103 protein-coding genes, 1 tRNA gene and 1 riboswitch (2 of these 105 running past the window's edge) are annotated in these 115,343 nt (G+C 45.8%); of the genes, 43 read left to right on the top strand and 61 right to left on the bottom strand.

Translation table 11 applies throughout. The features are described from left to right. Positions 1-746, top strand: partial view of a beta-galactosidase gene (locus A9237_RS14080; RefSeq protein ID WP_078608407.1) — the 3' portion only. 2,347 nt of this gene lie to the left of the window's left edge; 746 of the gene's 3,093 nt are visible here — the last part of the coding sequence; its start codon lies beyond the left edge, outside the window; it ends in the stop codon at positions 744-746. A 97-nt stretch (positions 747-843) separates the two neighbouring features. Here A9237_RS14080 and A9237_RS14075 read toward each other — a convergent pair whose 3' ends face one another. Both A9237_RS14075 and A9237_RS14070 read right to left on the bottom strand, forming a co-directional pair. Next, positions 844-1,443: a response regulator transcription factor gene (locus tag A9237_RS14075; protein ID WP_005438923.1), complete on the bottom strand. Its 600-nt coding sequence runs from the start codon at positions 1,441-1,443 to the stop codon at positions 844-846. Beyond that, positions 1,436-3,328 (bottom strand): sensor histidine kinase, encoded by a 1,893-nt coding sequence (locus A9237_RS14070; protein WP_078608406.1) that lies wholly within the window; start codon positions 3,326-3,328, stop codon positions 1,436-1,438. Before A9237_RS14070 ends, A9237_RS14075 begins: the two co-directional genes overlap by 8 nt. A gap of 171 nt (positions 3,329-3,499) precedes the next feature. Between A9237_RS14070 and dsrO the strand changes: the two genes are divergently transcribed. The 10 genes from dsrO (at position 3,500) to A9237_RS14020 (ending at position 15,824) form a co-directional block, all read left to right on the top strand. Beyond that, positions 3,500-4,267, top strand: coding sequence for a sulfate reduction electron transfer complex DsrMKJOP subunit DsrO (dsrO, locus tag A9237_RS14065; protein ID WP_009706991.1), 768 nt, complete (start codon positions 3,500-3,502; stop codon positions 4,265-4,267). Further along, a complete protein-coding gene (gene nrfD / locus A9237_RS14060; protein WP_078608405.1) occupies positions 4,264-5,361 on the top strand; it encodes an NrfD/PsrC family molybdoenzyme membrane anchor subunit in 1,098 nt (365 codons plus the stop codon). The genes dsrO and nrfD overlap by 4 nt, the downstream gene beginning before the upstream one ends. Positions 5,362-5,378: 17 nt before the next feature. After that, entirely contained in the window at positions 5,379-8,471 is a 3,093-nt protein-coding gene (locus A9237_RS14055) for a tetrathionate reductase subunit A (RefSeq protein WP_078608404.1), read from the top strand. Positions 8,472-8,646: 175 nt separating this feature from the next. Then, entirely contained in the window at positions 8,647-9,270 is a 624-nt protein-coding gene (locus tag A9237_RS14050; protein WP_078608403.1) for a c-type cytochrome, read from the top strand. Next, entirely contained in the window at positions 9,267-10,328 is a 1,062-nt protein-coding gene (locus A9237_RS14045) for a c-type cytochrome (protein ID WP_078608402.1), read from the top strand. The genes A9237_RS14050 and A9237_RS14045 overlap by 4 nt, the downstream gene beginning before the upstream one ends. Positions 10,329-10,478: 150 nt before the next feature. Further along, positions 10,479-11,483: a substrate-binding domain-containing protein gene (locus A9237_RS14040; protein ID WP_009706997.1), complete on the top strand. Its 1,005-nt coding sequence runs from the start codon at positions 10,479-10,481 to the stop codon at positions 11,481-11,483. A 133-nt stretch (positions 11,484-11,616) separates the two neighbouring features. Continuing rightward, positions 11,617-12,948: a paraquat-inducible protein A gene (locus A9237_RS14035; protein WP_078608401.1), complete on the top strand. Its 1,332-nt coding sequence runs from the start codon at positions 11,617-11,619 to the stop codon at positions 12,946-12,948. Next, positions 12,941-14,587 (top strand): intermembrane transport protein PqiB, encoded by a 1,647-nt coding sequence (gene pqiB, locus A9237_RS14030; RefSeq protein ID WP_020197188.1) that lies wholly within the window; start codon positions 12,941-12,943, stop codon positions 14,585-14,587. The genes A9237_RS14035 and pqiB overlap by 8 nt, the downstream gene beginning before the upstream one ends. Then, entirely contained in the window at positions 14,587-15,156 is a 570-nt protein-coding gene (locus A9237_RS14025) for a PqiC family protein (protein WP_078608400.1), read from the top strand. The genes pqiB and A9237_RS14025 overlap by 1 nt, the downstream gene beginning before the upstream one ends. Before the next feature lie 95 nt (positions 15,157-15,251). Then, complete coding sequence (locus tag A9237_RS14020; protein ID WP_078608399.1) at positions 15,252-15,824, top strand: TetR/AcrR family transcriptional regulator; 573 nt, start codon at positions 15,252-15,254, stop codon at positions 15,822-15,824. A 118-nt stretch (positions 15,825-15,942) separates the two neighbouring features. Here the strand turns inward: A9237_RS14020 and A9237_RS14015 are convergent, their stop codons facing one another. Both A9237_RS14015 and A9237_RS14010 read right to left on the bottom strand, forming a co-directional pair. Next, the gene (locus A9237_RS14015; RefSeq protein WP_078608398.1) at positions 15,943-17,445 is read right to left on the bottom strand and encodes an arylsulfatase; all 1,503 of its coding nucleotides are present in this window, start codon (positions 17,443-17,445) and stop codon (positions 15,943-15,945) included. 9 nt (positions 17,446-17,454) lie between these two features. After that, the gene (locus A9237_RS14010; protein ID WP_020197185.1) at positions 17,455-17,841 is read right to left on the bottom strand and encodes a DUF4345 domain-containing protein; all 387 of its coding nucleotides are present in this window, start codon (positions 17,839-17,841) and stop codon (positions 17,455-17,457) included. A 440-nt stretch (positions 17,842-18,281) separates the two neighbouring features. Here A9237_RS14010 and A9237_RS14005 point away from each other — a divergent pair, with 440 nt between their 5' ends. The 4 genes from A9237_RS14005 to A9237_RS13990 all read left to right on the top strand — a co-directional run bounded on the left by A9237_RS14005 (position 18,282) and on the right by A9237_RS13990 (position 20,583). Continuing rightward, entirely contained in the window at positions 18,282-19,061 is a 780-nt protein-coding gene (locus tag A9237_RS14005; RefSeq protein ID WP_078608397.1) for a hypothetical protein, read from the top strand. 82 nt (positions 19,062-19,143) lie between these two features. Beyond that, entirely contained in the window at positions 19,144-19,626 is a 483-nt protein-coding gene (locus A9237_RS14000; RefSeq protein WP_005438955.1) for an SRPBCC domain-containing protein, read from the top strand. A 157-nt stretch (positions 19,627-19,783) separates the two neighbouring features. After that, positions 19,784-20,023, top strand: coding sequence for a hypothetical protein (locus tag A9237_RS13995; RefSeq protein ID WP_020197184.1), 240 nt, complete (start codon positions 19,784-19,786; stop codon positions 20,021-20,023). A 107-nt stretch (positions 20,024-20,130) separates the two neighbouring features. Next, positions 20,131-20,583, top strand: a complete 453-nt coding sequence (locus A9237_RS13990; RefSeq protein WP_078608396.1) for a hypothetical protein — start codon at positions 20,131-20,133, stop codon at positions 20,581-20,583. 82 nt (positions 20,584-20,665) lie between these two features. Here A9237_RS13990 and A9237_RS13985 read toward each other — a convergent pair whose 3' ends face one another. Then, the gene (locus A9237_RS13985; RefSeq protein ID WP_020197182.1) at positions 20,666-21,028 is read right to left on the bottom strand and encodes an HMA2 domain-containing protein; all 363 of its coding nucleotides are present in this window, start codon (positions 21,026-21,028) and stop codon (positions 20,666-20,668) included. A 140-nt stretch (positions 21,029-21,168) separates the two neighbouring features. Between A9237_RS13985 and A9237_RS13980 the strand changes: the two genes are divergently transcribed. From A9237_RS13980 to A9237_RS13960, 5 genes are read left to right on the top strand one after another with little or no spacing between them, the layout of a single operon-like run. Continuing rightward, positions 21,169-21,501, top strand: a complete 333-nt coding sequence (locus A9237_RS13980; protein ID WP_078608395.1) for an HMA2 domain-containing protein — start codon at positions 21,169-21,171, stop codon at positions 21,499-21,501. Beyond that, on the top strand, positions 21,498-22,265 hold the full coding sequence (locus A9237_RS13975) for a YtxH domain-containing protein (protein ID WP_078608394.1): 768 nt from the start codon (positions 21,498-21,500) through the stop codon (positions 22,263-22,265). Before A9237_RS13980 ends, A9237_RS13975 begins: the two co-directional genes overlap by 4 nt. Continuing rightward, positions 22,258-22,563, top strand: a complete 306-nt coding sequence (locus A9237_RS13970; protein ID WP_078608393.1) for a magnetosome protein MamC family protein — start codon at positions 22,258-22,260, stop codon at positions 22,561-22,563. The genes A9237_RS13975 and A9237_RS13970 overlap by 8 nt, the downstream gene beginning before the upstream one ends. Beyond that, positions 22,553-22,867 (top strand): hypothetical protein, encoded by a 315-nt coding sequence (locus A9237_RS13965; RefSeq protein ID WP_020197178.1) that lies wholly within the window; start codon positions 22,553-22,555, stop codon positions 22,865-22,867. Before A9237_RS13970 ends, A9237_RS13965 begins: the two co-directional genes overlap by 11 nt. Further along, on the top strand, positions 22,864-24,924 hold the full coding sequence (locus A9237_RS13960) for a heavy metal translocating P-type ATPase (RefSeq protein ID WP_078608392.1): 2,061 nt from the start codon (positions 22,864-22,866) through the stop codon (positions 24,922-24,924). Before A9237_RS13965 ends, A9237_RS13960 begins: the two co-directional genes overlap by 4 nt. Before the next feature lie 84 nt (positions 24,925-25,008). On the opposite strand, the gene A9237_RS13955 is transcribed toward A9237_RS13960, so the two are convergent. From A9237_RS13955 to cmk, 7 genes are all read right to left on the bottom strand, one after another. Next, entirely contained in the window at positions 25,009-26,856 is a 1,848-nt protein-coding gene (locus A9237_RS13955) for an extracellular solute-binding protein (protein WP_078608391.1), read from the bottom strand. Positions 26,857-27,279: 423 nt separating this feature from the next. Next, positions 27,280-27,981 carry an orotidine-5'-phosphate decarboxylase gene (gene pyrF / locus A9237_RS13950; protein WP_078608390.1) on the bottom strand — a complete coding sequence of 234 codons (702 nt, stop codon included), beginning with the start codon at positions 27,979-27,981 and terminating at the stop codon, positions 27,280-27,282. A gap of 83 nt (positions 27,982-28,064) precedes the next feature. Continuing rightward, a complete protein-coding gene (lapB, locus tag A9237_RS13945) occupies positions 28,065-29,240 on the bottom strand; it encodes a lipopolysaccharide assembly protein LapB (protein ID WP_005438965.1) in 1,176 nt (391 codons plus the stop codon). An 18-nt stretch (positions 29,241-29,258) separates the two neighbouring features. Then, positions 29,259-29,552, bottom strand: a complete 294-nt coding sequence (locus A9237_RS13940; protein WP_005431104.1) for a lipopolysaccharide assembly protein LapA domain-containing protein — start codon at positions 29,550-29,552, stop codon at positions 29,259-29,261. Positions 29,553-29,692: 140 nt separating this feature from the next. Continuing rightward, entirely contained in the window at positions 29,693-29,977 is a 285-nt protein-coding gene (gene ihfB, locus A9237_RS13935; protein ID WP_005438967.1) for an integration host factor subunit beta, read from the bottom strand. A gap of 213 nt (positions 29,978-30,190) precedes the next feature. Further along, positions 30,191-31,861: a 30S ribosomal protein S1 gene (gene rpsA / locus A9237_RS13930; protein ID WP_005438969.1), complete on the bottom strand. Its 1,671-nt coding sequence runs from the start codon at positions 31,859-31,861 to the stop codon at positions 30,191-30,193. A 110-nt stretch (positions 31,862-31,971) separates the two neighbouring features. Continuing rightward, the gene (gene cmk / locus A9237_RS13925; RefSeq protein WP_005438973.1) at positions 31,972-32,652 is read right to left on the bottom strand and encodes a (d)CMP kinase; all 681 of its coding nucleotides are present in this window, start codon (positions 32,650-32,652) and stop codon (positions 31,972-31,974) included. A gap of 293 nt (positions 32,653-32,945) precedes the next feature. On the opposite strand from cmk, the gene A9237_RS13920 reads away from it, so the two are divergent. Beyond that, the gene (locus tag A9237_RS13920) at positions 32,946-33,989 is read left to right on the top strand and encodes a polysaccharide lyase family 7 protein (RefSeq protein ID WP_078608389.1); all 1,044 of its coding nucleotides are present in this window, start codon (positions 32,946-32,948) and stop codon (positions 33,987-33,989) included. Between the two features lie 82 nt (positions 33,990-34,071). Here A9237_RS13920 and sohB read toward each other — a convergent pair whose 3' ends face one another. Next, entirely contained in the window at positions 34,072-35,133 is a 1,062-nt protein-coding gene (gene sohB, locus A9237_RS13915; RefSeq protein WP_005439550.1) for a protease SohB, read from the bottom strand. Positions 35,134-35,407: 274 nt separating this feature from the next. Between sohB and A9237_RS13910 the strand changes: the two genes are divergently transcribed. From A9237_RS13910 to A9237_RS13895, 4 genes are all read left to right on the top strand, one after another. Then, on the top strand, positions 35,408-36,154 hold the full coding sequence (locus tag A9237_RS13910; protein WP_005439551.1) for a YciK family oxidoreductase: 747 nt from the start codon (positions 35,408-35,410) through the stop codon (positions 36,152-36,154). A 130-nt stretch (positions 36,155-36,284) separates the two neighbouring features. Further along, a complete protein-coding gene (imuA, locus tag A9237_RS13905; protein WP_009707012.1) occupies positions 36,285-36,977 on the top strand; it encodes a translesion DNA synthesis-associated protein ImuA in 693 nt (230 codons plus the stop codon). Between the two features lie 4 nt (positions 36,978-36,981). Next, positions 36,982-38,385: a Y-family DNA polymerase gene (locus A9237_RS13900; protein WP_078608388.1), complete on the top strand. Its 1,404-nt coding sequence runs from the start codon at positions 36,982-36,984 to the stop codon at positions 38,383-38,385. 27 nt (positions 38,386-38,412) lie between these two features. Next, positions 38,413-41,487, top strand: a complete 3,075-nt coding sequence (locus A9237_RS13895) for an error-prone DNA polymerase (protein WP_078608387.1) — start codon at positions 38,413-38,415, stop codon at positions 41,485-41,487. 315 nt (positions 41,488-41,802) lie between these two features. Here A9237_RS13895 and A9237_RS13890 read toward each other — a convergent pair whose 3' ends face one another. Together A9237_RS13890 and mlc are read right to left on the bottom strand one after the other, a co-directional pair. Further along, positions 41,803-42,759: a chemotaxis protein CheV gene (locus tag A9237_RS13890; RefSeq protein ID WP_045411754.1), complete on the bottom strand. Its 957-nt coding sequence runs from the start codon at positions 42,757-42,759 to the stop codon at positions 41,803-41,805. A 231-nt stretch (positions 42,760-42,990) separates the two neighbouring features. After that, entirely contained in the window at positions 42,991-44,208 is a 1,218-nt protein-coding gene (gene mlc, locus A9237_RS13885; protein WP_009707015.1) for a sugar metabolism global transcriptional regulator Mlc, read from the bottom strand. A gap of 319 nt (positions 44,209-44,527) precedes the next feature. Between mlc and pyk the strand changes: the two genes are divergently transcribed. Beyond that, positions 44,528-45,970 carry a pyruvate kinase gene (gene pyk / locus A9237_RS13880; RefSeq protein WP_020196406.1) on the top strand — a complete coding sequence of 481 codons (1,443 nt, stop codon included), beginning with the start codon at positions 44,528-44,530 and terminating at the stop codon, positions 45,968-45,970. Between the two features lie 67 nt (positions 45,971-46,037). Here pyk and A9237_RS13875 read toward each other — a convergent pair whose 3' ends face one another. Next, positions 46,038-47,183 (bottom strand): patatin-like phospholipase family protein, encoded by a 1,146-nt coding sequence (locus A9237_RS13875; RefSeq protein WP_078608386.1) that lies wholly within the window; start codon positions 47,181-47,183, stop codon positions 46,038-46,040. Positions 47,184-47,201: 18 nt separating this feature from the next. Then, positions 47,202-47,294, bottom strand: coding sequence for a cytochrome bd-I oxidase subunit CydH (gene cydH / locus A9237_RS27150; protein ID WP_005444835.1), 93 nt, complete (start codon positions 47,292-47,294; stop codon positions 47,202-47,204). Between the two features lie 127 nt (positions 47,295-47,421). On the opposite strand from cydH, the gene A9237_RS13870 reads away from it, so the two are divergent. From A9237_RS13870 to A9237_RS27145, 3 genes are all read left to right on the top strand, one after another. Then, a complete protein-coding gene (locus A9237_RS13870) occupies positions 47,422-48,012 on the top strand; it encodes an outer membrane protein (protein ID WP_078608385.1) in 591 nt (196 codons plus the stop codon). 481 nt (positions 48,013-48,493) lie between these two features. Continuing rightward, the gene (locus tag A9237_RS13865; RefSeq protein WP_045411760.1) at positions 48,494-49,954 is read left to right on the top strand and encodes a sodium-dependent transporter; all 1,461 of its coding nucleotides are present in this window, start codon (positions 48,494-48,496) and stop codon (positions 49,952-49,954) included. After that, positions 49,954-50,052, top strand: a complete 99-nt coding sequence (locus A9237_RS27145; RefSeq protein WP_005536518.1) for a MetS family NSS transporter small subunit — start codon at positions 49,954-49,956, stop codon at positions 50,050-50,052. Before A9237_RS13865 ends, A9237_RS27145 begins: the two co-directional genes overlap by 1 nt. Positions 50,053-50,120: 68 nt before the next feature. Here the strand turns inward: A9237_RS27145 and A9237_RS13860 are convergent, their stop codons facing one another. The 15 genes from A9237_RS13860 to yceD all read right to left on the bottom strand — a co-directional run bounded on the left by A9237_RS13860 (position 50,121) and on the right by yceD (position 63,353). Beyond that, positions 50,121-50,522, bottom strand: a complete 402-nt coding sequence (locus A9237_RS13860; RefSeq protein ID WP_009707021.1) for a hypothetical protein — start codon at positions 50,520-50,522, stop codon at positions 50,121-50,123. 310 nt (positions 50,523-50,832) lie between these two features. Continuing rightward, complete coding sequence (gene ptsG / locus A9237_RS13855) at positions 50,833-52,263, bottom strand: PTS glucose transporter subunit IIBC (protein WP_005439576.1); 1,431 nt, start codon at positions 52,261-52,263, stop codon at positions 50,833-50,835. Positions 52,264-52,708: 445 nt separating this feature from the next. Then, positions 52,709-53,476 (bottom strand): TatD family hydrolase, encoded by a 768-nt coding sequence (locus A9237_RS13850; protein WP_078608384.1) that lies wholly within the window; start codon positions 53,474-53,476, stop codon positions 52,709-52,711. After that, the gene (locus A9237_RS13845; protein WP_005439578.1) at positions 53,467-54,429 is read right to left on the bottom strand and encodes a DNA polymerase III subunit delta'; all 963 of its coding nucleotides are present in this window, start codon (positions 54,427-54,429) and stop codon (positions 53,467-53,469) included. Before A9237_RS13845 ends, A9237_RS13850 begins: the two co-directional genes overlap by 10 nt. A 24-nt stretch (positions 54,430-54,453) precedes the next feature. Then, the gene (gene tmk / locus A9237_RS13840; RefSeq protein ID WP_045411765.1) at positions 54,454-55,086 is read right to left on the bottom strand and encodes a dTMP kinase; all 633 of its coding nucleotides are present in this window, start codon (positions 55,084-55,086) and stop codon (positions 54,454-54,456) included. Beyond that, the gene (mltG, locus tag A9237_RS13835) at positions 55,083-56,099 is read right to left on the bottom strand and encodes an endolytic transglycosylase MltG (protein ID WP_038896032.1); all 1,017 of its coding nucleotides are present in this window, start codon (positions 56,097-56,099) and stop codon (positions 55,083-55,085) included. Before mltG ends, tmk begins: the two co-directional genes overlap by 4 nt. Beyond that, the gene (gene pabC, locus A9237_RS13830) at positions 56,096-56,911 is read right to left on the bottom strand and encodes an aminodeoxychorismate lyase (RefSeq protein WP_078608383.1); all 816 of its coding nucleotides are present in this window, start codon (positions 56,909-56,911) and stop codon (positions 56,096-56,098) included. Before pabC ends, mltG begins: the two co-directional genes overlap by 4 nt. Positions 56,912-57,018: 107 nt before the next feature. Further along, positions 57,019-58,266, bottom strand: coding sequence for a beta-ketoacyl-ACP synthase II (gene fabF / locus A9237_RS13825; RefSeq protein WP_009707027.1), 1,248 nt, complete (start codon positions 58,264-58,266; stop codon positions 57,019-57,021). Positions 58,267-58,359: 93 nt separating this feature from the next. After that, positions 58,360-58,593 carry an acyl carrier protein gene (gene acpP / locus A9237_RS13820; RefSeq protein WP_004406112.1) on the bottom strand — a complete coding sequence of 78 codons (234 nt, stop codon included), beginning with the start codon at positions 58,591-58,593 and terminating at the stop codon, positions 58,360-58,362. 245 nt (positions 58,594-58,838) lie between these two features. Next, on the bottom strand, positions 58,839-59,573 hold the full coding sequence (gene fabG / locus A9237_RS13815) for a 3-oxoacyl-ACP reductase FabG (RefSeq protein ID WP_005444803.1): 735 nt from the start codon (positions 59,571-59,573) through the stop codon (positions 58,839-58,841). 34 nt (positions 59,574-59,607) lie between these two features. Continuing rightward, the gene (fabD, locus tag A9237_RS13810; protein ID WP_009707028.1) at positions 59,608-60,531 is read right to left on the bottom strand and encodes an ACP S-malonyltransferase; all 924 of its coding nucleotides are present in this window, start codon (positions 60,529-60,531) and stop codon (positions 59,608-59,610) included. Positions 60,532-60,606: 75 nt separating this feature from the next. After that, on the bottom strand, positions 60,607-61,557 hold the full coding sequence (locus A9237_RS13805; RefSeq protein ID WP_009707029.1) for a beta-ketoacyl-ACP synthase III: 951 nt from the start codon (positions 61,555-61,557) through the stop codon (positions 60,607-60,609). A 5-nt stretch (positions 61,558-61,562) separates the two neighbouring features. Further along, positions 61,563-62,588, bottom strand: coding sequence for a phosphate acyltransferase PlsX (gene plsX / locus A9237_RS13800; protein WP_009707030.1), 1,026 nt, complete (start codon positions 62,586-62,588; stop codon positions 61,563-61,565). A gap of 10 nt (positions 62,589-62,598) precedes the next feature. Then, entirely contained in the window at positions 62,599-62,769 is a 171-nt protein-coding gene (gene rpmF, locus A9237_RS13795) for a 50S ribosomal protein L32 (protein ID WP_005396978.1), read from the bottom strand. Positions 62,770-62,828: 59 nt separating this feature from the next. Next, on the bottom strand, positions 62,829-63,353 hold the full coding sequence (gene yceD, locus A9237_RS13790) for a 23S rRNA accumulation protein YceD (protein ID WP_005439592.1): 525 nt from the start codon (positions 63,351-63,353) through the stop codon (positions 62,829-62,831). Between the two features lie 149 nt (positions 63,354-63,502). On the opposite strand from yceD, the gene A9237_RS13785 reads away from it, so the two are divergent. Then, entirely contained in the window at positions 63,503-64,084 is a 582-nt protein-coding gene (locus A9237_RS13785; protein ID WP_078608382.1) for a Maf family protein, read from the top strand. A gap of 375 nt (positions 64,085-64,459) precedes the next feature. Here A9237_RS13785 and rluC read toward each other — a convergent pair whose 3' ends face one another. Then, positions 64,460-65,404 carry a 23S rRNA pseudouridine(955/2504/2580) synthase RluC gene (rluC, locus tag A9237_RS13780; RefSeq protein ID WP_078608381.1) on the bottom strand — a complete coding sequence of 315 codons (945 nt, stop codon included), beginning with the start codon at positions 65,402-65,404 and terminating at the stop codon, positions 64,460-64,462. 637 nt (positions 65,405-66,041) lie between these two features. On the opposite strand from rluC, the gene rne reads away from it, so the two are divergent. Next, complete coding sequence (rne, locus tag A9237_RS13770; RefSeq protein ID WP_078608380.1) at positions 66,042-69,131, top strand: ribonuclease E; 3,090 nt, start codon at positions 66,042-66,044, stop codon at positions 69,129-69,131. Between the two features lie 325 nt (positions 69,132-69,456). Continuing rightward, positions 69,457-71,016, top strand: coding sequence for a SulP family inorganic anion transporter (locus tag A9237_RS13760; protein WP_005439600.1), 1,560 nt, complete (start codon positions 69,457-69,459; stop codon positions 71,014-71,016). A gap of 80 nt (positions 71,017-71,096) precedes the next feature. Here the strand turns inward: A9237_RS13760 and A9237_RS13755 are convergent, their stop codons facing one another. Beyond that, a complete protein-coding gene (locus tag A9237_RS13755) occupies positions 71,097-71,546 on the bottom strand; it encodes a low molecular weight protein-tyrosine-phosphatase (protein ID WP_039987834.1) in 450 nt (149 codons plus the stop codon). 117 nt (positions 71,547-71,663) lie between these two features. On the opposite strand from A9237_RS13755, the gene cobO reads away from it, so the two are divergent. Further along, the gene (cobO, locus tag A9237_RS13750; protein WP_038896040.1) at positions 71,664-72,269 is read left to right on the top strand and encodes a cob(I)yrinic acid a,c-diamide adenosyltransferase; all 606 of its coding nucleotides are present in this window, start codon (positions 71,664-71,666) and stop codon (positions 72,267-72,269) included. A gap of 75 nt (positions 72,270-72,344) precedes the next feature. On the opposite strand, the gene A9237_RS13745 is transcribed toward cobO, so the two are convergent. The 3 genes from A9237_RS13745 to apbC form a co-directional block, all read right to left on the bottom strand. Continuing rightward, positions 72,345-74,435, bottom strand: coding sequence for an AsmA family protein (locus tag A9237_RS13745; protein WP_078608379.1), 2,091 nt, complete (start codon positions 74,433-74,435; stop codon positions 72,345-72,347). 189 nt (positions 74,436-74,624) lie between these two features. Further along, entirely contained in the window at positions 74,625-75,266 is a 642-nt protein-coding gene (udk, locus tag A9237_RS13740; protein WP_005439612.1) for a uridine kinase, read from the bottom strand. A gap of 181 nt (positions 75,267-75,447) precedes the next feature. Then, positions 75,448-76,524 (bottom strand): iron-sulfur cluster carrier protein ApbC, encoded by a 1,077-nt coding sequence (gene apbC, locus A9237_RS13735; protein WP_078608378.1) that lies wholly within the window; start codon positions 76,522-76,524, stop codon positions 75,448-75,450. A 157-nt stretch (positions 76,525-76,681) separates the two neighbouring features. On the opposite strand from apbC, the gene metG reads away from it, so the two are divergent. After that, entirely contained in the window at positions 76,682-78,742 is a 2,061-nt protein-coding gene (metG, locus tag A9237_RS13730) for a methionine--tRNA ligase (RefSeq protein WP_005439615.1), read from the top strand. 213 nt (positions 78,743-78,955) lie between these two features. Continuing rightward, the gene (locus tag A9237_RS13725) at positions 78,956-79,762 is read left to right on the top strand and encodes a hypothetical protein (protein ID WP_009707260.1); all 807 of its coding nucleotides are present in this window, start codon (positions 78,956-78,958) and stop codon (positions 79,760-79,762) included. Between the two features lie 86 nt (positions 79,763-79,848). Here A9237_RS13725 and fadR read toward each other — a convergent pair whose 3' ends face one another. Beyond that, positions 79,849-80,688 (bottom strand): fatty acid metabolism transcriptional regulator FadR, encoded by an 840-nt coding sequence (gene fadR, locus A9237_RS13720; protein ID WP_005439619.1) that lies wholly within the window; start codon positions 80,686-80,688, stop codon positions 79,849-79,851. A gap of 639 nt (positions 80,689-81,327) precedes the next feature. On the opposite strand from fadR, the gene nhaB reads away from it, so the two are divergent. Further along, positions 81,328-82,914, top strand: coding sequence for a Na(+)/H(+) antiporter NhaB (nhaB, locus tag A9237_RS13715; RefSeq protein WP_039842211.1), 1,587 nt, complete (start codon positions 81,328-81,330; stop codon positions 82,912-82,914). 86 nt (positions 82,915-83,000) lie between these two features. After that, complete coding sequence (gene dsbB, locus A9237_RS13710) at positions 83,001-83,537, top strand: disulfide bond formation protein DsbB (protein ID WP_032802976.1); 537 nt, start codon at positions 83,001-83,003, stop codon at positions 83,535-83,537. An 83-nt stretch (positions 83,538-83,620) separates the two neighbouring features. Here dsbB and A9237_RS13705 read toward each other — a convergent pair whose 3' ends face one another. Continuing rightward, positions 83,621-84,229: an SEC-C metal-binding domain-containing protein gene (locus A9237_RS13705; protein WP_078608377.1), complete on the bottom strand. Its 609-nt coding sequence runs from the start codon at positions 84,227-84,229 to the stop codon at positions 83,621-83,623. Between the two features lie 156 nt (positions 84,230-84,385). Between A9237_RS13705 and dusC the strand changes: the two genes are divergently transcribed. After that, positions 84,386-85,345 (top strand): tRNA dihydrouridine(16) synthase DusC, encoded by a 960-nt coding sequence (gene dusC / locus A9237_RS13700; protein WP_078608376.1) that lies wholly within the window; start codon positions 84,386-84,388, stop codon positions 85,343-85,345. A 67-nt stretch (positions 85,346-85,412) separates the two neighbouring features. Here the strand turns inward: dusC and A9237_RS13695 are convergent, their stop codons facing one another. From A9237_RS13695 to yfbV, 6 genes are all read right to left on the bottom strand, one after another. Then, entirely contained in the window at positions 85,413-86,873 is a 1,461-nt protein-coding gene (locus tag A9237_RS13695; protein ID WP_078608375.1) for a GGDEF domain-containing protein, read from the bottom strand. 114 nt (positions 86,874-86,987) lie between these two features. Next, positions 86,988-88,814, bottom strand: coding sequence for a maltodextrin glucosidase (gene malZ, locus A9237_RS13690; RefSeq protein WP_078608374.1), 1,827 nt, complete (start codon positions 88,812-88,814; stop codon positions 86,988-86,990). 141 nt (positions 88,815-88,955) lie between these two features. Beyond that, entirely contained in the window at positions 88,956-89,750 is a 795-nt protein-coding gene (locus tag A9237_RS13685; protein WP_078608373.1) for an ABC transporter ATP-binding protein, read from the bottom strand. After that, positions 89,747-90,682 carry an ABC transporter permease gene (locus A9237_RS13680; RefSeq protein WP_009707270.1) on the bottom strand — a complete coding sequence of 312 codons (936 nt, stop codon included), beginning with the start codon at positions 90,680-90,682 and terminating at the stop codon, positions 89,747-89,749. Before A9237_RS13680 ends, A9237_RS13685 begins: the two co-directional genes overlap by 4 nt. 55 nt (positions 90,683-90,737) lie before the next feature. Next, the gene (locus tag A9237_RS13675; protein ID WP_078608372.1) at positions 90,738-91,703 is read right to left on the bottom strand and encodes an ABC transporter substrate-binding protein; all 966 of its coding nucleotides are present in this window, start codon (positions 91,701-91,703) and stop codon (positions 90,738-90,740) included. 315 nt (positions 91,704-92,018) lie between these two features. Then, positions 92,019-92,471, bottom strand: coding sequence for a terminus macrodomain insulation protein YfbV (yfbV, locus tag A9237_RS13665; RefSeq protein WP_005439638.1), 453 nt, complete (start codon positions 92,469-92,471; stop codon positions 92,019-92,021). 345 nt (positions 92,472-92,816) lie between these two features. Between yfbV and A9237_RS13660 the strand changes: the two genes are divergently transcribed. Both A9237_RS13660 and pta read left to right on the top strand, forming a co-directional pair. Beyond that, positions 92,817-94,013, top strand: a complete 1,197-nt coding sequence (locus A9237_RS13660) for an acetate kinase (RefSeq protein ID WP_005439639.1) — start codon at positions 92,817-92,819, stop codon at positions 94,011-94,013. A gap of 138 nt (positions 94,014-94,151) precedes the next feature. Next, positions 94,152-96,317 carry a phosphate acetyltransferase gene (pta, locus tag A9237_RS13655; protein ID WP_005439640.1) on the top strand — a complete coding sequence of 722 codons (2,166 nt, stop codon included), beginning with the start codon at positions 94,152-94,154 and terminating at the stop codon, positions 96,315-96,317. Between the two features lie 60 nt (positions 96,318-96,377). Here pta and A9237_RS13650 read toward each other — a convergent pair whose 3' ends face one another. The 13 genes from A9237_RS13650 to moaA form a co-directional block, all read right to left on the bottom strand. Then, positions 96,378-96,998, bottom strand: coding sequence for a hypothetical protein (locus A9237_RS13650; protein WP_020196378.1), 621 nt, complete (start codon positions 96,996-96,998; stop codon positions 96,378-96,380). Between the two features lie 160 nt (positions 96,999-97,158). Beyond that, positions 97,159-98,430 carry an MgtC/SapB family protein gene (locus tag A9237_RS13645; protein ID WP_078608371.1) on the bottom strand — a complete coding sequence of 424 codons (1,272 nt, stop codon included), beginning with the start codon at positions 98,428-98,430 and terminating at the stop codon, positions 97,159-97,161. 135 nt (positions 98,431-98,565) lie between these two features. Next, entirely contained in the window at positions 98,566-99,510 is a 945-nt protein-coding gene (locus A9237_RS13640) for a glutathione S-transferase family protein (RefSeq protein WP_078608370.1), read from the bottom strand. Between the two features lie 184 nt (positions 99,511-99,694). Further along, positions 99,695-100,687 (bottom strand): murein tripeptide/oligopeptide ABC transporter ATP binding protein OppF, encoded by a 993-nt coding sequence (gene oppF, locus A9237_RS13635; RefSeq protein WP_078608369.1) that lies wholly within the window; start codon positions 100,685-100,687, stop codon positions 99,695-99,697. Next, positions 100,684-101,655: an ABC transporter ATP-binding protein gene (gene oppD / locus A9237_RS13630; protein WP_009707275.1), complete on the bottom strand. Its 972-nt coding sequence runs from the start codon at positions 101,653-101,655 to the stop codon at positions 100,684-100,686. The genes oppF and oppD overlap by 4 nt, the downstream gene beginning before the upstream one ends. Before the next feature lie 30 nt (positions 101,656-101,685). Then, complete coding sequence (oppC, locus tag A9237_RS13625; protein WP_020196374.1) at positions 101,686-102,588, bottom strand: oligopeptide ABC transporter permease OppC; 903 nt, start codon at positions 102,586-102,588, stop codon at positions 101,686-101,688. 15 nt (positions 102,589-102,603) lie between these two features. After that, positions 102,604-103,524, bottom strand: coding sequence for an oligopeptide ABC transporter permease OppB (gene oppB / locus A9237_RS13620; RefSeq protein WP_005433208.1), 921 nt, complete (start codon positions 103,522-103,524; stop codon positions 102,604-102,606). 108 nt (positions 103,525-103,632) lie between these two features. Next, complete coding sequence (locus tag A9237_RS13615; RefSeq protein ID WP_009707278.1) at positions 103,633-105,264, bottom strand: ABC transporter substrate-binding protein; 1,632 nt, start codon at positions 105,262-105,264, stop codon at positions 103,633-103,635. Between the two features lie 561 nt (positions 105,265-105,825). Next, a complete protein-coding gene (moaE, locus tag A9237_RS13610) occupies positions 105,826-106,281 on the bottom strand; it encodes a molybdopterin synthase catalytic subunit MoaE (protein WP_009707279.1) in 456 nt (151 codons plus the stop codon). 1 nt (position 106,282) lies between these two features. Then, positions 106,283-106,540 (bottom strand): molybdopterin synthase sulfur carrier subunit, encoded by a 258-nt coding sequence (gene moaD, locus A9237_RS13605; RefSeq protein ID WP_078608368.1) that lies wholly within the window; start codon positions 106,538-106,540, stop codon positions 106,283-106,285. Beyond that, complete coding sequence (moaC, locus tag A9237_RS13600; RefSeq protein ID WP_005439664.1) at positions 106,540-107,016, bottom strand: cyclic pyranopterin monophosphate synthase MoaC; 477 nt, start codon at positions 107,014-107,016, stop codon at positions 106,540-106,542. The genes moaD and moaC overlap by 1 nt, the downstream gene beginning before the upstream one ends. A gap of 26 nt (positions 107,017-107,042) precedes the next feature. Beyond that, the gene (gene moaB / locus A9237_RS13595) at positions 107,043-107,555 is read right to left on the bottom strand and encodes a molybdenum cofactor biosynthesis protein B (RefSeq protein ID WP_005433210.1); all 513 of its coding nucleotides are present in this window, start codon (positions 107,553-107,555) and stop codon (positions 107,043-107,045) included. A gap of 101 nt (positions 107,556-107,656) precedes the next feature. Then, entirely contained in the window at positions 107,657-108,646 is a 990-nt protein-coding gene (moaA, locus tag A9237_RS13590) for a GTP 3',8-cyclase MoaA (RefSeq protein WP_005439665.1), read from the bottom strand. Beyond that, a riboswitch (molybdenum cofactor riboswitch) is annotated at positions 108,635-108,768 on the bottom strand. It overlaps the preceding gene by 12 nt. A 175-nt stretch (positions 108,769-108,943) precedes the next feature. Here moaA and A9237_RS13585 point away from each other — a divergent pair. Continuing rightward, positions 108,944-109,837, top strand: coding sequence for a YvcK family protein (locus tag A9237_RS13585; RefSeq protein WP_078608367.1), 894 nt, complete (start codon positions 108,944-108,946; stop codon positions 109,835-109,837). Positions 109,838-109,934: 97 nt separating this feature from the next. Here A9237_RS13585 and luxU read toward each other — a convergent pair whose 3' ends face one another. The 3 genes from luxU to uvrB form a co-directional block, all read right to left on the bottom strand. Next, entirely contained in the window at positions 109,935-110,279 is a 345-nt protein-coding gene (luxU, locus tag A9237_RS13580; protein WP_078608366.1) for a quorum-sensing phosphorelay protein LuxU, read from the bottom strand. Then, positions 110,276-111,679, bottom strand: coding sequence for a quorum-sensing sigma-54 dependent transcriptional regulator LuxO (gene luxO, locus A9237_RS13575; protein WP_005439670.1), 1,404 nt, complete (start codon positions 111,677-111,679; stop codon positions 110,276-110,278). Before luxO ends, luxU begins: the two co-directional genes overlap by 4 nt. A 325-nt stretch (positions 111,680-112,004) precedes the next feature. Then, a complete protein-coding gene (gene uvrB / locus A9237_RS13570) occupies positions 112,005-114,035 on the bottom strand; it encodes an excinuclease ABC subunit UvrB (protein ID WP_078608365.1) in 2,031 nt (676 codons plus the stop codon). Between the two features lie 557 nt (positions 114,036-114,592). On the opposite strand from uvrB, the gene A9237_RS13565 reads away from it, so the two are divergent. Together A9237_RS13565 and pflB are read left to right on the top strand one after the other, a co-directional pair. Beyond that, a tRNA-Asn gene (locus tag A9237_RS13565) sits at positions 114,593-114,668 on the top strand. A gap of 374 nt (positions 114,669-115,042) precedes the next feature. After that, positions 115,043-115,343: the beginning of a formate C-acetyltransferase gene (gene pflB / locus A9237_RS13560; protein WP_078608364.1), read on the top strand. Its footprint extends 1,997 nt past the window's final position; the window shows 301 of its 2,298 coding nt (coding positions 1-301); it begins with the start codon at positions 115,043-115,045; the stop codon falls past the right edge of the window.

Below are 115,343 nucleotides of genomic sequence, written 5' to 3'. Positions count from 1 at the left end.
CACCACAAGATAACTTCTTCCGTGCGCCACTGGATAACGACATCGGTGTAAGCGAAATCGACAACGTCGATCCAAACGCTTGGATGTGTCGTTGGGACATGGCGGGTATCGGCCAGTGGGAGCGCCAATGTGTCGCTTGCCACAGTGAAACCTTAGCGCACGCAGTGAAAGTGACTTCGACGTTCGCTTACCACTTTAATGGTGAAGTACAGGCGATCACGACTTGGACGCACACCCTGAGCAACAACGGTGAGATGGCATTGGCTGTCGACGTGAAGCTGGCTGATGATTTACCACCAATGCCACGCATCGGTTTGGAACTTGAACTGCCATTGAACGAGCAAAACGCTCCGATCACATGGCAAGGCTTAGGTCCGTTTGAAAACTACCCAGACCGTTTGGCAGCGGCGCGCTTCGGCCAGCACACACAAACACTTGAGCAAATGCACACACCATACATTTTCCCAACCGACAGCGGTCTGCGCTGTGGTACGCAATGGTTGAAGGTGAATGAGTTAGAAATCTCGGGTGACTTCCAGTTCAGTGTGAGTCAGTACGCTCAGCAGCACTTAGCAGCAGCGAAACACACCAATGATTTGGTCGCAGAAGAGAAGATTTACGTGCGCCTAGATCATAAACACATGGGCGTTGGCGGTGATGACTCTTGGAGCCCAAGTGTGCACAAGGAATTCCAGTTAACGGACAATCAATACGCTTACAAAGTGACGTTTAAACCCGCTCAGTAATCGATTGATACCCTAAACAAAAAAACACGTCAGTGTGGCTTAATCCCCAAGTTTCGGCTTGGGGATTTTTTATTTGTGCAAAAGTTTTATGCCTGTCTTATTGAGCCAGTTTTCCGTAGATGTAAGCCAGCTCTGCCACGGTTTTCGCCGAGAACTTTTTCAACAGACTTGCGCGATGTACTTCCACTGTTCGCATCGCAATACACAACTCATCGGCAATGCGAATATTGCGCTTACCCGCGATGATCAAACGCAGAATGTCTTTCTCTCTTGGCGTCAGCGATTCATACGCCGCTTTCGCTCCCGCGATATCCAGATTCGCTGCAGATTGAACTTGGCCTTTCAAAATCGCTTGTGCCAGCTCATCCCCTTTTACTGGCTTTTGGAAAAAATTCACCGCGCCAGCTTGCAGCGCATCCACCGCCATTGGCACATCGCCATGTCCGGTTAAGTAAATCACTGCCAATGGACTTTTGGCTTCATTGAGAATTTGATGCACTTGTTGGCCACGCAAATTGGGCATTCGGCTATCCAGAATTACACAACCTGCTTGATGGATATCCACGCCATCAAGAAATGCCTGTCCATCGGCAAACGTCGTCACAGAGAAGTCATGTTCTTCGAGCATAAACGCCAACGAATCTCGCACCGACTCATCATCGTCGACCACAAATACGGGCAGTTGCTTATCACTCATTCACTTCTCCTGTGTTTCTTTTTGTTTGTTCTTCGTCGTTGCGTTTTGTATTGGCGGTTTTCATGGTTTGGTACGGCAAGGTTAATACCACCAAACAACCGTGTGGCTGAGTAGATCGGATAACGAATTCACCACCATGCATCTCCATCACATCACGACAGATCGCCAAGCCCAGCCCTAATCCTTCCTGTTTTGTACTCACAAAGGCGGCGGTTGGGTTCTCATGCTCCAAGCCCGTACCGTTATCCAACACTCGAATCGACATACTTTGGGCTTGATAATCCGTGTGAAGCGCAATTTTGCCTTGATAATTATTAGGGTGATTTTCTGCGTACATCACACAAGCATCTATCGAGTTGTTCATCACGTTCACCAACACTTGCTGCAGACCTACGGCATCAGCTTCGACCAGTTGAGGTTGTCCTTCGGTGCTGCGAACCACTTCAATGCCTTGCTTCTGCAAGCGGAAATTCAGCAGCTCAACCGTATCAGAGATCAGTTGCTCCACATCGCATGCCGCCATGTCGACACTGCGCTTTTTAATTAAGGTTCGCAATCGACAAACGATCGCATCGGCACGTTCTACTTGGGTCTGGATCTTTTCTAATACTGGCACGATATCTTCATGAGGACGCTTCTTAGCTAATCGTAACAAACCACCTTCGCTGTAGTTTCGGATCGCCGCTAAAGGTTGGTTTATCTCGTGCGCAAGACTGCTGCCTAATTCGCCCACAATGGCCACTCGTTGTGAGTGCTCTAGCATTTCGCTCTTCTCTTTTAAACGCAGTAAGGTTTTCTCTAGCGCTTGTTTACTCTTGCTGAAACGATACTCCAGCCAGAAGTGGTAAATGTTCAACACAATCACAAACAGAAATAACGCCCACGCCCATTCTTGATGGAAACGCAGCCAGCGTAGCGCCTCTTTCCACCAAGGTTGCTGCAGTGGGTGCAAGTCCATCGCTTGGTAGAGTTTATCTATCGACAACAAGCTGACTGGTGATGTCCAACCGGATGCTTTAGCTGCAATCGCAGCGGGATTATCGGCAGGCATCGCAAGTAAAGCTCGACTGATCTTCTTGGCTAATTGGGACGATCCACGCTCCGTTTTCGCAAAGGACCAATTTGGATACAGGGGCGTCGACACTGCACACTCGGTTTGAGGAAGTTTAAGCGGACTTAAAACCCGCAGTTGCCCCTCTTCCAATAGTCCTTCGCCTTCCATTTGCTCAACCAAACAAGCTGGAACCACCGCGGCTTCCACATTGTGATCACGCAGTTGGTAGAGGTTGGCATCAATTGGGAAACCCAAAAAGCGCACGTCCGAGAAGAAGTCATTCGGATCTAACCCTTTCTCTATCACTTGATAACGCAATGTGAGGTAACCACCAAAGGCTTTCTCTGACACCGCTGCAATCGGCAAACCGGACACATCATTGAGTGTGGAATAAGGCGAATCAGAACGCACCACCAACGCCGACCCAATGCCGTAATTGGAGTTTTCTGGCGCTTGGCTGGTCAACGTCGCTATCCAAGACAGCGCGTACTGACGCCCCAAGCGCACTGCTTGTCCGGGGTTAGTGAGAATGAAGTCCATGCTTTGGTTTTCGACTGCTTTGGTCATGCCATCGAGATCTAGCGGATGGAGAACAAACCGGACTTCAGGGATCTGTTGATTGAGCCAGTAAATCGTCGGTTGCCAACGCTGCTCCGCATATAAATGGCCACGTATGGCTAGCACCCCCACATCGACTTGCGGTTTAAAGAAAGCGCTGGAATCTAATGTCTGCGTTGGTGCTGCATGAGCAAAAGAAATCGTGAGGCAGCCGAGCATAAGACTGATAAAAACAATCCATAAGCGAATGAAGTTTAGCGATTTTTTCAGCATGAATTGTTTCTTAATCCTCGGTATTGGGAGCATCAGAATAACAGCAACATAGCGGAATCCACATTTGTTTTAGATCAACTTTGCTCTCGGTATGTGGAAATCCACTATATCGGCAAACGGCTGCAATTCTGACAATGAAAACAAACTCTAATCAATCTTAGCAGGTGAGTTATGGATTCCACCAAACGCCGTTTTCTCAGTGCCGTTACCGCAGGCGCTGCGCTGATTCCGATCGCCGGAATTGGCACAGCCACAGCAGGCACAGTGATCAGAAACAACAATGAACCCGACCGAAAAGGCCAAGTCGGTAAACGCTACGCCATGGTTGTCGATTTGCGTAAATGCGTTGGCTGTCAGGCGTGTACCGTCGGTTGCAGCATCGAGAACCAAGCCCCTATTGGCCAGTTCCGAACCACAGTAAAACAATACGAAGTCACCCTCGATGATGGCTCAACCGCAACGGAAGAAGTGAAATCTTTCATGCTGCCGCGCTTGTGTAACCACTGTGATAACCCGCCGTGTGTGGCTGTTTGTCCGGTGCAAGCCACCTTCCAACGAGAAGACGGCATCGTGATGGTCGATAACAGTCGCTGCGTGGCGTGCGCTTACTGTGTTCAAGCCTGCCCTTACGATGCGCGCTTCATTAACGAAGAGACCCTAACTGCGGACAAATGTACTTTCTGCGCACATCGCCTTGAAGAAGGTTTGCTGCCGGCTTGTGTGGAAACGTGCGTCGGTGGTGCTCGCGTGATTGGTGACATCAACGATCCGAACAGCGAAGTTCGCCGCCTGATGACAGAGCACCAAGACGACATCAAGGTGCTTAAACCAAACGAAGACACCAAACCTCACGTGTTCTACATCGGCATGAATGAACGCTTCACTCAACACATTGAAGGTCAGCCTGCGATTTACGATCCACAAGGAGAAAAAGCATGAACATAACCGAAGTGCTCGTACAGCCTCAGGCCATCGCTTGGCTTCCGTGGGCAGTGCAATATTTCTTCTACATCGGCTCAGCTTATGCGGCGGCTATTTTGTTCTTAATCGCGCTGTTGTTTGAATCTCACACTAGCCATCGTCTGCGCGCCGCCTTGGTGCTGACTCTGGCGATTGGCGCAATCGTTGGCCCGCTCGCGTTAACAGGCGATCTCCACCAGCCGGGACGCGCGTGGCATTTCTACGCACACCTAACGCCATGGTCTTGGATGTCATTAGGTTCGTTGTTCTTACCTCTGTTCTCCGGCTTGGCAGTGGCAACGGCATGGCTATATCTGCGTAATGATTTGATCAACCTTGAAAACCAACCGGGTAAGGTATTTCCGCTACTTGCGAAGCTCTCGCTAGGTCGTTGGAAAACCAACCGTAAGCTGATGATGGCAGCGTCGATTGTGACGGTCTTATCTGGCCTCACCATCGCGCTATACACTGGCGCAGAGATTGCGATCGTGAAATCTCGTTCGTTGTGGCATCAACCTGCATCACCTGTGCTTTGGTTTGTGACTGCGTTTATTGGCGCGGTCGGCTTTACCCTACTTATTTGGCTTTTGATTCCATCGAAGTCGGACCGTCTGACCTTCGGAGATACTCGTTTACTGCGCCAGACTACCGCAATTAGTGGCGCATTATCGCTTTTGTTGATTCCTATCTGGGCTTCTAACAATGCCAGTTCATCCCTTTACGCTTCTCCATTATGGGTACAGCACATCGCATTACTAACGTCTTTGCTGCTGGGTAGCGTGCTGCTTGCTCTGTTTACACTGCGTGATACCAATCGTCACTTCATTCGAGTGTTATTCATGTCTGGGATGGCACTGACCACAGCATGGACGGTTCGTTGGATCACCATGATGGAAGTACAAACCATCGCTAAGTTTGATGTTGGCCCATATCCATATGGCTTGCCAATTGGCAGTAATGGTCTGCTCGGCATCATCGGCATGTTTGGACTGTGGATTGCGCTGGCATTACTTGGTTCCGAACTGATTCAACCAAAGCGTGAATCTACATCTTCAACCCTAACTCAACACTGATCTAAGAGGATTTCATTATGGATAACAAACGCCGTCAGTTTTTGAAATCTGGCCTTGCAGTGGGCGGGCTTGGAGCCTTTGCTGCGGGCTACGCAACCACCACAAAACACATGGTAGAAGGTGCTATTCACGGCACTGCGGGTGAGAAAACCCGTGATATTCACCACGGCAACTCACTGGAGCCCGAATACAAGGTGAACGACAAGGGCAACTTAATCCCGAATCCAAATCAGCGTGTTGCGCCATCAATGTGTTTTGGTTGTTGGAGCTTATGTGGCTTGCGCGTTCGTATCGACAATCGTAACGACGAGATCCTGCGCATTTCGGGCAACCCATACCATCCTTTATCACATCAGCAGCACATTCCATTTGAGACGCCTGTAAAAGACGCTTACTTGAGCTTGGCGGGTGAAAACGGTTTAGAGGGCCGTTCCACAGCGTGTGCTCGCGGTAACGGCATGATGGAAATTCGTAATAGCCCCTATCGTATAACCCAACCACTGAAGCGTGTGGGCAAACGTGGTGAAGGCAAATGGGAACCAATCAGCTACGAGCAATTGGTGGACGAAGTCGTCAACGGTGGCGATCTGTTTGGCGAAGGTCATGTTGATGGTTTGAAAGACATTCGTGACCTCACGGCGCCCGTTGATCCGCAAAACCCAGAATACGGCCCGAAAGCCAACCAACTGTTGATGACCAACGCCGGTAACGAAGGCCGTGACGACATCTTCAAACGTTTTGCTTTTAATAGCTTTGGTACGCGTAACTTCGGTCATCATGGTTCTTATTGTGGCTACGCTTTTCGTGCTGGCAGCGGCGCGTTTATGAATGATTTGGATAAGAACGCCCACTTAAAGCCGGACTTCGATAATGCCGAATACGTTATTTTCATTGGCATGTCACCAGCACAAGCGGGGAACCCGTTCAAACGTCAGGCTCGTCAGCTAGCCAAAGCGCGCACCGAAGGCAAACTGGAATACACCATTATCACGCCGAGCTTGCCAGCAGGTTCATCCAGCCTTGCTGCGGGTGATAACAACCATTGGATGCCTATCAAACCAGGCACCGATTCTGCCTTGGTTCTTGGCATGATTCAGTGGATTATCGCCAACGAACGCTACAACAAAACCTTCCTTGCGCAGCCAGGAGCAACGGCGATGCAAAGAGCGGGCACGGCACATTGGTGTAATGCCACTCACCTTGTGATCAGCGATGAATCTCACCCACGTCACGGGCACTTCTTGCGTGCATCTGAAATGGGTATGCCATTTGAAGGGGAAGCACTATCAGAGACAGATCCATACGTGATTGTCGATGCGCAAAGCGGCGAATTGAGTGTACACAAGCAGGCGGGTGAAGCATCGTTGTTTGTCGACCAAGATGTAGAGCTGGCATCTGGTATCGTTCGCGTTAAGTCATCATTGCAACGTTTGAAAGAAGAGGCGTTTAAATACGATCTGGGCTTCTACAGCGAACAATGTGAGATCCCCGTGGATCAAATCATCGCGCTAGCAAAACGCTTTACCAGTCATGGCACTAAAGCGGTGGTTGATACTCACGGCGGCAACATGCACACCAACGGCTTCTACAACGCCTTCACCATCATGATGCTTAATGCTCTGATTGGTAACATCAACATGAAAGGCGGCGCAATGGCGAAAGCGGGTGGTTATCCGACATCTGCGGCAGGCCCTCGCTACGACTTCACTCAATTTGAAGGCAAAGTGGGACCAAAAGGCGTGTTCCTTTCGCGCAGCAAATTCCCTTACCAAAAAACCAGCGAATACAAACGTCGCGTGGAGGCGGGAGAATCCCCTTACCCGACTCGTGCACCTTGGTATCCGTTTGCAGCGCCTTTACTTACTGAGCATCTCTCGGCAGCGATCGATGGTTATCCATACCGAGTGAAAGCGTGGATCAACCATATGGCGAACCCAATCTATGGTGTGCCGGGTTTAAAAACGCTGCTTGAAGACAAGCTAAAAGATCCAAAGCAGCTTGGTTTGATTGTTTCTGTCGATGCCTTCATCAACGAGACCACTGCACTATCGGACTACATCGTGCCAGATACTGTCACTTACGAAAGCTGGGGCATGGCATCACCTTGGCATGATGTTCCAGTAAAAGCAGTGACGGCTCGCTGGCCAATCGTGGAAGCGCGCACAGAAAAAACCGCCGATGGTCGCAGTATTTGTCTGGAGAACTTCCTGATTGATATCGCCAAAAAGATGCAACTGGGTGGCTTTGGTGACAACGCCATCAAAGACACGCAAGGTCGTTTACACGGTATTCACTCTGCTGAAGACTTCTATCTTCGCTCAGCAGCCAATCTTGCCTACGTGAAAGGTGGCGTTCCGGAAGTGAGTGCAGAAGACATTGCTTGGTCTGGCCTTGAGCGCCTACTGCCAAGCATGCAAAAAGCGCTAACACCAGATGAGATGAAGCGCGTGGCGTACATTTTTGCTCGCGGTGGTCGTTTTGAAAACGCCACAGAAGCCTACAAAGGTAAGCAAATGAAGTACAAGTGGACACGTCCTGTTGCGATTTGGAACGAGCGTGTTGGCAGTGCAAGAAACACCATGACAGGCGAGTTCTACAGTGGCTGTCCGACTTGGCATCCACAAAAGCTCGCAGATGGCACACCACTTGAGACTCAGTACCCGAAAGCCGAGTGGCCATTCAACCTGACCAACTTTAAATCGAACATTCACAGCGCGGTATCCAATTTGTCACCACGCTTGAACTCGATTAAAGGCGTTAACCCTGTTTACATCCATCCAACGGATGCCGCTGCGGCTGGTATTCAAACTGGCGATCATTTCGTGATTGAAACACCGGGTGCGAGCACCACAGCACTTGCAATGGTCATGTCTGGTATTCGCCAAGGAACGCTCGGTTTTGAACATGGCTTTGGCCACACAGAGTTAGGTCAGCGTGCGCACTGGATTGGTGATAAACAACAACCAGTCAAGACCCGCGGCCATGATGGCGTCAATATCAACGACATAGGTTTAATTGACCCTACTCGTGAAGGTAAAGGTGTGATGCTGGATTGGGTGGTTGGTGCTGCGGCTCGTCAATCTCTGCCTGCGAAGATTCGCAAAGCGTAGCGATTCAGCCACCATTCATTTGTTAGGCTTCTTCCCTTTTAGGGTGGAAGCCTTTTTTATTTCTACAGCAAGCCGCAATGCCTCTCCACAGGATTTATGTGGATTTCCACAATAGCCACAACTAATAACAATACTCACAATAATGCGCTCAAATAATAATCAAATGTGAGTCAGCATGTTTCGTAACTTATCTTTGGCTGCGCTTTGCCTGAGTGCCGCCTCTTTCGCAGCTTATTCTGCCCCACTCCCCGAACACGGTGAGATCTGTACCGGATGCCATGGTGTCGACGGTAAAGGCCAAGCAGGTATCGCACCTATGCTTGCCGGACTGAATGCCGACTATATGGAAAGTCAGCTCGAGCTCTTCTCGAACGACAAGCGCCACAATGTCATCATGAAAGGCATGGCCGATGAGCTTAGCGACCCAGCACTTCGTGCAGAAGTTCTGCAATATTTTGCTCAATTGCCGACTTGGGAATTTACCGACCTTGAGCAGCGCGGTGATCAAGCGGATATCAGTAATCCTTATCGAAAATTGGTTTATCAAGGAGACTGGGATAGAAACATTCCCGCTTGTTCAACTTGCCACGGCGCAAGTGGTATGGGCGTAGATAAATTTCCCCGTCTTGCGAGCCAACAAGCCGATTACTTACAAAACCAACTTCATGCTTGGAAGAACGGCACTCGTAGCGGTGACCCGCTCAATATGATGGGCAGCATTGCGAAAAAGCTCACCGATAAAGAAATCGAAAACCTGTCTTACTACTTCGCTTCTTTGCGTTATGAGGAGTCGAAATGAAACTGATTTATTCCCTGCTGCTTGCAAGCATCTCAACCCTTGCACACGCGAGTGATGCAGCAAACCATGAACTGCCAGATCGCCAAACCGAATTGCCAGCGGTACAAAAGCACGCTGACACACAGTACCTTAAACCTCGTGATTTAAGCACCATCGAAAACGACGAATTTGGTCAGAAAGTAAAATACGGCTACTCACTGTTTGTGAACTCACAGCAAATGCGTGGGCGTTATGTGGGTAACGAACAAAACTGTGTGAATTGCCATATGGAAGCCGGACGTAAAGCCAACGCCGCGCCTCTATGGGCTGCTTATATGGCCTACCCTGCTTATCGCAAAAAGAACGACAAAGTAAACAGTTACGCCGACCGCATTCAAGGCTGTTTCACCTATTCGATGAACGGTAAGCCACCAGCAAAAGACTCAAAGGAATTAGAGGCGCTCAGCGCTTATGCCTACTGGTTAGCAATGGGAGGCTTGTTGGATCAATACGGTATGCAAGGTGAGCCAGTTCCTGCCATCAGCACTGAACAATTATTAACGGGCGGTAAAGCAGAAGACTTTCCGTTGCCGGAAAAAATCGCTAACGCCTTACCTGCGGAGAAACGTGGCAACCTAGCAGGCCGTGGCTACCCAAAAATAGATAATCCTGAGCTTGAGCCTTCACCAGAGCGTGGCGCGCAAGTTTACGTCGACAACTGCGCGGCCTGTCATGGAGAAAGTGGTCAAGGTATTCACGATAAAAACGGCCGCTCTTACATTCCACCTTTGTGGGGCGAATACGCTTACAACTGGGGAGCGGGCATGCACCGCATCAACACCGCGGCTTACTTCATCTACGAGAACATGCCTTTAGGCAAAAGCGTCCAATTGAGTAAGCAAGATGCATGGGATGTCGCGGCTTACATCAACAGCCACGAACGACCACAAGACCCTCGCCACAAAGGTGATTTACAAGCGAACGCAGCGAAGTACCACAACCACCAAGGATACTACGGCAAAGAAGTGAATGGTCATGTGTTAGGCAGCAAAGCCTTCCCACCAACGACGGTTGATTAAGGCGTAACTTCAATTCGACTAAAAGCGTGTTCACCTGAGCACGCTTTTTTGTTTTAAAACCTTGATACACCGCCACTATTCTCAATTGGGTGTTTGAGTTCATCCGCTGTGCATTGTTAAATGAAGCAAATTTCAGATCCTGAGTTCCCTATGGCTACCATCAAAGACGTCGCAAAAGAAGCTGGCGTATCCATTGCAACCGCATCTCGCGTCATCAATGACGCCCCACACACCAGTGAATCCGCGATTGTCGCCGTCAAAGAAGCAATGAAGAAACTAGGCTATCGGCCGAATGCCAATGCGCGCGCACTGGTCAGTAAATCGTCCAACGCGATCGGGGTATTGGTGAACGATGTTTCTGCGCCCTTTTTTGGCACCATGGTCAAAGCCATCGACACCATAGCCAGTGAACAAGAGAAACAGCTCCTGATTGGTAGCGGCTATCATGATGCCGTGAAAGAGCGCAACGCGATCAACTTGCTGATCAACAGCCGCTGTGAATCTTTGGTCGTGCACAGCAAAGGCATGACAGATGCCGAGTTAACCACGCTTGCAAATGAAATTCCAGGAATGGTGCTGATCAACCGTATCGTGCCAGACATCGCTTCACGCTGTATTGCTTTGGATAACCGCAAAGGCTCTTACATTGCCACTGAGCATTTGATTCGCAATGGACACGAACACATCGGCTATATCTGCTCAGGCCATGATATAGAAGACGCAAGAGATCGTCGCGACGGTTATCTTGATGCTCTGAGAGATAACGGCATCAAGATTCGCGAGGAATACATCGAATACGGCGAGCCAGATGAAACCGGCGGCGAGCAAGCTATGGTGAACTTGATGGCGAAGAACACGCCCATCACCGCTGTTGCCACCTACAATGACTACATGGCTGCAGGCTGTATGACCTTGCTACAGGAAAATGGCATCCGTATTCCTGAAGACATGTCAGTGATTGGATTCGATGATGGTCATATCGCGCGCTACATTTACCCTCGCCTCACGACCATTCGCTACCCAATTCAAGTCATGGCAAACGAGGCGGTGAAACTCTCACTTCAGTTGGTCAATAACGAAGAAACAGAACGTACGGAACACAAATTGTTCATGCCAATTCTGGTCAGACGCTCTTCCGTTGGCAGCATCAAATAAAGCTCAAACCAGCCTGTGTGGCTGGTTTTTTCTTTTAAACAGGTAAGAAGCTTGTAAAACATTCCCGCAAAAACAAGCGCATATCGATAAAAAGGGTTATTCTTAGTTATTAAAAGTACGAAATAATAACTGAATGAGCACTCAACCTAATTCACGTCAATTGATCTCCTGTGAGGAGTGTGGCTTGGTCGTTCGTGTCCCGGACATCGAACAAGGTCAAAAAGCCCAGTGTCCTCGCTGTGAGCATGCGTTAACCAAAGTCAATGCGAAACCGTATCAAAGCGTTATTGCTGTGTCGGTGGCTTGCCTGATCACCTTGGTTTTAAGTGTCTCCTTCCCATTCATGTCATTCAGTGTTCAAGGCCTTTCCCAAGAGATCACCTTGATGCATGCCGCTAAAATGCTGGCTGAGTTTCATAACGCCCTATTAGGTGCATTGCTGCTAGCAACGGTGTTGGTGCTTCCGGCCATTTATGTAGGCTTGATCCTCTTTCTTCACCTTGAAGCGCTAAAATCACTCAAGCACCCGTTAGGGAAGAAACAAACTCGCATGGCAAAATCGCTGTGTCGCATCTTATTCCGAGTCGAACCTTGGCTTATGGTCGATGTGTTCTTAATTGGCGTTTTGGTAAGTTTAATTAAGATCGCCTCACTGGCTGAGATTGGCATGGGCAGTTCATTCTGGGCATTCTGTGTTTACACCATCTTGGTTGTGAAGTGCATTTCGATGGTCGATAAGAGTTGGCTGTGGGGACACTTCATTCCTGCAATTGAGCTGCCGAATGTGAAAGAAGGTGATACGCATCACAATGAAAACCACATTGGTTGCCACACCTGCCATCAGCTCAACCCTATTGAAGACAAAAAGCATCAGAAATGTATCCGTTGTGGCAGCCCGGTTCATAAGTACAACCCGCAAGATAATATCCAGAAAGCGTGGGCGCTCTTGTTTGCCTCGATCATTTTCTACATTCCCGCCAACCTTTATCCAATGATGTACACCGTGAGCCTTGGTCACTCAGAGGGATCGACGATTATGGAAGGTGTGATTCTTCTGTGGAAGTTAGGCTCCTATCCGATTGCTGCGGTCATCTTCTTTGCGAGTGTGTTTATTCCGATGGCTAAAATGCTCGCACTTGCATGGCTGTATTACAACGCCCAAAAAGCCCAGTACTTACCGCCGGAAGAAAGTATTTCACGTTTAAAAATCTACCGAATCACTGAGTTCATCGGCCGTTGGTCAATGATTGATATTTTTGTGGTCGCAATTTTGGTTGCACTGGTGCAATTGCAAAACTTAATGGCGATCTATCCTGGCCCTGCAGCACTCTCCTTCGCTGCGGTGGTAATTTTCACCATGCTCTCTGCAATGATTTTTGACTCGCGTTTGTTGTGGCAAAAGCCGCAAAACGAAGCGCAGGAGCCAATGACTAATAACTTAACTGAGAAAGCCAAATATGAGTGATGAGAACAAGACAACCGCTCAAATAAAACCGCAAAAGCAGGTCTCTGCGATTTGGATCATCCCGATCCTTGCGTTAGCGATGGGAGCGTGGATGTTGTTCCAATACATCAACAGTACCGGTCCAGAGATCACGCTGAAGCTACCAACTGCAGAAGGCATTGAAGTCGGCAAAACCGAGATTAAAGCACTGAACGTGAAAGTTGGGGTGATCACCGACGTCAAGCTTAGCGAAGACTACGACCACATCATTGCAACAGCGCAAATGAACAAAGATGCCAAACGCATGCTGCGTGAAGACTCTATGTTCTGGGTTGTAAAACCGCGCATCGGCCGTGAAGGTGTCTCTGGTCTAGAAACCTTGTTGTCCGGTGCGTACATCCAGCTTCAACCGGGTAACTCTCAGGTTGAGAAAGAACGCTTTGATGTGCTTGATGTGCCACCAGTGGCCTCTCCAGATGCAGAAGGTTTGCGCATTGTTCTGACTCACAAAGAAGCGGGCAAACTTGGGGTTGGTGATCCCGTGATCTACAAAGGCTTTACGGTAGGTCGAGTTGAAACGACGAGCTTCGATGTCGACACTCGCCGCGCTTTATACCAATTGTTTATCTTCAAACCATACGACAGCCTAGTACGTACCAAAACCCATTTCTGGTTAAGCTCTGGTGTCGATTTACAGCTCAATGCAGAAGGCTTTGAAGTGAAATTTGGCTCACTAGAAAGTATGATTACTGGCGGGGTCACCTTTGACACTATTTCTGGTATTGGCGATGGCGATGAAATCAAAGAAGACATGACACACTTCCGTCTGTTCGATGATGTGAAACAAGTGCGCGAAGGCATGTACGATGACTACATTCAATTCGTAATGATGTTTGAAGAATCGGTACGTGGTCTAAAACGCAAAGCACCCGTGGAATATCGTGGCCTTCGTATCGGTACGGTAATGAAAGTGCCAATGCGTATGCCAACGCCGGAAGAAGATTTCTCTGCGAAGAAGATTCCGGTCCTAGTACGTATCGAATTGGGTCGCGTGTACAACAACCTACCCGCAGACAAATTGCCGCTGTTCAAAGAAAAGCTGACAGAAGAGTTTGCTAAAGGGCTTCGCGGTACACTGAAAACCGGTAACTTACTAACGGGCGCGCTGTACATCGACACCGACTTCTACCCAGATGAAGACCCGTACGTGCCGAGCAAATTCGAAGACTTTGACGTGTTCCCGACCAAACAAGGTGGCTTTGCTCAGGTTCAGCGCCAAGTGAATGACTTCCTAACCAAGCTAAATAGCTTACCAATGGAAGACACGTTGAACTCACTTAACAGAACACTGAAGAACTCAGAAAAGACGCTGGCTTCGGCAGAGCGTGTTGCAAGCAGTGTGGATCGTCTCCTCAACCAAGACGACACCAAAGCGATTCCTGCGGATATTCGCAAGAGCCTAGAGCAACTTCAAAGAACGTTGGATGGCTACGGTCCAAACTCCACCATGTACAGCGAAATGGAATCAACACTGAAAGAGCTTGAAAAAGTAATGACTGAGTTCAAACCAGTGTTGAAACAATTGAATGAAAAACCAAACTCATTGGTGTTTGGTGAAGATGAAGTAAGCGATCCAATTCCAGCGAGAGGGCAAAAATAATGAAACGCGGACTTTTATTGATTTCTGCCCTACTGGCAGGTTGTAGTAGCGCTCCTGAAGACACAGGCGCTTTGTATGTCTTACCGGAAGCAAGCTCAGCCAAAGTAAGCGATACCATGATTGCACAACGCCCACTACTTGTGGTTCGCCCAGTTGAATTGGCAAGCTACCTTGCCGACAGTGGCATTGTGTATCGCGCTTCAGAGACTCAGATCATCCAAGCGAAGCATAATCAGTGGGCGCACAGTATCTCTGAGCAAATCACGACACGTGTAATCGACGAACTGCGTAGCAAGCAAAGCCAATACTGGCCGGTAGAAGTAAATAACCTGCTCGACCAGAGTGATGAGAGCAAGCTTCAATTGTCGTTAAGTAAGTTCAACGGCAGTTATGAAGGCAACGCTGAAATCGAAGGTGAATGGCTCCTTGTTGATGCTAGCGGCAAAGTGAAGACCAGCGCACCGGTCAAAATCAGCATGCCTTTACAAGATGAAGGCTACGATGCGCTTGTCGATGCACTATCGGTAGGTTTGAACAATCTGACAGATCAAATCGCCGCTCAGCTATAACACTCCTCGCCCATTCAGTTCTCTGAGTGGGCGACTTTTTCTCCCCTTGTTTTCCCGATACACTGTAAACCTGCCCTTTTAGTGAGTGATAAAGAATGAAAGACATGCGACAAGCGTTGCTCGATGCCGGATTGCATTTGATCAATGAACACGGCTTTGCTGGTGTGGGCTTAATGAAGATCATTAACGAAGCAGAAGGTACTAAAGGGTCGTTTTATCACTACTTCAAATCAAAAGAACACTTTGGTGCGATTTTGCTGCACGACTACTTTGAAACGCACCTTGAGCGTCTCGAACGCTTTTTGAGTGACGAGTCCAAAGCGCCAAGCGAACGCGTGCAAGCTTACTTTGATGATTGGTGCGTCGTTAAGTTGACCGAAGACTTTCGTATTCAATGCTTGGTAGTCAAACTCGCTGGTGAAGTTTCTGGTCACGACACTGAAATGCAAAGTGAAATGGCTGTTGGCACTAAGAAAATGATTGAGAAAATGACGGCTTTCTTTGAGCGCAGCAATCAAGAAGGCACGCTTAGTTTGTCTGCACCGGAACAAACAGCAAAAACACTGTTTAGCTTGTGGTTGGGTTATACCTTGCTTGCGGCAATGCAAAAAGATCGCGCAATTTTAGATGATGCGATGCAAACCACCGTCAAGCTGCTAAACGAGTAAGCAGAACCTCTCACATACTCGGTAAAACACAGCGCAGCACATATATCGAGAGAAACCATCAAGATAAAGACAACAAAGCCAGCATTTCGCTGGCTTTATGTTTATTAGATAGGTAATGCTAGTTCCCGACCCCACCGACGGTTTCTGCAGGTGTTTCTGGCGTCACTGGAGGCCACTTCTTGAAGGTTTCCAAATGCTGTTGAACAGCGGCTTGGGCAGGACCAAAGGCCCACATTTTCTGCCCCATCCATTTTAAGTACATACCGGACTCTTCTTCCGCTCGCTCATAAGGATCTTGGCGTAGGTTGAATAACAGTGGCGCATTCAACTCTTCTTTCGGACCACTCCAACCATGGTTTTGTACCACAAAATGCGCTTTCCAGTCCCCCACACGAACGGCTTGCAGTTTATCGCGCTCGTAGTAAAAGATTTCATTGCGATTAGATTTGCCGTTGTTGGTTAGCATCTCCATTTGGTTGTAGCCATCAAGGTGTGCTTTGTGGCCTTTGTAACCTTTCAGCATTTGCTGTTTTAAATCAGCAGGACCACCAGCAGCTTCAACCAACGTCGGCAGTAGATCCATCCCATCAAACATACCGTTGCTGATTTTATTTGCTGGGATTTTTTCAGGCCAACTGATCAAGAAAGGCGCTCTAACCCCACCCTCCCATGTTGTTCCTTTCTCACCATGGAATGGCGTCATACCACCGTCTGGCCATGTCATGATCTCAGGCCCATTATCGGCGGTGAAGATCACTATGGTGTTGTCAGCAACGCCGAGCTCTTCAAGCTTCGCAAGCATTTCTCCAACGTGATCATCGAGGTCTTTCATTACGACCTCTTGCAATCCCCACCCGTTAGTACCAAGCATCGCCTCATATTTCGGAGAGAGATGCGTCCATACATGGCCTCGTGATGGGCAGTACCAAGTAAAGAAAGGTTTTTCGGCCTTCACCGCACGCTCAATAAAATCGATCGCATGCTTGTTGACCTCATCATCAAGAGTACGCATTCGCTCAATGGTGAGAGCGCCATCATCTTTAATCGACTGACCACCTTTTCCATCGGCTTTCGCATGAATGACATTACGTGGCGCAAACTTTTGGAAAGCTTCATCCTTCGGCCAATCAGGATCTTCGGTGTATTCCATTGCGTTTAGGTGGTAAAGCCAGCCCCAATACTCGTCAAAGCCGTGCATAGTTGGAAGAAACTCATCGCGGTCACCTAAATGGTTTTTACCAAACTGCCCCGTGACGTAGCCAAGCTCTTTAAGTAACTCAGGTAGAGTTGGCGTATTTTGGTTAAGCCCAACAGGACCACCTGGTAGGCCGACAGTGTGCATGCCTGTTCTTACCGGTAATTGCCCAGTTAAAAAAGCAGAACGCCCAGCAGTACAAGATGGCTGGGCGTAATAATCGGTAAGTAACATGCCTTTTTCAGCAATGCTATCGATGTTTGGCGTCTGGCTGCTCATCAACCCACGGTGATAAGCGCTGACGTTAGATACACCAATATCATCAGTAAATATCACGAAGATATTGGGTTGGTCCTGCGCTGCAGTTGCAGCGAAGGACATCAATGAAGCCAATCCTAGCGCTATACGACGAAGTATCCCTTTCATAGATTTTCCTTATGCTGTTTGCTCTTCTTTTCTGATCATCTTCAGCCCCACCAAGCCAAAGCCGAACTCCAAAAATAGATACACGACTAACAACCAATGCGGCATTCCGTCTACTAGCAAACTCAAGAGCCTTCCCATCGCTAAGCCCCACATAAAAATGACCAAGCTATACAGTGCAGGTAGACGATATTTGGTGCTCATCGCCCCCATTACCCAAAACATAGCGAGCGCTAAATACAATCCCATGACCGCTCGGAAAATGTGGCTAACGTTCACCGAGGATGCATCAATCCCAAATAAAAATGAGAGCGAGTCAACTGGTGAAAAACCATAAGAAAGTGCAATTGGGGTAAGACCTGCCGCAGCTAAGAGAAGAAAAATACTTTGAATTTTCATGACGTCTCCTGATTCGCTGTTTCACATACAGCGTAGTTAAATTAACAAATTAAACAAGTTGCATAATTAATGCATTTTTAAATGAAGCTTGATTAAGCCAGCGTGTCTTTAAGCAAACATCAATAAAGGCGCCAAAATACACAAACCGGATAGCAGGACGTTTTCGATTTTCATCTGGGATTCTCCGTCAAATGTCATTCCATCGACGTTGAATGTTGAACGCGTTACCACGCTCTTCGATGGTCAAAGAATACACAATACAAACCGGTCGGTCTAGAGTTATTTACAAAAAAGATCTTAGCTCGATCATAGAGAATCGGTATCACGCTGAATTGAAAAGAAAGTTATCCATAAACCTGAGATTTTGAATTACTGCAATCCATGCTCTACGCTAATTTTGTGCAATTCATTTAATAACGATTACAAACACGGACGTTGATATGGCTAAGATGACCTTCCCTTCTATCGCCCTTATTTCCTCGCTTGCAGTGGCGCCAAACGCAATAGCAGAAGATACGCAATCCCCATCAAGCAACTGGCAACACAGTGTCGAGATCTACATGCTCGCCTTAAATATCAATGGTGATACCACCATGGGTAACTTCTCTTCCAGTCTCGATGTCGATCCAAAGTTCATCATGGATCATCTCGATATTGGCGCTATGGCAAGACTTGAAGGGGTATATCAAAACAAATGGGGTTACTACATCGATTACAGTTTTATGGACCTCAGTGGTGACGTAAATAACCTGTCAGGTATTCTCCCTAATGTCAGTTATCGTGCTGATTTGGAGATCCGTCAGGGCGTTCTCGAAGCAAAAGCATTTCAGCGTGAAACCTACTCCTTCGGCATGATCGATTACATGTTTGGCTTACGTTGGTGGGATAACGACATCAAGGGCAAGGTTTACCGCAACGATAACCGCATTCTGGTGGATAGGCTCAACATCAAAGAAGACTGGGTTGATTTTCTAATGGGTGTTCGATGGATCAATGACCTAACCAAAGATTGGCGCTTTCATGCCAGCTTAGATGCCGGTTTAGGTAAAGACACCAACTTTACCTATGCGACCCAATTTGGTTTGCGTTACCACATTAATGATTGGTCAGACGTTAACCTCGCTTACAAATCCACTTGGGTTGATTACGTAAACGAAGGAACCTTTGAATACGATACCGCCTCGCACGGTTTCTTAATCGGTCTTGGTTTTTACTTTTAATCACTTTAGGGCGAAGTGTTTCGGCACTTCGTACCGGATTCTCCTAAGCTAATAAGAACGAGTGTCATAAGGTGTTGCTTAGATGAACAAATCGGAAGTTATCTGGCCGGATTATTATCATCCCAAACATTCCCACATTCATGTGCGTAGCCAAATCGAAATCCCCGAGCCTCCCGAGGTTGTTTGGCAGCACTTAGTTCGTGCTCATGAATGGCCTGCGTGGCGAGACGGAAAAACCATGGTGCAGATCCTAAGTGGTGACAGCACATTGTGCAAAAACACCATGTTTCGTTGGAAAGCCTCTTGGCTAGACTTCCATTGTACGGTTGTCGAATACACACAGCATCAGCGCTTGGCTTGGAAAGGGAAAAAAGGCGGCGTTGATATGTATCACGCGTGGGTGTTGGAACCAACCAAAACCGGTTGCAGTATTGTCACCGAAAGCACGCAACGTGGTGGCATGACTTGGCTTACCAAATACTTCGCACCAAAAAGGTTGAGAAAATACCATCTCAAATGGCTAGAAGAGTTATGTCGTCAGTCTCATGGTCACTGCGGCAAATAAGCACCAATGCCCACCGCCTACCGACGGATATGTACAATAAATGCTCCCTCCCTGATCTCAATCATATTTGAGACACATTGCATGAGATACCCTTAGCGAAAACTATAAAACCCAATCATATGACCCCATGGTCAATAGATAAGGCGCTTGAGCAGCAATGTCGATTAACATTTCAGATCTAACCACCGCATTAAGCAAGGTGGAGCACATCCACAAAGTTCAATTGGAAAACGTGCATCAGTTTTTTAAGTCTAACGAAACTTTCTCGGTAAAAGCCTTTAGCCAAATTGTGGCGACGGACTCTATTGATGAACGCTTTAAAGCTATCGACAAAGAATTTGCTTTGTTGGGCGATGCTAAAACTTACCTGCTAGAGGCTTCTTACTTGGTTGCTTAAGAACAAAGCCAACTAAAGTAAAAAATTGCGCTTTCAAACCTTAAATGAGATTTATTTTTAATCGCATTACTGCTAAATTATCAGCAGTTATCGTATGAGGTTTTGCAATGAACGCGAAGAAAGCGCTCAAAAAATTGAAGAAGAAAGCGGTTAAGAAAGTCGCCTCTTCTTCAAACAAACAACTTAGTGCATTGAAGAACAATGCATTAGGTAGTGTTGTCACATCTCAATCCCGCACTTCTTCATCACAAAGTGAACTCGTTAATGAGCTAAAAGGCATAGCAAACCAAGCTGCAATGAGCGCGGCTTATGAACTTGCCGCCCCACTCAATCCGCTGTTGTCTTGGTTTAACGATGCTGGAGGTGTGGTCGATTTCACGACTTCAGCTAAAACAGCGTCAACGCCACGACCTAAGCAATCTGCCAATGATGCAGCACCTGCATTTTCGGTAAAATCAGTGGGACATTTACCCTTAAAGTCACCACCTTGCAAACGATGCCCTGCTCTTTCTAACGGCATTTGTAAATGTGCTGCTAAAAAGTTTAGGTTGAGCGCATAAATTACCGCTCCACAACCCACAGATTAGATCAAAAAAGCCCGACATCACGTCGGGCTTTTTTCAATTCATTTTTCGTAGTCATTTATGCCAAGTTCATGATCACTCGGCTGACAGATGGACCAACAATTCGGGTTAAAGCGACCCCTGTTAATCCTTTCACGAGACTCTTCGTTCCACTCACCATTGCTTTCTCAACAAAAGACGGTTTTTCGCTACTCTGCGTCCAATGGTGACTTTCTAGAATTTCCATCAGGCTATCACAATCAAGCTCTTCACTATCAAAGCTGATGGCAACTGAACCTGCGTATCGCTTGTGCTTAATTTCGTGTACGGCATCAATCTCTTCCAACTGACAAATCAGTTCCGCAACCTCATTAGGGTGATCTTTAATGTAGTCAGAACGAACTCTAAGTCGCTGATTTGTCTTGTGAATGTAAGTATTCATGCTAGCACCAATCCAAATGATAACTATTACTGTTTGCAACAGTACCACTGAAATTGATTAAGCGCAAAACATTTGTAATTAGTTTGTCACATGATCGTTTTTCCCAATGAATCGCACTTTGCTTACCGTATAATTTTTTTATGAAACAGTACGTCGACCAGGCCTTAAAACTAAGAAAGTGGGTATCGATTGGCCACCATATCCCGGGAAGAGTAAGACTCAAATACAAGCTGGGCATCGTAGCGCACCTTGCCAAATTCCGTAGTGACGACATCGAGAAAGCTATTTCTTCTATTCCTGCGTTCAAAAACTACAAATTGAACAGTGCGACGGGAAGCATCGTCATCGAATACGACCCAATGACAGTCAACCCTAAGGCGATTGACGCGTTGTTTTCGGATTCAGAACAAGCTGCGGAGCAAGCATGCTATTCGATCGCTGAGCAATTGGACTTAAATGGAGAACGTTCATGAGTGACTCATTGAACAATGCAAATCCATACGAAGCCTACTTCAAGGCTATGATGGAAATGCAAAAGGAAATGGCGAATGCTTACATGGCAAGCATGCAAAACGGTGAAATGCCGCCAATGATGATACCTAATCAAATAGGTATGATGCCACATTTCCCACATCCAGCATTTTGTCATCCCCACCAAATGCCACCAGGCATGGGGGCACAATTCCACCCAGGAATGATGCCACCGCCTCCACACTGGCCACATCCGGGGATGATGCAACACCCACCTCAACCTCAACAACCACCACAGACTCCTGAAACACCAGAGAGCGATCCATTATTCGAGCAGGCTCAAGCAATGCTAGAAGGCGCTCTAGGTGAAGAAGCAGGCATGTTTAAAGAGATATTAGGAACTTTCGGTATGAACGATAAAGAGTTTTGGAAAGGCGCTATGGTAGGCGCTGCAGCAGCACTTCTACTTAGCAATGAAAATGTGCGCGGCAAACTAATGGGCTTAGTATCAGGTGCTGGCGATATGCTGAAATCTGGTGGTTCGAGCGTAAAAGAAGGCGCTGTGAATACTGCAAGCGCAGTCAAAGAGAACGTTTCAACAGGTAGCGAGATCTTCAAAGATACTTACGCTGCCGGTAAGCAAGGCTTTCAAGAGTCTGTAGAGCGCCACAAAGAAGAACCTGCAATCAAAGAAGTAGCAGAAAAAGCGCCTCGCGAAGAAAGCGAAGGTGAAGATGGCCAACCCGTTATTAAAGAACATGAGTAATTCAGCCAATAAACTCAGTTCTGCCAATCGCGCTATGCTCGTTGGTGCGATAGCCGGCGGTAGTGCAACGATTGCCAGCCAATGGAAAGAGCACAAAGCTGGCAATATCGACACCAATGAAATGGCGACTAACGCAGCGAAATCCGCGCTAAAAACCGCAGCTATCGCTGGTGCGACAACTTATGTGGCAGAAAAAATGGCGGGCCGCCCTGCACTCTCCATGCTGACGATTTTCAGCGTCGGTGCAGCAGGCCTTTACCTTATGGATCAAGCTTCGGACTCTAAAAATGAACAATAACAACCCATACTACGGCTACCCTTATTACGGATATCCGCAACAACAAAACCAAGCGGCTGAACAACAACCTGCAGAACAACCTTACAAAAAGCAAAACTCCAAAACCCATTTCGCTATGGGTGTGGCTGCAGGCGCTGCAGTTGCTTACCTCCTAACCAATAAAAAGTTCCAACAAGGCGTTGCTACGACTGGCGAAAAAGCGTGGTCTGCGGTTCGTGGCGAAGTTGAAGAACTAAAAGAGCGTTTGGAAGACACCCAAGCAGAGCTGGAATACTACCGTAACCTTTACAAAGGCGAAGAATGATCTCGATTCAGGTAAAGCATCACTTTCCCGGTCGAATCCGCTTTAAAGCATCAGCACTGAGACATCACAAAGATGTGGGTACTTGGATTGAAACCAGTTTAATGGCGATCCAAGGCATTAGTGCGGTACGAGTGAACGAGTCTGCCCATTCTGTTGTGGTGGAATACGACACGCAATTGCTGCAAGCAAAAACTGTCGAAGAGCGTTTAAACCAGCTTGATTTAAACGACGCAACGCAAGAAGAAACGGAACATAAGTTTACTCGCGGCGATATTGCAATGAATGTGATTGGCACTATCGCTGCTGCTTTGCTGCCAAACAAATGGGGCGCACTTTCAACGGCTACCTTAATCGCCCCAACGTTGTTTGAAGGTGTGAGCGACCTAAAAGACAAAAACATCTCGGTTGAAGTTTTGGATGCGATTGCCGTTGGTCTCTCAGCTTGGCGCGGTGATTATCGTACCGCAATGATGACGCAAAGCTTGATCAGCCTTGGGGAATACATGGAGCAAAAAACCAGTCGTAATAGTGACCAACTCTTGGCTGATTTAATGCGCCCTCAAGAGTCGATCGTTTGGCGCGTCGATGGGTCAGACCGCACTCAAGTCAATTCGACGGAACTGAATGTTGATGACATCATCGAACTGGCTCCTGGCGTATCGATTCCTGTTGACGGCACCATTGTAAAAGGCGCGGCGTTAATCAACCAATCGTCTCTTACTGGTGAGAACGTGCCTGTTCGTCGTGAAGAGAGCGCGGTTGTTTACTCTGGTACGAGTGTCCATGAAGGCACTATTCAAGTTCGTGTTGATAAAGTCGGAAGTGAAGCAACAACCGCAAAAATTGCTAAGTTGATTTACGACTCGTTGAGTGAAAAAAGTGAAATTCAACAAGTCACACAAGACATGGCGAATCGTCGTGTAAAAATCACTTTAGGGATTGGTGCAGCTGTCTTCGCACTCACTCAAGACATCAACCGTGTTGCATCGGTGTTTCTTGTCGATTATTCCTGTGCCTTGAAACTGAGTACCCCAGTAACGTTCAAGTCCATCATGTACCGTGCTGCGCAACAAGGCATTTTGTTTAAAGGCGGCAGTGCAATTGAGAAGCTAGTGAAAATCGACACTTGTGTTTTCGATAAAACAGGGACACTCACGCATGGTGATATGCAGGTAACGGATGTCATTCCCCTCTGCGACTCGAACTCTGCACGTGACTTGCTAGCGATTGCTGCCTCGGTAGAAGAGCACAGTAACCACCCGCTATCTCAGGCTGTGGTAAACGCTGCCAAGCACAACCAACTGCCGCACATTGAGCATGGTGAAGTGGAGTACGTGATTGCACACGGCCTCAAGAGCACAATGAACGAACACGAGTTGGTTATGGGTAGCCGTCACTTCCTAGAAGTGCATGAGGATGTCGACTTCACGCCATTTGAAGATGTAATTAAGAAATACGAGGCGCAAGGTCGCCACCTTATTTTTATCTCTCATCAAAATGTCTTAATTGGCATGATTGGCTTGCGTGATCACTTACGTGAGGATGCACTAGAAACCCTGAATGCCCTTCGCCAGTTTGGTGTCAAAGAGCTGATCATGATTACGGGTGATAGCCAATTCAAAGCCAGTATCCTTGGTAATGAGTTGAAGCTAGATCGTATCTTTGCCGAAGCGGTACCTTCTGAGAAATCGACCATTGTCGAAGCGCTTCAAGCAGAAGGTCGCACTGTTATGTTTGTCGGTGATGGTGTTAACGATGCTCCAGCACTCACCGCGGCAGATGTTGGTGTTGCGATGGGCCGAGGAACCGAACTCGCCCGTCAAGTCGCCGACGTAGTTCTACTTCGTGACCAATTGTATGGATTAGCAGAAGCGCGCGAACTTGCTAACATCGCCATGCATGTGATCAACTCCAATATTAAAATTGCTGAGTACGTGAATAGCGGGATCATGCTTGCAGCCGCACTAGGGTGGTTAAACCCAGCCATGAGTGCCCTGCTCCATAATGGTACGACATTGTCTATTCTCGGTCGCTCTGCGGCGCTAAGACATGGGTAATCCCTGTATTTATCGTCCACTTAGATAGAAAAAGCCCCGACGCAATCAAGCATCGGGGCTTTTTACTGTCTACCTACTAAATAACTAATTCGCTGAAAGCTTATAACGGTCGTCGATAACCGTCACTTCAGGGAAAGATTTACCCGCCTTCATTGCTTTCTCAGTTTCTTCTTTCACTGATTTATCAATCCAGAAGTTCGCAATGTCCATTGGGTGAAGAATTCGTTCAGTATTTTTTGTCATACCGTTTTTCGGGATCTTAACCCAACGCCAGTGCGCATCACGCGTGTAAGGTACCATGTAGCCAGGAACGATCACGTTCGCATCACCCACGTATTTTTGAATCTGACGCGACAAATCGTAACGTTTTTGCTGTTCAAACTCATTGTCATACGCTTCAATCAGTTTATCTAACTCTGGACTGCTGTAGTTGGTGTGCGCGTTCGTTTGTGGCTTGTTCGCGTTATCTGAGTGGAAGTATTCCCAGTACGCAGGGATCTCACCAGAACCCATGTTCAAGAACGCCAATTGGTGCTTCTTCTCAAGGATGTATTTGAACGCCGAAGAGCCATCAACCAGATTCAGAGTAAACTCCAAGCCTGCAAGTTTTGCTTGCTCTTTTAGGTAAGCGATACGCGGTGTGTGTGAGTTGTAACCGTAGGTAATTGCAAAGCTTAGACGTTCACCTTTGTCGTTTACGCGGATACCGTCAGAGCCCACCTTGTCAAAGCCTGCTTTTTCGAAGTGCTTAATCGCTTCTGCAGGATCAAACTTCGGCGGCTTGTTGTTTGGGTCGTCATATTCACCGTGACCAAAACCAAGGCCATGTGGTTTACGAGAGTAGTCACCACGCATAATGTTTTCGATCATACCGTCGTAATCAGTCGCCGCCATGATACCTTTACGCACTTCTAGACTATCCAACATCGGCATCGCGGTATTCATCCAGAGACCACCTGCACCTTGAGGAGCTTGGTTAAAGCCCCAGTATTTTTGTACATACCCTTTCTTGTAAACTTCACTGTCTGTTTTATCGTGCCAGAAGTTTGGTAGTACCATCTCAAAGTAATCTAAATTACCCTTCTCAAAGTGCTTCATTGCGATGTCTTCATCACGAATGACTGTGATGCGTACTTTGTCTACGTTGTAACGGTTTTTGTAATAACGGTTGTTGTAGCCCCACCAATCTTCACCAACGTGTTTGAATGTCACGCTCTTACCTTTCTTCACTTTATCAATGTAGTAAGGCGCAGCGGTAGGCTCAGATTTAAAGTTGAACTTACGTACGAAGTTGTCTGGCATACCATCGTTGTTCGCGTCTTTTTCACCCTCGAAGAAGTGCTCTGGACGAGGTTGGAAGCCGTTACTTGGCATATTGATCAGAACCATCAACGCATCTTGACTCTGTTCCACAGCAAGATTTACTTTGATAGTGTAATCATCAATTTTCTCGACACTTAAGATGCTCGTTTTAAAGAAGTCGTTGTACCACGGATCAATGATGTCTTCTGAGGTGTAGTACTTCATCATGAACACGTAGTCGTCCGCCGTGATCTTTTCACCATCCGACCATTTCGCTGTTTCATCTAATTGGAAGTAAACGGTTTTGTTGTCTTCACCAAATGCCCATGCTTTCGCAAGCTGTGGAATCCATTTGCCTGTGTCTGGATGGCGTTGTGCCAGCTTCGGTGTGCCATCCATTAGGTACTGACGAAGACCTGAGTTCGCATCAGGGCCAACACTGCGAAGCGTTTGAGGGAAACTACGGATAGAGGTACGGTAAGTACCACCACGGACCGCTTCTTCTGAAGCAAAAAGCGGTTCGTTGTTGTTCGAAGTCCATTCGATATCTGCAGGTAACTCAGCTGCGTTTAGCTGAAAACTTCCTGCAACCAACATTGCCAGTGCCGAAAATGGCAGGGTCTTTATCATTATTTTCTTCCTTGTTGTGTTTGCGCAGTGCGGCAGGAAAAGCGACAACAAGTGAACCTCAGAATGACTGCGCGCGATACACAGCAAAGAAAATAAAGGGAGCGAATACAAAGTGAAGTCCTGTCCACTTCCGTATTAATATCAGAGAGTTTCACTAGGTCATCCTGACCTTACAACGCAGTGAATGCATCCACTCCATAGTATTTGTTACACATTTGTAACGCAACCCATCCATAACACATGGTTGCACATTCCGACTATCACAGCGATTTATGTTATAGAAGTGTGATCATAACAGTACCATCCGCTAAGCCATTCCTGCCCTGCGATATAGTGTCTTTATGTTGAGCATGTTTGTGTTACAGGAAATAAAAAAGGCGAAGTGTTTACCACTTCACCTTTCGTTTTAGCCCCAAACTAGGCTTACATGTTCGCTAGGCTGTCGTTGATAGACTTAAGCACAGCCGCTGGATCTGTTGCTTGAGTAATTGGACGACCAATCACTAAGTAATCAGAGCCTGCTTGAATTGCATCTACTGGCGTCATGATACGGCGTTGGTCACCTTGTTCAGAACCTGCAGGGCGAATACCAGGTGTCACTAACTTGAACTCTTTACCCAATTCATTCTTAAGCAAAGAAGACTCTTGCGCTGAGCACACCACGCCATCAAGGCCAGAGTTTTTAGTCAGCGCAGCTAGACGAATCACTTGCTCTTGAGGCGCAACGTCCAAGCCAATACCGGCAAGGTCGCTTTGCTCCATACTGGTCAATACTGTCACACCAATCAGCAGCGGGCGGTCTTTACCGTAAGGTTCAAGAATTTCACGTGATGCCGCCATCATGCGTTCACCACCACTCGCGTGCACGTTCACCATCCATACACCCAGTTCAGCCGCAGCGCGAACTGCTTTTGAACACGTATTCGGGATATCGTGAAACTTCAGGTCTAGAAATACAGAGAAACCACGTTGATGAAGCTCACGTACGAAATCAGGACCAAATAGCGTAAACATTTCCTTGCCTACTTTTAGGCGACATGACGCAGGATCAACTCTATCTACAAACGCAAGCGCATCTGCTTGGTTATCATAATCCAGTGCGACAATAACTTTTTGGTCGATCATTTCATCTCCTAACTGTTTTTGGTTCTTATTAAATAAAGGTCAAAAAAATGCAGCGGACAGAAACTCTGCCAGCTGCATTAAAACTATTCACCGTCCAATCCTCGGATTGGCTTGATCGTCCCCCATCCTTTACATGATGGACAATGCCAGTAAAGAGAATGGGTGGAGAAACCACATTTCCTGCATCGGTAATGCGGTTTAACTTTTAACTGTTCACCAACCATCGCTTGTAGCGTCGACAAGCTGTCTTTCGCACGGCCATCTTCTGCTTCAGCAATATGGTAGTCGATAAGACGGTAGAAACCTTTCATGGTTGGGTTTTTCAATAATTGCTTGGTCAACAGCTCTTGTGCTGCCCCAACGCTCTCATGATGGGCGACAAGCTGCGCTAGCATCAATTCAGACGATACGCCCGCTTTCTTATCAATGCACGCACGTAAAAATTCCACCAGCTCGTCTTCTTGGCCTAAGTGGTGATAACACTCTGCAATGGTCGGTAGAACATCACTAATGAAATCTTTATCTTGCTCAAGCACACCCGTCAGATATTTGATGGTGTGTTTGTAGTCTTCTGACTCAAGATAGATACGCCCAAGCGCAATGCTTGCACGCACACATTTTGGATCTTCTGATAGTGCTTTTTTAAAGTGCTGAATCGCTTTACTGGTATTGCCATCGGCTTGGTCAAGCATGGCCAGCTCACACCAGAAATGCGCAATATTGGCGCGAATACGAGTGCGCTTCTTACCCATCTTAGCCAGTTGGTTGGCGTAATGAATGGCTTTTTCCCACTCACGCGTTTGCTGGTAGATGGTGACAAGTTGCTGAAGTGCACTTTCACGGTGATCGGGTTCTTCCACCAATTGCTCAAAGATTTTCTCAGCACGATCTAAAAAGCCGGACGCCATGTAGTCCTTCGCGAGCTGTTGAAGCGCTAAGTTTTTCTGATCTAGAGTGAGCCCAGAACGGGAGATGAGGTTTTGGTGGATACGAATTGCACGGTCGACTTCACCACGAGAACGGAAAAGATTACCCAACGCTAGGTGTGTATCTATCGTTTCGTTGTCAACTTGGAGCAATTCAATAAAGTGGTCAACCGCCTTATCTGACTGATCAGATAAGAGCAGGTTAAGACCCGTCACATACTGACGGGATATTTGATGAGATTGCTTCTGCTTGTCTTGCTGAGCGCTGCGATGGCCCATGTACCAGCCATAAGCGGCGGCTATCGGCAATAACAAGAAGAGTAGTTCAAGCATTAAAGTTAAGCCTTATCCTTATGCCTGTTTTTCTACTGCTGGTTTTGCAGGTTTCTCTGCTTCAGCGGGCTCATACTTTTTAAGTTTCTTTTTCAGACGACGAACTTGAAGTTGAGTCTTAAATTGGATGCTAGCAAAGATAACCCACGCTAGACCAAAGCCAACCACGAATACCACACCCAATAGCGTTGATAGGTGGAACTCGCCTTTCGCCAGAAGATAATTAAAGGTTACGATCTCTTGGTTTTGAGAACCTAAAGCCAGTGCAATTAAAAAGAGAGCTAAAACAGCAATGATTTTTATAATTTTCATGTTACATCACCCTTCGAGGAGTAAGTAGGTAAGATTATGCAGTAAAATGTTTCTTCAGACCATGTATATTACCAATAATCTAGTTATAAAAAAGCGGCATACACGAGAGTATGCCGCTTTTTCAAACTAATAAGAGAGCCTTAGCTATCGATATTTACGCGCTCACGAAGCTCTTTACCTGGTTTGAAGTGAGGAACGTATTTACCTTCCAACTCCACTTTATCACCCGTTTTAGGGTTACGACCTACGCGAGGTTCGCGGTAATGAAGAGAAAAACTACCAAAGCCACGGATCTCGATACGGTCACCGCTCTCTAGTGTAGAGGCCATGTGCTCTAAAATATCTTTTACAGCATCTTCTACCTCTTTCGCTGATAAATGTGTTTGCTCAGCGCAGAGTCTTTCAATCAGTTCAGACTTAGTCATAGTTGCCCTCTTTGAGTATCTTTATCACTCATTATAGTAAGTAATACTAATTCCAACAAACACTTGCTATCAATTCTAGACAAATTTTACACAAAATGCGCAATCAAAAAATGTCTTTTTTTAGCATAGTTTATCAACATTAGTATTACTACTCGGAAAGTAGCAAGCATAAAAAAGGAGCCTTGCGGCTCCTTTTTAGCTTAAGCGAGTAAATTATTCGCCTTTAGCAGCTTTGAAAGCGTCAGCCATTGCATTACCAAAAGCAGCTTCGTCTTGCTTGTTGATAGATGCCATTGCTTCTTGCTCTTCAGCTTCATCTTTAGCTTTGATAGATAGGTTGATTACGCGGTTCTTACGGTCTACACCTGTGAACTTAGCTTCAACAACATCACCAGCGCTTAGGATTAGAGAAGCATCTTCTACGCGATCGCGTGATACTTCAGAAGCACGGATGTAACCTTCAACGCCTTCTGCGATTTCAACTGTAGCGCCTTTAGCGTCAACAGCAGTTACAGTAGCGTTAACTAGAACACCTTTCTTGTTGTCAGCAACGTAAGCATTGAATGGGTCGTTTTCCATTTGCTTAACGCCTAGAGAAATGCGCTCACGCTCAGCGTCTACTGCTAGAACAACTGCAGAGATCTCGTCGCCTTTCTTGTACTCACGTACAGCTTCTTCGCCAGCAACATTCCAAGAAATGTCAGATAGGTGAACTAGACCGTCGATGCCGCCTTCTAGACCGATGAAGATACCGAAGTCAGTGATAGACTTGATCTTACCAGTAACTTTGTCGCCTTTAGCTTGTGCTTCAGCGAATGACTGCCATGGGTTAGCTTTACACTGTTTCAGACCTAGAGAAATACGACGACGCTCTTCGTCGATCTCAAGAACCATAACCTCAACTTCGTCGCCAACATTAACAACTTTAGATGGGTGGATGTTCTTGTTAGTCCAATCCATTTCTGAAACGTGTACTAGACCTTCAACGCCTTCTTCGATTTCAACGAAGCAGCCGTAGTCAGTTAGGTTAGTTACGCGACCAGTTAGTTTGTGACCTTCTGGGTAACGCTTAGCGATTGCTACCCATGGATCTTCGCCTAGTTGCTTAAGACCTAGTGATACGCGAGTACGCTCACGGTCGAACTTAAGAACTTTAACTTGGATCTCGTCACCAACGTTAACGATTTCAGATGGGTGCTTAACGCGCTTCCAAGCCATATCAGTGATATGTAGAAGACCGTCAACGCCACCTAGGTCAACGAACGCACCGTAGTCAGTAAGGTTCTTAACGATACCTTTAACTTCAGAACCTTCTTGTAGAGTTTCTAGAAGCTCGTCACGCTCAACGCTGTTCTCAGATTCGATAACTGCACGACGTGAAACAACTACGTTGTTACGTTTTTGGTCAAGTTTGATAACTTTGAACTCTAGCTCTTTGTTTTCTAGGTGAGCAGTGTCGCGGATTGGACGTACGTCTACTAGAGAGCCAGGAAGGAAAGCACGGATACCGTTTAGTTCAACAGTGAAACCGCCTTTAACTTTACCGTTGATGATACCAACAACAGTTTCAGCTTCTTCGTAAGCTTTCTCAAGAACGATCCAAGCTTCGTGACGCTTAGCTTTCTCACGAGAAAGTTGAGTTTCACCGAAACCATCTTCAACAGCGTCTAGAGCTACGTCTACTTCAGCGCCAACTTCAACTTCAAGTTCGCCAGCAGCGTTCTTGAACTGTTCAGCAGGGATAGCAGATTCAGACTTAAGACCAGCGTCAACAAGAACGAAACCGTTCTCGATAGCTACTACAGTACCTTTAACGATGCTGCCTTGTTGGAATTCTGTTTCGTTTAGAAACTCTTCAAAGAGTTGAGCAAAAGATTCAGTCATTTATTTAATCTTCAATAAATTAAACGTCCACGGGTATCCTACCGCATGGGGTTATTAAATTCGCCAGTCATCATCCTTGCGACCAACGCTCTTAGTCTAGCCGAGCGTAATTACTCAGCTAGCTTCGATTCGATATATTGTAGTGCCTTTTCTACTACTTCGTCGATAGTCATCGACGTAGAATCTAGCACAAGCGCATCCTCTGCAGGGCGTAGTGGCGCCACTGGACGGTTACGATCTCGGTCGTCACGCTCTTGGATCTCGCTCAAAAGGTCAGCAAATCTAACATCTAACCCTTTATCTTGCAACTGTTTAAGGCGTCGATTTGCACGCTCTTCTGCGCTCGCATCAAGGAAAATTTTCGCTTGTGCATTTTGGAATACAACCGTACCCATGTCACGACCATCAGCAACCAGACCCGGAGCGGTCTCAAATGCGCGCTGACGACGCAACAATGCTTCACGAACGCGTGGCAGTGCAGCCACTTTAGACGCTGCCATCCCCGTCTCTTCTTTACGAAGTTCACCAGAGACATCTTCGCCTTCTAGAATCACTTTTACTAGGTCACCTTCAGCAACAAACTGAACATCTAGGTGAGTAGCCAGTGGAACAAGCGCATCTTCTGACTCAGTGTCTACGCCGTGGTGAATCGCTGCGAGTGCAAGAACACGGTAAATGGCGCCAGAATCAAGAAGCTGAAAGCCTAACTTCTTCGCTAGCAACATACATAAAGTGCCTTTACCTGCACCACTAGGTCCATCTACGGTAACAACCGGAGTTTGAGAGGACATGTTTTTCTCCACGTTGATGTGCGAATTTCGGTACTTCCACCCAAATTCATTTCATTCTTAATTTTACGGTGCGGGAGTATATACCTAATAGTCTCAGGATACCATTTCTTTGCCCTCTCCCCGGTTCAGAATTTGCCGTTTTCTCTGTTCTGATTCTTTCTCTTTAAAGCGCAATACTAAATGGCAAATTTTCTCTAAGTTTCATTTTTCCGACCCGATCACACATTAGTAATACAATATTATTGTATATTAAATCATCTTATCGACGACCCTATAAAAATTGAGAACACAATATGAAGAAATTAGCGCTTACTTTTCTTGCTGCCAGCATTGCCTCTGCGTCTGCTATAGCTGCAACTTCGTCTAATGAATTAGCGAGCAAATATGAGCTAGATCCGACAAAGGCTCCAGCTCAAAACTTTGATATGACGAATTGGAAAATTACCTTGCCTGAACTGACTAAAGAAGGTGAACGCAAAGGTAAAGCATTAGAAATAGCCAAAGATGAGTTGGGCAATACAGAAACCCCTTATGTTCACCCTGAGTGGTTCTATACCAACAAAGAAACAGGCGCCGTGGTTTTTGTTGCACCAAATGAAGCACCGACCACTCCTAATAGTAAGAACACTCGTAGTGAACTTCGTGCCATGCTGGCAACACACTACGGTGAGCCAAAAAACAACTTTGTCGTCGCTTCTCACCCAAGTGCTGCTGAGTACGGTGCAATTGGTGGCGAGCTAAACGCGACCCTGTCTGTTGACCAAGTCAGTACAAGTGGTAACTACAAAAAGAATGGCGCATTCGCTGTCGTGATTGGCCAAATTCATGGCTCTGACAATGAGCCTTTAAAGATTTCTTACCGCAAACTGCCTGAGCATGAATACGGCTCTCTTTCATGGAACTACGAGTTAAACCCAACCAAAGAACTTCAAGACGCGAAAGATGAAAATGGTAAGAAGCTTCGCCAAGACATCCGCCACAACGTATTCGGACAATACAACTTACGTAAAGGTGACGCAGACCCACAAGACGGCATCAAACTGGGTGAAATCTTCTCATACAGCGTCAACGTGGAAGGTGACATCATGCACCTGACTTTCACTAAGAACCCTGGTGAGAAAAATGAAGTCACTAAGACATTTGATGTGAATCTAGCAGAAGGCAAATACCAAGGTCATGAAGTAGACCAAGGCTATGGTAACGATTGGATGTATTACAAAGCCGGTGCTTACAACCAATGTAATACGAAGAAAAGCAGTTCAGACTGTGAATGGCGCGGCATGGAAGCGGGTGATTATGCTCAAGCAAGCTTCTATCAGTTAGAACTGAAACAATAACGGTTAGAGCTGAACTAATAACCCGCCGCTGAAATAAAAAAACCAACTAAACAGTTGGTTTTTTTTTGTTATTTCTTAAGCATTACACAATTGGCTTTTGACCGCGTTCTGCAAGTTTAAGTACGACACTATCAGCCACTTTACTTGCAACACCGGCAAGCTTGTCTGCCAGTTTTTTCTTTTGCACGTAATGCACTGCTAGTACGGTTTTCTCTTTGCATGCTGCAACAACTAGATCGTCGGAAGTGCTGATTTCATCTACCAGTCCTAGCTCTTTCGCTTGCGTACCAAACCAGTGCTCACCTGTTGCGACTTTTTCAAGTTCTAGTGCTGGGCGACGTTCACTGATGAAGTCTTTGAACAATACGTGTGTTTCTTCAAGTTCTTGTTTGAACTTATCACGCGCTTTGTCAGTGTTCTCACCAAACATCGTTAGTGTGCGTTTGTACTCACCAGCTGTTAGCTGCTCATATTCGATATCGTGCTTTTTCAACAGTTTGTTGAAGTTAGGGATCTGCGCGATAACGCCGATAGAACCGACAATTGCAAACGGAGCTGAAACAATCTTGTCTGCCACACATGCCATCATGTAGCCACCACTTGCTGCCACTTTGTCGACAGAAATCGTCAGAGGCAGACCTGCAGCTTTGATTCGGTCAAGTTGAGAAGATGCCAAGCCATAGCCATGAACCATGCCACCACCAGACTCTAGACGAAGTAGCACTTCATCGCCTTCACGAGCTACTGCTAATACTGCAGTAATCTCTTCGCGTAGCGAGCCCACTTCTTTTGCATCAATACTGCCGTTAAAGTCCAACACGAACAGATGCGGTTCGCGCTTGCTATCAAGAGAACCTTCTTTGCTCGCTTGTTTGATTTCTTTCTCGCGAGATTTGTTCTTTTCTTTCTCTTCCTTCTTAGCCGCTTTATCACGAGCTTTGATGAAAGCGTCATCGTGTAGGTGATGCTCTAATTGTTCGATTGCATCTTTGTGACGTTCAGAAAGATTAGTGACTTCCAATTCGCCCTTCGCAGCACCCGATTTACCACCCGCCGATTTCGCAATAATCAGCAGCACAACCACTGCCGCAACAACGGTGACAATCTTGGCTAAAAACAGACCGTAATCTAATAAAAATTCCAATGAGAGTTCCTCTATCTCATACCAGTAATAGTCATCAATATGTTACGTAGAAAAATCAGAGAGAAGGCAAGAAAATCGGTAACCTCTTGTTCTGATTGATGGCGTTCAAATAACATACCGGACAACCGTTCTGGAATTGGTATAACACATGAATTGGTGTATTGTAACCAACTTGTCACGATTACCAAGATTTTCCATTGAGAAACAGGCGCATTTCTACACTAAGATGACGTCTGTTCGTCGGAATTAGATACAATAATAAGGATTAACTACCGTGAACTACTCCGTTTCAGCAGATGCCCTAAAAGGTAAAGTCATTCTTGTCACTGGTGCAGGCAATGGTATCGGTCGCCAAGCGGCACTTTCTTACGCTCAGCACGGTGCGACTGTGATTCTACTTGGTCGAAACGTTCAAAACCTTGAATCCATTTACGATGAAATCGAATCTGCAGGTTACCCTCAACCCGCGATCATTCCACTTGATCTGAAAGGCGCAACTAAGCAGCACTACATCGATATGGCAGAAACCATCGAAGGTCAGTTTGGTCGTTTGGATGGCCTACTACACAACGCTGGCGTTTTAAGCACGCTGTGCCCGTTTGAGCAAATCAATGAAGAAGACTTCGACGACATCATGCAGATTAACGTGAAAGCAGAAGTCCTAATGACTCAAGCGCTACTGCCTATTATGCGTAATTCAGACGCAGGTCGTATTATCTTTACGTCTTCAACTGTGGGCCATTCTGGCCGTGCTTTCTGGGGTTCGTACGCCATCTCCAAATTTGCCGTAGAAGGTATGATGCAAGTATTGGCAGATGAACTTAGTGATACACCAATGCGTGTTAACGCGATTAACCCAGGTGCAACTCGTACTCGAATGCGTGAAAAAGCTTATCCAGGTGAAGATGCAAACACACTAAAAACACCACTGGATATCATGCCGCTTTACCTTCACTTGATGGACCCAGCGGTCACAGATGTAAACGGTCAGTGCATCGACGCTCAACCAAAGCGTAAGTAACCTCTTCAGGTCACCTCACATAATCGATTGAAAAGGCAGCAAACGCTGCCTTTTTTCGTATTTCTGCCTATAAAAATCTTGCGACTTTCCATCACAGAAATATACTGTACATATATACAGGTATTTATTTATGCAAGACATCATCCAACACTTAAAAAGCCAACACCTTGTTTGGCAAGCAAATTTGACCAAAGCAGACGAGCATCAGTTCCTTAATAGCTCAGGTTTCCCTGAACTCGACGCCCTGCTTGGCGGCGGCTTTCCTCCTCATGGCGTGGTGGAAATGGAATCTGTTGGCAGCATTGGCGAACTGCGCTTGCTTGCGCCTTATTTAGAAGCGTCTCTTTCGAGAGGGGTGACGGCATTCATTCAACCACCAGCGTTGATGAATTCATTGTTCCTACATAGCATTGGCTTGGACATCAACCAAGTATGGGTAATCACGCCTGAACATCAACGCGATGCGCTGTGGGCAGCAGAGCAATGCCTCAAGAGCGGCGTGTGTACCAACGTTTTGTTATGGCAAGATGAGCTAGAGATCCACCAAGTAAAACGCCTGCAAGTTGCGAGTGAGCAAGGCTCCTGCCCTCTGTTTATGCTCAAACCTAACATGACAAATCGCTTGTCTTTGCCTGTTTCATTGAGCCTGAAGCTACAAGGTCATGAGCAAGGTGTGAGTGTAGAAGTTCTCAAACGAAAAGGCGGTTGGAGCAAAGGTAGCGTCGATATCAACTTCCAGCACCACTATCCGCAACTGGTGATGCCAAGCACAACTCGTATTCCATCCACGGTGGTCAATTTCCCATTGGCGAACCAAGGTTAGTGATATGGCTTTGTGGATATATTTGCACTTCCCTCGCCTACAGTTAGATGCACTCTTTGGTGATAACCAAGAGCAGCCTGTGGTGATTGTAGAAAGCCAACGTTGTCGGATCATTCAATACAACGAGATTGCCGAGCAACAAGGCATTAAGCCAAATATGGGCTTGGGTAGCGCGGCTTCTTTGTGCCGAGATTTGCAAGTGCATCCTTATCATCCGCAAACCGAACTGAGCAAGTTACAAGAAATTGCTCAATGGCTGTATTTGATTACGTCTGATGTCGTATTGATGCCAAACCAAGGCATTCTGCTACGCGCAACCCCGATGCTTAATCTGTATGAAGGGCTACAAAACTATTGGACTAAAGTCAGTGCTCATTTATCGGAGCTGAAACTGAGTTTTCAATTCGGGTGTGGCTTTTCGCCTTTTTCTGCCAAATTGATGGCATTAGCAGGAGCGAACTTCATCAGTGAAGATAAGTCTGTCATGCAACAAGCCTTATCACCGCTGCCACTAACATTGACGGATTTATCAAGCACTACCGTAGAGAAGCTACAACGTGTAGGTGTCACCACACTACAAGGGTTACTTGAACTACCACTGCAAGACATCGCGCGTCGATTCGACATTGATTTGGTGAACTATGTTGGCCGCCTGACAGGGCAATTTAAACATCCTGTCGACTTTTATCATCCAACCGAATCTTTCCAAGTCTATTTAGAACTGTTGTTTGAGATTGAAAGCGTCCAATGGGTGGAGAAGCCACTGGCTAAATTACTTCGTCAACTCGAAACCTTTCTCAAGCTGCGCGATAAAGTCGCGTTTGAGCTGTGTTTAACCCTGCATCAGCGGGACAAACAAGCACAGCACCTTCAACTCACATCAGCGCAAGGCGATTACTTGCGCCAACGCTGGCAACAATTGGCGAGTTTGAGTTTGGAATCCGTCACGTTAAACGGTCCTGTTATCGGCCTGACGTTAAAAGTAGAGCGCCAAGGTGAACCTTTAAGCTCTGCACGAGATTTCTTTGCTGGGCAAAAAGGGCAAATGAACGCGTTAGAGCTGCTCTCTTTACTGCAAGCTAAGTTGGGCAAAAGCGCGGTACTCAAACCCAATATAGCCTGCGATCCAAGGCCAGAGAAAGCCAGTCAATATCGCCCAGCCGATGAGCCGGATGTCCCGATTAACACCATCCCTGCTCTGCTGCGCCCAGCGATGCAATTACCCGCCCCTATCTCGCTACAAGAGCAAGTCTCTCTAGTGCATGGGCCTGAACGGATTGTCTCTGGATGGTGGGATGGTGACGAGATCATGCGTGATTACTACATTGCGCACACCAAGCAAGGTCGATGGCTATGGGTGTTTCGCGATCAGCACAAGCATTGGTTTCTTCATGGCTATTTTTGTTAAATCGACAGTTATTTTTGTTAGGTCGTTATGAGTTACGCAGAACTGTTTTGTCAGTCCAACTTCTCCTTTCTCACTGGCGCTTCTCATGCAGAAGAGTTGGTGCTGCAGGCGGCGTTTTATCGCTATCAAGCCATTGCGATCACCGATGAGTGCTCAGTTGCGGGCGTAGTGAAAGCCCATGCGACCATCGAGCAACACAAACTCGACATCAAGCAAATCGTCGGCAGCATGTTTTGGCTTAATGACGAATGCCAAGTCGTGCTGCTTTGCCCTTGCCGTAAAGCTTACGCTGAGCTATGCCGTATCATCACCAATGCCAGACGACGCAGCGAGAAAGGCACTTATCAACTGTCGGAGTGGGATTTGATGTCGATTCGTCACTGCCTTGTGTTGTGGCTCCCGACTCATCAAGAGAGTGACCATTATTGGGGGCGCTGGCTCCAGCAGCACCATGCTCATCGCTTATGGGTCGCGATTCAGCGTCATTTAGGTGGTGATGACGATGCTTACACCACACACTGTGAATTATTAGCAAACGAGTTCCAATTGCCGATTACTGCTTGTGGTGGCGTCTTGATGCATGCTGTTGAACGCTTACCATTGCAACATGTCCTGACAGCAGTAAAACACGGTTGTAGCGTTGATAAGCTCGGCTTTGGTCGTTTATCCAATGCCGAACGAGCATTGCGTCCATTGAACAAACTTTCTCGAATTTACAGATCCGAATGGTTGGCAGAAAGCACCCATATTGCGAGCTTGTGCGAATTCAACCTCTCAGATTTGAAATACGAATACCCGACAGAGCTCATCCCTGACGGTCACACTCCAACCTCTTATCTGCGTCTGTTGGTCGAGCGTGGTAAGAAACTGCGCTTCCCTGAAGGCGTACCCACAGACATTCATCAGACTATCGAGAATGAATTAACCCTCATTGAAGAGCTGGAATATCATTATTACTTTCTGACCATTCATGACATTGTAATGTTCGCTAAGCAGCAAGGTATTCTCTATCAAGGGCGAGGCTCTGCGGCAAACTCGGTAGTGTGTTACTGCTTAGAAATCACCGCCGTCGATCCTAGGCAAATCTCGGTCCTATTCGAACGCTTTATTAGCCGAGAACGAAAAGAGCCGCCAGACATTGACGTCGATTTTGAACACGAGCGCCGCGAAGAAGTGATTCAATATATCTATAAAAAGTATGGCCGCGAGCGTGCCGCTTTGGCAGCCACCGTGATCAGCTATCGCTTTAAAAGTGCCGTGTGTGAAGTGGGCAAAGCGTTGGGGATTGAAGAAACTCAGCTAGACTTCTTCATCAAAAACGTTAATCGCCGTGATCGTAGCCAAGGTTGGCAAGCACAAATCATCGAATTGGGGCTACAACCAGAGTCGTTAAAAGGCCAACAGTTTATCCAGTTGGTGAACGAGATCATCGGATTCCCGCGCCATTTATCTCAGCATGTAGGCGGCTTTGTGATTTCATCTGGCCCTTTGTATGAACTGGTGCCTGTCGAGAATGCTTCGATGGAAGATCGCACGATTATTCAATGGGATAAAGATGATTTAGAAAGCTTAAAGCTATTGAAAGTCGATGTACTTGCTCTCGGCATGTTAAACGCGATCCGTAAGTGCTTTCAATTAGTCGAGAAACACCACCAGCGATCCCTGTCGATTGCTGAGATCACGCGTCTGCAAGACGATCCGCACGTATACCGCATGATCCAAAAAGCCGATACCGTTGGCGTATTCCAAATCGAGTCTCGTGCACAGATGAGCATGCTGCCACGCTTAAAGCCTGCACGTTACTACGACTTAGTCGTGCAGATTGCTATTGTCCGCCCGGGGCCTATTCAAGGTGATATGGTCCATCCGTTTCTAAAAAGACGCAATGGTGAAGAGCCGATCAGCTATCCATCGGAAGAAGTGAAAAGCGTACTAGAGCGCACTATGGGCGTGCCGATTTTCCAAGAACAAGTGATCAAACTCGCGATGGTAGCCGCTGGGTTCAGTGGTGGTGAAGCCGATCAACTGCGCCGTGCGATGGCAGCATGGAAGAAGAACGGCGATCTTGCCAAGTTCAAACCTAAACTGATCGACGGGATGCGTGAGCGTGGTTATGACTTAGAATTTGCGGAGCGAATCTTCGATCAAATCTGCGGTTTTGGTGAATACGGTTTTCCAGAAAGCCACTCAGCCTCTTTCGCAGTATTGGCTTACTGCTCTGCATGGTTGAAGTTTTACTATCCTGCTGAGTTCTATACTGCCCTACTTAATAGTCAACCGATGGGGTTTTATAGCCCTTCGCAATTGATTCAAGATGCGCGCCGACACGGTGTCGAAGTGCTGCCTGTTTGCATCAATCACTCGTCGTATCAGCATCATTTGGTCAAACGCCCTAATGGCCGTCTTGGCGTACAACTGGGCTTTCGTTTAGTAAAGGGCTTTAATCAAGAAAGCGCTTCTCGACTGGTTGAGCGCCGACCAACAACTGGGTATCGCTCTATTCAAGAGGTAAAACAGATCTTAAGAAACCGTCGTGATATTGAACTGCTCGCTTCTGCCAATGCGTTTCAGATCCTTTTAGGTAATCGCTATAACGCTCGCTGGGCTGCGATGGATTCGTTATCAGATTTACCCTTGTTCAATCACATGGAAGAACCAATGGCGAACTACCAAGCTCAACCTTCTGAATACGAGAACTTGATTGAAGATTACGCCAGTACCGGGTTGTCACTGAGTCGCCACCCGATAACCTTGCTAGAAGAAGCCGGTAAGTTACCGCGCTTTACTCGGATGAAGCAGTTAGTTGAAAAGGAGCACAAATCTTTAGTGACGGTCGTTGGTGTCGTAACAGGTAGGCAATCTCCAGGCACCGCAGCAGGTGTGACTTTTTTCACTTTAGAAGACGATACGGGCAACATTAATGTGGTGGTCTGGCGAGCAACCGCCCGCGCTCAAAAACAAGCGTATCTCACTTCAAAAGTCTTGATGGTTAAAGGGATTTTAGAAAGAGAAGGAGAAGTGACACATATAATTGCAGGAAAGCTCATCGATTGCACACACAACCTTGCTGAGCTGAAAAGTAAATCACGCGATTTCCATTAAGCCATCATGTTTTGGAGACGGGAAAACACATTTCGCCGAAAAAAGTAAAGGGAGGTAAAACCTCCCTTTTCGATTCTGCTGAATTAATCCTCAGCCATCGTTTCCGTACGCTTACTCTTGTATTTCCTATACAGTAACAAGGATAAAGTCATAATGACTTTAGATGTTAGCCATATCATTAAACGGAAGTACCCTAGGTTAATAGGTGAAAAGTGACGTGATATACCTACATATTTCATTGTCAGAAATATGTAAAATAGTATAGCAATCGCAGTTCAATTAATCACCTACCCTTATGGATTAATTCTTCGCCGATTAATTAACGCCCGTATATAAAACTTGACGCATTCTATCTTGTGAAACTTCGACGAGAAGATCCGGTTGGAACTTAGAAATAAAGCGGTCGCAGCCCACTTTCTGCACCATGGCCTCGTTGAAACTACCACTTAAGGAGGTGTTCAGCGTAATGAACAGTTTGGACATTCGAGGATCAGAGCGCACTTCATGCGTCAGTCTGTAACCGTCCATTTCTGGCATTTCTGCATCCGTGATCATCATCAGCAGTTCTTTCTCGACGTCTTTACCTTCATCACACCAACGTTTAAGGACCGTCAATGCTTCTAGACCATCGCGGCATTCAATGATGTTCAAACCAAGCTGAGACAAGGTATCTTTCACTTGATTACGGGCCGTTGAAGAATCATCAACAATCAGAACATTACGACCAATCATGGCTTGAGCTAGCTCTTGATCTAAAATGCCATCAGAAATAGTGACGTCGTAATGGACGATTTCCGCCAACACTTTTTCTACATCAATGATTTCAACAATTTGTGATGACTCACCGTCCTTCACTTGCGTGATTGCTGTTAGGTAGTTAGAGCGGCCAGATGTCGATGGCGGCGGCTGAATCTCTGTCCAAGCGGTATTGATGATGTTGCGCACGGGCCCGACAAGGAAACCCTGAATAGAGCGGTTGTATTCGGTGATGATCAAGTTTTCTTCTTCTGCTTCGCCACGCAGTGGTGGGAAACCAATCGAGCAACGCAGATCAATCACAGGCACGGCTTCGCCGCGCAAAGACGCTACACCACGGATGTTGTAATGAGAGCCCGGGAGTTTAGTCAGTGGAGGCAACTTAATCACCTCTTTCACTTTAAAAACGTTAATCGCAAACAATTGGCGACTATTCAGCGTGAACAGCAAAAGCTCCAGTCGGTTTTCACCTACTAGATTCGTACGCTGATCAACCGTATTTAACACTCCGGACATACCACTACCTAACTTTGAACGACAACCTATCACTCTTTACAGAAAACCGTGTTGAAACAACAAAGTAAACCTTTTGTATGAGTGCTCTACATTACTTACGAAAATTACATTAATGCTATAGATATAGCAATGAAACAGCGCCCAGATTGGCGTTTTCGGCACTGAGAAGATCAAAAAAGGGCGAACTGTAACGTTCACCCTTTTCTTCAAGTTGAGTTGATGCAAGAAAGATTAACCTTCAATCACTTTCATCAACAGTTGTCCATCGTATAGCGCCTGTTTCACTAACGCAGCACCCGGCATCGTCGCTTGCTTATAAAAACGAGATTCCACCAGCTCAAGGTCTTGATGATAAACAGGTAAACTTTGCTCTTCGATACAACGACGAATCGCAGGATAAAGCACATCTTTGGCTTGGTTGATTACCCCACCAATCAAGATTTTCTCTGGGTTGAACAGGTTGATTACAATCGCAATCGCAGAGCCTAGATAGCGACCCAGTTTCTCAATCACATCAACCGCAAGAGGATCACCGTTCGCCGCCGCTTCACAAATACTCTCGATGCTCATTTCTTCGTGCTCAGCAAGAATAGAAGCTTCACCGTTAGCAATACGAGTAACCACCTCTTCGCGGATTGCCTGCGAACTCGCCACCGTTTCAAGACAACCAATGTTGCCACAATGACAGCGCTTGCCGTTTGGATCGATTTGGATATGGCCAAGTTCGCCGATGTTACCGTGACGACCTTGCAGCACGCGACCATCTAAGATGATACCCGCACCTAAACCGTGGTGAATGGAGATAAGTACCGAGTTATCGTTCTCTTGAGAATGTCCGAACAGCTTCTCTGCCAGCGCCCAAGCACGCGTATCGTTGGCAATAAAGACAGGTAAGCCCGTTGCTTTATAGATTTCAGGGCCTAACGCCAAGTTCTCAACATTGTAGTGCGGCATTTGCAATACGATGCCCTGCTCTGAGTTCACCAGACCAGGCAAAGTAATCGCGATACTGGTGACACGATCGAGTTGATCAGCGTAGGTTTGGAAGAATTCATCAATTTCGTAGAGTAAGCGTTCAAGTACATCGTCTTGGTCGCGTTCATGGATATCGATTTTGGTATCGATAAGAACATCACCGCCAAGCTCGTGCAGTGCGATGGTTAAATAACCTCGACCTAAACGCATCGACAAGAATTGCCAACCTTCATTATTGACCTGCAAACCCACTGCTGGACGGCCACGGCTCGTCGCTTCCTGAACAGTAGTTTCATGAATCAGATGGGCTTCAATCAACTCTCGAGTGATCTTAGTGATACTCGCAGGCGCAAGCTCACTTTGCTTGGACAAATCGATTCGAGATATTGGACCCTTCAGGTCAATTAGTTTGTATACACGACCAGCATTGACCTGTTTGATATGATCAATATGGCCCGGTTGAGCCATGTACATCTTGCACTCCGAAATTCTATAACGGGATAATTTTTTTACTTTGCGAAGTAATTGTGAAGTGAATTGATAAATCCCCGTGACAAGCATCACGTATAAACATGTTTGTTTGTGTATTCAATCAAATAACCAGAAATCTACTCCTGTTAAATTGTTTGAAAAATAACTTATTTTATTCATCAAATTAGGTAACAAAGCCTGCGCCTTAATGTTTTTTCAGCACTTTGACCTAAATGCGAACAATCTGCGCATACTGTGCATATACTTAGCGAGAATAGAATTCGAGTTATCTAGTCCAACACCTGCATTCTTCGGAGAATCTATGACTTCCATATTAAGAAGAACAAAAATTGTCACAACGCTTGGCCCATCAACCGATAAAGACAATGTCCTTGAGGAGATAATCAAAGCTGGAGCAAACGTCGTTCGTATGAACTTCTCACACGGTACCAGCGATGACCACGTTCAACGTGCAGAAAAAGTAAGAGCTATCGCGGCGAAGCTTGGTCGCCAAGTGGCGATACTTGGTGACTTACAAGGTCCAAAAATTCGCGTTTCCACGTTCAAAGACGGCAAAATTCATCTCAACGTCGGCGATAAATTTACGCTAGACAGCGACCTACCAAAAGGCGAAGGCGATCAAGACTCCGTTGGCTTAGATTACAAAGAGCTCCCACAAGACGTCTCTCCTAATGACATCTTGCTGCTTGACGATGGTCGCGTGCAATTGCAAGTGACTAGCGTTGAAGGCAACAAAGTCCACACCCGAGTAACGGTCGGTGGCCCTCTTTCCAACAACAAAGGCATCAACAAAAAAGGCGGCGGCCTATCTGCGGATGCACTTACTGAAAAAGACAAAGCAGATATCCTCACCGCTGCCAAAATTAAAGTCGATTACCTCGCTATCTCATTCCCTCGCAATGGCGAAGATATGCATTACGCTCGTCGCTTGGCGCGAGACGCAGGCCTTGAAGCGAAACTCGTGGCAAAAGTGGAGCGTGCTGAAACCGTCGCTACCACAGAATCCATTGATGACATCATCTTAGCGTCTGACGTTGTTATGGTTGCTCGTGGCGACTTGGGGGTCGAAATTGGTGACCCAGAGCTTATCGGTGTACAGAAGAAGCTGATTCGCCGTGCTCGCAGCTTAAACCGTATCGTGATTACTGCGACCCAAATGATGGAATCAATGATGGCTGCGCCAATGCCAACTCGTGCAGAAGTCATGGATGTGGCAAACGCAGTCCTAGACGGCACGGATGCTGTGATGCTTTCTGGTGAAACCGCAGCGGGTCTATACCCAGTGGAAACCGTGAAATCCATGGCTGAAGTGTGTATAGGTGCAGAGAAGATGTCGGAAGCAAGCCTGTCGACCTACCGCTTAGACCGCACCTTCGCAACCGCAGAAGAGACCATAGCTATGTCGACCATGTATGCTGCCAACCATATGGAAGGTGTTAAAGCGATGGTTTCTCTGACCGAATCAGGCCGAACCGCTTTGATGATGTCTCGCTTAAGCTCTGGTTTGCCGATTTTCGCACTGTCGCGTAATGAATCAACACTAAACCGAGCGGCATTGTATCGCGGCGTCACACCTGTGTATTTTGACTCCAAAGGCGGTGCTGGCTTAACGACGGCTCATGCGGCGATCGTGACCTTGAAAGAGCAAGGGTTACTGGATGAAGGAGACTTGGTGATCTTCACTCAAGGTGATGTGATGGACGTAGTAGGTTCAACCAACTGCATGCGTATTTTGTCCGCTTAATACTTTCCCAAAAAACCATAAAAGGCTCCACACGGAGCCTTTTCTTTTTCAGATACTTGATTTCAATCTAAGCCGTTTCTCGACCATCTATGTTCAATTTGTCATAGAGTTGAATCAGATTGAAACCCGTTTGCAGACCAAGTTGATAATCGTGCTCTAACGCTTCTGGATCGCTCAACAAAGACGATGACTGTAACTCTTCTTTAGGTGCCAATTGCAAAATAAAGGTGTCATCGGGCGGAGCGGTTAAGAACGCTTGCGTCAATTCGAAGGTTTGGTAGTGAATCATCAACATGTCAGCCAATCCAGAATCGAAGTTTTCACCAATCAGGTGGCTCAAGCGATAAAGATTATCCGCCCCAAACAACCAGCGTCCGCCATTGAGCAGCTTTCTACCCGACAATTTCGATTGATGAGCCGCATTAATTTTCTGCTGTAAGAAGCTACTCCAATCCTCTTTCCATTGGTGAACTTTGTGTTGCCAAGACTCTTGCACAGAGTTAATCGACTCGCGGTACCATTTGATACCCTCTTCACCAATCTCGGCTTGTACTTTGGCTTCTGCTTCAGAGAAAGGCTCCGTGCGGATCACAATGATGTTACGTGCATTCTTTCTCCATGCTTCTTGCACAGGAATCGAGGCAGAGACCCCACCATCAACATAAGGATGTCCATTTACATCCACAGGTCCCTGATACAATTTAGGGATCGCACAAGTGGCAACCATGGTATTGACCCAGTCCCCACCAAGTATCGGTAGATATTGATCAGAAAGAGTATCGACATTTGTCACCGCAGCAAACGCACTACGGGCCCCTAGCGCAGTTTTCCCCATATCGAGGTCAAGTTTATAAGGGTAATCTTGAATGCGCTCTAAGGCCCATTCCAAGCCCAAATATTGCTTCTTGCGGATATAACGGAAAAGATTAAAGAATTCGTTGGAAGTAGTGAGATCCGTAATGAAAGCCTTGCCCATGCCGTGTTGGCGACAAAGGTAAGCACACAAATTCAGAGCTCCGGCTGATGTGCCATAGAATTCATCGAATGGATCGAAATTGGAAAGAAGGAATGCATCCAACACTCCAGCGGTAAAAATCCCTCTCTGCCCTCCTCCTTGTGCGACAAGGGCAGTTTTGCCATTTCTGTAGCGCTCATACATCTCAATGTCGAGCTCTGCATGGCGATCAGTGATAATACCGCTGTTGCGTGTCATAGGCGTATCGCCAATGCATTAAGCCGTAGTAATCGCAATGATGCCGAAAGAGAGTAAAACTGCGAATACTGTAACGACGATGAGTAGGGCTGATTTTAGATCGTGTTCCATAGACACCTCCTTTGGTTGTAACAAATTAATAACACCAGTGTGAATTATGTTCAAGAATTGCCTAATTTAGTCGCACGATTTTGGCTAAGGCATCACAATTAGCTTAGTCATAATAAGGAGATAGCAAATGAACTATAAAATTGGCTGGCTAGTTGGGAGTATATTATTGAGCTGTTCTATGGCTGCTCAAGCGACGGTTATCGTCACGCCCTATGTCGGCTTTACAGGAGGCGGTAAAGTAGAGGACGAGAATGACCGCACCTACGACTTAGACCCTTCAATCAATTATGCTTTGTCAGTTGAAACCCCTTTTGAGATGGGCCGCATCGGTTTTTTCTATTCCAATCAGTCGTCAGAAATGCAAGACATTAATAACTCTGCAGACATTCACTATCTTCAATTTCAAAGCAGCATTTACTACCCTCTCGCTCAGGGCTGGCAAACCTACGTTGGATTGGGCATAGGCGCGTCATACGCCGACGTAGACTGGGTAAACGACAAATATGGTTTTTCTGGTAGTGCATTCGCCGGCCTTGAGTACGAATTCTCGAAAACCTTTGCAATGACCGCGCAAATCCGTTGGTTAGGCACAGTTGTAGACAACGACACCTCAGGAGCTTGCGTCGTACCAACGGACGGTTCGTCTTGTATCATCAAGTTTGAAACCGACTGGATGAACCAATTCCAATCCAACATTGGCTTTCGTTTCCGTTTCTAACGACTTTCACTTCTAATGTGTCGTTTTAACGAAATATTCTCTATTGGGTGTGTCTAACACAGAGATACACCCTAATAGCCAAAAAGAGTTTATTTGACCAAGATCACATCGACCATACAGTCATTTATTTCAAAACCTACCTAACTTTACCGATCAGATAGCCTACCAAATCACTAATTAACAATATTTAAACCAGATAAAATATCGACATTAACATTTAGAATCTATTGCGCTAAATAATGTAAAAAGTTAGTCTGAACACAGAAAGCAGAAGAATATTTCAGCTTTTGCAAACACACATCAAAATTTAAAGCATTTAATTCTATTTCTTGTTAGGTAACACAAAGCAAAACACCAGAATTTTATAACAATACCGAACATCGAGCAGAAAACTGATGGATAACAGTTGCTCTTTGCTCTGCTGGTGTTGCACGTTGCCGAGAAGAGCTTCATTCCTTAGGGAGTTGTACAGGAGTCAAATATGAAGCGAGAACAATGGGGATCCCGCGCGGGATTCATCTTAGCAGCAGTCGGATCAGCTATCGGCTTGGGTAACATCTGGCGTTTCCCATACATGGCCTATGAGAATGGCGGCGGTGCCTTTTTTATTCCTTACCTTTTCGCCATGATCACCGCAGGTATTCCATTCATGATCCTTGAGTTCAGTATGGGTCAAAAATACCGCGGTTCTGCACCAAAAACATTGGCAAAAATCCACGCAAAATTTGAATGGCTTGGTTGGTTCCAAGTTGGTGTTGCTGCCGTCATCGCCGTTTACTATGTTGCGGTTATTGGTTGGGCAATTTCTTACTTTGGGATGTCGTTCACTCAAAGTTGGGGTTCCGATACCAACGCCTTCTTCTTTAGTGAATACCTAAAACTTGGTGATAACTCTCCAACGGATTTAGGTAGCATTCAATGGAAGATCGCCGTATCTATGCTTATTGCTTGGGCAATTACCTATACTGCGATTGTGAGCGGTGTTAAATCAGGTATTGAACGCGCATCTAAGATCATGATGCCTATATTGTTCATTATGGTGATCTTCTTGATCGGTCGCATGATTTTCCTTCCTGGTGCGCTAGACGGTGTGAACTACATGTTCGAACCAGACTTCAGCAAAATCTGGGACGTAAAAGTGTGGGCAGCGGCTTACGGTCAGATCTTCTTCACACTAAGTATCGGCTTTGCCATCATGCTGGCTTACTCGAGCTATCTGCCAGAGAAATCAGACATCACCAACAACGCCTTCATGACGGTATTGATCAACTGTGGCTTCTCTATCCTTGCCGGTATCATGATTTTCTCGGTATTGGGTTATATGGCTCAAGAACAAGGCAAACCGCTTACTGAGGTAGTCTCTGCGGGTGTGGGCTTGGCATTTGTGACGTTACCTGCGGCAATTAACCTACTACCAGCGCCATACATCCTTGGTCCCCTGTTCTTCTTTGCTTTGGTTGTTGCAGGCTTAAGCTCGCACATCTCAATCATGGAAGCGGTAACCTCAGCCGTTATCGACAAATTAAAATGGAGCCGTAAGAAAGCTGCAAACGTAGTGATTGGTATTGGATTTGTTGTCTCGATGGCATTCGCGACCAACGGCGGATTGCTTCTGCTGGACCTTGTCGACCACTTCGCAAACAACGTTGGAATTATGGTTGGCGGCCTAGTAGAAATCGTTCTAATGGCTTGGTTGTTGAAACAAGTGCCTGAAGTTCGTAACTACGTAAACGAGCGCTCTGACTTCTCTGTTGGTCAATGGTTCGAAATCTGTTTACGCTTTGTCACACCAATCATGTTAGCAGTTATCTTGGCAACCAAGCTGTACGCACTTCTAACAGAAGGTTACGGTGGCTACGACCTAACGCTGGGTTGGGTAATGATTGCCGCACTGTTTGTGTTTGGCGTATTGATTAACGTAGCGAGCAAGGAGAAAGCATAATGACTACAAGTGCAATCATCATGATGGTTATCGGACTTGGCATCACTTGGGGTGGCGCTGCGGTATGCATCAAACGAGCAATGAATAAACAGCAGTAAAGCTAACTGCCAGCGAAATTAAGGCTCAAAAACAAAATGCCGGCTCAGTGCCGGCATTTTTGTGTCTATTAGAAATTGTACTTGATACCAAGCGCCCCACCGATTTGCAGATCAGGCCCTTTGTAGAAGTCCACTTCAGGATGGATTTGCGCGTACAGATCCCAGCCTTTTGATAGATCCCAATTTAAACCCAGTGGGACGCGAACACCGAATTCATCATCCCACTCGTACCAGCCACCAACACCGACATACCAAGTTAATGGCATGCTTTGATCAAATGTACCGCGCTTCGCTATGTAATCAAACGCCATACCATCGTTACCAATAATACCGCGGTACTTGTCATCAATTTCAACGACAACGCTGAGCTCTTGATCGACCGCCATACCAACAGAAAAATTCTTCGCTCCATCCGCCGCCATTACGGCACTCGGCAGCATTGTTGCCGCCAATAAAATTCGCTTTTTCACAGCCTTTCCCCACTTAAAAAAACAGCGTGCATAATTCAAACATGTTGTCATTTTGTTGTGTCAGTAATGAGTAAGAATGACGTACGAAAAAAGCCACAAACGTAAGGGTGAGCGTGAGATCACGGCTAGAACACCAAAAGTAAGTGCTAGTGAGAAAAAGATTAGAGGTTAGAGATTAGAGATTAGAGATTAGAGATTAGAGATTAGAGATTAGAGATTAGAGAAGAATAAATACTGGAGAGGTATGAAGGGAAAGATACAGAAAGCAAAAAGGAGGCCGAAGCCCCCTTTTTCTTATGAATGACTGAGATTAGCCGTGGTTACGAATCCACTCATCCATTTCAGTTTTCAGGTTGTCAGACTTAGTACCGAAGATAGCCTGAACACCACCTGCTACAACTACAACACCAGCAGCGCCTAGTTGTTTTAGTTTGTCTTGGTCAACTGCAGCTGTGTCAGCTACTGCTACACGTAGACGAGTGATACATGCGTCTAGACCAGTGATGTTTGCTTTGCCGCCGAATGCTGCAACAAGCTCACCTGCCATGTCAGAACCAGAAGTTGCAACAGCTTCTTCAGATTCGTCTTCACGACCTGGAGTTTTAAGGTCAAGAGCAGTGATTACTGTGCGGAATACTACGTAGTAGATTACTGCGTAAACTAGACCAACAGCTACCATCAGACCCATCTTCTGAGCGTGGCCAGATAGAACTAGGAAGTCGATCAGACCGTGTGAGAATGATGTACCGTGTACGAAGCCTAGAGTGTTAGCAACAACGTATGCAGAACCAGCTAGTAGAGCGTGGATACCGTATAGTACAGGAGCAACGAATAGGAATGAGAATTCGATTGGCTCAGTAATACCTGTTAGGAATGAAGTCAGAGCAGCTGACGCCATGATACCCATTACTTTCGCGCGGTTTTCTGGTTTAGCACAGTGAGCAATAGCGATTGCTGCAGCTGGTAGACCGAACATCTTGAACATGTAACCACCCGCTAGCTGACCGAAGCCATTACCAGCAGCGCGAGAAGCATCATCTGCAACTAGGTAACAAGTTAGTACGCCGTTTTGAGTTTCACCAGCAGCGTTTACACAAGTACCTGCTTCGAAGAAGAATGGTACGTTCCATACGTGGTGTAGACCGAATGGGATTAGAGAACGCTCAACTACGCCGTAGATACCGAACGCAAGTTGTGGGTTTTGGTGCGCAGCCCAGTCAGAGAATGCAGAGATTGCACCGCCGATTGGTGGCCATACGATAGATAGTACAACACCTAGGATGATCGCAGCGAAACCAGTGATGATTGGCACAGCACGCTTACCAGCGAAGAAGCCAAGGTACTCTGGAAGTTGGATTTTGAAGAAACGGTTGAATGCCCAAGCAGCAACACCACCGACAAGGATACCACCTAGTACACCTGTATCGATTTTCTCAACGCCCATGATGCCAGCCATAACGCCAAGCGTTGCTGTCATGATGCCGTAACCAACGATTGCAGCAAGACCTGCTACACCGTCGTTGTTTGTGAAGCCAAGTGCTACACCAACAGCAAATAGAAGTGCCATTTGGCCGAATACTGAACCACCAGCTTGTTCCATTAGGTTAGAAACAACCTCTGGAATGAAGCTTAGGTGGGCAGCACCAACACCTAGTAGGATACCTGCGACTGGCAACACTGATACTGGTAGCATCAGAGCTTTACCAACTTTTTGCAGGTTTGCAAAAAGGTTCTTAAACATGTTTATGCTCCTGATAAATTATAAGTATTATTTGGGCACTAACGGCACACCCCCGTAGCCTAAATGTTAGCACCCAATGAAAATGTAACCACACGTTGCATTATATTTTCCGGCTCTAAATATATATTGATGACCCTCAAACTTTCCACACAGTTACGAAATTTAGTTTCAAAACAAGCCGCAGATCACACCCAAAAACAGTAGATGAAAAGGTTTGCATTAAACTTATATTACTGTTTTATAACGATTTTATTATCAACATAATTAATTTTAAGGCGTAAATAAAATAAAGACCGATGTTATTTTTAGTAACAAAATTACATTTGAGAGATTTGATTGCGGTTAAATCAACAAATTTAGTAAACATTAAACTAAATGATCTTTTTGGCGTATTTCTAAACAAAAAAGGGGCAATAGCCCCTTTTTTAAACCGTCTATTGATTTTTCATCGCAAAAAAAGATTTCGGAAGTTTTCGGTTGTTTTTTGCCCTACTTCAGCAATGGAGCATCCTTTTAGCTGTGCAATATAGGCTGCAACTTCGACAACATAGGCTGGTTGGTTCTCTTTTCCACGATGTGGAACGGGCGCTAAATATGGAGAATCCGTCTCAATAAGCAGCTTTTCTAAAGGCAAAGCTTTCACGACTTCTTTCAATTCTGTCGCCTGACGGAAGGTTACAATGCCCGAAATTGAGATGTAGAACCCTAAATCTAATGCAGCTTCTGCAAATGGTAGATCTTCGGTAAAGCAGTGGATCACACCACCACATTTTTCAGCGCCACCATTGCGTAGAATTTCTAATGTATCTTCACGAGCGTTACGGGTATGAATGATAAGCGGCTTGTTAAACTCCACCGCTAAATCTACCTGCTGTTCAAAACGCTCTTTTTGCAGCGCTGCAGTCTCTGGTTTGTAGTGATAATCCAGACCTGTTTCACCAATCGCTACCACTTTTTCGTGCGAAGCGTGTTGACGTAAGGTCTCCATAGAGAACGCGCTCTCCACATCAAGCGGATGCACACCGCAAGACGCATAAACGTTGTCGTATGTCGTAATCATTTCCAACATTTTTGGAAATGAATCTAACGTAACGCCTACCGACAGTAGCTCTTTTACGTTCGCTTGTTTTGCTTTGTTAATAACGTCTTCAACATTGATGTGAAGATCATCGTAATTCAGTTTGTCTAGATGACAGTGCGAATCTACGAACATAATGCCTCTCGTGATTCAATTAACCAATTCATTGATAGTAGTTCAAGGTTCAAGCCTGGAAAGCGTTGAATTTGCCCTTTTAGCTCAAGCAGCTTCTTCGACGCCAGGTATAAACCGTCATAACTGTGTGTTGGGAACAGAGTTGCGCCCGGAAGTTGAGCCGCTTCCGCCACCCCAAATTGGGCTTTCTGAGCGTCCGTTAATAGATACCAAGCCCAGTCGAATGCTTTGTCTGGGTTCTTTGCCATTAACGATGCACACTGGAATACATCTGATACCGGCGAAGATAGCGTCTCAATAAAACAACGCTCAAACGCTTGGTACTCATCAAGCTCACCACTTTTCACCGCTTCTAGGGTATTAATTGGCGACCCTAAATTCAGTTTAAGCGCATAAGCTGGTACTTGTGATGCTCCCTGCTCGCTCATCCAATTCATCGCCTGCTCTGTTGATGGTGGTGTCACCACCCATTGTTGGCAACGACTCTGGATAGTTGGCAGCAATCGCTCTTGGTTATGCGTCACGAGCAAGAACAAGCATTTCTGTCCCGGCTCTTCGAGTGTTTTCAACAACGCATTGGACGCAGACTCATTCATCGCATCGGCTGGCTCTATGATGAACACGCGATAACCGTTTAGTTGTGAAGATTCATGCGCAAGCCGATTACATGCTCGAATCTGGTCAACGGTGATCGACTTTCCTTCTTTCTCTGGCTTAATCCAGTGTAAATCAGGATGGCTATGAGATTGAGTCAACTGGCAACTATGGCAGAAGCCACACGCTTCACTGGTGTAATTTTGACACAGCAACGAGTGACTAAAGAGCTCAACCAGCTTCTCTACCGCTAATCCCTTGTCACTTTGCAGCAGCAGTGCGCCCGGAATTCGTTCTGAATCCAAGCTTGTTTTGAGATTATCCCAAACGGGTAGTAACCATGGAAAGTCATTTAACATGAGCGACCTCAATCCACATTCTGCTTACAGTGACGCTAGCCATTCGTTTAGCGCAGCTTTGATGTCTTGTGCAACCTCTTCAATCGACTGCTCAGCGTTGATCACCACGATGGAATCATCGGCATTAGCCAGCGCTAAGTAACGCTCACGCGTGCGTTCAAAGAAGCTGATGTCCATTTTTTCAATACGATCTAGTTCGCCACGTCCACGAGCACGTTCAAGTCCAACTCGAGGATCAATATCCATGTACAATGTGAATGCAGGCTTAAACTCACCTAGAGTTGTATCTCGCAGGTTCTTCATCAGTGATGCGTCGATTTGGCGGCCACCACCTTGGTAAGCTTGAGAAGACAAATCATGGCGGTCGCCAACTACCCATTGATCGTTTGCTAGCGCTGGCTTAATCACGTTCTCAACTAACTGAACTCGTGCTGCATAAAGCAAAAGCAATTCAGTCATGTCTTTTAGATCTTCACCTTCGTGCTCTTCTTTTACTAGTGCACGCATCTTCTCTGCTAGCGGCGTACCGCCAGGTTCACGAGTATTAACGATATCTTTGATACCTGCAGCTTTCAGCGTATCTAAAACGGTTTTGATCGCAGTGCTTTTACCCGCGCCCTCTAGGCCCTCAACGACAATAAAGTTTGCTTTCATCATTTGTTCTTTCTTAGTTCTCTTAAATAGGCACGTACAGCACGGTTGTGCTCAGCAAGGGATTTCGAAAACACATGTCCACCCTTTCCACTTGCTACAAAATATAGGTAATTACTGTTCTCAGGGTTGAGAGCAGCTTCAATAGATGCTTCACCGGCCATAGCGATTGGCGTTGGTGGTAACCCATTAATGGTGTATGTGTTGTATGGCGTTGGTGTACGCAAATCTTTCTTACGGATATTGCCATCGTACGCATCCCCCATACCGTAGATAACGGTTGGGTCAGTTTGCAAACGCATACGTTTGTTGAGGCGGTTAACAAATACCGATGCAACACGTTCGCGCTCAGCATCAATTGCCGTCTCTTTCTCAATAATAGAAGCCAAGATCAGCGCTTCGTATTTATCTTTCAGTGGTAACTTGTCCTGACGCGCTTCCCATTGTTCATCAAGAATCTTGTTTAGCTTGCTGTGTGCACGCTCTAAGATCTGACTTTCACTTGCGCCAGCAGTGTAGTGGTAAGTCTCCGCAAGGAATAAACCTTCAAGCTTCTCACGCTCAATACCTAGCTTTTCTGCCATTTCTTTTTCAGACAAACCAGTTAAGTCATGTTTTACATGAGGTGCAGCCCTTAGCTGTTCAACCCACTCAGAGAAACGACTGCCTTCGACAAAAGTAATCGCAAATTGATGCTCTTTGCCGGTATTGAGCTGTTCTAACGTTTGATAAAGCGAAACTTTTGGCTCAAGTTGGTAAGTGCCTGCTCGCACCTGAAGAAGCTCTGGGTAAAGGTGGGGCATTAAACGAATGTAATCAGAAGCTTCTATGATGTCGTCTTTTACAAGATCACGCATCACTCGGTGAAAGCTGGTGCCATTTTCTACGGTAAACAGCTGAGGCTGCTCTATCAGAATTGGCGAGTTAACATATTGCTTAGTCTGTGAAACAACGTAAAAAACACCTGCTGCACCAATAACGGCAATCAGTACAACAAAAGCAAACAGTTTTTTAATCACGAATTTAGATTCCCTTGAAGTCGTCGAGTCAATTTTCCTATTGGAAAGTCAATCTTGTTATCTGGTGTCGAAATACCGCTGACCGGTGCCACACCTAATAGTGAGTTACACATCAACACCTCGTCTGCATTAAGCAAATCAGAGAGTTCGAATGTTGCTACCTGCACTGGGTAGCCATTGGTTTGGAGAAATTCCAATACCTTACGGCGCATTACGCCAGCCACACCAGACAAACTCAAATCGGGTGTGTATACCTTTTTATCTTTAACCCAAAAAAGGTTTGCCATTGTAGTTTCAATGACATGATTTTGCACATTTAACGTCACAGCATCGGTAAATTCCGAGCCTTCAATTTCCGCTTTTGCGAGAACCTGTTCGATACGGTTATTGTGCTTGTGGCCAGCCAGAAGCGGTTGAATGCCTAGACGGGTTTCACAAACCCCTAAGGGCACGCCATTTTCTTGCCATGAAGAGTAATGAGAAGGAAATGCAAAATTCGAAATAGTCACGACGGGCCCTTCGATACCGCTAGGACTATACCCTCGCCCTCCAGTGCCGCGACTGATATGAATTTTGATTCCGGCAAGATCGTCATTCAACACCGCTTTCATTACCCAATCGAACACCTGGTTCCAATCGGGAAAAGGGATGTGTAATGTTTTTAGGCACGCTTCCATTCGCTCAACATGCGTTTGCCAGTGCTCTAATTCACCCTTCTTAGTTTTAATAGTGGTGAAACAGCCATCGCCATATTGAAACGAGCGGTCGCCAAGCGAAATGTGTGTTTGTGGCAATCCATTGACCCAGAACATTCAGATACCTTTACTTTCCGATCGACATATAAAACAAAACGGCTCAATGCTAAGCATCGAGCCGTCAGAATACAAGTATCGCTTCTCTAAAACAGTGTTAGAGATTTTTACTCAGCGAATTTTTTGAATACTAGCGAACCGTTTGTACCGCCGAAGCCGAACGAGTTACAGATTGCGTATTCCATATCAACTTTGCGCGCTGTATGCGGAACAAGATCGATATCTAGACCTTCTTCTGGATCATCTAGGTTGATCGTTGGTGGAACGATTTGGTCTACCAAAGAAAGAACTGTGATGATCGCTTCAACTGAGCCAGCAGCACCTAGAAGGTGACCAGTCATAGATTTAGTTGAAGATACTAATACTTGCTTAGAGCCTTCTTCACCAAGAGCACGTTTAACACCCTTGATCTCAGCCACATCACCAGCTGGTGTCGATGTACCGTGAGCGTTCACGTAACCAACTTGAGTACCAGTGATGTTTGCGTCACGCATTGCCGCTTCCATTGCTAGAGCGCCACCTGAACCATCTTCACTTGGAGAAGTCATGTGGTAAGCGTCACCAGACATACCAAAGCCTACTAGCTCTGCGTAGATCTTAGCGCCACGTGCTTTTGCGTGTTCGTACTCTTCAAGAACCATCATGCCCGCACCGTCACCAAGAACAAAGCCATCACGGCCCTTATCCCATGGACGAGACGCTTTTTGAGGCTCATCGTTACGAGTTGAAAGTGCTTTTGCTGCACCGAAACCAGCCATACCTAGTGGTGTAGATGCTTTCTCTGAACCACCAGCAACCATCGCCTCAGCATCACCGTATGCAATCATACGCGCTGCGTGGCCGATGTTGTGTAGACCTGTAGTACATGCCGTAGAGATCGCGATGTTTGGACCACGAAGACCACGCATGATAGATAGGTTACCTGCAACCATGTTTACGATGGTCGAAGGAACAAAAAATGGGCTAACTTTGCGAGGACCTTTTTCAACAAGCGCTGTATGGCCTGTTTCGATTAGGTCTAGACCGCCGATGCCTGAGCCGATTGCTACACCAACTCGAGCTGCGTTTTCTTCGGTAATTTCTAAGCCAGAGTCATCCAGTGCTTGGATACCCGCTGCAATGCCGTACTGGATGAATAAATCCATTTTACGAGCATCTTTCTTAGACATGTACTCTGTGCAATCAAAATCTTTCACAAGACCAGCAAAACGAGTCGAGAAGTTCGTTGCATCGAAATGCTCGATGTTCACGATACCGCTTTGACCTTCTAGCAGGGCTTTCCAAGATGATTCTACTGTGTTGCCTACCGGTGACAACATACCCATGCCTGTGACAACTACACGACGCTTGGACACGATATAATTCTCCGGGAATTGAATGTTTCTATGAGAGGATAGAAGAAGTTAGAAAGAACACAGGCGGTCTAGGAGACCGCCTGGGAGAGATAATTACTGAGCGCTGTTTACGTAGTCGATTGCAGCTTGAACAGTAGTGATTTTCTCAGCTTCTTCGTCAGGAATCTCAGTGTCGAATTCCTCTTCTAGAGCCATTACTAGCTCTACAGTGTCTAGAGAATCAGCACCTAGATCGTCAACAAATGAAGCTTCGTTTTTAACTTCTGCTTCGTCTACACCTAGCTGTTCAACAATGATTTTCTTTACGCGTTCTTCGATGTTGCTCATTTTTCTTTTCCTTTACAGATTTCGCCTAATGCGATGATTCCGTAGTTTATTCGAACTATTGAAAGTTGCAAGGGGGTCCTTGCTGGTCAAACCACAAAATTAGCGAATTTAACCGAATTTCAATACATTTTTGACTTAAATCATGCACAAATCTTGCGCATGAGCATGACAACTTAATGACAGTTAACAGCAACTATAGGCTATTTTTCACAAACTAAAACAGCTTATTTTGCACGAACTGTGCATTAAACCATGTACATGCCACCATTTACATGCAAAGTTTCACCAGTAATGTAAGCCGCTTCAGGTGAAGCTAGGAATACAACTGCTGATGCAATTTCACGTGGGTCACCTAGACGACCTGCCGGCACGTTCGACAACGTTGCTGCACGTTGGTCATCATTTAGCGCCTTAGTCATGTCAGTTTCGATGAAACCAGGTGCGACTGTGTTTACTGTTACGCCACGAGAAGCTACTTCACGAGCCATCGATTTAGTGAAACCGATAACGCCTGCTTTCGCTGCTGCATAGTTAGTTTGACCAGCGTTACCCATAGTACCAACGACAGAACCTACGTTGATGATGCGACCAGCGCGTTTTTTCATCATGCCGCGTAGAACCGCTTTAGACATGCGGTAGATTGGCGTTAGGTTTGTGTTGATGATGTCGTTCCACTCGTCATCTTTCATACGCATTAGTAGGTTATCGCGTGTGATACCAGCGTTGTTTACTAGAATATCGATTGCACCAAACTCATCGTTGATGGTTTTTAGGGTTGCTTCGATAGACTCAACGTCAGTTACGTTAAGTGCTAGACCTTTACCGTTTTCACCTAGGTATTCGCTGATAGCCGCTGCGCCACCTTCTGAAGTTGCAGTACCGATTACCGTTGCACCGCGCTCAACAAGAAGTTCAGCAATCGCACGACCAATGCCACGGCTCGCGCCTGTCACTAGAGCGATCTTACCTTCTAGATTCATCATGTTGTGTTTTCCTTTTCTTATCGTGAACAGATTACTTAGCGGCTTCTAGCGACGCTACGTCGTTAACTGCTGCTGCGCTTAGTGTTTTCACGATACGTTTAGTCAGACCTGTCAGTACTTTGCCAGGGCCAAGCTCAAGAAGATTCTCTACGCCTTGTTCGCTCATTAACTGCACGCTCTCAGTCCAACGAACTGGGCTATGAAGTTGACGAACAAGTGCGTCTTTGATTTTTGCCGGATCAGTTTCAGCCGCCACATCAACGTTGTTGATAACAGGAAGTTGTGGTGTATTGAATTCGATAGACTCTAGCGCAACGGCTAGTTTCTCTGCTGCTGGCTTCATTAGTGCGCAGTGTGAAGGTACTGACACAGGAAGAGGAAGTGCACGCTTAGCACCTGCTTCTTTACATAGTGCACCAGCACGTTCTACCGCGTCTTTACTACCTGCGATAACAACTTGACCAGGTGAGTTGAAGTTTACTGGAGAAACGACTTCACCTTGCGCTGCTTCTTCACAAGCTTTTGCAATTGCTTCGTCATCTAGGCCGATGATCGCGTACATTGCGCCAGTACCCGCAGGTACCGCTTCTTGCATCAGTTGACCACGTAGCTCAACCAGTTTGATTGCTTCTTTAAAGTCAATCACGCCAGCACACACAAGCGCTGAGTACTCACCTAGGCTGTGACCCGCTAGGTTTGCTGGTTGCTCAAGACCAAGCTCTTGCCATACACGCCAGATAGCAACAGATGACGCTAGCAAAGCCGGTTGAGTACGGAAAGTTTGGTTTAGATCTTCTGCAGGTCCATTTTGAACAAGCGCCCATAGGTCGTAACCTAGTGCGTCAGATGCTTCTGCAAATGTTTGTTTTACTACGTCATATTGTTCGCCTAGATCAGCAAGCATACCTACAGCTTGTGAACCTTGGCCTGGAAATACGATAGCAAACTTGCTCATGTTGTTTTCCTTTAAGCAAAGTAAAAAGAAATAAGATGCACCGTAGCGCATCTTAAATTTTGAATCTTGTGAAACTTAGAATTTCACCAGGGCAGAACCCCAAGTGAATCCGCCGCCAAACGCTTCAAGAAGTAGAGTTTGACCACGTTTAATACGACCATCACGTACCGCCTCATCCAGTGCTGTTGGCACGGTTGCTGCTGATGTGTTGCCGTGTTTATCAAGTGTGATCACGACTTGGTCTAGTGACATCGAAAGCTTTTTCGCTGTCGCTGAAATAATGCGGTAGTTCGCTTGGTGCGGAACCAACCAGTCTAATTCAGACTTGTGCATATCGTTCGCTTCAAGCGTGTCTTTAACCAGCCTTGATAGCTGAGTAACGGCTACTTTGAATACCTCGTTACCGGCCATATGAAGCCATTTATTTGCATCTTTACCACGTTCAGGAACAGGAAGGCTCAATAGATCACCAAACTGGCCGTCTGAATATATGTGCGTAGAAATAATGCCAGGCTCTTCGCTTGCACCAAGAACAACGGCACCCGCAGCATCACCAAACAAGATGATGGTTGAGCGATCCGTTGGGTCACATGTTTTCGACAATGCGTCTGCACCAATCACAAGCACGTTTTTGCACATGCCAGATTTGATGTGTTGGTCAGCAACAGATAATGCGTATACAAAACCTGAACAAGCAGCGGCTAAGTCGAATGCAGGACAACCTTTAATGCCAAGCTTTCCTTGCACCTGACACGCAGATGAAGGGAAAGTATGGCTACTGCTAGTAGTAGCAACGATAATTAGGTCGATATCATTTTTATCAATGCCGGCCATATCGATAGCGTTTTCAGCTGCGTAGAATGCCATGTCCGCAACAGTTTCATCTTCTGCTGCAATTCGACGCTCTTTAATACCAGTACGAGCTACGATCCACTCATCACTTGTATCTACCATTTTCTCTAGGTCTGCGTTAGTACGCACCTGAGATGGCAGGTAGCTGCCAGTACCTAAAATTTTGCTATACATGAAGACTAATAATGCCTCTCGAGTAAAACCGCTTCCAAACGATCGCTAATACGGCTTGGTACTTGTCGTTTGACCTCGTGTACTGCCTCGCCAAGTGCATTGACAATCGCAGATACATCCGCACTTCCATGGCTTTTTATGACAATGCCGCGCAATCCTAGCAAACTTGCGCCGTTATACTGGTCGGGGTTCAGTGTTTTTAGTTCATTAAATAGCCGAGAAAACAGTTTTCTAGCAATCCATCCCTTTATCGTTGATGCCATCATGCTGGTTTTTAGTTTTTCGATAAAGAGTTGCGCTGTTCCCTCGCTGGCTTTTAAGCATACGTTACCGACAAAGCCATCACAAACAATGACATCGGCAACGTCATGCAAAATTTGATTACCTTCAATATAACCCACAAAATTAATTGCGTCGGTTTGAGAAAGCATTTCTGCACAGCGTTTGACTAAATCGTTTCCTTTAATTTCTTCAGCACCAATATTCAGCACCGCCACACGAGGTGGATGACCGAGGTGTTCCTCGGCTAACGCACTGCCCATCACTGCAAATTGAAATAAGCTGTCTGCATCGCAAGATACATTCGCACCAAGATCTAACATCCAAGTACGTTTGCCACTAATGGTAGGTAATGCGGAAACTAAAGCAGGACGCTCAATACCAGGAAGCAGTTTAAGAATGAATCGTGAGAGCGCCATCAAGGCTCCGGTGTTACCACCGCTCACACACGCATCTGCTTCGTTATCAGAGACCAGATCAATGGCCATACGCATGGAGCTATTTTGGCTATTACGTAATGCTAAAGACGGTTTTTCTGAATTAGAAATTACTTTCTCGCTATGAAGAATGCTTAAACGAGAACTGGTAGAGGTACCTAGTTGAGATAATTGAGACGTGATCAGAGGTTGATCACCTATAAGAATCACTTTTAGCTCTGGGAAATGAGACAGTGCCTGCACGGCGGCAGGCACTGTTACGCGTGGACCGAAATCCCCGCCCATTGCATCAAGTGCAACGGTAATACTTTGCAAAGGTTCAACCTTACTTGTTGATAACCTTTTGACCACGGTAGTAACCTTCAGCAGTTACGTTGTGGCGTAGGTGAGTTTCACCAGAAGTCGCGTCTACAGATAGTGCAGCTGTAGTTAGCGCATCGTGTGAACGACGCATACCGCGCTTAGAACGAGTTTTACGGTTTTTCTGTACGGCCATTGACCCTACTCCTATACTATTGGGTTAAAAACCTAAAGAAGAAGCGGCTACCACACCAGTTACTTTTTCAGATTTTTCAAAACGTCGAATGGATTCGGTTTTTCTTCCTCAATTTCTTCAGGAATCTCACCAAAAACCATGTTATTTGAATCAACGCTACAATCCGCTTCATCGTGCATTGCGATTTGAGGTAATGTTAAGATGAACTCGTCTTCAACTAGTTGTATAAGGTCTAATTCACCGTACTCATTTAGATCTACCAAATCATAAATTTCTGGTGCTTCCTCTTCTGTCTTCTCACCGTAGTAAGGAGTGTAAAGGAATTCAACTTCACACGGATGTGTGAATACCTCATTACAACGCTGACACTCTAAATCGACTTCGATGTTAGCTTTACCAGAGATAACAACAAGTCGCTGTTCATCAATATCAAATGACAATGAGACTTCTGCGTCGCGTTTTACGCCTTCAGTTGTTTCCGCTAAGCGCTTGAAAAGACTAGCTTGGATGATGCCATCGTAATCTAATCGTTTCTGTGCGGACTTCGCCGGATCAACCGTTCGCGGTATTTTTACCTTTTGCATAGGGCGCGAATATTATCTTCCAAATCAAAATTAGTCAAAGAAAAAGGCAAAAAAGTTGTACTTTTTTACGCTTAATATAGAGAGCATTAGCCAGAATCGATTTTGATCGATTATCCTATTGGAAATGCTTGTGCGAATTGTAATTCAAAATGAAAAATTACCAACTGGTTTTAGCCTCAACCTCCCCTTTTCGTAAACAACTGCTGGAAAAACTAGCAGTGCCTTTTACTTGCTTGTCACCCAACTGCGATGAGACCCCTTTAGCTAACGAAACACCTTTAGAACTGGTACAACGGCTTGCTATTGGTAAAGCCACTTCTTGTGACACAACCCATGACAGTTTGGTCATTGGCAGTGACCAAGTGTGTGTCATTAACGGCAATATCGTTGGTAAACCGTTAAACCGAGAAAACGCCATCAAACAATTATTGGCTCAAAGCGGTAAAACCATCACTTTTTATACCGGACTTGCTGTCCACAACACAGCAGCTAATCATACCGAAGTCAGCTTCGATACTTTTGAAGTTCACTTTAGAGATTTGACGCGTGAACAGATTGAACGTTATGTAGACAGAGAAGAACCTTTTTACTGTGCTGGTAGTTTTAAAAGCGAAGGGATGGGAATTTGCCTGTTTAAGAAGTTAGTCGGCAAAGATCCGAATACGTTAGTCGGCCTGCCACTTATTGATTTGATCGATATGCTGCAAAAACAAGGTTTAGAGGTTTTGTAGGGAATACAGAAGACTCCAAAGGGTTGATATGGACGGTGTAAGCAGTCATCAAGCTAATGACTTTGCATCTCAAGCAGAGATTCCCGACAACGCTCCTTCGTCGCTTTCGGGAATGACGTCGTTTAAGCTCATCCATCAAAAAGTAAGTCATAACCCACTTAAATTCAGAATTCACTGCACGTCATCCTCAAGAGTGAGGAACGAGCGAGTTGGGGATCTCTTTCAACGGTACTGCTGAGCACAAAGTTCTCATAACTCAATAGACAAAGCTGCCGCCACTCTCTAAAAAGCTTTCTACGATCAAAAAAGCCGATGTATTAACATCGGCTTTTACATAGCTTTTTGCAGCCCCGAAGGATGTAGATACGCTTGCCTCTACTTGTTACGCAACCCCGCTAAGACTTTCTCTAATTTTGCTTCCATCGGCGCGTTGATTTCCATCCACTCATCATTCGACGGGTGCTGGAACTTGATGTTCGCTGCGTGTAGGAACAAACGGTTCAAACCAACCTGACCTGTGTACGCATCAAAACGGCGATCGCCATAACGGTCATCCCATGCAATCGGATGCCCCGTGTATTGAGTGTGCACACGAATCTGGTGAGTACGTCCAGTAATTGGACTTGCTTGAATTAACGTTGCTTGTTCGAATTTCTCCAATACTTTAAAACGCGTCTCAGACGGTTTGCCGTTTGGATTCACTCGTACAATACTGTTCACTTCGTTTTTAAGCAGTGGCGCATTAACGACTTTGCAGCTGTTTTTCCACTCACCCATGACAAGCGCGAAGTAGAACTTCTTCACTGTCTTTTCACGGAACTGTGCTTGTAAATGACGTAACGCAGAACGCTTCTTCGCAACCAGCAAGATGCCAGATGTATCACGGTCGATACGGTGAACGAGTTCAAGAAAGCGAGCTTGTGGTCGTAATGCTCGAAGTGCTTCAATCGCACCAAACTTTAATCCACTGCCGCCGTGCACTGCTGTGCCAGATGGCTTGTTGAGAATCAATAGATGATCATCTTCAAAAATGATCTTGTCTTCCAACTCTGCCACTTTGTTTAGCTTCGTGCTCGGCGCGACGTCGTCCTCTTTCTTTTCTACCGTAACCGGAGGAATACGGACAAGATCGCCTGCTTTTAGTTTGTACTCTGCCTTAATGCGCTTTTTGTTTACGCGCACTTCTCCCTTGCGCACGATTCGGTAAATCATGCTCTTTGGGATGTCTTTTAATTGGTTACGCAAGAAATTATCAATGCGTTGACCCGCCATATCTTCGTCGATATCAACGAACTGGACTTGTGTTCTTATTTCGCTCATGGGCGCTATTGTAAACTCAAATCTGTACGACTTCACATTATTCTTGCCGCAAAAGAAACACTTGTTGTCATAAATAGTTCCAAAACACGCCAAGCTTTTGTTTAGATTATTAAAAGTCTTTATCAACTTCTCTATTTGTTTCTCGTCTTTCTCAGTTTGCGAGACTCAAGTGCTTATGAAACAGCCAGTTATAAATTACAAAATTTGAATTTAGCGCCAAATTTTCCATCGTTTGCGCTAAAGCAGATTGCTGATATCAACCTGCGCTGCTATAGTTCACAGCTGCTAAGGAAGGTTTGGTTACATTTTGTTCATTACCAATCATTTATCCCCAAGCAATGTGAGTAGGTTGTTGAATGTCAGGTGCAGCATTGGCGTAAGACACATTGAGTTCAACACACTTGTCACTCTACTCCTCGCATATTCACGTTGAGTATCTACCGCCCGATATAGCGGGTCACAAGTTTCCGTTTCCAACGAAACCCAAAAGAATTTGTGATGACTGAAGTGCCCTAGAGCATCCCCTTCCAGCCGGGAGGCTGCAAAATATAAGCCATGGGATCAGGCACCGTGAAAGAGCGAAACAAAAGTGACAAGTTGCAAAGAAATATAAAGAAAAGACAACGAGAAATTTTCAATGAAAAGAATGTTAATTAACGCAACTCAAAAAGAAGAGTTGCGTGTCGCTCTGGTTGATGGCCAGCGACTTTTCGATCTTGATATCGAGAGTCCAGGTCATGAATCTAAAAAAGCGAATATCTACAAAGGACGTATCACACGTATCGAACCAAGCTTAGAAGCCGCATTTGTTGATTACGGTGCTGAGCGTCACGGTTTCCTCCCTCTTAAAGAAATTGCCCGCGAATACTTCCCAGAAGGTTACACTTACCAAGGTCGCCCAAGTATTAAAGAAGTGCTGACTGAAGGTCAAGAAGTAATCGTACAAGTGGAAAAGGAAGAACGTGGTAGCAAGGGCGCAGCTCTTACTACTTTCATCTCTCTTGCGGGTAGCTATCTTGTTCTTATGCCTAATAACCCTCGTGCCGGCGGTATTTCACGTCGTATCGAAGGTGATGAGCGCACTCAACTAAAAGCCGCTTTAAGCACGCTAGAACTGCCGCAAGGTATGGGTCTAATCGTACGTACTGCTGGCGTAGGTAAGAGTGCAGAAGAACTTGAGTGGGACTTGAACGTACTACTTAACCACTGGGGTGCGATTAAGGGCGCGGCAGATTCTAATCCTGCTCCTTTCCTAATCCACCAAGAAAGTAACGTAATCGTTCGTGCGATCCGTGACTACCTACGTCGTGATATCGGTGAAATCCTAATCGACAGCAACACCATCTATGAGCGTGCACGAGAGCACATTCAATTGGTACGCCCAGATTTCATCAGCCGCGTTAAAAAATACGAAGGCGAAGTACCGCTATTTAGCCACTACCAAATCGAAAGCCAAATTGAATCCGCTTTCCAACGTGAAGTGCGCCTACCATCAGGCGGTTCTATCGTAATCGACCCAACAGAAGCTCTAACTTCTATCGATATCAACTCTGCTCGCGCAACAAAAGGCGGCGATATCGAAGAAACGGCTCTTAACACTAACCTAGAAGCAGCAGACGAAATCGCTCGTCAATTGCGTCTACGTGACCTTGGTGGCTTGGTTGTTATCGACTTTATCGATATGACGCCAGTTCGTCACCAACGTGAAGTAGAAAACCGTCTACGTGAAGCCGTTCGTTTAGACCGTGCTCGCGTTCAGATCGGTCGCATTTCTCGCTTTGGTCTTCTAGAAATGTCACGCCAGCGTTTGAGCCCTTCTCTAGCAGAAGCAAGCCACCATATCTGTCCTCGTTGTAGTGGTACAGGTGTTGTTCGTGATAATGAATCTCTAGCTCTGTCTGTTCTTCGTTTAATTGAAGAAGAAGCACTAAAAGACAACACGGCGCAAGTTCTTGCCGTAGTACCTGTTCCGATTGCATCTTACCTTCTGAACGAAAAACGTCGCTCAGTGAACCACATTGAACGCATCCAAGAAGTGAAAATCACGGTTGTTCCTAACTCTGATATGGAAACACCACACTTCGAAGTGATTCGCGTACGTGAAGGTGAAGAGTTCGATCTGCTTTCTTACCTACTTCCTAAGAAACTGGAAGCAATGAAAGAAGCAGAAGGCAAAGAGCCTGCAGAAGCTGACATCAAACCTAAACGTATTGAAGAACCAGTTCTAAAAGGTTTCGCTGCACCAGCTCAAACTGCGCCAGCTCCTAGCGCGACTTCTAAGCCTGCTCCGGCAGCGAAGAAGAAAGAAGTGGTTCAAGAAGAAAAGCCTGGTCTATTTAGTCGTCTATTTAAAGCGATTGGTAGTTTCCTATTCGGTGGTTCTGAAGAAGTAAAAGAAGAGCCTAAGAAAGAAGAAGAGAAGAAACCAAGCCGCGATAACAAACGCAACAAACGTGACCGCAACGACCGTCGTCGTAACAACAACCAACGCGATAATCGCGAAGGTCGTGACAACCGCGACAACAAGCGTCGTCGTAAGCCACGTGAAGAGCAAGCGACTGAGCAGAACGAAGCGCAGCAGCAACCTAACAAGCAGCAAAACCGTAACCAGAAGCGTAAGCCAAAAGCTCAACAAGCTGAAAAAGCACAAGAGCCAAAAGCAAATGCTAAAGTAGCGGAAAAAGGCCTGCAGCTGGCTGCTGAAGCACGCACTGGTTCAGAAGCGAAGCCTGAAGAAAGCAAAGCGAAGCCAAACGCAAAAGCAGAAAAAGTGAAAGAGCGTCGTCAACGTCGCAAACTAAACAAATCTGTACGTGTGAAAGACCAGCAAGCGGCTGAGCAAGCTGAACAGGAAACAGCAGTACAAGCAATTGAAGCGGTTGAAGCACCTGTTGAGAAGCCAGTAGAGGCGGCAGCAGAAGCGCAACAAGACAAAGCTGAATCGAAACAACGCCGCAACCGTCGTTCACCACGTCACCTACGTGCAAGTGGTCAACGTCGTCGTCGTGGTCGCGATCGTCGCCCTAACCCATTCCGCCTACGCAAAGGTGGTGTAGCCTCTCCTGAGATGGCTATGGGTAAAGTGATGCCACGCTACATTCCAAAACCAGCACCTAAAAAGGAAGAGCGAGTGAAGGAAGAAGTGGCAGTAGCAGCGACATCTGTACCGGCAATGCAAGGTGGTTTTGCTTGTCCAGAAATGGCAATGGGCAAAGTGATCATTCGCCGCGAGCAACCTGCAGTAGTTGAAGCGCCAGTGGTTGAACCAAAAGTTCAACAGCCAGTAGAAGCGAAAGTTGAAGCTCCAGCTGTAGAAACGCCTGCTGTAGAAGCACCAGTTGTTGAAACAGTCGAAGTACAAAAAGCGGAACCTGCAGCAGTAGAAGCAGCGCCAGTAGAGCCAATCATTGAACCGGTTGAAGCACCTGTCGTTGAAGTTACCGAAGCAGCTCAAGAGCCAGTGGTTGAAGTGGTAGAAGACACTGTAGAGCAAGTTGCAGTAGAAGCACCAATCGCTACACCAGCTCCTAAAGCAGAAGTTATCAAAGTAGCAGCTAAGCCACGCGCTAGCGCTCCGATGACTAAAGCACCAGGTCCTCAAGAGCTTCGTGAAATCACGGTTTCAGCAGCGCCGTTTAAAGCAGACCGCTACGCTCCAAAAGGCGCAGGTAGTCAAGTTGCAACAAACCGTGCATCAGCACAAATGACAAAACCAAACTTTAGCTAAGCTAGAATTTGGCCTCGCGAATGCGAGAGTGAAACGAAAGGCTGCCAATTGGCAGCCTTTTTTGTTGCTGTTAGTGTTAAGTATAATTGTTCATATTAATATCAACGACTGATCACATTTGTGCGTCAATATCCCCTTCATTGTTGAACTTAATCACACTTTTCGGTAGCATTCGCCGACTTAAGTTTTCGACACCATTCTGCTGCTGCTCTTTTTTTACTACTGTTTGTGCTGATAAAAGTGAAGACACTTTACCCTTCAGCGCTCGTGCAAATACGAATATGTGTCGGGAGAAATTCATCGCCAAGAGAACTCAATACAAAACATGTTCGAATTTCCTCAATTTTCTAAGCACTCCGTAAAAAACGATGTGCTATCAGGTCTTACGGTTGCGCTAGCACTGGTTCCTGAAGCTGTAGCATTTGCATTCGTTGCTGGTGTAGACCCTATGGTTGGTCTGTACGCAGCCTTTATCGTCGGTCTTATCACCTCTATCTTCGGTGGTCGTCCAGGTATGATTTCTGGTGCAACGGGCGCTATGGCTGTTGTAATGGTGTCGTTAGTTGCGACTCACGGCGTTCAGTACCTATTCGCGGCTATCATGTTAGCCGGTATTCTTCAAGTCGCAGCGGGTCTATTCAAGCTGGGTAAATTCATTCGAATCGTACCTCATCCAGTAATGATCGGTTTTGTAAACGGTCTGGCTATCGTTATCTTCCTAGCTCAGTTAGGTCAGTTTAAAGCGCCAGACATCAACGGCATGCTGACTTGGCTACCACAAGACCAAATGCTGTTAATGCTTGGCCTAGTTGCGCTAACAATGGGTATCATTCACTTCTTACCAAAAATCACCACAGCTGTGCCATCTTCACTGGTTGCGATCGTAACAGTAACAGCTCTAGTGGTTGGTTTAGACCTAGAAACACGTACGGTAGTTGATTTCCTACGTACTATGTCTGGCGACGAAGCAGCGACTTTGGCGGGCTCTCTTCCGACCTTCTCAATTCCAGCGGTTCCTTTCACTCTTGAAACTCTGCAGATCATCTTGCCTTACGCAATCATTCTGGCAGCTATCGGTCTGATTGAGTCTCTACTGACGCTAACGGTACTAGATGAAATGACCAACACTCGTGGTCAATCAAACCGTGAATGTATCGGTCAAGGTATGGCAAACATGACATGTTCAGTGTTTGGTGCAATGGGTGGTTGTGCGATGATTGGTCAGTCAATGATCAACGTAAACTCAGGTGGTCGTGGCCGTCTATCCGGTATCGTTGCAGCTATTGCACTTCTGATGTTCATCCTGTTTGCATCTTCTCTGATTGAGATGATTCCACTTGCTGCGCTTGTTGGTGTGATGTTCATGGTGGTTATCGGTACGTTCGAATGGGCAACGTTCAAACTTGCACGTCGTGTACCTAAACAAGATTTCTTCGTAATCGTTCTAGTAACGGTAGTGACGGTTCTGACTGACCTAGCAGTTGCTGTAGCGGTTGGTGTTATTGCCTCTGCACTTATGTTCGCATGGCAACACGCTAAACACATCTACGCTGACACACGCCTAAATGAAGAAGGCTCAAAAGAGTACAAGATCCACGGTCCTATCTTCTTTGGTTCTGCGGCTAACTTTTTAGAGTTGTTCAACGCACACGACGATCCAAAAGACATTATCGTCGATTTCGCGGACTCTCGTGTAACAGACCACTCTGCAATCGAAGCGATCGAAACACTGGCTGAACGTTACGCTGCACTAGGTAAAACGCTTCACCTACGTCACTTGAGCCCAGATTGTCGTAAGCTACTAGACAAAGCAGGCAGCTTGGTTGAAATCAACGTGAAAGAAGACCCAAGCTACAAGGTTGCGACTGACATACTTGCTGGCTAATAAAACTAAAAAGGGATGAGCATGACTCATCCCTTTTACTATCCAGCTTTCGGGCTCTTCGCCCTATCCAAACTATTTGACTAAAGCTTCTTTAAAATCGTTTCCGACGCGTCTTCAATCAAATCCAGTACCAATTCAAAACCTGCATCACCGCCATAGTATGGGTCTGGGATCTCGTCATAGTCAGAATCACCATGACTTAAAAATAACGACACTTTATGGCGATGCTCTACCGGGCAAATATCCAATAGATCGGCAAGATTCGCTTTATCTGCCGCTAACACCATATCAAATTCATCGAAGTCCCCTATCGTTACCTTACGAGAGCGCATCCCTTTGAACGAATAACCTCGTTGCTTTCCTGCTTGCATGGAGCGTGCATCAGGCGGATTTCCGGCGTGGTAACCAATCGTTCCTGCCGAGTCCACTTCCACTGAAATACCCAACTCTTTAGCTTTTGCTCTTAATACCGCTTCACCAGTTGGCGAACGGCAAATATTTCCCATACAAACAACGAGTAGTTTCTTCATTTTATTCCCTGAATTATCGATGGTTTTTCTTCACGATATGTTGGTCTATCATAGCGAGATAATTCGATGAACCCAAGTTAGCACGGGCAAAGCACACAACGGAGTTGAGGAAGTACTATGTCTATCGAAGAAAACAAAGAAGCACGCCATAAGGCTCGCCAACAAAAAGTAAAGGAACAGGTAGACGCAAAAATCGCGGCCGCCCAAGAAGAGAAGGGCCTACTGCTGATCATAACCGGCAATGGTAAAGGCAAATCGACTTCAGGTTTCGGCACGATTGCTCGCGCAGTGGGTCATGGATTGAAGTGTTCCGTTGCTCAATTTATCAAAGGCACATGGGATAATGGTGAGCGCAACCTACTCGAAAAACTCGGCGTTGAGTTTCAAGTAATGGCAACAGGCTTTACTTGGGAAACGCAAAACAAAAGCGCAGATACCGAAGCAGCACAGTTGGTATGGCAGGAATGTAAACGCATGCTTGGCGATGAATCAATTGATGTCGTCTTGTTTGATGAACTGACGTACATGGTGAGCTATGGTTACATCGACTTGGATGAGGTCGTAGAAGCCCTAAACAACCGCCCTAAAATGCAGTCTGTCGTGATCACTGGCCGCGGAGCACACCGCACTCTGATTGAAATGGCCGATACCGTATCGGAAGTAAAGAACGTCAAACACGCTTTTGAATCCGGCGTAAAAGCGTTAAAAGGTGTGGATTGGTAATCTATTCATCGTGTAATAAGTAATAAAAAGGGTTGGCGTATTGCCAACCCTTTCTCTTTTGGATTTAGACCGTTGTTAATTGAACAAGCCTTTCAATAGACCATCAACGGCCTCTTTGGTCTTCTCATCTTTGATCTTGTCCGTTAGCTTCTCTACGCCACGATCAATTTCTTTCTGTGCTTTTTGCTTCAACACATCGTCAAAGACCAACTTAAATTTAGGCTCAGCCCATTTGCCAGAAACGTTGATAGGAATAGTGATGTCTTTAAGCTCATCGATATTCTTACCGCCCTGACCTTCCAGTGAACCTACAATCGAGGTGCTGATGGTAAAGTCGACCGTTTCGTTTAGGTAGTTCGCTTGACCTTTACCACGAATGCGAAGAAGTGGAGACTGCGCTTTCATGTTATCGGTAGAAACCACACCTTTGTTCAACTTCAAGGTCGCTGTCATCGCGCTGAAGTCCGTTTTCTTGACTTCATCAGTGCCATCTACGCTCTGGCCTTTGAATCGCGCGTAGTTTTCACGGATAAGCTGAGCGACGTTAATGCCATTAACAGCGCCATCCGCAAAGTTAATCACAACCGTGCCTGTTAGATTTTTCTTGATGCCTGTTGGCGTTAGGCTCTTACCACTGACGTTCACATCAATGTTACCTGTGCCCTCTAGCATGTCGTTATTTGCTACATCAACAAGTAACGGTTGGACTTGCACGCCTTTGATAGATTTCTTCGCAGAGTAAGTGGCTGGCGATTTACGCGCATCCAATTTGGCTGTTGCGGTGATCGTGCCTTGGTACAACTTAGAGCTGAATGAAATAAGATCAAATACACCACGATTAACAGAGAAGCTTGCTTTTACCGCTTCCATCTTCGCGTTCGCTGCTTTGAACTTATCAATCGTAATATCACCCTTCACATCAAGCGTTTTTAGTGCTGATAAGTCTGGTTCAACTTCTGGCCCTGCTGCTGGTGCTTTGCTACCACCCGATGCTGGTTTATCACCCGCAGACGCTTGATTATTCAAGCCTAGGAATTCATCCAAATCGATATTAGGACTATGCACTACAAAACGTACTTTCGGAATATCACCCAGAGTGACATCCGCTTTACCATCTAGTGCGATGGCGTTCGCCGTCAGCTTCTCCAACACAAAGCTCAGGTGGCTCTTAGTTAGGTCGAACGAAAGATCCGAAGCCATATCCACTTTCATTGGTGATTGCGGCAGCGCATCCCCCTCAAAAGTTGAGTTGAGCGTCAACTTGTTCAGCTGCACTTTGCTGATGGCTTTATCGACCGTTAATTCACCGCCACCCTGCATATCCAACTTCATACCACCAGCTTCGCCTTTCAATGCATAGCTTAGGTTGTTTACTTTATCGAATTCAAACGTTTCCAAACCAATCGTTGCTGATTCAATCTTGTTTGTCGCATCTGAATAGGTTGCATCGAAGTTGATGTTTTTCAAAGCGTAGCTTGCAAGGCCTTTTGCCAATTTGAAGTCCGCTTTACCTTGCGCGGTGAAGGTTTGCTCATTCATCTCACCTTTCACGCCAAAGTCTGCGGTTGTCCAGTTATCGAAAGCAAACTGAGAAAGGTTTAGTGAGATATCAGAAAGCTTGGTGTAACTTCCGGCTTGTTTATCTTGGATTTCAACATAGCCATTTGAGATGCTGACACCAGCGAGATTGATCGTCCAATCAGAAGCAGCGCTTTGTGAGTCTGCGGCTTGCTCTGGTGCTGCATCCGTCGTTTGTTCTGCTTGTTGAGTTTGTGCTTTGGTTAATGCATCAATGTTCTTGGTGCCATCTTTCAGTGTTTCAAGATAGAACTCTGCACCATCAAGGGTGACGTTACCAATTTCTAGCTGTTTGCTTAATAGCGGGGTAACCGAGACATCAACACCAACCGTTTCAACTTTAAATAGATTTGGCTGACTAAAACCTTGTGGGTTTCTTAGCTCAGTACGACCCAATTCGAAACCAATCGATGGGAAAAACTGCCAACTAATGTCCCCTTCAATGACTAATTCCAAACCGGTTTGCTTTTGCGCTTGCTCCACAATAAGTGGTTTAAACTGGTTTGGATTGACAAAAATCACTAACCCTAAAATAACAGCCAAGATCGCCACAATTGGGATGGCAATGATTAAGAGCAGTTTCTTCATTCGCTTTTTCCTTGCTCGAGTGTTTTTACAATTATAAGCGCAGACTTGTTTTATCGCCGACAGTTCCACAAAAGCGTGAAAAATGTCCGGTTTTCCGTTGCAACTGACTAATTTAAAAACAAAAAAAGAAGTGGCACCTAAGGTGCCACTTCTTCATACAAAAATAAAGCGATATAGCCGTCTAAAGGCTTAAGCTTTCAGAAGTTTTGCAATGTGCGCTTTAAGAACGTCGATTGCGATACGGTTTTTACCACCGCGAGGAACGATGATATCCGCGTATTGCTTAGAAGGTTCGATAAACTGCATAAACATCGGACGAACAGTCTGTTGGTATTGCTTAAGAACAGACTCCATAGTACGACCACGTTCTTCAACGTCACGCTTAACACGGCGTAGTAGACAGATGTCCAACGGTGTATCCATAAATACTGTCGCGTGCATTAGGTCACGTAGACGAGGATCGGTTAACAGCAAGATACCTTCAAGAATGATTACCTTTTTAGGGGTCATTGGAGTGGTGTTGCTTGTACGAGTGTGCTCTGTGTAGCTGTATTCTGGAACTTCTACAGCTTCTCCACGCACCAATTTCTCTAGGTGTTCACAGAGTAGGTCGTGGTCCAACGCGCTCGGGTGATCGTAGTTAGTCTTTACACGCTCTTCCATGCTTAGGTTGCTTTGGTCGTTGTAGTAGCAATCTTCCGTGATGACACCGATTTGATGATCGCCCACTTTCTCGCGAAGCTCATTGTAAATTGTGCTCGCGATCAGACTTTTTCCCGAAGCAGAAGCGCCAGCAATACCGACGATGACGCATTGATTATTATCAGACATTAATTTGCACCCGATGATGATTTTCTAGTCACATAAAAAGATAAACTGCCTGATTATAGGGAGTTCACCCCCTCGTGACTAGCTGGAATTAGGGTTTCGTTATAAGTTTCTGTCAGCTCAGAGGATTAACCTCCGAGCAAACGTTTAAATGTGCAATATTCAACCAGCGTTGATATTAAACTCAGTTCACCATAGTAAAACTGATTGCATCCGGTTTTGCTTTACCTTGCCAATACATGGTGCCACAAACTCGGTCAGCAAGCTGTTTGTAGTAGCCCGCATGCTCACTATCAGGGCGTCTCGCCACTGTTGGGATACCGGCATCGATATCTTCTCGCATAGAGACATGAAGCGGAATTTGCCCAAGCAGCGCCAAGCCAAATTCTTGTGACATTTTCTCTGCACCACCAGTACCGAAAATATGCTCAACCGCTCCACACTGACTACAAATGTGGTAACTCATGTTCTCAACAACGCCAACAACTGGCACGTTGACTTTATGGAACATAGCCGCGCCTTTACGTGCATCCGCTAACGCAAGATCTTGTGGTGTAGTAACAAGGACAGTACCTGTTACTGGAATCTGCTGTGACAACGTTAGCTGAATGTCACCCGTACCCGGCGGCATATCGATAACCAGATAATCAAGCTCCGGCCAATCCGTTTCGGTTAGCAGTTGTGATAACGCTTTAGAAGCCATAGGGCCACGCCAAATAGCCGCTTCCGATTTATCCACCAAGTAACCGATAGAATGAGTATAGATGCCATGAGCAAAAATTGGCTCCATCCATTTAGCGTCACGAACTTCAGGCTTTGCGTCTTCTTGACCTAGCATCATAGGAACCGATGGGCCATAGATATCAGCATCTAACAAGCCAACTTTCGCACCCGACTGTGCAATGGCTAAAGCAAGGTTAACCGCGGTTGTCGATTTACCAACGCCTCCCTTTGCTGAGCTAACTGCGATAATATTTTTCACGCCTTTGACGGCATTGGTTACTTGCGTCTCAAGCGCTTTGATATTCAGTTCGATTTGAAAATCAAACGCTGGAACATCACCCGATGACTGCTGCCCTTTAATCCAACTGCTCAACGCCACTTGGAGTTCGTTGCTCGCAAACGGTAAGGTAATTTGAATGCCACCTTGCGCGGGGATCGCAACCATACCATTAATATCAGCCCAGTTTTCCACCAACTGTGGATGTTGAAACTGGTTAAGCCAATGACAAAAATCTTGTTTTGAAGTGAACTGATGCATGAGGCCTCCTTTATGCATCTAATCGTAGCACCCAGCGGCGAGATTCAGAACCCCAAAAAAACTAAGGCAATCCATGGTTTGATGCCTTGGCGTTAGGGAACTCATGGGGTAGTATTAGTCTCTATTTTTTATACCTATCAAAAAGCGATTATTAAGTATGGCAAACGATCCAAGAAAACTGCTGGTAACTTGTGCCCTTCCGTACGCTAATGGTTCGATTCACCTAGGTCACATGCTTGAGCACATTCAAGCTGACATCTGGGTTCGCTACCAACGCCTACGTGGCAACACTGTAAACTTCATCTGTGCTGACGATGCTCACGGCACGCCAATCATGCTAAAAGCACAACAGATGGGTATTACGCCAGAAGAGATGATCGCTGCAGTGAGCGAAGAGCATCAAAAAGACTTCGCTGGCTTTGATATTAGCTTTGATAACTACCACAGCACACACTCAGAAGAGAACCGCGAACTGGCTTCTCACATCTACCTTGAGCTGAAGAAAAACGGTTTTATCTCTAGCCGCACGATTTCTCAACTGTTCGACCCTGAGAAAGAAATGTTCCTACCGGATCGTTTCGTAAAAGGTACTTGTCCTAAGTGTAAGTCGGAAGATCAATACGGCGACAACTGTGATAACTGTGGTGAGACGTACAGCCCAACTGAACTGATTAACCCGAAATCAGCAGTATCTGGCGCAACTCCAGTAATGAAAGACTCTGAGCACTTTTTCTTCGACCTACCTCAGTTCGAAAGCATGCTAAAAGAGTGGACTCGTTCAGGTTCTCTACAATCTGAAACGGCTAACAAGATGCAAGAGTGGTTCGAATCTGGTTTGCAACAGTGGGATATCTCGCGCGATGCACCTTACTTCGGCTTCGAAATCCCTGGCGAAAAGAACAAATTCTTCTACGTATGGCTAGATGCACCGGTTGGTTACATGGCTTCTTTCAAGAACCTATGTGACAAAACTGAAGGTCTAGACTTCGACGAATACTGGAAGAAAGACAGCACAACTGAGCTTTACCACTTCATCGGTAAAGACATCGTTTACTTCCACTCTCTATTCTGGCCAGCAATGCTAGAAGGCAGCGGTTTCCGTAAGCCAAACAACGTATTCGTACACGGCTACGTAACGGTAAACGGCGCGAAGATGTCTAAATCTAAAGGCACGTTTGTTAAGGCAAGCACATACCTGAATCACCTAGATCCAGAGTGTCTGCGTTACTACTACGCGGCAAAACTAAACAGCCGTATCGACGACCTAGATCTTAACCTTGAAGACTTCACTCAACGTGTTAACGCTGACGTAGTAAACAAGATTGTTAACCTAGCTTCTCGTAACGCTGGCTTCATCTCTAAACGTTTTGAAGGCAAGCTGGCTGAAAACTTTGCAGAGCCTGAGCTATACAACGAATTCGTTGCAGCAGCAGACCGTATCGCAGAGCTTTACGAGACTCGTGAGTTTGGCCGTGCGATCCGTGAAATCACAGCACTAGCAGACAAAGCAAACCAATACGTTGACGAAAAAGCACCTTGGGTTGTTGCAAAAGAAGAAGGTAAAGATCAGGAACTACAAGAAATTTGTTCTGTAGGTATTAACCTGTTCCGCGTTCTAATGACTTACCTGAAACCAGTTATGCCTGCACTAGCAGCGCGTACTGAAGCATTCCTAAACGAAGAGCTAACTTGGGAAGGCATTGCTGCACCACTGACTGGTCACGAGATCACTAAGTTCAAAGCACTGTTCAACCGTATCGATCCTAAGAACATCGAAGCGATGATCGAAGCATCGAAAGAAGACGCTGCGGCAGAAATGGCAGCAAAAGAGAAAGCGGAAGCAGAAAAGAACAAAGCTAGCCAAACTGAGCTAGATAAAGATCCAATCGCTGAAGAGATTGAGTTCGATGCTTTCGCAGCGGTTGATATGCGTATTGCTCGCATCATCTCATGTGAAGAAGTGCCAAAAGCAAACAAACTGCTTAAGTTCCAACTAGACATCGGCGGTGAAACTCGTCAGGTGTTCTCTGGCATCAAGTCAGCGTACAAACCTGAAGAGCTAGAAGGCAAGCTAACTGTAATGGTAGCGAATCTAAAACCACGTAAGATGAAGTTTGGTATGTCTGAAGGCATGATCCTAGCTGCTGGCCCTGGTGGTAGCGATCTATGGATTCTTGAGCCACACGAAGGTGCTCAACCAGGTATGCGTGTAATGTAATTCGTTACTTCGCGACGAAATTAAAAAATCCCTGCCCGATTCGGCGGGGATTTTTTTTGACCAAATTCACACTTTTGGGGAGATTACGCACCAAATTCGTACAGCTTCTTTTTCTAACCAATAGTAAGTCATTGTTTTAATTTGCTTTAATTGTTGGCATCAAAACTGCTCCTTCATCGTTGCTAGGTCAAAAGCACTAACAAGGAGTTGGTTATGTTTGTTTTGATTTCTACTTTGATCTCAATTGCCATTCTGGCAGGGATCTATCACTTGGCTGCGAAGCGAGAAAAGCAACATGCTCGCAAATATCAATTGCTCACCTTATTACGCGATGTGGTTCACCTACTGCGCCGTCACCGAGCGGTGACCCACTACTCTATCCAATACCAACAACATCATGAAAAAGAGATAGAGCAAATTCATCAGGAGTTAGGTTATAAACTGCATCAGCTCGTGGAAACTTCTCGCTTTGAGAACAAACCCATGTATCGCGTGCTGCAAATCAAAATCGATAAGTTGATGGAGCAATGGCAGGACAACACGGTAGCGCGGAATCAGATGGAACATGGCAAACTGATCCGTCATAGTTTGTTCTTGATGGATGAAGTTACCATCGCATGGCTCGCTATTGCCCAAAGAGACGAGTTACATGACGAGTACCATATGAACTGGCAAACCGTGATTGATAGCTTAGAAACGCTGACACAGCTCCGTATCAGCATTCAAGACATGCAAGACAGAGGTGGGCCTGAACGGATGAGAAATTACGCCTCGGTAATGATTAGAAGGCTCAATCAATTGGCAGTAATTAGCCCCTTGAGCGTTGCCTCTCCGATGTCTGCTAGGTCGATTCAATCCCTAAATGAATATATAGAAGGTGAAGTATTGTCCCTGAGTGAAGAGGAGTTGTACGACATTACCTCTGACTTGTCCCTTACTGTGTTCAATACCTATGACCAGATGCTATCAGACATCATTGAGACCCTTTACCTACCATTACCCAGACTGTCCTTAGCCTAAATCGAGCTTCGGAAAAGCAAACACAAAAAAAACCGCAGGGTGATACCTGCGGTTTTTATATGAAATCGTTGGACTTCAACAATCGATTAGCTGTCGTCTTCTGTAAAGTTCGTTGGCAGCTGTTGTTTCATCTCATTCCAGATTTGCGCACTTTCCATACCGTAATGACGAATCACCACTGGAAGTTGCTCACGCTGGCCTGTTTCACAGGTTTCTAGAAGCTGGCGGTAGAAGCGCAGTGCTAAATCACGTGATGCAGGGTTTGAGAAGTAGTAACTACCTACACGGTCGTATAGTTTTCTCAAGCCATTAAAAATCAAACCGTAGATCTGGTTGCCTGAGTGGAACGCCAAGCGTTGGAACAGCATGTAGTCGTAGAAGTTAAACGTCTTAGCAATCAGAATTTCCTGACGCTTCGCTTCATCCTTCTCGTTGTCTTCTTTCACACTTTGCAGAATTTTGTCTGCGTATGGAGATGCTGCAATAAAGTCATCCCATGAAGGTGCTTTAACTAGCGCTTCACATGAGTCGATAACATTTTGAATAGTACGCTCAGACGCCTCTTTATTCGCTTTAAACGCGTAACGCATAAAGATTGGGCTGATGTTAGTACGTGCAGCAAGCAAATCTTCCACAATGTTCGTTGCGTTATCAACATCAAGCGTCATCAGTGTATCCAAAATATGCAGACCTGACGTCTCCATGAATTGGTTCACTTTAGTTGGCTTACCGTGCTGGATGGTCAACCAACCGTCGCGCGCAAGGCGCTGAAGCACTTCACGTAAAGTCGTACGGGTAACACCAATAAGTTCAGATAGCTCACGTTCAGCGGGTAATATTGAGCCAGGCGGAAAACGGCCGTTCCAAATGCTCTCGATTATGTATTTTTCTGCGAAACCCGCAGGGCTTTTAGCCTTAATGACCATTCTGTTTTTATCCAATATTGATTTCTAAGGGTCGATGCGACTCATCATACCACTACTTAACGATTTGCGAAAATTAACGATCAACAAATGAAACGAAATCTCAATATAGAGTTAATACTCTACATATATCCTTAATTTAAAACCCTAATCACTTGGAACCAAACGCGCAAAATTTATATTTTGCAAAATTTGGAACAGCCACAAACTCACGGAAAATAAAGCCTACCCCGTCACATTTTTCTGCTCAAAATATGCAAAATAAATTTGTGTTTTACGATTAATATTCTTTCTTAATTTATCTTTTCTCGTAATTGACTTTGTTTTAAATTCCAAGGTGATTTTTTTTAATCTTTTCGTGGTATAGTAACGCCGTTTTGATCGCGTTATTACAAATAAAAAGCAGTTTTAGTCGGCAGCATCACGTTTTGTTATTGACTATAAAATGCCGAGGTGTAGAGTTGCGGTCGAAAGTGAGCGGTGCTTAAGTTCAGGGGAAGTAACTTGGCAAGACTACAGTAAAACAATGGATTGTTGTTTTTCTAAGTTATTGTTTTAAAAGACTAGATAATAAGTCTAACAAACAGATACTTAAGCACTATTGTAGTGTCTATTCATAATTTTGTTATAAAGAGAATTATCATGCCGATGTCGCTCGGAAATGCCTTTATCAAGAACTTCCTTGGTAAAGCGCCTGATTGGTACAAAGTTGCCATTATAGCCTTCCTAATTATTAACCCGATTGTATTCTTCCTAATTGACCCATTTGTTGCAGGTTGGTTGCTAGTAGCGGAATTTATTTTCACGCTAGCAATGGCGCTGAAGTGTTACCCACTTCAACCAGGCGGTTTGCTTGCAATTGAAGCGGTTGCTATCGGTATGACCAGCCCTGCACAGGTGAAGCACGAGCTGGTAGCGAATATCGAAGTACTTCTACTGTTGGTATTCATGGTTGCGGGTATCTACTTTATGAAACAGCTTCTGCTGTTCATTTTTACAAAGATCCTGCTTGGTATTCGTTCAAAAACGTTACTTTCACTCGCATTCTGTTTCGCAGCAGCGTTTTTGTCAGCATTCTTGGACGCGCTGACCGTTATTGCCGTTGTAATCAGTGTTGCAGTTGGTTTCTACTCGATTTACCACAAAGTGGCTTCTGGAAACCCTATCGGTGACCACGACCACACTCAAGATGACACCATCACTGAGCTAACGCGTGATGACCTGGAGAACTACCGCGCATTCCTACGTTCATTGTTAATGCACGCAGGTGTTGGTACAGCATTAGGTGGCGTTACTACCATGGTTGGTGAACCGCAGAACTTGATCATCGCTGACCAAGCGGGCTGGTTCTTTGGTGAGTTCTTGATTCGTATGTCTCCAGTAACTTTGCCAGTATTCATCTGTGGCTTGATCACTTGTGTGGTTGTAGAGAAGCTAAAAGTGTTTGGCTACGGCGCTCAACTGCCTGACAACGTTCGTCAAATCCTAGTCGACTTCGACCGTGAAGAGCGCAAGACTCGTACTAACCAAGACGTAGCGAAACTTTGGGTTCAAAGCCTTATCGCTGTTTGGTTGATTGCCGCACTTGCACTTCATTTAGCAGCAGTTGGTCTGATTGGTCTTTCTGTGATTATTCTAGCGACTTCGTTTACTGGTGTTATCGAAGAGCACTCGATGGGTAAAGCGTTTGAAGAGGCTTTACCATTTACAGCACTACTTGCGGTATTCTTCGCGGTAGTTGCCGTTATCATCGACCAAGAGCTATTCAAACCGGTTATCGATGCAGTACTTGCTGTTGAAGATAAGGGCGCTCAACTTGCTCTGTTCTATGTTGCCAACGGTCTGCTTTCGATGGTTTCGGATAACGTATTCGTCGGCACAGTTTACATTAACGAAGTGAAGGCAGCGCTTATTGAAGGCCTTATCACTCGTGAACAGTTCGACCTACTAGCCGTTGCAATCAACACAGGTACTAACCTACCTTCAGTTGCAACGCCAAACGGCCAAGCTGCGTTCCTATTCCTACTTACATCAGCACTAGCACCTTTGATTCGTCTATCATACGGTCGCATGGTTATCATGGCGCTTCCTTACACGGTTGTATTAGCGCTTGTTGGCTTGATGGGCATCATGTTCTTCCTAGAACCAGCAACAGCATTCTTCTACGATGCGGGCTGGATTGTGCCAAGTAGTGGTGATCTGACTCCAGTTGTGTCAGGTGGACACTAAAAATTTGAGTTGATTAGGAAACTTATCCAAGTTAAAAAGCTCTGAGTAATCAGAGCTTTTTTATATTTTCAGACAGGATTGTAACCGTGAGTATTTTTGCATCACTTAACCAGTTTTCGAAGGGACGCTTATCTTGGCTCCTGCTCCTTTTGGCCATCGTCTTTTTTGAAGCTTGCGCCCTATTCTTTCAACACGTCATGATGCTAGCACCGTGTGTTATGTGTATCTATGAACGTGTCGCTATGATGGGAATTGGTGTCGCGGCAATGATTGGTCTTGTTGCACCAAACAACCCTCTCGTGCGCTGGATAGCGTTAGCTGCATGGGGAGCAAGTGCTTATAAAGGTTTGATGCTGGCGATGCAGCACGTCGACTATCAGTTCAACCCATCACCGTTCGCAACATGTGATTTATTCGTGACTTTCCCGAGTTGGGCTCCGCTAAACCAATGGGCTCCTTGGATGTTCGAAGCGTATGGTGACTGTGCGAAGATTGTTTGGCAATTCTTTGGCCTTTCAATGCCTCAGTGGTTGGTTGTCATCTTCGCAGGTAACTTGGTTGCACTTGCATTCATCGTGATTGCTCAGTTCTTTAGTGGTAAGCGTAAAAATCCAATTCAGTAATCGGTAATAACTTTTCACGCTGAATACCGATCAAGTAGATCAAAAAAGCCGACCACAAGGTCGGCTTTTTATTTATATTGCAATTACTTACCGCAACACTGTTTAAACTTCTTACCACTTTCACAAGGACAAGGGTCGTTACGGCCAACGTCTTTAAACGGGTTCAAGCTCTTAGATTTTTTACCTACCATCAACTCGTCAGCACCAAATGCTACTTCGTTGATCATAAGATCAAGCTGATCAACAAAATCGGCTAGCGCTGGTGGAGTCTCAATTCCTGCATCACGCATTTGCTGTTGAGTTTGCTCTTCATCAATCGCCAACATCATGGTGGTCAATAATGCTTGCAGCATACGCTCTAGACCGTCGTTCAGCACAACATCGTGCCATTGCTCTTCAATCATTGGCCACACAGACATAAAGCCTTCAGCAAAGTCTGCAAGTTGCTCTGCATCACTGTTGGTCAGCGTAAGAATCGAGTACTCATTACGCAGAATGTAGTTATGCTGTTTGTGAATCTGCTCTTCAACAGCTGGCTGAATGGCTTTAAAACCTCCACCAAGTAGTGGCTCTAGCCAGCTTTCTGGTGTTAGCGGTTTTGTCATCAGGTTTGCAGCAAATACTGCACCTTCCAAAAACAGTGAAGATTCGTCTAGCTGAACTTCACCTTTCTCAATTAATGTGTATTGCATGACATCTGGTTTCCCATGAATTTGGCGGCATTATACCCCAGAGTTAATAAGATGCTAGTTGATGTGTGTCCGCGTTGATGAGTCTTTTAATGACAAACTTCACTCACATCGCTACAATCGCCCTCCTTTTTACCACCAAACTGTATTAGGCAAGCTATGCGAGTTGTATTAGGCCCGATGGAAGGCGTTTTGGACCATTTGATGCGCCAAATCCTGACCGAGATAAACGACTATGATCTATGTGTGACAGAGTTTGTTCGAGTGATCGATCAGCTGTTACCTGATCACGTATTCCATCGTCTGTGTCCTGAGCTTCTTCAAGGCTCACAAACCGCATCTGGCGTACCTGTTCACGTACAGTTACTTGGTCAAGAACCAAATTGGATGGCGGAAAACGCAATCAAAGCCGCTGAGCTTGGTGCGCGCGGTATCGACCTTAACTTCGGCTGCCCGGCTCGCTTGGTGAACAAGAGTAAAGGTGGCGCGGCACTTCTTCAGCATCCAGAACTGATTCATAACGTGGTAAAAGCGTGTCGTGACGCTGTTCCAAACGATATTCCTGTGAGCGCTAAAATTCGTCTTGGATGGGAAAACCCTGAAGACTGCTTTGAGATTGTTGATGCCATTCAATCTGCTGGCGCAAACGAACTGACGGTTCATGCTCGTACAAAACAAGGCGGCTACAAAGCCTCTGAAATCAAGTGGGAATACATCACCCAAATCCGTGAATGTTTTGACATCCCATTAATCGCAAATGGCGAAATTTGGAACTACGAAGATGGTCAACGTTGTATTGAAACCACAGGCGTTGATTCCCTGATGGTGTGTCGCGGTGCATTCAATATTCCAAATCTGGGCAATATGGTGAAATACAACCATAAGCCAATGGTTTGGGCAGAAGTCCTAGAGCTACTGATTTACTACTCTCAGTTTGAAATGAAAGGTGACAAAGGTTTGTACTATCCGAACCGCGTAAAACAGTGGTTCTCTTACTTACGCCAGGCTTACCCAGAAGCAAATGAGCTGTTCCGCGAGATCCGCACGTTCAACAAAGCGGCACCAATCGTTGAACACATTCAGCGTTATCGTGACGAGTTGCAGTCTCGCGTCGCGTAAAGCAAGTTAAAGCAGTTTTAAAGATCAAAAAAGGGCGATGAATTCGCCCTTTTGTTTTATCTACTGCTTAGTAGCAAATCTTGTTCTTACCGGTGCTCTTTGCTTCATAGAGCTTTTCATCGGCTACTTTGAACAGTTCATCAAAGCTCTCTAATTGAGAGGAAGACTTGAACTCGACACCGCCTGATACTGTAAAACCACCAGCAACCACCCTTTTCGAGTTTTTACTAATCGCACTTCTTACACGCTCCAATATACGTAGCATGCTATCGAAATCTTCATCGTAGATGGCAAGAACAAACTCTTCACCACCAAAACGCGATGCCACATCTGAATGACGAATATTGTCACGAATACACTTAGCCACCAGACGAATTGCATCATCACCGACATCATGCCCATAGGTATCGTTAATCGCTTTAAAATCATCGATATCAAAAACGGCAAGCGCGACGTGCTTCTTGGTCATTTTGTTACGCCATACCGCTTGCATGCCACGTCGATTGAGTAAACCCGTCATAGGGTCTTTCGCCGCCAACTCTTTGAAATAACGGCGCTCTGTTTGAGTATTCACCAAGAATAGAGCAACGGTACTCAACACATAGATAAAAAATGCAACCGCAACGCTGTATTTCTCGAACGCCAACAGATTCTTGAACTCGCTCCACAAGTTGTATTCATAAAAAATACGGTGATTGGCGCTCAAGCGTTCGTGCTCAATAGATTTGAGTCGCATGATGTTGTTAGGTAGCTCCATCATGCCAGAAATAATATGTAGCTTACCTGCTAGGTTCTCATTTGTTTTTAATAAGTCATCGACGTCAAAGTCAATGGAAAGGACACCTTGGTGAACCCCCTTTTCATAGATTGGCACGGTTAAACTCACCACTTGCCCATCATGGCGATCCAGCATAGGGGCTGGGCCAGACATGGTGACTTTCACCGTTTCTTGTGCCGTTTTTTGCCAAAACGGCCTTGCTTTGAGGGTCTGCCACAGCTCTTTAGTGAAATATTGAGCGTAGGTGTCCGGTGAAGAAATTACATAACCGCGCTGGTCGATGTAATGAATACCGATAATGTGCGATTCAATATCGTGTAAAAACGACAATGATGGCGCAAAGCCCGCTTTTTGTTCCGCCAATTTGAACAATTTCGTTCCTGGCTGACATAACTCCTTCTGCCCAACAATCATGTAATCGAGTTCGACCGCAGGCAATCCACCTGAGTGTTTGTTTTCCAACAGCAATACATCAATTGGCCATACGAAACACAAATCGTCTCTTAGCATATGATTATGTTCTTGGAACAAAGGATGAGCCGGATTGGAGTAGTTTACAAAGCTGTAATCGAGGGCGGTTAGTACTTTGATAGCACGACCCAAAGCACGGTCAACTTGAGCGTACTCTAGAGTGATGTAACGATTCATCGCATCGTAGTAGTTCTTTGCAGTCACGATCATGACAACAATGAATAAAAAGAGTGGGAAGAAGATGACAAATTTGAGGCTAAATCGCCTTTTATTACCCATTGAACACCATTGGCTTTTAATAATTTCAGCCCTTCGAAAGTACTGGCTATCGAAGGGCTATTTATAGTTTTTCACTTATGTATTCATAAATTTTAATAAATAAGGCATCAGGTGTCACTTCACTTGCCATATTTTGCAGTTCAATGCTGGGATATTGACAGAAAAATGACGTTCAGCCACCCCGACTTCACCTTTGTCTAATATTTGATGCAAGTGTGTTGCATTTAAGCCAAGTTGCCATAAAGGCAGGTTAACATTTTGTTCGTATTTACTTAGGTTAAATGCCACAACTATTGTTTCTTCTTTCCACTGTCGAGCATATACCATGACCTGCTCATCACAGTGAAGCCATTGCAGACTACCGGACTGTAGTGCCTTGTATTGCTTGCGAATTCTTATCCAGTCACGATACAAAGGCAGCCACTCAGACTCGGTAACCTGATCCCACGGGAAGCAACGGCGGTTGTCAGGATCAAGCCCACCTTCCAATCCCACTTCACTCCCGTAATAGAGGCAAGGCGTACCGATGTAAGTCATGAGTAAAGCCAGTGCGATTCGCATTTTTTCTTTATCGCCGTGCAAAAGCGTCAGAAAACGGGCGGTATCATGACTATCTAACTGATTAAGCTGAGACAATTGGTTGGCAAAAGGGACTTTAGCTCTCGCCTCATCCATCCACTCTTTAAAATCTAACGCATTGATGTCAATCGGGTCATACATGATGTCTTGCTTAGCAATCAGAGCACGAACTGGATGAGCAAAGCCGTAGTAGTTCATAGCCCCATCTTCTTGCCCACCTTGTAACCATTGTGTCGCCTCAAAGAAATGCTCACCTAACACATAAGCATTAGGGTTGATTGCTTTGGTTGCTTTGCGGAACGCTTCCACATAGTGCGCATTGTTTTTTGCGCCATCGCCTTCCCCCAGCATGTGAATAACGTCAAAGCGCCAACCATCGACTGAATATGGTGGTTTGAGCCAGTGTTTAATCACCGCCTCTTCACCTTGGTAGATATGATCGCGAACTCGCTCGTTCTCAAAGTTCAGAACCGGTAAATTGCCAATGCCTTTCCAGCCAATGTAATTATTGGTTTGTCCCTCGAAGAAGTAATAGTCGCGGAAGTCAGAGTCCGGATTGCCAAAAGCCCCCTGACCTTCTTGTTTAATATCGAACCATGGATGATGAACGGATGTGTGGTTAAATACGGCATCCAAAACAACCTTCATCTGCTTGCCACGAATTTGCTCACACAGCTGCGCAAACTGTTCGTTAGTGCCAAACATAGGATCAATATTAAGGTAGTCTTTCGTATCGTACTTATGGTTGCTTGGCGCCGTGAAGATAGGATTGAAATACAACGCCGTCACGCCTAAGTCATCTAAGTAATCGAGTTTCTCTTCAACGCCTTTTAAATCGCCGCCGAAGAACTCGCGCGCGCCCGTATTTTGATGAGAACCTACTGCCTCTCCCCAAGATTTCACCATGGTATCTGGGTCGTATTGTGCGTAAGTATTTCGGATTGCTTGCTCATCTTGGCTTGCAGCAAAACGGTCTGGGAAGATTTGGTAGAAGACTTGCTCTTGCACCCAGCTCGGTGGTTGAGACTGCGTGTTCAGCTTAAAGTGGAATTCTTTCGGTGGCATACGTTTATGTACACCTCTGTCATCTAACCAAAATTGCTGATTGCCTTTGATGAGCTTGAATACATAATGAGTGACATCACGATCTCGGTTCGCCGCGAACTGCGCTTGCCATAGTTGAAGTTCACCAGCCTTGCCGCAAGGTAGCATTTCAATTAGATATTCTTCGTTGTCAGGCTCACAGCGTACATGCACGCTATCAAACTTAACGTTTTCAGTTTTCAGAGTGACGGTTAGCAGTTCACCATCAAATACAAGGCCATCTTCGGTCTGGCTATGGAAGATAAATGGAAGGGTCATGGTAAGTGCTCTTAGTATTGGAATATTCCACTATTTTAATAAAGAGTATTTACCGAAAAATCCTCCTTTCGACATTGCCTTAGATGCAATTTTCTCAAGGAGGATCACGTTTGGTAGGCGTAGTTTTGCTCTTTCTTTAAGTTAGCTCAGCAACAAGCTGTCATCTGCCAACTCTTCACCACGCACTTTAGAGAACATTTCGAGTAAGTCTGGGACTTGCATATTGGCACGTTGCTCACCTGCGACATCAAGAACAATCTCACCTTGGTGCAGCATGACCGTTCTGTCACCGCAAGCCAGCGCATCTTTCATTGAGTGCGTCACCATCATCACTGTGAGGTTGAACTCGCTGACGATACGTTTGGTTAAATCGATAACAAAAGCCGCCATGCGAGGATCTAACGCAGCGGTATGCTCATCTAGCAACAACAGCTTACTGTCTGATAGTGTTGCCATGACCAAACTGACCGCTTGTCGTTGCCCGCCAGAAAGCAATCCAATACTGTCCCCAAGGCGATCCTCAAGCCCTAAGCCAAGAATGCTAATGCGCTCTTGGAAAAGCTTGCGACGTTGAGAAGAAAGCGCCATTCCCCAACCTCGACGCTTACCTCGCATGTAAGCTAACGCCATGTTTTCTTCGATGGACAAATCCCCACAAGTACCCGCTAACGGGTCTTGGAATACACGAGCACATTGAGTCGCTCGTTGCGCCACGGTTTTCCGGGTTACGTCTTGCCCACCAATGATCACCTGACCGCCAATCATCGGCGTCTCCCCTGTCACCGCCCCGAGCAAGGTCGATTTCCCTGCGCCATTGGAGCCAATGACGGTGAGAAACTGATGTTCAGGTACTTCTAACGAGACACCTTTCAAGGCCCTGTTTTCCAAAATGGTTCCGGGATTAAAGGTCACTTGGATGTTGTTTAATTCAATCATAGCGCCTCCCCTGAACCATTTTTTGATGCGGCTTGTTTCGCACTAGTCGCGCGTTGTTTCGCTTTCATGCTCTGTTTCAGTTTTGGCGCAATCAACGCCACTGCAACGAGCACCGCCGTCACTAAGTTTAGGTCCGATGCTTGCAGACCAAACATGCCTGAGCTCAACGCAAAGGCAACAGCAAGTCGGTATAAAACTGAGCCAATAATGACCGCGCAAACCGCAACCCAGATTTTGCGCCCTGGTATCAGAGTTTGACCGAGGATCACTGCAGCTAAACCAACTACGATCGTACCCACACCAGAAGTGACATCAGCAAAGCTGTTGGTTTGAGCAAATAGAGCGCCAGCAAAACCAACAAAACCATTAGAAAGCGCGAGGCCGAAGTAGGTGTAAAAAGCAGTACTTGCCCCTTGAGCGGCTACCATTCGAGCGTTCACCCCTGTAGCCCTTAGCCCTAAACCAAAGTCACTGTTAAGAAGACGTACGACAAACAAAGCAGAGAGCAATACTAGTACGCCGACAACCAACGGCCGGATGTACATAGAATCTCCCATGGCTTCAAACGGAGTAAGAATGGTGTCTTCCCCTAGAAGGGCCATATTGGGCTTACCCATGATGCGAATATTGATAGAGAACGCCGCAATCATGGTAAGAATAGAAGCCAATAGGTGAAGAATGCCGCATCGAACGGCAAGAAAAGCGGTTACCCACCCAGTCATCCCACCCGCAATAACAGCCATTCCGGTTGCGATCCAAGGGTTGATGCCGGCGACGATTGCAGTGGCAGCAACGGCGGCCCCCATCGGGAAACTGCCATCGACACTTAAATCAGGAAAATCAAGAACACGAAACGTAAGGTAAACGCCCAAAGCCACTAAGCCGTAAATAAGGCCAATTTCGAGCGCACCAAAAAAAGCAAATGCAGACATAACTGCTCCTTTCTGCACAAATCAGGTCGGCATTACACCGACCTGAACGTCACTCTTACTGCATGCTGGTCGCACGTTTTACAACTGAACTTGGTAACTGGATACCAAGCTTGGTTGCCGCTCCTTCATTGACAACAAGATCAGAACCGGTTGCGACTTTCACATCCAGCTTGCCAGGATCTTGCCCTTCCAAAATAGCAGCAACGTAGTCGGCAGTTTGAACACCCACTTGGTAGTAATCAAAGCCTAAGCTTGCGATCGCACCTTTTTCTACATAAGACGTCGCTCCACCAAATACTGGTTTCTTAGCTTGGTTTGCAGCCACGATCATGCCCTCTATCGCACTGGCTACCGTGTTGTCTGTCGGTGCGTAAATCACATCTGATTTAGCAGCAATGGCTTGGGTCGCGGATTGAACATCAGCGCTTTTCAGAGCCGTCGCTTCAACCACTTTAAGTCCATTTGCTTCTGCACTCTCTTTTAACAGTTGCACCAAAGTCACTGCATTGGCTTCACCCGGGTTGTAGACCACGCCAATGGATTTCGCTTCTGGCAAGATCTCTTGAATCAAAGCAACATGTTGAGCCACAGGAGACAAATCAGAAAGACCCGTTACGTTTTTGCCCGGTTGATGCATGGATTTCACAAGCTTTGCGCCCACCGGATCCGTTACCGCAGTAAACACCACTGGAATAGAACGCGTTGCGGACACCAAAGCTTGAGCCGATGGTGTGGCAATACCCACTAGCACATCAGGACTCTCCCCCACATACTGACGCGCAATCTGTACTGCTATAGCTGGGTTACCTTGTGCGGTTTTGTAGTCAAATTCTAGGTTCTTCCCTTGCTCATATCCTTTCGCTTTCAAGCCATCTAATAAGCCTTGGCGAGTCGCGTCGAGCGCAGGGTGCTCAACGATTTGTGAAACAGCAACCGTCGCAGTGTTAGCAAGCACATTAGCTGAGGAAAAAACCGTGGTCGCGGCAAGAATAGCAGTGGCGAGTAAACGTTTCGTTTTCATCATGACTCCTTGATGTCTCTTCGTCCTTGAACTGAAAGCCTCATCGAAAATGAATGCTCAACAGAAATAATGAGGAAGATGGGATGTTGTGTTTATTGCTGCGCACTTTTTGTGCATCTAATTGTCATTATTAACGCTAAGTGTTGGGAAAGAAAAGCAAGATTTAACAACAAAGTAACATTTGTGATCTCGCAATCGGTACGAGAGGCGGTTATTGCAAATAAGATAAGAGTGAAAAGCCATGTCACGGGCATAAAAAATGGAGCGGCTAGAAAGCACACTCCATTTCAATGAGTTAATTGTAGATTTGAGGAGTTAGAACCAACGCTCTAATGCAGTTTTATCCAACTGGCGGAACGCTCGGTTTAGGATCACCGCAAGTTCTTTGTATCTTGGACGAGCTTTTGCTGGCTCTAGTGCAAATCCTGATTCCGTAATTTTTTGGTGCAGTTCGCGATACCAAGAGGCCAACGCTGGCGGCAATTTGGTGTTGGAACGACTGCCTAACCACCACATACCTTGCAGCGGCATGCTGATTGCGAACAGCGCAACTACGATCGCTTGAGGAAGTGCGTCATAGTTATTAAATGCCATTTGAGTGAGCACACCGATCGCGGCGACCGCTGGCATCACTTTAATGCCAAAGCGCGTTGCTTTAATAATGCGTTGTTCGGGAAAAATGGCGTTCAGCTCTTTACGAACCGGCCAGATCTCCATGTAACTTTGGCCGTCTTTCAGGCTATGGATCAATCCGACTTGTTTGCTCATACCGCTCTCTCACTAAAAAATAGTTGAACATTTCAACTGAAGGCGCAAAAAATTGATGAAAGTTAATATTCTTTCAAAATTTTTTTGTTATCATTGCCTATTATCGCTATCCTTTGCAGACCCTCAATCTCATTGTTGCTGTTATTTACAATTTAAGCAACTCCGAGATTTTATTCTGCACGGATCGCTTCATAGTGGTGGATGGGTTCATCACTATTCATTTATACGGAATTAGAACAATTTTTGACCAAGATTAGTACGCACCCTTGGCGGTATCGTCTATTCTTGTGATTAATTTTTCATCCTTTAACTGATTTTGATCAGACGAATAACAGGTAGTCACACATGTCTAAGCTAGTTTTAGTTTTAAACTGCGGTAGTTCTTCTCTTAAATTTGCTGTTGTTGATGCAGAAACAGGTGCAGAGCACCTATCAGGTCTTGCTGAATGTCTTCACCTTCCTGAAGCACGTATCAAGTGGAAACTTGACGGTAAACACGAAGCTCAACTAGGTAACGGTGCAGCACACGAAGAAGCACTAGCGTTCATGGTTGAAACTATTCTTGCTTCTAAGCCAGAGCTTAAAGCTAACCTAGGCGCTATCGGTCACCGTATCGTACACGGTGGTGAGCAGTTCACTCAATCTGCACTAATCACTGATGACGTACTAAAAGGTATTCAAGACGCTGCGACTTTCGCACCGCTTCACAACCCAGCGCACATCATCGGTATCGAAGCTGCTAAGCATAACTTCCCAGAGCTTCAAAACGTTGCTGTATTCGACACTGCGTTCCACCAAACTATGCCTGAAGAGTCTTTCCTATACGCTCTTCCATACAAACTATACAAAGAGCACGGTATCCGTCGTTACGGCATGCACGGTACTTCACACCTATTCATCACTCGTGAAGTTGCAGGCCTACTAAACAAGCCAGTTGAAGAAGTAAACATCATCAACTGTCACCTAGGTAACGGTGCTTCTGTTTGTGCAATCAAGAACGGTAAATCTGTTGACACTTCTATGGGTCTTACTCCTCTTGAAGGTCTAGTAATGGGTACTCGTTGTGGTGATATCGACCCAGCTATCGTATTCCACCTACACGACGCTCTAGGTTACTCTGTTGAAGAAATCAACAACATGCTAACTAAAGAGTCTGGTCTTGCTGGTCTAACTGAAGTGACTTCTGACTGTCGTTTCGTTGAAGACAACTACGGTGAGAAAGAAGAAGCAACTCGTGCAATGGACGTGTTCTGTCACCGTCTAGCTAAGTACGTAGCTGGTTACACTGCTTCTATGGAAGGTCGTCTAGACGCAATCACTTTCACTGGCGGTATCGGCGAAAACTCTGGCCCTATCCGTGAAATGGTTCTAAACCGTCTAGGTATCTTCGGTATCGAAGTTGATGGTGAAGCTAACCTTAAAGCACGTTTCGGCGGCGAAGGTACTATCACTACAGCTAACAGCCGTATCCCAGCAATGGTTATCTCTACTAACGAAGAGCTAGTAATTGCTGAAGACACTGCACGCCTAGCAGGTCTTTAATAGATTTAACTGGCTAGCCACTCGGCTAGCCAGTTTTTCTTCCAAAAGAATTTCTTAGGGGCTTAACTCCTATTCTCTGAATTATTCATGGAATAAGAGTTGAGCTTTTATCCCCCAATAGCTAAAGGTACTCTACGAATGTCTCGTACTATTATGCTTATCCCTGCAAGTGCTGGTGTTGGTCTAACTAGCGTAAGCATGGGTGTTCTTCGCGCAATGGAGCGCAAAGGCGTTAAGGTTTCTTTCTACAAACCAATTTCACAGCCACGTTCTGGCGGTGATCAACCTGATCTAACTTCAACTATCGTTGGTTACAACAGCGATATGAAGATCGGTCAACCACTAGCGATGTCTGTTGCTGAAAGCCTAATCGGTAACGACAACATGGACGAGCTGCTAGAAACTGTTGTTGAGCGTTACAACCAAATCAACAAAGATGCAGACGTAACGCTTATCGAAGGTCTAGTACCAACTCGTAAGCACCCATTCGCTAACCAAGTGAACGCGGAAATCGCAGCAACTCTAGGTGCGGAAATCGTTCTTGTTGCTACTCCTGGTACCGATAACCCAGCTCAACTTAAAGAGCGCATCGAAGTAGCATGTTCTAACTTCGGTGGTACTAAGAACAAGAACATCTCTGGCGTAATCATCAACAAGCTAAACGCACCTGTTGACGAAGCTGGCCGTACTCGCCCTGACCTATCTGAAATCTTTGACGATGCAGACAGCGCGAAGCAAAACGAAATGAAAGTGATGGAAATCTTCAACACTTCTCCAATTCGTGTACTAGGTTGCGTGCCATGGAGCATCGATCTTATCGCTACTCGTGCAATCGATATGGCTCAGCACCTAAACGCTGACATCATTAACGAAGGTGACATTGCGACTCGTCGTATCAAGAGCATCACTTTCTGTGCACGTTCTCTGCCAAACATGATTGAGCACTTCAAACCAGGTTCTCTACTTGTTACTTCAGCAGACCGTCCAGACGTAATCGTTGCAGCAGCACTTGCAGCAATGAACGGTGTTGATATCGGTGCGGTTCTATTGACTGGCGGTTACGACATCCCTGAAGAGATCACTGGTCTTTGTAAGCCTGCGTTCGAAACTGGTCTACCGATCTTCAAAGCACAAGGTAACACTTGGCAGACTTCTCTAAACCTACAGAGCTTCTCTATCGAAGTACCTGCAGACGATAAAGAGCGTATCGAGTTCATCAACGAGCACGTTGCTGGTCACATCGACGGTAACTGGATCGAGTCTATGACTGAAGGCACTCAGAAGTCTCGTCGTCTAAGCCCACCAGCATTCCGTTACCAGCTAACTGAGTTCGCTCGTAAAGCTGGCAAGCGTATCGTTCTTCCTGAAGGTGATGAGCCACGTACAGTTAAAGCTGCGGCTATCTGTGCTGAGCGCGGTATCGCTGAATGTGTGCTTCTAGGTAACCCAGACGAAATCCGTCGCGTTGCTGCACAACAAGGCGTTGAGCTAGGTGCTGGCGTAACTATCATCAACTCTGATGAAGTACGTGAAAACTACGTTGCTCGTCTAGTTGAGCTACGTGGCGCGAAAGGTATGACTGAAGTTGTTGCTCGTGAGAAGCTACAAGATTCAGTATTCCTAGGCACAATGATGCTTGAGAACGACGAAGTAGACGGTCTAGTTTCTGGTGCGGTTCACACCACAGCAAACACTATCGTTCCTCCGTTCCAAATCATCAAGACTGCACCTGATGCGTCTATCGTATCTTCTGTATTCTTCATGCTGCTACCTGACCAAGTATTGGTTTACGGTGACTGTGCGATCAACCCAGATCCAACAGCTGAACAGCTTGCTGAAATCGCTATCCAATCTGCTGATTCTGCAGCGGCATTCGGTATCGACCCTCGCGTTGCTATGATCTCTTACTCTACTGGTGAATCTGGTAAGGGTGCAGACGTAGATAAAGTACGTGAAGCAACTAAGATTGCTCAAGAGAAACGTCCAGATCTAGTGATCGACGGTCCTCTACAGTACGACGCTGCGATCATGGAAAACGTGGCAGCTTCTAAAGCGCCTAACTCTCCAGTAGCAGGTAAAGCAACAGTATTCGTATTCCCAGACCTAAACACTGGTAACACGACTTACAAAGCGGTACAACGTTCAGCTGACCTAGTATCTATCGGTCCAATGCTGCAAGGTATGCGCAAGCCTGTAAACGATCTTTCTCGCGGTGCACTAGTAGACGATATCGTGTACACAGTTGCTCTAACTGCGATTCAGGCAGATCAAGCTGACCAAGCAAAAGAAAAAGCTGTTAACTAATTAACCGCATCTTTCTGAATGAAAAAACCTCGCCACGGCGAGGTTTTTTATTTCTTGTTGCTAGACAAGAATCGGGTCCATTGGACGGTTTAATTGATACTGCACGTTCAAATTCGTATTACTCGATCCAATATCTCTATACTTCCAACGAACACCTTCATTGAGCTGGCGAGCAACGACGGACTCTACGGTAAGCAAGTTATCATTTTCTATGATGAGTCGATCGCTATCACTACCACTTGAGGCAGCGCGATAGTGCGTCATGAACCAATCTCGTTTCAACATGTATTGACGCGCGTGACCGAACTCATGAATAAGTCCAACCGCTGGTGACTGCGTCCCTCTAGATACATTTTTGTTTGGCACACGACTGCGCCCAACGGGTTTATTGCGCTTAATGTCGTTTACATTCAAGCTATCAAAAGGATTCCAAGTCACTAAACTGCCGCGAACATTGCAACCTGCTTGTTTTACGATTTCTGCAGGAAAAAAGCTGCTGGTAGTATCAGTTGTACAAAGCAACGTGACCTCTTCGCCTCCCGAGAGAAAATCTAATAGTGCTGCGGCCGCACTAGATTGGCGTAAATAGGCCACAGCGTCGTTATATTTAGTGATAGGTTGTTCCACGGTTTTCCATTTAAAGCCCGTACCTTCGACCACTCCTGGAAATACAGTAATCATATCGTTTCTTCCTTGTTCAGATTCCTAGCGCTTAGAACGAAAGCTCAGCACTTGGTGAATCAGTATAGAAAAAGGAATAAGTTTTACTTGATTGATAATTACAGATTGGAACCTAGCTCGCGACCTAATAAATTGTTTTTGCATCAGACGGTTATTTGTTCTAAAGCGCCAAATAGACAAGCCCACCCAAACAAACCGCACTCAACATAGGTGGAACAACCTTAGCCCACAGTTGACGAGCGCCTATCATGAGTACCATCCCCATCTTAACAATAGTGTTCACTGACGCCGCGATAAATATCCCGAGCACAGCAACCTCTATCGCCAATGACTGAGTACTTTGACGCCCTAAAGTCAGTGAAATGGCGTCAACATCCGTAATCCCTGACACCGCAGATAGAACTAAGATACCAGCACTACCAAACCAATCTGAAAGTGCATGAGATAACAACATAATGATCGCCAACACAACACCAAAGAACAGTGCTGATTGAAGCGCCAACGGGTTAGTCTGTTTGTTTGACTGCTCTATCTTCTCGACTTCACTTCGACGCCATATCCACCAAGCCGGCAAATAAAGTGCAATCATCATGACTAAGACAATCGGCCATAACAAACTCACTAATTGAGGGTTGAGAACAGATAGGACAATCAACAAGCGAGGAAACATAGTGCCGCAACTCAATAAGATTCCGCTTGCCAGCAGAGGGCTGATACCTTCCTGCTCACGTGAAAGATGAGAGAACTGCAACGTCAGTGCGGTAGAAGAACTTAAGCCAGCGAAGACAGACGTAAACAATATGCCCCGCTTCGCTCCGCCGATCTTAATCGCGAAATAACCGACAAATGAAATACTAGCGATCAGCACTACCATCCACCAAATCTCATAAGGGTTCAGTGCCTTCCAAGGACCGTAAGCTTGGTTGGGTAAAAGAGGTAATAAAACGATGGAAATAAGCAGAAGACGCAAAGCCGCATCAAGCTCGTACTCTTGAAGGCGCTGCAAAGCCTGATGAAGCTCTTTCTTGTTATCCAGCACGACAGCTGTGATGACTGCCGCAGCAGCAGCAAGCGCCGCCTCACCAGAAACAGCCAGACTGCCAAGTACAAAGGTGATCACCAAACTGACCACACCGGTGATGCTGATGTCCTCGCTCTTTTTTTGCTGAATAACAAACGCAATACAAGCGAGAATCACCAAAGCAATAAGAGCAAAGCCGAGTAGCAAAGGCGTATACAGATTGGCAAGAATCCCAACCAAGCCACCAAGCAAACCGACTAAAGAAAAGGTGCGGATACCTGCAACGCGACTGCCTTCGACGCTGTTACGCATCACCCAGCCACGTTGGGTTCCAACAATCGCACCCAAAAGCAGAGCAACAAACAGATTCCAAATTAGATGCTCGCCACTGACAAACTCATTGATATCCATACCCCACCTCAGTCAAAGATCGGTTGTTATATCATCAGTTTATGTGATCGGTAGGAAGAAGCTGTGATGGTGAGAAGATATTGAGAAAAAAGAAAAGCGCCACATCAAATGGCGCTTTTCTTAGAAGTTTTAAACTTATATAGATTCTCGACCATGAGGCGAATCCAAATCTAATTCAGGGCCTTTGGGGACCACTTGGGTTGGGTTGATACCAGTGTGACTGAAATAGTAGTGACGCTTAATGTGGTAGAAGTCTGTGGTTTCTGCCACGCCTTCTACTTGGTATAGCTCTTTCAAATAGCCTTGAATGTTTGCGTAATCGGCAATGCGTTGTTTATTACATTTGAAATGACCTACGTATACCGCATCAAAGCGAACAAGGGTCGTAAACAAGCGCCAATCTGCTTCGGTGATTTTATTGCCCGCTAGATAACGATGCGTTGCAAGGTGAGCGTCGATTTTATCCAGTGCAGCAAACAGTGAATCAAACGCTTCTTCATAAGCTTCTTGCGTTGTCGCAAACCCACAACGGTATACACCATTATTCACGTTCGGGTAAATGTAGTCATTCCACTCATCAATCACGCTTAGAAGTTGCTCTGGGTAGTAATCATCGTTGTTCCCGGTGAGTTCGTTAAACTCAAAGTTAAACATACGGATGATTTCAGACGACTCATTCGACACGATGGTGTTAGTCTTTTTGTCCCACAAAACCGGAACGGTAACGCGACCAGTGTAATCGAACTTGGCTTGAGTGTAGATCTGGTGCATACGAGTATGGCCAAACAGTGGCTCAGGCAAGCCCATTTGCCAACCTTCGCTGAGCATGTCTGGGCAAACAACCGTGACATCGATGTGCTTTTCCAAACCTTTGAGTTTGCGGAAGATCAGCGTGCGGTGCGCCCACGGACAAGCAAGAGAAACGTAAAGGTGGTAACGGCCCGTTTCAGGTTGGAATGTCGCATCGGGTTTGTTCTTTATCCAATTACGAAAGCCCGCATCTTCACGAACGAACTTACCGCCATTAGACTTAGTCTCGTACCATACATCGTGCCAAACGCCCTCAACTAACTTACCCATGACTGCTCTCCTCTTAATTTGTTTTCCACTATATTAGCGAATCACGCAAAGCTTATAATCCGGCCACTTAGTCCATCTTGTTCAAGAATTTCGAATGAACTAATTCCGGCCAATATCGTAGGCATAAAAAAAGCGCGACCCTATAAAAGGAGCCGCGCTTAAGCCCGTCACAGGCTGAATTTAGTTACACTGCTACGTGTAGACAAGATACCGCGTGAACATCTGAGCCTTCGATGTGTGGTCTGGTCTTCGCACACTCATCCGTCGCTTGAGGACAACGAGTACGGAACACACAACCAGAAGGAGGATTAATTGGTGATGGTAGATCACCTTCTAACATCTGAATCTTCTTGCTGCGTTCAATTTCCGGATCCGGAATTGGAACCGCTGACATCAACGCACGTGTGTATGGGTGTTTTGGATCGGCAAACAACGCATCTGCTTCACCCAGCTCCACAGCATTACCTAGGTACATAACCAGTACGCGGTCAGAAATGTGTTTCACAACTGATAAATCGTGCGCGATGAACACCAATGAAAGACCAAGCTCTTTTTGCAGCTCTTTCAATAGGTTAACTACCTGAGCCTGAATCGATACATCCAGTGCTGATACTGGCTCGTCACAGATAATCATCTTAGGTTTTAAAATCAGAGCACGTGCGATACCAATACGCTGACACTGACCACCAGAGAATTCGTGTGGGTAGCGGTTGATAACGTTTGGTAGAAGACCTACCTTCGCCATCATCTCTTTAACGCGGTCTTTCACTTCTTGCTTAGTCAGCTCTGGGTAGAATGTCTCTAATGGTTCAGCGATGATGTCACCAACCGTCATACGTGGGTTAAGAGAAGCCAGAGGATCTTGGAAAATCATTTGGATTTCTTTACGCGTTTCACGACGTTGGACGTCTTTCATTTTTGTCAGATCTTGACCCAACCAAACCACTTCACCGTCTGTTGCTTCCACCAGACCAATGATGGCGCGAGCAAATGTCGATTTACCACAACCGGACTCGCCTACTACACCAAGGGTCTCGCCTTCGTATAAACGAACGTTTACGCCGTCTACCGCTTTTAGGCTTGAAGGTTTTGACCAAGGCCACGCAGATTTTGATGCAATGCTGAAGTGAACTTTCAGATCAGATACATCCAGAATTAGCTTTTTATCTGTACTCATTTGCTCCAAGCCTCCCATTCAGAAAAACATGCACGCTGACGGCCATCACCAAACGGCGTCAGAATTGGTGCTTCACGCTTACAACGATCCATCACACGGTGGCAGCGATCTTGGTAAGGACAGCCAGGTGGTAGACGAAGCAAGTTAGGCGGGTTGCCAGGAATCGTCGGCAAGATCTCGCCTTCTGTATCCAAACGAGGAATCGCCTTCAATAGACCTTCCGCGTAAGGGTGGCTTGGGTTGTAGAAGATCTCGTTCACAGTGCCGTACTCCATGGTACGACCTGCGTACATCACCAGTACTTTGTCACATGAACCAGCAACAACACCAAGGTCGTGCGTGATCATGATGATTGCAGTGTTGAACTCAGATTTCAGTTCGTTCAGCAGATCCATGATCTGCGCTTGAACCGTAACGTCCAATGCCGTCGTTGGCTCATCCGCAATAAGCAGTTTTGGACGACACAGTAGCGCCATTGCGATCATTACACGCTGACGCATACCGCCAGAGAACTCGTGTGGGTACATGGTGATACGCTTACGAGCTTCTGGGATTTTAACCGCTTCAAGCATGCGAACCGACTCTTCGAACGCTTCTGCTTTACCCATACCTTTGTGCAGCATCAGAACTTCCATCAGCTGATCACTAACTTTCATGTATGGGTTAAGAGACGTCATTGGGTCTTGGAAGATCATCGCGATCTGTTCTGCACGAACCTTGTTAAGTGCTTTTTCTGGCAGATTAAGGATCTCGTTTCCTTCAAACTTCGCGCTACCAGAAATGATACCGTTCTTCGCTAGCAAACCCATGATAGCGAATACGGTTTGTGATTTACCTGAACCCGACTCACCTACGATACCTAGGGTCTCACCTTGATTCAGAGAGAAGTTCAAATCGTTTACTGCGGTTACGATACCATCTTGCGTGGTAAATTCGACGCGCAGATCTTTGACATCTAATAAACTCATCATTGCTTCCTTTATTCTTTCTATTTTTAATTATCTGTCTTTTGGATCCAGCGCATCGCGCAGACCGTCACCAACGTAGTTGAAGCAGAATAGAGTCACAACCATGAATGCTGCTGGGAACGCCAGCTGCCAGATTGCCACTTCCATTGTTTGCGAACCTTCTTGTAGAAGTGCGCCCCAACTTGTCATTGGTTCCTGTACACCAAGACCAAGGAATGAAAGGAATGACTCAGTCAGAATCATGCTTGGGATCAGTAGAGTTGAATAAACCGCTACGATACCCAGTACGTTTGGAACGATGTGGCGAGTGATGATCTTCCACTTGCTCACACCACAAACGTGTGCCGCTTCAATAAATTCTTTACTACGTAGACTTAGCGTTTGACCACGTACGATACGAGCCATATCTAGCCACGCAATAGCACCGATAGCGACGAAGATAAGAACGATGTTACGGCCGAAGAATGTTACCAGTACGATAACTAGGAACATGAACGGAACCGCGTATAGGATTTCAAGAATACGCATCATGATACGGTCAACTTTACCGCCGATGAAGCCAGAAGCCGCACCGTAAAGCGTACCAATCACAACCGCAACCAATGCACCTAGAACACCAACCATTAGAGAGATACGACCGCCAATCAGCGTACGTACGTAAAGGTCACGACCTAAGCTGTCAGTACCGAACCAGTGCTCAGCACTTGGACCAACGTGCATTGCGTACCAGTCTGTATCGTCAAATGTGTAAGGTGCCAGCATTGGCAGGAAGATTACCGCAAGGGTCATCAATGCAAGAATGAACAAGCTCACCATTGCCGCTTTGTTACGCATAAAGCGGATGCGGGCGTCTTGCCATAAACTACGGCCTTCAACTTCCAGGTTCTCTGCAAATTTCTCGACCGCTTCAAGATTCTCTTTTTTCGTTAACATAACCATACTTCCCTGTTAGTAGCGAATTTTCGGGTCAATCATTGCTAGCAGAATATCAACGATAGCGTTGAACAAGATGAATAGGAAACCAATCAAAATGGTTACACCCATTACTAGCGAGTAGTCACGGTTGAAGGCTGCGTTTACAAACAGCTTACCAATGCCTGGCAGACCAAAGATGGTCTCAACAACTACCGAGCCGGTGATAATGCCAACAAACGCAGGTCCCATGTAAGACACTACAGGAAGCAGGGCTGGTTTTAATGCGTGTTTCAGGATGATGTACCGGTAGCTTAGACCTTTCGCACGGGCAGTACGGATAAAGTTACTGTTCAATGTCTCGATCATTGAACCACGAGTGATACGAGCAAACGTGGCGACATAAAGCAGTGACATTGCAATCACTGGCAGCACCAAATATTGCCATGAGCCATCATGCCAACCGCCTGCAGGGAATAAATTCCAGTGGAGCGAGAACAAGTAAATCAAAGCCGGTGCCAACACGAAGGATGGCATTACTACTCCAAGCATCGCTGTAGACATTATGGTGTAGTCAAGCCACGAGTTTTGTTTGAGCGCGGCTATGGTCCCGATCGTCACCCCCAGAATGACCGTGAAGATAAAGGCAATGAAACCCACCTTCGCCGATACTGGTAGTGCTACCGAGATTAGCTCGTTTACTGTGTAATCTAAGTATTTGAATGAAGGACCAAAGTCGCCTTGGACAACGTTAGTCAAGTACGTGGTGTACTGCTCAAATACTGGCTTATCTAGGCCGTATTTGGCTTCAATGTTCGCCATAACTTCTGGCGGTAATGGACGCTCGCTCGAGAATGGGTTACCCGGTGCGAAACGCATAAGAAAGAAAGATACGGTGATCAAAACCAACATTGTTGGGATCGCCTCAAATATCCTTTTTGCGATGAATTTAAGCATAAACTCACTCTTTCAGTCTGTGACAGTTAAAAAAATTGATGATAGGCACCGCACGTCCCGTTGTTGGGACGTGTGGGCCTTATTCTTATAGTCTTGAAGCGACTTTAATTAGTCTGCTTTGATGTAAAGATCTTTGGTGTAGATCTTTTCTTCCGCGTTGTTAGCAGGGAAACCACCAACGTGCGGGTTTAGTAGACGAGAACGAACGTACTGGTAGATAGGCGCGATAGGCATATCTTGAGCCATCAGTTGCTCAGCTTCTAGGTAGATCTTGGTACGCTCTTCTTCTGAAGTCGACTTAATCGCTTTGTCGATCAGAGCATCGTACTCTTTGTTACCCCAGTGCTGACCACCAGTTGTGTTCGAGCTAACCATAAGGGTTAGGAATGAAGATGCTTCGTTGTAGTCGCCACACCAACCAGCGCGTGCTACTTCGAAATCACCTTGGTCTTTCGTAGATAGGTAAGTTTTCCACTCTTGGTTTTCTAGTGTTACATCTAGACCTAGAGTTTTCTTCCACATAGAACCAAGCGCTACTGCTAGTTTCTTGTGGTTCTCATCTGTGTTGTATAGAAGAGAGAACTTAAGAGGGTTGTCTTTGCCGTAACCCGCTTCTGCCAATAGGCGTGCCGCTTCTTCGTTACGCTCTTTTTGCGTCATCTTGCCGTAAGCTGGAAGCTCAGGGTTGAAGTGCGCAGTGATTTCAGGCGTTAGGAAGTAAGCAGGCTTCTGGCCTTGGCCAAGAATCGCGTTTGCTACGATGTTACGGTCAATTGCGTAAGAAATCGCTTTACGAACGCGAACGTCGTTGAAAGGCTCTTTCTTAGTGTTGAATGAGTAGTAGTAAGTACACAGGCTGCCCTCAACCGATACTGACTCTGGGTGCTCTTTCTTCAGACGCTTAAAGTGCTCAGTCGGCAGTTTAGACGTGAAGTCGATTTCACCAGATAGGAAACGGTTCATTTCAGCAACGCCGTTTTCGATTGGAAGGTACGTTACTTTGTTGATAACAGTTTTGTCGTTATCCCAGTACTGTTCGTTACGAACAAGCTCTAGACGCTCGTTCACAACCCAGTTGTTTACTACATAAGCGCCGTTACCTACGAAGTTTTCTGGTTTCGTCCATTGATCACCAAACTTCTCAACTGTCGCTTTGTGTACTGGTTTCATTGTTGTGTGACCAGCCATCATTACAAAGTAAGGAACCGCTGTGTCTAGCTCAACCACAAGAGTGTGGTCGTCTGTCGCTTTAACACCTAGCTCGCTCTTGTCTTTTTTGCCTGCAACGATGTCTTTCGCGTTTTTCATCTTGGTGTATTCCATGTACCAAGAGTATGGCGAAGCGGTTGCAGGATCGACTGCACGCTGCCAGCTGTAAACGAAATCTTGTGCTGTTACAGGATCGCCGTTAGACCATTTAGCGTCTTTACGTAGGTGGAAAGTGAAAGTTTTGTTGTCTGAGGTTTCCCAGCTCTCAGCTACACCAGGGATAGTGTCGCCGTCTGCATTTTGGTTCACTAAGCCTTCAAGGAGATCACGAATCACATGCGACTCTGGAACACCTTGAGATTTGTGCGGGTCAATTGTTGCAACTTCGGTACCGTTACCGCGAACGATTTCTTGTTTCTCAGCAAGTTTAGTGCCTGCTGGAACGTCAGCAGCGAAAGCGGTAGTAGAAGAGGCAGCCACTGCCAGACCAGCACCTAGAAGAAGGGCTTGGGTGATTTTGTTCTTATACATGCGTAAAACTCCAAGTTTTTCATTAGCATCCATGACTTCTCTGCAAGGGACTGGAACGGTCAGAATTTTAGAATTTTTTAGCGCACTTTTTGAGCACAAAACACTAAAACCTTACAAAGACTGCGGCACACATTAGCAACCATTGAAGTAATTTGCCATAAAAATGTAGCAAAAAAACTAATAATTCTGTAAATAGTGCCCATATTTAGCAATAAATACCGCACAAAAAGTATTGAGTAGAGAAATACAGATTCGCATGGTCATTTGACAGGCAAAACTTTCGATAAATCTAAATTCAAACTCTTTGATAGCATCTTATGCTAGATATATGTACAAAAATTAACATTTATGACACATTGAGTCTAATTAATAATTGCATATATCTCGTTCGATATTTTTTATTGTGAACAAGGTCACCGAGAGGAGAAAGAGAGGAAAAATGGTGGTTTTGACGGCAAGTGAGAGTAGAAAATGAGCTCGCTTTTTGCGCTAAAAAAACAAAAAGCCAGACGCTATTAACATCTGGCTTTGAACGATTTGCTAGCAGAATAAAAAACTGCCCTACTTTTCCCAGCGCTGTGCAGCTTGATGATCGGTATCGCGAGACTCAATCCAGCGGTTTTCACTGGTAGTGCGCTCTTTTTTCCAGAATGGTGCTTTGGTCTTTAGAAAGTCCATAATGAACTCGCAAGCATCAAATGCCGCACCACGATGTGCACTAGACACACCAACAAAAACGATTTGGTCACCAGTATCGAGATCACCAATACGGTGAATAACGCGAACGCCTAACAAAGGCCAACGTGATTCGGCCTCATCACAGATGTCGATCAGGCTTTTCTCCGTCATACCCGGATAATGCTCTAGGTGAAGACCAATCACGTTGTCGCCAAGGTTCATATCACGAACTTTACCGATGAAGGTCACTACCGCACCAGAAGACGTGCCTTCTGATAGGCGTTGGTACTCTTGATCGACCGAAAAGTCTTCAGCTTGTACAGAAACACGAGGATCCATATTAGCCCCCTGTTACCGGTGGGAAGAAGGCAACTTCATCGCCCGCTTTCACTGCGGTATCTAAAGGCACGATAGACTGATTTACCGCTGCCAGTAACTTACCTGGTTCTAGCGCTAAATCCCACTTGCCTTCTTTGTCAGCACCTAACTCAACAAGGTGAGCTCGAATGGCTTCGACATTATCAAACTGGCCTTCAAGTTCTAGACCATCCATACCAACTAGCTCTCGCGTTTGAGCAAAGAAAAGTACTTTAATCATTATTCCGCCTTGAAGTGTCCAGATTTACCGCCCGTCTTCTCTAGAAGACGAACTTGTTCAATAACCATGTCTTTCTGCACCGCTTTACACATATCGTAAATCGTTAACGCCGCCACTGAAGCCGCCGTCAGCGCTTCCATTTCTACGCCTGTTTTACCCGCTAGCTTACATACAGATTCGATACGTACTTTGTTTTCTGCTTCGATAGCTTCCAGTTGAACTTCAACCTTAGAAAGCAACAGAGGGTGACAAAGAGGAATCAAATCCCATGTCTTCTTAGCAGCTTGAATACCAGCAATACGAGCCGTCGCAAACACATCACCTTTGTGGTGTTGGCCTGAAACAATAAGTTGCAGTGTTTCTGGAGCCATGTGTACAAACGCTTCAGCACGTGCTTCACGAACGGTTTCCGCTTTTGCTGATACGTCCACCATGTTAGCTTCGCCAGACGCGTTGATATGTGTAAATTGGGTCATTGTTTTTCCTTCGCTTTTAGGAAAGGTTATACAGATAGGTGTGGCATGAAGTTACAAGGACGATGGCTTGCATCTAGCTGTTGCTTGATGATCTTCGTCCAACCAGTACGGCACGCACCAGTAGAACCTGGCATTGCAAAGATAACAGTGTGGTTAGCGAAACCAGCGATCGCACGAGACTGAATGGTTGAAGTACCAATCTCTTCGTAAGAAACCAAACGGAATAGTTCACCAAAACCTTCTACTTCTTTATCAAATAGTGGCTTAAGTGCTTCTGGTGTGCTGTCACGTGAAGTGAATCCCGTACCGCCAGTGATCATGATTGCTTGTACATTTTCGTCTGCAATCCATTGAGAAACGATCGCGCGGATCTTGTACATGTCATCGATAACGATCTGCTTATCTACTACGTTGTGACCCGCTTCTTTTGCGTGTTCAACTAGGTAACCACCAGAAGTGTCGTTTTCTTCAGTACGAGTGTCAGATACCGTCAGAACGGCAATGTTTGCAGGTTGAAATTTGCTTTCAGCGTGACCCATTTGTTCACCTATTCTCTATTTTTGCTTTGATACGCAGAGTATCGATTCTGGAAAAAATCATCGAAAGCCACGTCAGCTCCCGATGTGAAATCTGATTGGAATTAACCGCCGATAGACGCGAGATGTGGCGTCATACCTGTGTTGCCATCGTGCAAGAAGTGACTCACGGATTTCGTTTGCAGCTGCGCTTGAATACGTTCAATCAATTCGTTTTCTTGCTCGTCACGCTCTAGTAGGTCACGCAGTTCCACGCCATGGTCACCGAACAGACACAGATGCAGTTTACCCAAAGCGGAGACACGAAGTCGGTTACAGCTCTCACAGAAGTCTTTTTCGTATGGCATGATCAGGCCAATTTCACCCTTGTAATCTGGATGAACAAATACCTGTGCAGGGCCATCATTGTGAGAACGTACTTTGAGTAACCAACCATTGGCAATTAATTGATTGCGGATAGCGACACCAGAAACATGGTGCTTAGCAAACAGATCATCCATTTCTCCCGTCTGCATTAGCTCGATAAAACGCAGTTGGATAGGACGGTCTTTAATCCAGTTGAGGAAAGCAGGTAGCTCGTTGTGGTTGAGGTCTTTCATTAGTACCACATTAACTTTGACTTGCTCATAACCCACTTCAAATGCACGTTCGATACCATTCATCACTTCAGTGAACTTATTTTCACCTGTGATCTGATGGAACATACGTGGGTCAAGGCTATCCACACTCACGTTGATGTTGGTCAAGCCAGCTTCACGCCAGTCAGCAACTTGTTTTGCCATACGGTAGCCATTGGTCGTTGTCGCGACCTTTTTGATACCCGGCGTGGTTGCTACTGAGTGGATAATGTCAGTAAAGTCTTTGCGTAAACTCGGCTCACCACCTGTGATACGTACCTTTGAGGTACCACAATCTGCAAACGCTTTTACAACACGTTTGATCTCTGGGAGAGAAAGAAATGACGAGTTCTTATTGCCCGATGGCTTGTAGCCGTCAGGAAGGCAATAGGTACATTTAAAATTACAAACGTCAGTCACTGACAGACGCAAGTAATAGAACTTACGATGAAATTTGTCTTCGAATTGTTGCGCCACGGAACACCTTTCCAAACACGGGAGGCATAATCATTTCCAAGTATGCCCTTGTGACAGTATGTCACTGGCTCAAGACGCTTATCCTAAGACTTAGCATAGTGAGCTCGGAGTTATGGCAACCAGAGGAGGTAAACCCCTGATAGCTTTGCCGTGTAAAATACTTAATATTTGTAATGGAATCCAGACTTGAGTGATAAAAAACTCTCTAGAAACACAATTTACCGCTTAGTGAGTACCCCTTTGGCACTCATTAAGTTAAATTGTAGTCGTTTTTTACAAGATTATTAGAAGAACGTAATGAATATCTACACCGATAAGAAAGTGGTCGCAGTTGGCGGTGGTCACGGTTTGGGCCGTATGTTGGCGGCGTTAAAAGATTTTGGCAGCAATGCAACGGGCATTGTGGCGACAACCGATAACGGTGGTTCAACTGGCCGTATTCGTCATTGTCAGGGTGGCATTGCTTGGGGTGACACGCGCAACTGTATCAATCAGTTAATCACCGAGCCATCGATCAGTTCGATGATGTTCGAATACCGATTTAAAGGTACAGGTGAACTCGACGGACACAACCTCGGTAACCTAATGCTGACCGCACTGGATAACCTATCGGTACGCCCTCTCGATGCCATCAATCTTATCCGTAACATGCTCAAAGTGGACGTTCACATTCTTCCTATGTCTGAGCACCCTTCCGACCTCACCGCGTTATCAGTGGATGGGCAGTGGGTGACGGGTGAAACCAACGTTGATGAGATGGACACCGATCTGCGTCGTCTCGATCTGTCACCAGAAGTTCCTGCGACGAAAGAAGCCGTGACTGCACTGGCAGAAGCGGACGTAATTATTCTTGGCCCTGGCAGCTTCTTAACAAGCATCATGCCTCCACTACTATTGCCAGAACTTGGTAAAGCGATTGCCGCTAACCAAAAAGCAAAAGTCATTTTTGTGGCGAACTTAAGCCCAGAATATGGTCCTGCAGGTCGAATGACTCTGAAGCAAAAGCTTGAATGGTGTGAGCGCGCTTGCCAAGGCAGAAAAATAGATGTCGTATTAGCCGAAGAGACTGAACAAGAAGTTCTAGATAACTGGAACGTGGTCACTGAATCATTAGCGTCTACTAACCGCGATTGGCGTCACGACCGTGAAAAGCTGAAGCTTGCCATTGAGAGCCAGTTACTCACTGATTAACCATCATTAAGCAAAGTTCATAAAAAAGCCCTTCTACATCGGAAGGGCTTCTTGTTTATAAACGGCTGTTATTGCTTTATTTGGTTATCTGAGTTGGTTACTTTGTCCAAGAGCGGTAAGTATCGCGAGTCACATGCAATAAATCGAGCATCTCACCAACTTCACTCCCCTGCTCTGCCAACTGATTTGCTTTGGCTTGCTTATCAATGGCAATAGCCAGTTCACACAATCGATCAGCACCAAAACTCGCTGCGCTGCTCTTCAACGCGTGGCTTATCTCTTTTAAGTAAACCAACTGCTCAGTACCTACAAGAGTGGATAGGTTGCTGATGTAGGTATCCATTTCCCCAAGAAAAATATCGAGCAAAACAGGAACATTATCACGGCCAATTTCGGCAGAGAGTTCTTCAATTTTTTGCTGATTTAATACGTCCGTACTCATACGTTCTGTTTTTCGTCCTTGCTATTCCAAGCTTGCAACTTGCGATAAATCGTCGAGGGGCTGACATCTAGGTAGCCCGCGGCGCGTGGAATGTTGCCGTCACACGCCTGAATCGCCTGCTCGATGGCCATTTTTTCAGTCATCCAAAGCGGCATAATGTCTGACACCGTCATAATTTCAGGTTCAATAAATTTTGAAATTGATTGACGAACCACCGGTTGATTCAGTGGTGGTGGCAGCATGTCCAACGTAATCTCTTTACCGTTGTTCAGTACAACGATATTACGCAGTACGTTTTGCAACTGACGAACGTTACCCGGCCATTCGTAACTGTTGAAACGTTCAATCACATCTTGTGCAAAACGGATAAAACTCTTGCCTTCCTCGTGAGACATATAACCCAGTAGCGAGTACGCGATTTCAATCACGTCTTCGCCGCGCTCACGCAACGGTGGAAGGTGCAAAGGAATCACGTACAAACGGTAGTACAAGTCTTCACGGAAACGGCCTTCTTGCACTTCTTTCCAGGGGTCGCGGTTGGTCGCACATACAAATCGCACGTCGACACTCTTCATCTTTGAAGAGCCCACTTTTTGGAAAGTACCCGTTTGGATAAAGCGCAATAACTTAGTTTGAAGATCTAAGTCCATTTCACACAATTCATCAAGGAACAGCGTGCCACCATCGGCAAGCTCGGCCGCACCTTGGCGATCATTCGCAGCACCGGTAAACGCGCCTTTTACGTGACCAAACAATTCACTTTCAATCAGATCTTTCGGGATCGCAGCACAGTTAATAGCGATAAACGGCTTATCACCACGTTTGCTTGCTGCGTGAATGGCTTCGGCACACACTTCTTTACCGGTACCACTTTCACCCGTGATAAAAATACTCGCTTTACTGCTCGCTGCGGAGTCAATGGTGCGATAAACCTGCTGCATGGTTTGGCTACTGCCAATAAAGCCTTGGTAATTTTGGTTACCCGGGTTATCCGCTTCATTCTTAAGCTTGGTTGCTTTGCGAATTGCGTTGTTCACCGTGACACGAAGACGGTCGGCTTCACATGGTTTGATTAAGAAGTCTTGAGAACCATGACGCATCGCTTCTACCGCAGTATCGATAGAGCCATGAGCTGTCATAAAGATGATTGGCACGTCTGGGTGGCTTTTCTTCACCGCGTGCAATACGTCCATCCCCGTCATATCAGGTAAGCGGAGATCGAGCAGAATCAGATCGGGAATTCGATGGTTCAGGCTTTCGATGGCGTCTCTGCCTGTTCCAACAATATTAATATCGATGCCGAGAGGCGTCAGGTAAGAACGGTACAATGCCGCAACGGATGCGGTGTCTTCTACCATTAGTAGATAACGAGACTTTTGACCTTCTGTTATTTGTTGCATAGCCTAGCCGATTTTTTGTTGTGTTTTAAATAATAATCGCATTACGCTTTGCATTTTGCAAATAATCATTTGTTGGATTGTGGGTATTCTAACCAAATTAAACCGAATATCAACAGGTTAAATAATGGCACAAACCATGCTGTATAAATAATGACCCCTCGGGTCACCTAGCCAACTGACGTTGTTAGTGAACGACATGTTCACAAAACGAGCCAATAGACCCGACTGCCTATTGGCTTCTTTTTTGTCTGTTGAACAGGGAATAATAAAATGCCCAAGCACCGTCTGTAGACACAAGCACTTGGGTATTATAAGGCGCGTTGAATTAGCTATTGGCAATGAACTGAGCGCGCAACTTCTCTATCTCATCACGTTTTTGGGCTGCCAACTCAAACTCAAGGTCTTGGGCGTGTTGGTACATCGCTGCTTCCAAACGGCTGATCTCTTTCTCCAACTGCTGCGGAGACATAATCTCGTAGGTTTGCGAAGGTTCTGCTACTTTCGATAGCGGCACTTGCTTAGTATTGCGCTGACGCTTCGACTTAGTGATATCACCCAATTCCATGATGTCTTTAATATTGCGCTTCAAGGCCTGAGGCTCAATACCCATCTCTGCGTTGTACGCTTTTTGCTTCTCACGACGACGATCCGTTTCGTCCATCGCTTTCTTCATCGACTTAGTGATCGAATCCGCGTACAGAATTGCTTTGCCTTCGATGTTACGAGCCGCACGACCAATGGTCTGAATCAGTGAACGTTCGGAGCGCAAGAAACCTTCTTTATCCGCATCTAGGATTGCCACTAGTGAAACTTCTGGCATGTCCAAACCTTCTCGTAACAAGTTGATCCCCACCAGCACATCGAACTCGCCTAAACGAAGGTCGCGAATAATTTCAACACGTTCTACCGTATCAATATCTGAGTGAAGATAACGAACTCTCACATCGTGCTCATGAAGGTATTCGGTCAAGTCTTCTGCCATACGCTTGGTTAACGTCGTCACCAGAACGCGCTCATCTTTCGCCGCTCGAATTCGAATTTCAGACAACAAATCATCAACCTGAGTCGCTACCGGACGTACTTCCAACTCTGGGTCAAGCAGACCTGTCGGACGTACCACCTGATCAGCAATTTCATCGGCTGATTTTTCAAGCTCATAGTTACCCGGTGTCGCCGACACAAATATCGTCTGCGGAGAAATTGCTTCAAACTCTTCGAACTTCATCGGACGGTTATCCAATGCAGAAGGTAGGCGGAAACCAAACTCCACCAGCGTCTCTTTACGTGAACGGTCACCTTTGTACATGGCACCAATTTGCGGAACTGTCACGTGGGACTCATCGATGATCAGCAAACCATCGTGAGGCAAATAATCAAACAGTGTCGGTGGCGGCTCACCCTCAGCACGGCCACTCAAGTAACGTGAATAGTTTTCGATGCCTGAACAGAAACCCAATTCGTTCATCATCTCAATATCGAATTGGGTGCGTTGGCTGATGCGTTGTTCTTCTAGAAGTTTGTTGTTATCCAGAAGCTGCTTCTTACGTAGTTCAAGCTCGTCTTTAATGCTTTCAATGGCATCAAGAATACGCTCACGCGGCGTCACATAGTGCGTCTTCGGGTAAATAGTATAACGCGGCAAGTCGCGCTGCTTGACCACGCCAGTCAATGGGTCGAATACGCTGATGCAATCGACTTCATCGTCAAACATCTCTACGCGTACCGCATCTTGGTCTGATTCGGCTGGAAAGATGTCAATCACTTCACCTCGAACACGGAATTGGCCACGTTCAAATGCAACGTCATTGCGTGAGTATTGCAGCTCTGCAAGACGGCGTAGCATATCGCGCTGATCAATCACATCACCGCGACGTAAGTGCAACATCATTTGTAGATACGATTCAGGGTCACCCAAACCATAGATAGCCGATACCGATGCGACAATAATGGCATCTTTACGTTCTAGTAGTGCTTTTGTAGCGGACAAACGCATTTGTTCAATATGCGCGTTAACTGAAGCGTCTTTCTCTATAAAGGTATCCGTGGTCGGAACGTACGCTTCTGGTTGGTAGTAGTCGTAGTACGACACAAAGTATTCCACCGCGTTATTGGGGAAGAAAGACTTCATTTCGCCGTACAATTGAGCAGCTAAGGTTTTGTTAGGGGCAAGAAGAATCGCTGGTCGCTGTGCTTCTGCGATAACATTTGCCAGTGTGAATGTTTTACCAGAGCCAGTTACGCCCAATAATGTCTGATGAGCAAGACCTGCATCTAACCCTTCTAACAACTGCTTAATCGCGGTTGGCTGATCACCGGATGGTTGATATTCAGAGACCAGTTCATAAACTTTACTCATACCCTTCCTTAAATTTACTGCACTTTGGCTGTATATATACACCTTGTTAGATGAAATCTACGTCTATTTTAGATTTATAGCTCATTATAATTAATTTTTGCGCTTTCTTTACTTTGATCTAGCCTTACTCAGGCGACTCTGTTATAGTCTTTCGCCCTAGTTGATGAACGTCCCCAAATCATCACAATTTAGTTTCCACAACTTTTCCCCAGAAACACCCAATATTATCCTTTATCCCCAAAAGACCAAATCTTATCCACTTTAAGCAATTTTGCGTCGAATTAAATAAATCACTGTTTTATATGATTATTCAGTGCATATTTCTGATTAAAAATTCAAAACAACTCAGCGCTGTTGCATATAAAAGATCTTTACTCAGATCTCATCAACATACTTATCCACAATTTTGGTGGATAACTAACTCCAGCCCTTTACTGATAAGGCATACAAAAAAGTAAAGAAAAAAAAGCACTATTTTTTGCTAGAAATGTGTATTTTTGGTGTTGACAGAAATATAGGTGCTCGGTAAGATTCGACCCGCTTTCAAGCAAAGCAATTCCTCCTTAGCTCAGTCGGTAGAGCGACGGACTGTTAATCCGCAGGTCGCTGGTTCGAATCCAGCAGGAGGAGCCAAATTCCCGAAAAGCCCAGTTGAAAAACTGGGCTTTTTTCGTATCTGCCCTTCTTGAATGTTAACATCAAGATAGGCGCTGTATCGTTTCATCAATACGTCTCTTTGTAAGTCCGACTAACTTAAGCTCTTTCGTCAGCAGCTTTTACTATCAATTCACCCACAAGTTCACTGTATCAACAATAAATTTGCATATCTCAAGGCAATTTAAATACATAAGCCATTGAATTTCAGATTAATGCAAATTAATCATTCAAAAAATGAAAAGCATTCATTTTACTCATAGATAGTAAATCCATACGATTGACAGGGTTAAGAATGGTTCCGTCCTACTCGTCGCCTCCATTCTATTTATCAATAACTTAGGGATTTACTAATGACTATTCCGACGACTGATATGCTAGAAGCATGGGCTGGATTCACTTCTGGTGAATGGCAAAACTCTGTCAACACTCGTGACTTCATCCAAAAAAACTACACACCATATGAGGGAGACGAGTCCTTCTTAGCCGAGGTTAGCGCATCTACTTCAGCATTATGGAACCAAGTGCTTGAAGGCATTAAACAAGAAAGCCGCACACACGCTCCTGTTGATTTCGATACCGATCTGCCATCAACGATTACTTCTCACGATGCGGGTTACATCAACAAAGATCTAGAAAAGATCGTTGGCTTAC

Origin of the sequence: Vibrio owensii (genome assembly GCF_002021755.1) — a bacterium.
Classification (GTDB): Bacteria; Pseudomonadota; Gammaproteobacteria; order Enterobacterales; family Vibrionaceae; genus Vibrio; species Vibrio owensii.
The sequence above is the reverse complement of the archived record's forward strand: the minus strand, read 5'-3'. Positions and strand labels throughout refer to the sequence as shown.

Coding starts and splice junctions, on each gene's coding strand:
- A9237_RS13745 (WP_078608379.1), bottom strand. CDS start 74,435: ATGAAGAAACTGCTCTTAATCATTGCCATCCCAATTGTGGCGATCTTG.
- moaB (WP_005433210.1), bottom strand. CDS start 107,555: ATGGGTCACGCTGAAAGCAAATTTCAACCTGCAAACATTGCCGTTCTG.
- A9237_RS13980 (WP_078608395.1), top strand. CDS start 21,169: ATGAAACAGTACGTCGACCAGGCCTTAAAACTAAGAAAGTGGGTATCG.
- uvrB (WP_078608365.1), bottom strand. CDS start 114,035: ATGAGTAAAGTTTATGAACTGGTCTCTGAATATCAACCATCCGGTGAT.
- moaD (WP_078608368.1), bottom strand. CDS start 106,540: ATGATTAAAGTACTTTTCTTTGCTCAAACGCGAGAGCTAGTTGGTATG.
- A9237_RS13985 (WP_020197182.1), bottom strand. CDS start 21,028: ATGAATACTTACATTCACAAGACAAATCAGCGACTTAGAGTTCGTTCT.
- A9237_RS13865 (WP_045411760.1), top strand. CDS start 48,494: ATGAAGCGAGAACAATGGGGATCCCGCGCGGGATTCATCTTAGCAGCA.
- ihfB (WP_005438967.1), bottom strand. CDS start 29,977: ATGACTAAGTCTGAACTGATTGAAAGACTCTGCGCTGAGCAAACACAT.
- A9237_RS13995 (WP_020197184.1), top strand. CDS start 19,784: ATGTCGATTAACATTTCAGATCTAACCACCGCATTAAGCAAGGTGGAG.
- cmk (WP_005438973.1), bottom strand. CDS start 32,652: ATGTCCTCTCAAACTCCGGTTGTTACCGTAGATGGACCTAGTGGTGCA.
- pabC (WP_078608383.1), bottom strand. CDS start 56,911: ATGTTCTGGGTCAATGGATTGCCACAAACACACATTTCGCTTGGCGAC.
- rluC (WP_078608381.1), bottom strand. CDS start 65,404: ATGAGCGAAATAAGAACACAAGTCCAGTTCGTTGATATCGACGAAGAT.
- pta (WP_005439640.1), top strand. CDS start 94,152: ATGTCTCGTACTATTATGCTTATCCCTGCAAGTGCTGGTGTTGGTCTA.
- yfbV (WP_005439638.1), bottom strand. CDS start 92,471: ATGAGCAAACAAGTCGGATTGATCCATAGCCTGAAAGACGGCCAAAGT.
- pyk (WP_020196406.1), top strand. CDS start 44,528: ATGACTTCCATATTAAGAAGAACAAAAATTGTCACAACGCTTGGCCCA.
- A9237_RS13585 (WP_078608367.1), top strand. CDS start 108,944: ATGAATATCTACACCGATAAGAAAGTGGTCGCAGTTGGCGGTGGTCAC.
- A9237_RS13695 (WP_078608375.1), bottom strand. CDS start 86,873: ATGGGTAATAAAAGGCGATTTAGCCTCAAATTTGTCATCTTCTTCCCA.
- A9237_RS14040 (WP_009706997.1), top strand. CDS start 10,479: ATGGCTACCATCAAAGACGTCGCAAAAGAAGCTGGCGTATCCATTGCA.
- ptsG (WP_005439576.1), bottom strand. CDS start 52,263: ATGTTTAAGAACCTTTTTGCAAACCTGCAAAAAGTTGGTAAAGCTCTG.
- A9237_RS14070 (WP_078608406.1), bottom strand. CDS start 3,328: ATGCTGAAAAAATCGCTAAACTTCATTCGCTTATGGATTGTTTTTATC.
- A9237_RS13965 (WP_020197178.1), top strand. CDS start 22,553: ATGAACAATAACAACCCATACTACGGCTACCCTTATTACGGATATCCG.
- cobO (WP_038896040.1), top strand. CDS start 71,664: ATGTCTATCGAAGAAAACAAAGAAGCACGCCATAAGGCTCGCCAACAA.
- acpP (WP_004406112.1), bottom strand. CDS start 58,593: ATGAGCAACATCGAAGAACGCGTAAAGAAAATCATTGTTGAACAGCTA.
- malZ (WP_078608374.1), bottom strand. CDS start 88,814: ATGACCCTTCCATTTATCTTCCATAGCCAGACCGAAGATGGCCTTGTA.
- A9237_RS13890 (WP_045411754.1), bottom strand. CDS start 42,759: ATGTCCGGAGTGTTAAATACGGTTGATCAGCGTACGAATCTAGTAGGT.
- oppC (WP_020196374.1), bottom strand. CDS start 102,588: ATGTTAACGAAAAAAGAGAATCTTGAAGCGGTCGAGAAATTTGCAGAG.
- dsrO (WP_009706991.1), top strand. CDS start 3,500: ATGGATTCCACCAAACGCCGTTTTCTCAGTGCCGTTACCGCAGGCGCT.
- oppB (WP_005433208.1), bottom strand. CDS start 103,524: ATGCTTAAATTCATCGCAAAAAGGATATTTGAGGCGATCCCAACAATG.
- A9237_RS13640 (WP_078608370.1), bottom strand. CDS start 99,510: ATGGGTAAGTTAGTTGAGGGCGTTTGGCACGATGTATGGTACGAGACT.
- A9237_RS13875 (WP_078608386.1), bottom strand. CDS start 47,183: ATGACACGCAACAGCGGTATTATCACTGATCGCCATGCAGAGCTCGAC.
- A9237_RS14000 (WP_005438955.1), top strand. CDS start 19,144: ATGAACAAATCGGAAGTTATCTGGCCGGATTATTATCATCCCAAACAT.
- A9237_RS14020 (WP_078608399.1), top strand. CDS start 15,252: ATGAAAGACATGCGACAAGCGTTGCTCGATGCCGGATTGCATTTGATC.
- A9237_RS13990 (WP_078608396.1), top strand. CDS start 20,131: ATGAACGCGAAGAAAGCGCTCAAAAAATTGAAGAAGAAAGCGGTTAAG.
- yceD (WP_005439592.1), bottom strand. CDS start 63,353: ATGCAAAAGGTAAAAATACCGCGAACGGTTGATCCGGCGAAGTCCGCA.
- rpsA (WP_005438969.1), bottom strand. CDS start 31,861: ATGACTGAATCTTTTGCTCAACTCTTTGAAGAGTTTCTAAACGAAACA.
- tmk (WP_045411765.1), bottom strand. CDS start 55,086: ATGATGAAAGCAAACTTTATTGTCGTTGAGGGCCTAGAGGGCGCGGGT.
- A9237_RS13870 (WP_078608385.1), top strand. CDS start 47,422: ATGAACTATAAAATTGGCTGGCTAGTTGGGAGTATATTATTGAGCTGT.
- A9237_RS13685 (WP_078608373.1), bottom strand. CDS start 89,750: ATGATTGAATTAAACAACATCCAAGTGACCTTTAATCCCGGAACCATT.
- apbC (WP_078608378.1), bottom strand. CDS start 76,524: ATGCATCAGTTCACTTCAAAACAAGATTTTTGTCATTGGCTTAACCAG.
- A9237_RS13615 (WP_009707278.1), bottom strand. CDS start 105,264: ATGTATAAGAACAAAATCACCCAAGCCCTTCTTCTAGGTGCTGGTCTG.
- A9237_RS13785 (WP_078608382.1), top strand. CDS start 63,503: ATGAAAAATTACCAACTGGTTTTAGCCTCAACCTCCCCTTTTCGTAAA.
- A9237_RS27145 (WP_005536518.1), top strand. CDS start 49,954: ATGACTACAAGTGCAATCATCATGATGGTTATCGGACTTGGCATCACT.
- A9237_RS13755 (WP_039987834.1), bottom strand. CDS start 71,546: ATGAAGAAACTACTCGTTGTTTGTATGGGAAATATTTGCCGTTCGCCA.
- A9237_RS14025 (WP_078608400.1), top strand. CDS start 14,587: ATGAAACGCGGACTTTTATTGATTTCTGCCCTACTGGCAGGTTGTAGT.
- fabD (WP_009707028.1), bottom strand. CDS start 60,531: ATGAGCAAGTTTGCTATCGTATTTCCAGGCCAAGGTTCACAAGCTGTA.
- A9237_RS14050 (WP_078608403.1), top strand. CDS start 8,647: ATGTTTCGTAACTTATCTTTGGCTGCGCTTTGCCTGAGTGCCGCCTCT.
- A9237_RS14045 (WP_078608402.1), top strand. CDS start 9,267: ATGAAACTGATTTATTCCCTGCTGCTTGCAAGCATCTCAACCCTTGCA.
- oppF (WP_078608369.1), bottom strand. CDS start 100,687: ATGAGTACAGATAAAAAGCTAATTCTGGATGTATCTGATCTGAAAGTT.
- A9237_RS13940 (WP_005431104.1), bottom strand. CDS start 29,552: ATGAAAATTATAAAAATCATTGCTGTTTTAGCTCTCTTTTTAATTGCA.
- A9237_RS13645 (WP_078608371.1), bottom strand. CDS start 98,430: ATGGATATCAATGAGTTTGTCAGTGGCGAGCATCTAATTTGGAATCTG.
- metG (WP_005439615.1), top strand. CDS start 76,682: ATGGCAAACGATCCAAGAAAACTGCTGGTAACTTGTGCCCTTCCGTAC.
- A9237_RS13675 (WP_078608372.1), bottom strand. CDS start 91,703: ATGAAAACGAAACGTTTACTCGCCACTGCTATTCTTGCCGCGACCACG.
- A9237_RS14035 (WP_078608401.1), top strand. CDS start 11,617: ATGAGCACTCAACCTAATTCACGTCAATTGATCTCCTGTGAGGAGTGT.
- A9237_RS13955 (WP_078608391.1), bottom strand. CDS start 26,856: ATGATAAAGACCCTGCCATTTTCGGCACTGGCAATGTTGGTTGCAGGA.
- A9237_RS13650 (WP_020196378.1), bottom strand. CDS start 96,998: ATGATTACTGTATTTCCAGGAGTGGTCGAAGGTACGGGCTTTAAATGG.
- A9237_RS13805 (WP_009707029.1), bottom strand. CDS start 61,557: ATGTATAGCAAAATTTTAGGTACTGGCAGCTACCTGCCATCTCAGGTG.
- A9237_RS14055 (WP_078608404.1), top strand. CDS start 5,379: ATGGATAACAAACGCCGTCAGTTTTTGAAATCTGGCCTTGCAGTGGGC.
- lapB (WP_005438965.1), bottom strand. CDS start 29,240: ATGCTTGAACTACTCTTCTTGTTATTGCCGATAGCCGCCGCTTATGGC.
- A9237_RS14010 (WP_020197185.1), bottom strand. CDS start 17,841: ATGAAAATTCAAAGTATTTTTCTTCTCTTAGCTGCGGCAGGTCTTACC.
- luxU (WP_078608366.1), bottom strand. CDS start 110,279: ATGAGTACGGACGTATTAAATCAGCAAAAAATTGAAGAACTCTCTGCC.
- rpmF (WP_005396978.1), bottom strand. CDS start 62,769: ATGGCCGTACAGAAAAACCGTAAAACTCGTTCTAAGCGCGGTATGCGT.
- pyrF (WP_078608390.1), bottom strand. CDS start 27,981: ATGATCGACCAAAAAGTTATTGTCGCACTGGATTATGATAACCAAGCA.
- udk (WP_005439612.1), bottom strand. CDS start 75,266: ATGTCTGATAATAATCAATGCGTCATCGTCGGTATTGCTGGCGCTTCT.
- A9237_RS13900 (WP_078608388.1), top strand. CDS start 36,982: ATGGCTTTGTGGATATATTTGCACTTCCCTCGCCTACAGTTAGATGCA.
- A9237_RS13760 (WP_005439600.1), top strand. CDS start 69,457: ATGTTCGAATTTCCTCAATTTTCTAAGCACTCCGTAAAAAACGATGTG.
- moaC (WP_005439664.1), bottom strand. CDS start 107,016: ATGACCCAATTTACACATATCAACGCGTCTGGCGAAGCTAACATGGTG.
- A9237_RS14075 (WP_005438923.1), bottom strand. CDS start 1,443: ATGAGTGATAAGCAACTGCCCGTATTTGTGGTCGACGATGATGAGTCG.
- A9237_RS13975 (WP_078608394.1), top strand. CDS start 21,498: ATGAGTGACTCATTGAACAATGCAAATCCATACGAAGCCTACTTCAAG.
- fabG (WP_005444803.1), bottom strand. CDS start 59,573: ATGAATCTAGAAGGTAAGATCGCTCTAGTGACAGGCGCGAGCCGTGGC.
- A9237_RS13920 (WP_078608389.1), top strand. CDS start 32,946: ATGAAGAAATTAGCGCTTACTTTTCTTGCTGCCAGCATTGCCTCTGCG.
- nhaB (WP_039842211.1), top strand. CDS start 81,328: ATGCCGATGTCGCTCGGAAATGCCTTTATCAAGAACTTCCTTGGTAAA.
- A9237_RS13845 (WP_005439578.1), bottom strand. CDS start 54,429: ATGTTAAATGACTTTCCATGGTTACTACCCGTTTGGGATAATCTCAAA.
- A9237_RS14005 (WP_078608397.1), top strand. CDS start 18,282: ATGGCTAAGATGACCTTCCCTTCTATCGCCCTTATTTCCTCGCTTGCA.
- A9237_RS13705 (WP_078608377.1), bottom strand. CDS start 84,229: ATGCAATACACATTAATTGAGAAAGGTGAAGTTCAGCTAGACGAATCT.
- fadR (WP_005439619.1), bottom strand. CDS start 80,688: ATGGTCATTAAGGCTAAAAGCCCTGCGGGTTTCGCAGAAAAATACATA.
- rne (WP_078608380.1), top strand. CDS start 66,042: ATGAAAAGAATGTTAATTAACGCAACTCAAAAAGAAGAGTTGCGTGTC.
- dusC (WP_078608376.1), top strand. CDS start 84,386: ATGCGAGTTGTATTAGGCCCGATGGAAGGCGTTTTGGACCATTTGATG.
- A9237_RS13960 (WP_078608392.1), top strand. CDS start 22,864: ATGATCTCGATTCAGGTAAAGCATCACTTTCCCGGTCGAATCCGCTTT.
- cydH (WP_005444835.1), bottom strand. CDS start 47,294: ATGGAACACGATCTAAAATCAGCCCTACTCATCGTCGTTACAGTATTC.
- A9237_RS13970 (WP_078608393.1), top strand. CDS start 22,258: ATGAGTAATTCAGCCAATAAACTCAGTTCTGCCAATCGCGCTATGCTC.
- A9237_RS13680 (WP_009707270.1), bottom strand. CDS start 90,682: ATGTCTGCATTTGCTTTTTTTGGTGCGCTCGAAATTGGCCTTATTTAC.
- oppD (WP_009707275.1), bottom strand. CDS start 101,655: ATGAGTTTATTAGATGTCAAAGATCTGCGCGTCGAATTTACCACGCAA.
- A9237_RS13725 (WP_009707260.1), top strand. CDS start 78,956: ATGTTTGTTTTGATTTCTACTTTGATCTCAATTGCCATTCTGGCAGGG.
- moaE (WP_009707279.1), bottom strand. CDS start 106,281: ATGGATCCTCGTGTTTCTGTACAAGCTGAAGACTTTTCGGTCGATCAA.
- luxO (WP_005439670.1), bottom strand. CDS start 111,679: ATGCAACAAATAACAGAAGGTCAAAAGTCTCGTTATCTACTAATGGTA.
- nrfD (WP_078608405.1), top strand. CDS start 4,264: ATGAACATAACCGAAGTGCTCGTACAGCCTCAGGCCATCGCTTGGCTT.
- pqiB (WP_020197188.1), top strand. CDS start 12,941: ATGAGTGATGAGAACAAGACAACCGCTCAAATAAAACCGCAAAAGCAG.
- A9237_RS13660 (WP_005439639.1), top strand. CDS start 92,817: ATGTCTAAGCTAGTTTTAGTTTTAAACTGCGGTAGTTCTTCTCTTAAA.
- A9237_RS14015 (WP_078608398.1), bottom strand. CDS start 17,445: ATGAAAGGGATACTTCGTCGTATAGCGCTAGGATTGGCTTCATTGATG.
- imuA (WP_009707012.1), top strand. CDS start 36,285: ATGCAAGACATCATCCAACACTTAAAAAGCCAACACCTTGTTTGGCAA.
- A9237_RS13850 (WP_078608384.1), bottom strand. CDS start 53,476: ATGTTCGTAGATTCGCACTGTCATCTAGACAAACTGAATTACGATGAT.
- mlc (WP_009707015.1), bottom strand. CDS start 44,208: ATGTACATGGCTCAACCGGGCCATATTGATCATATCAAACAGGTCAAT.
- A9237_RS13895 (WP_078608387.1), top strand. CDS start 38,413: ATGAGTTACGCAGAACTGTTTTGTCAGTCCAACTTCTCCTTTCTCACT.